Origin of the sequence: Proteus penneri (genome assembly GCF_022369495.1) — a bacterium.
Taxonomy (GTDB): domain Bacteria; phylum Pseudomonadota; class Gammaproteobacteria; order Enterobacterales; family Enterobacteriaceae; genus Proteus; species Proteus penneri.
In genome coordinates this window covers 2306545-2421887 of the sequence record NZ_CP059690.1, presented here as the reverse complement: position 1 = coordinate 2421887, position 115343 = coordinate 2306545, and the positions used below count along the sequence as shown (strand labels likewise).

Below are 115343 nucleotides of genomic sequence, written 5' to 3'. Positions count from 1 at the left end.
ATTAAATGGCATTGGTTGAAATAATTTTAAAAATCCCTTTCCTTGGTTATGAGATAATATAATTAAACTTGCAAATTCATTTTCTTCATTAGTAGATAATGAATAGTTGTTGATTGAGAAAATAAATGTAGTTACTTTCTTGCTTCTAATTAAATTTAATTGTTTGCTATAGTCTGGTTTTTTTTGAAAGATGATCTCATAATTATTTAGGTAGTTATCAAAAAATGATTCTAATTTGTTTTTTATAAAGTCACTCTGTTCAAATAAACTATTTATTATAATTAAATGGTTTTCATTTTTACTAATTTTTATATCCTTGATACTATTTGTTAAAAGTTTTACTATATAAAAAACTCTTTCCTCACCAACAATATTTTCTCTTTCTAAATCTATTAATTTATTGTTTGATTTTGTTTTTTCAAATGTGTTTTCGTTATTGAAGTTGGAAATGATTGATGAGTTGTTAGATATTATATTTGAATAGATTAAATATAACTTATCTTGCTTTAACTTTATCCATTTAGTTAGTAAATCGGCTTGCCAAAAACACCAGTAAATATAAAGAGTTTTCTTTATTTCCCAAAATAGAGTGTATGAAGATAATAACAGTAGAGAAATTAAAAAAATAACTGAAGATAATATTACACCATCATGACTTATGATATAACTATTAAAATTTGTTTTTATTATAAATTTCAATATAAAAAAATAAATTAAATTTATAAATAGTATTGTGCTACTTACAGTTAATAATGGAAATGGTTTATTTACCCAATGTGGTGGATTATAAGGAGGTGTCCAATATTTCATTTATATTTCCATATCATTAGAAGTTGAGTAAATAATAGCACCACATTGTGTCTTACAACCATCAAATACAATTCCTTTACCATCCTCATTATAATGTGAGCTACTTTCAATAATTTGATTATCTCCGTGTAGAGGACATGAAACAGTATCATAAAGAAGAGTGGCACTTTTCCCATCAACAATAAGAGTAGAACTTGATGATATAACTTTACCTCCATGTGATGTGGGGTCACCGAGTCGAATAATATTTTTCATTTTATTTTCTCTAAATAGATTTTTTGATATTGTTAATTATAATATTTTGTTTAATCAATTAAATATTGCCTTCTTTAATGGAATAATATTCCCTCTCTTAATTTATCCATGAAAAAATAATAATACTAGGCAAATGAGATTTAACATAAATAATCCTTATTTACATGGTGTTATTTTATTTCGGTATGATGATAAATATTATTTTTTAATTCTATAATCTCGCCCATAGTCACCTAGCTTTGACATCGGGGAAATGGAAGGATCACTGCAATCAAATCGGGTTTGTCCTGAAGGTGTTCTTATTCCAGAGAGGGGAGCTTCTAGAGTATGAGGTTTCCATGTTCGATTTTTTATCTCTTCAAGGGTTGGATAGGGCTCTTTTTTCCAATATGAAATATCTAGTGGAATATTTTGGGTAGAAGAATTAAAACTTCCCCCAATATAATAATAGCTATCCGTTACCACAATAGTAAAATAAGTGGTCTCATGTACAGGATTAAGCGTCTTATTCCCAAGCGGTGTAATGAGTGGCATTAATTTTCCTTTAGAATAGAGTAAAACCGAGCTTTGGCAACCATCACGCCGACCTGCGCAACCATGCCAATTACTGGATGTAGCAGGAAAAGCGATATAATCATCCTGTGTGGCAGCCCAAATTAAACGGCCACGAAAGTTACATGCCGAATCGTTATACACTTTAAAGTGGGCTTGCGTTTGTGTGTTGTTATAAAAAGTATAGCCTTCTCGTTTTTCATTAAATTCTTCAAGGGTAAAAAAACGGTGGTCGTCAATACGGTAAATGACCACGGGCGGTTTAAAGGTTTTCCGTAATTCGGCTAATTGACGTTGTTGCTCAATCTTATCTTGTTCTGCTTTAATCGCGGCTTTTTCTTTTAATGATAAACAGCCGGTTAATAGTGTGGCACTAAAAATAAACAGTAATGAGAACTGAATACGATGCAATAACATGGCTTATTCCTTTTAATTGTGCTGATTTATTTAAAGTGATTTTTAGATAATTAATATTTTTTCTTTTATGGCTTTTTTATTATTTCTGGCATTTCAGGTATATCTAATACACCTTTCTCCATATAGCCATCTAAGCCACTTAGCCAATCCGCATATTTTCTTAACTCATCCATTTTTTCTGGACTTCTACCTATTTCACAATAACCAATAGGTAAATCATAAGTGACTACACGACGAAGAAACAGTGAATTTCTTGGTAATGTACCATGATCAGTAGGGCGTTGATTATATTCGCGAATACGTGTTCTCATCTCTTCTAAGGTTTCATATTTTGTAGTTGCATTTTTTTCTTGAGGATCTAATAGTGGATTATTCTGGAGTATTTTCTTCTCTTCTGGGGTGAGTTCAACCCAAATACGATGTTGATAGGTATAGAGATCTTTATAGAAGTAATATTCGGCATCTTTGGGAGTGTAGATATCTAATCCATCATCATAAAGAATTTGCCCATAACCTTGGCCTAAAGGTATCTCTTGTTTCTGATTATCAGCATTGATATTAATTTCAGGGGTTGGTTTATCCTCTTTTTTTTCTATTACGGTAAAATCTTCATCAAAAGTTGCCAATTCGGCTGGTGTAATAGGGTGAGGTACTTCTGGGGCATTAATATTTAGTGAAATATTTGCTGAAGGTTCAGGCCACGCTAAGCCTTCTAATGTTTTGGTATTACTGTCCCAGAAAATATTACCATCACTGAATCGTCTATTTGCATCAGTAAATATGGTTTTGGGGTTAGGTTTTCCACCACAAGGCGTATTACGTGCCAGCATTCTGATATAGGGTGGATGCTCAAGGTCAAATAATGGATGATGCTGTATTTGTCCTCTTTCTTTAGTATTAGGAAGCGGGCACCAACCAATACTTTCTAACGGTGATGAGCCCATTACGCGATCGTGTGGATTACAATAAATATAGAACCGCCCGTGATTATCTCTTTCTTTAATAAATTCACCTTTAGTGAATTTTTCCTTATTTATTTCGATATTTTTTTTATTTTCTTTATTCTCGTTATCTCTAATATCAAGCTTATTCCCTTTATATATAATTACATCAGGAGTCCAACTTTTTTTATCTTCACTTTCTCCGACAACTAGACTTGAATATCCACAAGGCGATCCCTTTAATCTATTTTTGTTTTTTGCAATCTTATTAATGATTGCTTTTAGCGTGGCTTCACGCTGTGCTTGATCAATATTTTCACTGTAAATATAAGAGTAGCTATTTAAGAATTTATCTTCGGTAGCATAGGGAGAATTTAAAACAAACAAACTATCAGGGGCTTCAATTGCTGCTGCGGCTAATGCTATCATCGTGCCTTGGCTGTGTGAAATAATGGTAACGGTATCATGGGAATTGTATTCACGTATTTTCTTGACTAAATTGGCTAGCCGTTTTACAGCATGAGCATAATAGTGACGAGGAGGAGACTTTGTTAATAACCGGTCTGATTCAGGGTTAAAGGTCTGTACATTAAAAGGGATTGGCGTTGGGATCACGGTCCATAACATCGCGAGATTGCTAAAGCCACTCTTACTCCATAAACTGACTAAATTATTACAGCCATTTTGAAATGGCCCTCCACCCCAGAAAAAAGGGCCTTTATGTTTAATTTTTTCATTAATAAAGAGGCGTTTTTTACGATAAGGCAGAGAATTGTATTCTTGTAGAAAATTAAATTTATCTCTATCGTCTAATGTCCATTCTTTCTCATCTTCATTACTGTATTCGGGGTTAAGTATTTCACTGACTAAGCGGTGGTAGCTTTCTCCGGCTTTATTTTTTAATGGAATACAATATTGACCTAAATCTTCATCCGTTGCACGGTATCCCCAATAAAAACGGATCACCGGGGAATTACCTAACTTTTTTAATGTTCGAATGGGCTCTTCATAAATATAATGACTATTATCATAATTTTTTTCATCTAAAATAAATTTGGGTTCATAATATTCATTTTGTTTTAATTGATAATCTGTATTAGTTAAATTTAACCGTTCATTAAGCCCTGAACAAAGTTCGCGTTCAGCATCTTCATACCACTCTCCTTCTGAGTTCACCCCATGAACAAAAATGATAATTCCGGGTAAGTGGGGTTTAGCATGGATTTCTGCTCCAATATTGGCAGCATGGGTGATAGAACGCCATTCTTGACTACCATCAAGGCATTCCTTGGGTTTTAGCCAACGGGTTGGCTTACTATTGCTCATAATTTTTCTGCCTGTGAAATAGGGTAAATAGAAGGGGCGCTGCAATCAAAACGAGTTTGCCCTGAAGGGGTTTTTAGTGTTGAAGAAGGGGATTCTTTATCCCCGAGACTACTATGAACATAATTTGAATCGGTAGGATCAAAATAAAATTTTCGCCACCAAGGTTTAGCTAATTCATCATTAACTTCTCGGCGACTGACAGCGGTTTCCCCTAAATAAAACCCCTCATCGGTTACAATAATATCGAAAAAAGAAGAGTAGTAACCGGGATGATCAGTATGAATACCAAACCCCCCATTTGTGGGTCTAAAGTTTTTCCCACCATCCAAGGTGACAAGAATAGCGTTAACACACCCCCATTTAGTGCCTGCACATTGATCGGTTTTTCGACTCAGTACCGCAGGGAAAACTAAAGCATCATCGCGCTCGGTTGCCCAAATTAGGCGTCCTTGGTATAAACAGGCTGAGCCGTATAATATTTCTTGATGGATATTATTTTTTGTATTGTTGTAATAGGTGATCCCTTCACGTCTTTCATTATATTGCTCCAAGGTAAAAAAGCGGTGGTCATCAATACGGTAAATGACGGTGGGAGGGCCATAACTTTTAATTTCCTCGTCAATTAAACGTTGTTGTTCGCCTCTATCTTGCTCCGCTTTAATTGCAGCTTTTTCTTTTAATGATAAACAGCCGGTTAATAGGGTGGCACCCAAAATAAACAGTAAAGGAAATTTAAGTCGATGTAATAACATGGGTTGTCCTTATTAACATGAAGCTGTTTTATTTTTAAGTTAATGATGATCTTTTATCAGGAGCTAACCAATGGGGTTAGTATTCATCATTTTTCTGCCTGTGAAATAGGGTAAATAGAAGGGGCACTGCAATCAAAACGAGTTTGCCCCGAGGGGGTTTTTAAGTCTTCAGGAGGGCTTTTTTCTTCCCCCCAACTGCTATGGACATAATTAGAATCGGTAGGATCAAAATAAATGACACGCCACCAAGGGTCGGCTAATTCATCGTTAGTTTTCCGCCGACTGACAGTTGTTTTTCCTAAATAAAACCCCTCATCGGTTACGATGATATCGAAAAAAGAAGAGTAGTAACCGGGATGATCAGTATGAATACCAAACCCCCCATTTGTGGGCCTAAAGTTTTTCCCACCATCCAAGGTGACAAGAATAACGTTAACGCAACCTGTTTTTGTTCCTGCGCAACGACTGGTTACACGACTCAATACCCCCGGAAAAGCAAAAGCATCGTCGCGTTTGGTTGCCCAGATTAAACGACCTTGATAACGACAAGCCGAGGATCGAATTAATTCTTGATGTATTCCTTTTTGAGTATTGTTGTAATAAGTCGAGCCACTGCGCCTTTCATTATATTTTTCTAAGGTAAAAAAGCGGTGGTCATCAATACGGTAAATGACGGTGGGAGGGCCATAACTTTTAATTTCTTCGTCAATTAAACGTTGTTGTTCGGCTCTATCTTGCTCCGCTTTAATCGCAGCTTTTTCTTTTAATGATAAACAGCCGGTTAATAGGGTGGCACTCAAAATAAACAGTAAGGGAAATTTAAGTCGATGTAATAACATGGGCTGTCCTTATTAAGATGATGCTGTTTTATTTTTAAGTTAATGATGATCTTTTATCAGGAGCTAACCAATGGGGTTAGTATTCATCATTTTTCTGCCTGTGAAATAGGGTAAATAGAAGGGGCGCTGCAATCAAAACGAGTTTGCCCCGAGGGAGTTTTTAGTGCAGAAGAGGGGGATTCTTTATCCCCGAGACTGCTATGGACATAATTTGAATCAGTGGGATCAAAATAAAATTTTCGCCACCAAGGATCATCAAGATTATCATTTTTTAAACGAGAAGCTGTTGATTTTCCTAAATAAAAACCCTCATCGGTTACAATAATATCGAAAAAAGAAGAGTAATAACCGGGATGATCAGTATTACCACCAAACCCCCCATTTGTGGGCCTAAAGTTTTTCCCATCATCCAAGGTGACAAGAATAACGTTAACGCAACCTGTTTTTGTTCCTGCGCAACGACTGGTTACACGACTCAATACCCCCGGAAAAGCAAAAGCATCGTCGCGTTTGGTTGCCCAGATTAAACGACCTTGATAACGACAAGCCGAGGATCGAATTAATTCTTGATGTATTCCTTTTTGAGTATTGTTGTAATAAGTCGAGCCACTGCGCCTTTCATTATATTTTTCTAAGGTAAAAAAGCGGTGGTCATCAATACGGTAAATGACGGTGGGAGGGCCATAACTTTTAATTTCTTCGTCAATTAAACGTTGTTGTTCGGCTCTATCTTGCTCCGCTTTAATCGCAGCTTTTTCTTTTAATGATAGACAGCCGGTTAATAGGGTGGCACTCAAAATAAACAGTAAGGGAAATTTAAGTCGATGTAATAACATGGGTTGTCCTTATTAAGATGATGCTGTTTTATTTTTAAGTTAATGATGATCTTTTATCAGGAGCTAACCAATGGGGTTAGTATTCATCATTTTTCTGCCTGTGAAATAGGGTAAATAGAAAGGGCACTGCAATCAAAACGAGTTTGCCCTGAAGGGGTTTTTAAGTCTTCAGGAGGACTTTTTTCTTCCCCCCAACTGCTATGGACATAATTAGAATCGGTAGGATCAAAATAAATGACACGCCACCAAGGGTCGGCTAATTCATCGTTAGTTTTCCGCCGACTGACAGTTGATTTTCCTAAATAAAACCCCTCATCGGTTACAATAATATCGAAAAAAGAAGAGTAGTAACCGGGATGATCAGTATGAATACCAAACCCCCCATTTGTGGGTCTAAAGTTTTTCCCACCATCCAAGGTGACAAGAATAGCGTTAACACACCCCCATTTAGTGCCTGCACATTGATCGGTTTTTCGACTCAGTACCGCAGGGAAAACTAAAGCATCATCGCGCTCGGTTGCCCAAATTAGGCGTCCTTGGTATAAACAGGCTGAGCCGTATAATATTTCTTGATGGATATTATTTTTTGTATTGTTGTAATAGGTGATCCCTTCACGTCTTTCATTATATTGCTCCAAGGTAAAAAAGCGGTGGTCATCAATACGGTAAATGACGGTGGGAGGGCCATAACTTTTAATTTCTTCGGCGATTAAGCGTTGTTGTTCGGCTCTATCTTGCTCCGCTTTAATCGCAGCTTTTTCTTTTAATGATAAACAGCCAGAAAGTGTCGATGTAGATAGGAGTAAAATAAAAAAGTAGGATAATTTATATTGCATTATTCATTTTCTCCATAAGGTAATAATTTAATTAAAATGTCGTTTATTGCATTAGAATTTATACGAGTTGTTTTACCTTCGGAGTCAGAAATACCTTTTATAATTTCTCCACTAGGTAAGGTAATTTGATAACGCTGATTAGCTATCGGCTCTCCTGAAAGTGGGTTTTTAATAACAAACCATTCACTAAATTCTTCTGGTGAAAAAGATTTCATAGCACTTTCTACACTTTGTGGGCCTAATTTTTGAATACCATTATTTTTAATCAATAACTTTCCAGGCCCACCAATTTCTACATTTCCATCTTTAATTCGTATATATCCGCCACCACAAGATAAGAGGAGTTCCTCTTGAGCTGATAGCACCATTTTTTTACCACTACTTATTATTGAATCTTGTGTTGACCATGTTGATAGACGACCGTCTTGTGCCTGAATTTCTATATCACCTGTTTTGGCAAAGATTTTTGCTCCCATTCTGGAAAAGAAACTCATCATTTCACCAGCTGCTAAAGTGAATTTTTTAAATGCTCCAATATCAACTTGTTGGTTTGCTGTTAGTGTTAAATTTTCTTCAGCAGAAAGTTGTAAATTATCACCACTGGTTAGTGCTATTCCGTCAGGTGCGGTGGCTAATAGCACTGATTTTTTTAATTGGATTAATTTTTTTTCTAAGCTTTCTTGCTGCTGTTGGATATTTGAAGCGAGAGCACTGGCATGTTCCGCACTTTGGGTCAATGTTTGCATTTCTATTAATGCAGCAGTGAGTTGTGATTGAGCCTCCTTCATCGCCAGCACTTCACCGCCTGCTTTGGCTTGATTATCTGCACTAATAAATAATCCTTTACCTGCTCTTATAGCTCCCCAACTATCGGTGCGTAATTCAAAACCTTCTCCTCGTTTATCGCGGTTAGCATCGACAATATGCCCTAAATTTAATTGTGATTTTCCCCCATATTCGGTACTGAGTTTAATATGCTCCTGCCCGCGTTTATCTTCCATTCGCAATTTATTATTTGCAGGGGTACGAATCACATTACGTGTGTTGTTTCTATCCGTTACATGATCGGGATGGCGTGAATCATGAAGTGCATGAGCGATATAAGGTCGGTCAGGGTCGCCTTCATGAAAGGCGATAGCGACTTCTGTGCCTTGAATTAATGGAAAATGCATCCCATAGGTATCGCCGGCATAAGGTTTTGCCAAACGTACTGGCATACTTTCATAACCTAAGGGTTTTTCGTCACGATCGGCATCAAATTTTACCCAATAAAAGCCATCTTCATTTTGATGCGCATAAATATCGTTATCTTTAGCACTGGTGATACGTGCGGTAAGTGTACCGGTGATAATTGGGCGAGGTTTAACGGCTGGGCGCCAGCAAAGGGTTTCACTGTAAGGAATAGCATTAAATCGCACTTGCAGCGCTTTTTCTCGACCGCCACTAAAACGTAGACGAGTGATTAAAATCGGTGATTGAAACACAGAGGGTAGTGATGAAGGTATTGTGTTATCAGTGATAGAAAGCACTTGTAGCGGTGATAAAGTATCTGCATTACTTTCGCCTTTTAAGCGTGTTTGACGAGTTAAAAAACGCTCATGATCAAGCCGTGCCCAAAAGTTTGCGGTTTCTGCTTCTGGATTGAGTTTATCACCGCGAGAAAGATGTCTAGCTTGATAGTGATAAACTTCACCATAGTGAATTTCATCTCCTTCACCGCGTGTCATATCCGTTACTGCTGAAATCAAGGTGTCTTGAGCTTGCCGATGGTTGTAATCTTTGGTTAGTACATTTTGCTCGACTACTTGATGATGTAATGATAATCCCCACACACTTTCTTGGTGATTATCATTCATACCAGACGGACTATTGAGTGGTAAGGTTTTATCAAAGGTATAAGCACTTTGGCGATCGGCAAAACGAATAACTTCGGTTTGGGTTTGATCTTGTAAATAAAAAGAGTAAAAAATACCAACTTCACTTAATAGTCGTTCGATAAATTGACGATCACTTTCATTATATTGATTAATTTGCTCACGCTTTGGATATTCATTTTTAAGCGTAAATTCAAATTCCCAATCTTTAAAATTATGTTCACGTAAAATTTGACTCACGACATCAGGAACAGATTGATTGAGGAAAAATCGATGAGAGCGAATTTGATGACGTAATAAGGCAAAAACAGGTTCAATGACGAGTTGATAACGCGCTTCATCAACCGAGCCCGATAGACGCCGAAATTGTGTGATCACACCATGAACTTGCTTGTTGATGGAATTTTGAGTTGCTAATTCCGCAATGCTATTGAGAGGGGGGGTAAAAGAGAGCGTTGCACTACGGCGCAATAGTTGTTGCGGTTGTAAATCCTGAGCTTGGCAAGTAAAGGTAATTTGATAATGATAGGTATCGCTAATTGCTTCACGACCCGTGAAATGTTCAACATCAAATAAAATATTACAACCTTGTACATTGAGATGATAGCGATTTTGTCCGATTAGTGTATTTTTCACGAGATCAATTATGCTCATTCCTCAATCTCCTGTTGTTTATCTAATACCTGTTTTTTTGTTGGCAACTCATCACTAAAACTCAACGTAATACCTTCTTCTTCATTAAAGCCCAAAATGACATATTGCGATTTTTCAGCACAGGCTTGGCGCAAAAGAAGTTGTTGGCTAAGAATAGGCAGGATCTGTTGATTAAGTAGACTATCGATATTTCGGGCACCTGTGTCTGGTAATAAACAGGCATCAACAATGGTATCGTAGAGCGTTTCTTCAACAATACCAGTTAATCGATAGTGGGTATAAAGTCGCTCGATCACATTTTTTAATTTCATCTCAACAATAATGCGTAGTGCTGTTGCATCGAGAGGGCGATAAATTAATGTTTGGAAGCGTGCCAGTAGTGCAGGTTGGAAATGTTCACGCAAAATAGGGCGAAGCGTTTCTTGTAAATCGCTATCGGTACTTAATGGTGACTCTTCTAGTTGTTGCATTAAATAATCACTGCCTAAATTTGCAGTCATTAAAATAACTGTATTACGAAAATCAATTTCACGACCTTCACCATCACGCATAAAGCCTCTATCAAATACTTGATAGAACAGATTTAAAACATCACGATGTGCTTTTTCAACTTCATCCAGTAACACAATACTGTAAGGGCGTTTTCTGACCGCTTCCGTTAATACGCCACCTTGACCGTATCCGACATAACCCGGAGGAGAACCTTTTAATTGACTGACGGTGTGAGCTTCTTGGTATTCAGACATGTTAATTGTGATTAACGATTTTTGGCCGCCAAATAGACATTCTGCCAATGCAAGTGCGGTTTCTGTTTTACCTATACCACTAGGACCCACTAATAAAAAGACACCTTGAGGCCCATTTTCAGAAACTAATCCGGTTCTTGATGCACGTAGACGCTGTGCCAACGCGAGTAGCGCGTTGTCTTGCCCTATAACGTATTTTGATAAGTTACTTTCTAACTCTAATAAGCCAATTTGTTCATCTTTAAGTAGGCTTGAAAGCGGAACACCTGTCCAATCAGCAATAACAGTTGCTACAGTACGAACATCAACATCGGGATTTAATAGCGGAGCGTCTTGTTGTAACTGAATAAGTTGTTGCTGAAGTTGTGCTGAAAGCTTTGCATTTTTAGGATCTTGTCTGCTTTCAATTAACTGACAGATAATCTCTTTTTCTTGTTCAAAGCGCTGTTCTAGTGTTTCGAGTTGAAGTGCTAATTGGGCATCTTGAGAAGATAAATCAGATAATTTTGTTTGATTGGTTAAATCACCGATAGTGATGTCATCTAGTATCGCTTTTTGTTCTAGTTCTAGCGCATAGCGTTTAGCTTTAATTCGGGTAAGCTCTTCAGGTAATGTATCTAAACTCATGCGAATTCTTGCACTGGCTGTATCAAGTAAATCCACTGCTTTATCAGGAAGTTGTCTACCTGTTAAATAACGACGTGATAATGTTACTGCGGCTTTTACGGCATCATCGGTAATATGTACACCATGATATTTGGCATAACGCGATTTAAGCCCCCGTAGCATTAAAAAGGCTTTTTCATCATCGGGTTCATCAACTTTTACGATATGAAAACGGCGTTCTAATGCGGCATCACGTTCAAAAAATTGTTTGTATTCCGACCAAGTGGTTGCTGCGATTGTGCGTAATTCACCTCGTGCTAATGCGGGTTTTAATAAGTTAGCGGCATCTGCGCCACCGGCTTGGTTACCTGCACCAATAATGGTATGTGCTTCATCAATAAATAATAAAATAGGTGTAGGTGATTGCTGAACAGCATCAATTACATTTTTGAGTCGTTGTTCAAATTCGCCTTTTACTCCTGCTCCTGCTTGTAATAGGCCTAAATCCAGAGTGCGTAATGAGGTGGTTTGTAAACTGATAGGGACATTTTTCTCAGCAATTCGCAGTGCAAGCCCTTCGACTAATGCTGTTTTACCAACCCCTGGCTCACCAACAAGAATAGGGTTGTTTTTACGACGACGAGAGAGGATATCGACCATTTGACGGATTTCATCGTCACGACCAAATACTGGATCAATCTCACCAAGACGCGCTTTTTCAGTGACATCAATCGTAAACTTATTTAATACAGCTAGTAGTGCTTCACTTAATGTATGACCAATAATGACGTTGTCAGGGGAAGTTGAAGGGTGATCGTTATTTTCGTGGTCTAGGTTATTTTCAGCAGTATGATTATGCACCGCAAGTTGTTGAACTTCAGGTCTTTCATCTGATTGGGCATCAAGTAAAGGTCTTAATCGTTGTAGCTGTGTTTCACCCAATGTCATTAAAGGCCAGAGTGCATCAAGTTGAACTAATGCGGGCTGTTTTGTCATGGTGTGTAAGAGGTGTACGCTGCGAATTTGTTCGATATCTTCATCAAGAGAAGCAATTACCCATGCATTTTTAATCAGTTCTAATAAGGGTTTGGATAATTGAGGTCGGCTACGTACTGAGCGAGGTAATTTATCAATTGCGTCAAGTAAGTCTTGCCAAAGTGCTGATAAATCCCATTCATAGCGACGAGCTAAAACAGTGATATCGCTTTCACCTAGCTCTAGAATTTTTAATAACCAGTGTTCAATAGTGACTTCTGCATGGGCGCGGGTTTGGCATAATGATGCCGCAGCTTCCAGCGCTTTTGCACAATAAGGATTTAATCGACGCAATAGCATAATAGATTGATTTTCCATGTTTTCTCCCAGTAATGAAGTCCCTATTGAGGGAATTTAGGTACGCTACCGCCCCTAGCCATAGACCGAGGCTCATAAGGTTATATTCTTCATATTTCAAGCTGTAGCGTTTACTCGTCATATTTCAAGTTGTAGCGTTGTTGACTACACTCACTCGCACTAGTCACATGTTCCTAGCGACTCATTCATTTGTCGCCTAGCTACACCTTGAACTATTTAGAGTATTTACTCGTCGGGCTTTAAATTATTTAGGGTATAAATAAGTAATAGTGTTTGATTTCAATAGGTTTAAAAACAGGCGGTTAACCGCCTGTTTGTTTTGGTTTTACGCAGTGGCACGTTCATTCCATGAATCTGAATGAATGATATTTCCGTCTTTGTAAGTCCAAGTGATTTTTTCGTAACGCAATTCAATTTCTTCGAGGTGATTGTGTTTCTCTTTGGTTGGATCTTTGATGTTGTGCATCTTAGGCGCTACTTTGACTACTTTGACGTTTTCAAGTGTGGTATTGAAATATTCAACTTCTTGGCCTGCGTCATCGATGCGATACCACTTAAACTCTGCCTTTTTCAATGTTTGTCCAGTTGTCACTGCCTTGTATAGATACGGGCTGGAAGCATCAATTTCTTTGACAAAAATAAAGGGGGTATGGATACGTGTACCGGTTAATTTGCCAGTATTGTTATCTGTTGGAATATACAAGTTGTGATCTTGAGCAACGACTTCAATACTGCCTTCACGATCTTGAACATTCACAGAGCCTTTGATATCCGCATTACCGTCATCTTTTAACCAGAGGTATACAGGAATAGCCATTTTTACATCTCCTTTTTAAGGGTTAGTTGCCACTATCCTTCAGTGGCGTAAGGTCATCAGCTAATACCTGACAAGCGTCAGCTTGAGGTATCAGGCGAATTTCAACTCGACGATTACGAGCTCGTCCATCTAGTGTTGAGTTATCTGCAACGGGCTGATGTTGGCCATATCCTTGCACTGCAAAGCAAGAGGGGGCGATATCACTGGTTTTGATCATCCAGTCACGTACGGCTTCAGCTCGTTTAAGAGAAAGTTTTTGGTTTAAATCGGGATTACCAGTGTTGTCGGTGTACCCAGAAATAACAATTAACCAACCAGGTTTGGCTTTTATATTGATAAGCGTATCAACAAGCACTTTGGTGGCTTCATTTTTTAATTTGTATTGACCTGAAGCGAAGAGAGCCAGACTATCTAGCGTCACCATTTCAGGAACTTCTTGTACGATGATAGGTGCTGGTGGTTGTGGGGGAGCCCATGAACTGAGCAAGGCATGCAAATAAGGTAAGATGTTATTTCCTTGATATAACGCTAAAGAATAGCGAGCAGGAATACCTTCTCGTTGCCAATGAGAGAGAAATGTCGCATCTGAAAGTAACTGTTGATAAGCCACTTTTTTAGGTTCTAAATTCTCATCGCTAATACTTTTAAAGTGATTGATATCATTACTATTATCATAGATTAATTGCTTGTTATGGTGATAGCTACCAGAGAGCGCACCAATAAGAAATAATCCACAAATCATGCCAATAACACCAAAGGTAGTTTCTATTTTTAATAAATTGACATCGTAAGTGAGTTTATCAATCACAATGTCTGGTAAGGGTAATTCGTCATTATTATTTGATGTTTTAATAATCGTCGGAAATAACGTGGTTTTATGGTGAATAAATTGAGCCCAACTATTATTTGAAATGGTAGGAACAGTTGTAAATTGCATTGCCCAAGCAACAGGTATGAGACTCGGAGTACCTGACTGAGCAACTGTAAGCAGAGGAATAAATTCACTTTTTAACCAAGCGAGTAATTGATCAAGCCAGAGAGCCATGGTGAGTTGGTTTTCGGTTTGCTCTCTATTTTGTGATAACCATGTTGAAATAGATTGAGTTGCCAGATTATCAGAGATAACAAGTAACTCTGGTTGGTCATTTAAATAGATTATCCACGGTGTTATGTCATCAAAATGTGAATTGAGATAATTAACTGGAGAGTTAAGATAAAGTGTTACCCAAAAAGGTAATGTTTTACCTGTTTTTTTATTGCTTTCATGAATAGCACGACGCCAATTAAGTGTTTCTTGAGTTACTTCTTCTAGCTGTAATTGCTGTTCAGGTAATAAAGCGTATAACAGTGATAATCGACGTAATTGTAAGGGGGCAATATCAACAATATGTTGAGTGATGTTGATCAAATCAATAGGAGAGACAGCGCGAATATACCAACCTTTCGCTGTTTCCCGATAGGTCTGGTTTTCATGAAAAAGCATTTGTGATTGACCACAAACAATAATAACAGCGCCTTGATAGTTATCAGGAGGGAGCAGATTTGTAAGCGCATTTTTAAGGTAGGGAGTACTTTTCTGCTGACGGAAAAACCAGACGCATAAAGAGAGTGTGACAATACAAATAAAGGCCGTCAGAAAATAGGAGATCTCTTTACCAAAAGACCAAAATCCCCAAAGCAACCACAATAATAAGCTTGCTGAAAACAATGTAATACACTGTTTTATCCTATTTTTTTGCATCACTTTCCTTGTATGACCCATTGTTGAAGTAAATTTTCTAATGACACAGAAAAACCCCACCACAGCATGGCAAGCACCACAATTCCCCCAAACCAACCTAACCAATAAATATGACGACGATTTATACGAGGCTTGGGTTTCATCACTAAAGGTAAATCATTTGATAGTGCATAGGTGGGAAGTTGAGTATTGAGTAGTTCAATAATTTGTTCACGTTCAGGGGCATTGGTTTGGCGATATTTACCAACAAAGCCCAGTGTAATCACACGGTGAAAACAAATAAGTACATCATGGTTAGGTGCTGGCTCATTTAATAGATTACGCAACCTATCCCATAGTTTGTCACCTGCTTCTAATGTATTGAAATACTTGGCTTGTAATGGGGATTGTATCCACTGAATGTAACCGTCATCACGCTCGGTACGATTCATCACGCTTTCATCAATTAATGCACATTGTGCATAAAGCATATTTTCGATGGCAGATTGGGAATAGCCTTTTTCTGTGAGTTGTTGGCGTGTTTTATCAATATGTTCACAGACGCGTTGATAGAAGGCTTTGCCATCAGTAATTTCAGCACCTTGACGTAGCTGACATACCATTAACCAAGTATCAGCAAAAAGCATATCAATCATGTTATTTTTAGCTGTTCTTGTATTCGTTATCATGAGCGAAGTACCGCAAAAAGTTCTAGCTGAATTTCACCTAATGTTCCTGGCACATAAAAAGCACAGTGACCTGAAGAGAGCATGGCTTGACCAGCTGAATTATTGAGTTCAAGTGCAAAATAGTGATTTTCTAAACGCAGTGGGATAGCGGCAGGAACATGTGTTAATGGCTGTAATGGAATACCATTAAGTGCGACATTAACCACACTAGCAACATCGTCATTACTACCCGCTTTACAAAGTAATGGAAACTGAGTGATCAACAAATGAGCTGGCAATGCAGAACGTACTGAAAGATAGAAATCAGCATCTTCGCGTAGGCGAGGATCATGCAATTCGCCACGCCAGAATGGCCCTTCTTTATCAAGAGCAATACTAATCACACGTGAAGGTAAACTCGCTTCTAACAGAGTATTCAGTAAGCTAAATAACGGTGGAAAAACCTGTTCAGGAAATGAGTGTTGATAAAGCGGAATATCACCATTTTCATGGTCGAGTGAAAATGTCAGTAGTGCACCCGCTAGACGTACTAATTCACGATAAAGAAGCTCTGGATGACGCCCCATTGATGAGAGTAATTCACTTAATACAGGCTCAGCACTGTTTATCGCATTTAGTAGCCAAAAGAGCGAGACATCAGCGACAGCAAAATCAGCCATCTGCTCATTATTTTCACGGCGCATAGTCATTAGGCGGCGACGCTTGGCGACTAAACGATGCATGAATTCTGAGAATAATGTGGTTAATTCATCGCTTGCACTACAACTCAATAATGGGGGAATAAAATGTTTATCTATTTCCCATGCACCTTGGGCATTGCGGATTAATCGAGCGATGGGACAAGTCATGTATGCGCTATTTTCTTCATGAGCATAACGCAAAGTAATATTGTGCCTTAACACGGCGATATCCGTCTGTTCTTGACCAATTAAATCTTGTACTTTCATCCACTCTTGATAGAACGGTTGTGGCCTATCAGAGCGTCCTTCTTGCATAAGATTGCCACCATTAGCCAGTAATAGAGGTAATGCGAGAACGATATCAAGTGTTTGATGTTGTGAATAATGACTAAGCTCATTAACGGGCGGTAAGTTGTCAGCTAGCGTTGTATCAACTAGCGTGCCGTCAGGAAAACGCACAATTAATTTTTGTGCGCTAAGGCGTGAAATAGTTAAAGCACTTTCATCAAACTCAGCACAAATCACGCCCCATGTTGATGCAATCGTCATATTGGCAATAGTGCTAGTGAGATAGCTATCCCATCTTGCTTGTTGTTGAAATTGCTGAGGAGCCAAAAAGGCCCCATCACTCCAGAGGGGGCGGTATATTTTCATCCGTGTTTCACCTTATGCTTTCGCTTTTGGCATTTGAGATACTAACGAGAGATCGACATCCATTCCTTCCACTTGGAAGTGAGGAACGGCATACAGCTTCACTCTGAAAAAGCCTGGATTATCTTCAATATCTTCGACTACCACTTTGGCATCACGAAGCGGGTGAGAGGCTTGCAAATCATCACTTGGATCAGTCATTTCGGTCACTAAACTACGAACCCAATTATTCAACTCAAGTTCTAATAAACGACGATCTTTTGTCGTACCAATATTTTCACGTTGAATTAATTTCAGATAATGAGCAATTCGGGAAAGGAGGAAAATATAAGGTAAACGCGCATTGATACGGCTATTCGCTGTTGCATCAGATGTTTCATAAATAGCAGGTTTTTGCGCAGAGTTTGCAGAGAAGAAACAAGAATAATCACGGTTTTTATAGTAAGACAATGGAATAAAACCGAGATTGGCAAATTCAAATTCTCGTGTTTCAGGGATCATCACTTCAGATGGAATTTTGACCTGACTCCCTGTTCCTAAATCAAAAAGATGAATAGGTAAATCTTTTACCGCACCACCTGCTTGAGGGCCACGAATTTGTACACACCAACCATTGTTAATAAAGCTTTTAACCATATTGGCAGCAAAAGCAAAGGTTGCATTTGTCCACAAATATTTTTCATGATCTGGACCTTTTACTTCTTCAATATAATTAAAGCTACGTACAGGAATGGTGTCTGGTCCATAAGGAAGACGACCTAAAACGCGCGGCATCGTCAAGCCAATATAGCGGGCATCATCTGAGTCACGGAAAGATTTCCATTTGATGTATTCAGCACGGTCAAAGTAGTTACTGATGTCTTTAATGGCAGCAACTTCTTCCATGGATTCTTTACCAAAAAAGGCTGGACCAACAGAACCTATGAATGGCATATGTGCAGAAGCTGAAACTTTCGCAATATTACGTAGTAAAGCGATATCTTGAGGACCACGATCAAACTCATAGTTAGAGATAATAGCCGCAATAGGTTCGCCACCCGGAGTATCGTATTCTTCGATATAAGTATGGTGATATAGACCGCTTTGGATTGTTTCTGGGCAATCCTCAAAATCTTGGCGTAAATCATCTTTAGCTATATCGAGTAGCTCAATTCTAACATTTTGACGAAAATCAGTGCGATCAACTAAGAATTTTAACCCACGCCATGCGGATTCAATTTTTTGAAATTCAGCGTGATGCATGACTTCATCAAGTTGTTGGCTAATTTGTCTATCTAGATCAGCAATATGGTGATCAAGTAAGTTTCGGTCTAAACGTTCGACTTTTTGACCTGAGGATTTTAGACGATCGAGAAAAACTTGAACGGCAATAGTAACGCGCTCATTTGCTGTTGTATCTGCCAGAGCGCTATTGTCTTGGAAGATATTAATATCACTTACCTGAGAAACAGGTGTGAGATTAATTTTTTCAAAGAGTGAGGCGTAAACACCGCTATTCGCGGACTCATCAAGTACTGTTGTTGTACTTTTTGAAATACTTTCGCTATTAACTGACATAAGCATAATCCTGTAATGATAAAACCTAATTAGTCTTTTTTCGGTGCGAGTTGAGATAATTCCTCGCGTAGTTCATCACTTAGTGCAGGATCTTTAAGGATATTTTCGAGTTCACGGCGAAAAGTGATGTTATCAAGGAGGTTAGACTTTAAGTCACGTAAGAGATTACGCATTGCTAACATGGCGCGTAGTTGAGGTATCTGGCGAGCAACTTGTTCTGGTTCAAAGTCTGCCATCTCTTTAAATGACAGATTAATGTTTTCCTCGCTACCATCATTAGCTAATGTATTTTTTACAGTAAGATTGACGGAAGGGGAAAATTCAGTAAGTACATTGTTGAAGTTATTTTTATTAATGTTGACCTTTTCTCTTTCTGAAAGAACGCGTTTATCCTTTCCGTTGCTGTAGTCGCCGATAGACAATAGTTTTAAAGGCAACTCAACTTTTTTCTGTGCACCACCTGTATGTAAGTCGAGTTTTATATTTACCCGAGCTTTAGGCACTTCATTTTGAAAACTATCTGACATAATAAAATCCTTGTATTAAACGAATAAAGGATCTCTTGAGAGTGGGGGATATTAAGTAATTTCACTACCAAGAAATTTATTTTAAGGCATACCTTTTTATATTAAATAAAATTAAATAAATCAATTTATCTTAATATTTTTAAGAGGTGTCTCTAAAATTAAAATGAAATAGAAAGAAAATACCTCATAAACAATTAGAGGTACATTCCAAATAAACATCATATATTGATGTTTATTCTATATATTATTTGATTTTCCAATAAAACACTTCTTAATTAAGTTGTTTATGTTGGATTGACTAGTATATATACATAGTAGATATTCTTATTGGTAACGATTTGTTATTATTACTATCGTTATTAAGTAATATACTGGATGATAAGAGAATAGAAATAAAGCAATGGCACTCTTTAAATCTTAAACTTTAATATTTGTATTTCTAAGTATTAATTATTAAGTAAAAAAGAGCTATTTAACTTCCTTTCTTTCATTCTTTTTTTGATTAATTAATGTGTGATTTTATAAATACTTTGATTAAATCAGAAGGAATGCAGATAAAACTATTCTTGAGATAAATCCCAATAATAGAGCTAGCAATGATTGAGGGTATTGGGGAGAAAAGGAATTATCGTTTTACGATGATAATTAAAATGAAAATATAAAGGGGCGTAAATCCCCTTTATATCGTTAATAATAATTAATTTAGCTACTTTAGGTAATCTAATGGCCAATGTTTGAAATAAATATGATTAGCTTGCCAGTCTACTTTTTCTGTATTGTCGTTTAATAAATGGCGAGCCACGGTAAAGGCAAATTCAAAACTTACACCTAATCCTTTTGCACTGATAAATTTTCCATCGACAACAACATCTTGATCAAGATAATTGCCATCATCATATTTATCTGCCAATTTATCACCTGTACTGTAATGACGACCTTCAAGAAGATGATGTGCCGCTAATACTTTTGCTCCTGAAGAGCACAGTGCACAAATATATTTATCTTCAGCAATATGGCGTTTAATAAATTGAATAACTTGCTCGTTAGCGCATAAACGATCGGTGCCTTTAGGACCTCCCGGCATCATTATTGCGTCATAGCTATGTGTCAGTTTTTCAGTTAATAAAAAATCAGCACTGATTTTAGTTTCAAAATAAGTATTTAATACCAAACTATCCATGCAAGAAAGTACATCAACATGAATATCAAGACGGCGCATGATATCAATAAAAACAACAGCTTCACCTTCTTCAAATCCATCAGCTAATAAAACGGCAACCTGTTTCATTTTATTTATCCCTTATCTGTTTTTAGTAATGAGTGGATATTTTGAATATGATTAACAATGGTCTGTTTATCTTGTTTATCAATCGTATCTGCTGTGGCAATCCAGCTTCCTCCGCAAGCAACAACTTGTGGAATAGCAAGATAATCACTCACGTTATTTAAACTAATGCCACCCGTTGGCATAAATTGTACTTGTGCGTAAGGTGCCGCAAGTGCTTTTAGCATTTTTACACCGCCAGAGGCTTCTGCTGGGAAGAATTTAACTAAGGTTAGGCCTCTTTCAAGGGCAACTTCTATCTGGCTTGGGTTGTTAATTCCCGGCACAATGTTGATGCCATTATTCAGACAATAATCAACGGTACTTGGGTTATAGCCCGGAGAAATAACAAAGCTAGCCCCAGCTTCTTTTGCCATATCTGCTTGTTGTGCTGTCAGCACGGTTCCTGCGCATAAAATAAGCTCAGGAAAATGCTCATGCATTAGCTTAATAGCTTTAGCTGCCGCAGGTGTACGAAAGGTGATTTCAGCAACAGGTAATTGATTTTGGGTTAGAATTTCACCCAGCCAGATTGCATCTTCAGCGCGATTAATTTGGATCACGGGGATCACTTTCAGTGATGAAAGAGTATCAACAATTGACTGTGTCATGGTTGTCCTTGATTAGTGTGTAGAATGAATCCGTTATTTCATGAGGAATGATAGCGCCATGGTGTTGAATAACGAGTCCGGCTAAGGTGTTTCCCCATAAACAGCAAGTTGGTAAGCGATTATTTTGTAGCCAAGCAGCAATAAAGCCAGCATTAAACGAGTCACCTGCGGCAGTGGTATCAACAACAGAATCTATCGGTTTGGGAGAAATATAGCCCGAATTTTTACCATCAGACCAGAAAGCGCCATGAGCACCGAGTTTGACAATCACGTTTTGATTGCCCCATTGATGAAGGCGTTGTGCAATATCTTGTTCTGTCAAAACGGGTTGTTGCCAAAGCATTTGCTCATCATCCCCCGTAACTAAAGCGATATCGCTAAGTCTGTACAGTTTTTCAAACCACGCTTGTGCATGAGGTATTGAATCCCATAAACGAGGTCGATAATTTGAATCCACAATTAAAGTGAACCCTCGTTGTTTAAGGTGGGTTAATTGCGTGAGTAGAGCCTCTTTACCTTCCTGCGTTAAAATAGCAAGAGAAATTCCGCTGAGATAAATCACACTATTATCAGGTAGTGCATTGAGATGTGTTGTAAAACGGCTATCTGTTGCAATATAACGTGCTGCTGCATCATTACGCCAATAGTGGAAACTGCGCTCACCACAAGCATCAATTTCAATGGCATACAGACCGGGCAGTTTTTCGGGAATAGTAATAACAGATTGGCAGTTGATCCCCTCGTTTTCCCATGCTTTTTGCATTAAGGCACTGTAAGTATCAGTGCCTAAACCTGTCATATAGTACGGATGTAATGAAGGGATAAGTCGTGATAGATAGAGTGCTGTATTTAACGTATCACCACCAAAACGTTGTTGTTGCGGTAAAAAAGGCTGACCACTAAGCTCTATCATACATTCGCCAATAATGGCGACAGTTCTATTTGTTTTCACAGTTTCCCATCACTTTTACAGACACGAATTTTATCTGCAACCACTGCTTTCATTGCGGCTTTGCCCGGCACAAGGTAATGACGAGGATCACTTGCATCAGGGTTATCCAAGAAGTACTGCTTGATTGCGTTAGAGAAGGCAATTTTCAGTTCGGTTGCGACGTTAACTTTGCATATACCTAAATCGATACAGTGTCGTACATCAGTATCAGGAATACCCGATGCACCATGAAGAACTAAAGGAATATCTGTTTTTTGGCGAATAATCTCTAAGCGTTCAAAATCGAGATGAGGTTCATGTTTGTACATACCATGTGCTGTACCGATTGCAACGGCTAATGAATCAATGCCAGTTGCTTTAATAAATTGTACTGCTGAATCCGGATCGGTGAATAGGGCATCTTTTGTATCAACGATAAGATCATCTTCCTGTCCACCAAGACGACCTAATTCAGCCTCTACAGTGCAATCCCAATGATGGCAGAAATTTACCACTTCTTTGACAATGCGAATGTTTTCTTCAAAATGAAAATGAGAGGCATCGATCATAGCGGATCGCACACCTGAAGTGACTTTATGACAAATATCAGGAATATCTTCATGGTGATCTAAATGTAGAGCAACTGGGATACGATATTGCTCTGCGGCCTGCTGGCAAATAGAGATCAAATAATCACTACCAGCATAAGCAAACGTGCTTGGTGTACCTGCTAAGATAACAGGTGATGCCATTTCAGCGGCTGTTTCCATCACGACTTGAATCGTTTCCAAGTTATGAATATTAAAAGCAGGCACAGCATAATTTTCACGCTGTGCTTTATTGAGCATATTACGAGTAGAAACCAGATACATGTTTGCCTCTCATCTTTCGTTTAATTACGAATTATAATAAATGAAAGAAATAGAAAGGTAAAAGATCTAAATCACATTTTATTGCTATTACAGTGAAAGCAAATGAAAGATGATTAGAAAAAATGTGCCATTTTAGAGCTGTAACTGGTGATCCCTTTGCGTAATAAATTATTTTTCGGTCGTCTTGACTGCCCTATCACGGTTTCAGCGACTTTTTGTGCTAAGGTCTGTTTTTCTAAACGGCGGGTTAATGGCGTTTGCTGAGTGGTATAATCTTCGCAAAAAATGACGTTTACCTCTTGTGTTGCTTTCACTCCAGTCACTAAAGCTTGAATCGCAGGGATTTTGAAACGAAAGTTATCTTTTTCGATAGGTAAAGGAAGTGAAGGTGTTTGCCATAAATTGATACGATCAGCACAATAAAGCGCGATAATCACGGCACGTAATGACCAAAAACTACTAGCAGGTCCACTGTAGTTATCAACCAAACGAGGATCGTGAGCAAATAAACCTTGCGTTGGCGCACCATTTTTTAATGCACCTTGAGAAATAAAATAACGTAGACTACTTTCAAAAGCGCGTTTTGCCTCGCCTACTTTGACTGAAGGACAATGTAAATCGACACCCGCTAATAATGGAGCAGAAACGGCAAGGCGATAGCAGGCGCTACGACCAAAAAAAGGAATACCTTTTGGGGTCATAAAATAAAGGTAATGTTGATTAAAGGTGTTAAGTGATTGAGTAATAAATGTCGCATCGAATTGAGGGTCAATTTGTGCTAACCAATACAGTGAATAGTAAAAACCCCACGCATTGTAGTAATCATAATTACCTTTTGCACCATCACGAAACCACCCATCACCAACATAAAACTCTTTTAATCGTTCATAGCGCCAATGTGCAATCGTGTCTTTTCCTGTGAGTGCTTTAATGACAAATTGAACGGTAAGAGGGAAGAAATGCCAATTATTATCAACAATTTCACAGTGATTAACTTGTTCGAACCAAGTAATAATTTGTTGTTGTGTTGCAGGTGCTAATGTATCCCACACCCATTCACGGCTTATCCAAAGAGTGAGTGCTAAATCAGATGCTTCACAGATCCGTTGATCGTAATCTTCAAGTTTCCCCCAATAGCCCTTATGAAGTGGGTCAGTACCATGAATAAAACTTTGTGTGATGATTAAAGGTAAGTTGAAAACTTGATGATTTAATCCTAACAATGTACTTTTTTTGCTGCTAACTATCCATGCGGCAAGTAGAGGAAGTACTCTGCTTACACCTTCAAGAGCATCAGTTCTTGCCGTTTGTTGCCCTGGACTTCCGGGATAATAAGCATGAGAGTAACCCCAGACTTGGTAATGATGAAAAGCCTGTGTGACATACTGTGTCAACATTTCGCATAAAGAGAAAAGTGACTTGTTTTCATCATTAAAAAAGTCAGTGATCGTTTTATCATAGCGACGATAAGCTGATTTCCTGACTAAGCGTCGAATGATATTTTCCTTAAATAAGCGTTGGTAGATTTCTACGTTTGGGTGCTCATAAGGAAGCTTGGGACGTGCTGAAGATGCAATTTTAATAGCCATTTTCGTATCTCAGAAAAAAGACGCATCCTTGCGAAACAAAACGGAAGCTCCGTATTAAGGTTTTGCGGAATCCACTAATATTTGATAGTGGTCTTGTCCCCAAATAACCGGTTTCGGTTTATCTTTGATCCACTGGTAATACGCATTTTTTAGTTCAGCAACTTTTTGTGGATTTTGTTTAGATAAATCAATTGATTCAGCCGGATCTTTTTTATCGTTAAAAAGCTGAGGCTGATTTTTCCCATCATCATAAAAATAGAGCGCCCATTCACCGTCACGTACAGCCCAAGCACCTTTAGAGAGTTTTTCTAAATTAGGATTTGTAGGTGGTGTTTTACGTTGATAGGTTATCCATTGGTGATATCCATGCCAAAACTCTTGGTTTTCTTCACTATAATGTTTAGTGCCTGGGCCTGCCCAATAAAGATAGTTGTGAGGGGATTTTGTTGTTTCGCCTTTAAGTAAAGGCATGATGTTTTTCCCTTCAACGTTTAGATCGTCAGGAATAGTAATACCTGCTGTTTGTAGTGCAGTCGGTAAAATATCAAGTGCGGAAATCATCTCATCACTTTTTGTACCTGCTGGAATGGTACCAGGTTGATAAGCAATAAAAGGAACTCTAACCCCACCATTAAACATTTGTCCTTTAAAGCCTCTATCCATTGCATTCATTGGCATTGGTGATTCATTAACGGCACCATTGTCGGATAAGAAAAAGATAAGTGTATTTTCTAATTCACCATTTGCTTTTAATTTTGCAATTATTTGGCCAATACCTTCATCGGCTGCGTTTAAGGCAGCAAAGTATTTATCTGCTTCAACATTACCCGTATCAAATTTCTCCATATATTTAGCAGGTGATGCTTGTTCCAACGGAATATGAGGAACGCTATAGGAGAGATTAATAAAGAATGGTTTATCTTTATGTTGATCAATAAATTTTAAGGTCTCATCCGTTAATAAATGCGTGGTATAGCCCGGAGCTGGAACATTGACACCATTACGCCAAAATGCAGGCGAATTCCATAAAGCCACACCCGATGCGTAATAGCTAAAGTCATAATCAAAACCTCGTTCATGAGGTGCGTAACCCGCTTCTGGTGTTGAGATCATGTTGTCGTGATAATCGCGGGTTTGTTTACTTTCATTAATTTTCGGTTTGCGGATCACTTTTGCATTGTGCCATTTTCCAATACTGGCTGTGGCATAACCATTTTCTTGGAAAAGTGAAGGCAATAGTTTGATATCTTGGGGAATACCTAAAATGGCATCATCATTACTGTAAGTACCAAAGCTTGCAGGAGAACGCCCAGTAAAAATACCTGCTCGAGAAGGGCCACAAACAGGATGAGCAACAAATGCATTGGTCATTTTGGCACCATTAGTTGCCATTTGACTGACATTTGGCATTGCAATGCGTGCAGCTTCAACCATCTTATTGATATCGCCTTCATAACGTGGCGGTGTTGGTCTTTGTGCTAATTCATCAACATTTAAGGTATCCAGTACAAAATCAAGCTGCCCTGTTCCTAAATCATCCATCACTATCAGTAAAATATTCGGCTTTTCAGGTGTACCGCCTGCATTGGCAGAGATTGGAATGCTTAAACATGACGTAGCAATCAGCCCAGCGAGTAAACTTTTTTTAACAGAAGGTAAGATCACGAATTGTCTCCAGAATAAACAAAATAAAAAGAGTTACTTTAAGTAATTTTTTTTCATCGCAGGGAGTGCATCACTAGCAAGCCCCCCACGTGAAATAGCTTGTTGCATTAATTGCATGCCTATCGCGGTATGGTGAAATATTTTTTTATAAGAGCGACATAGGTAGTTATGGCGATGTTTTTCGCCTTCAATAGCAATAATGCGATGTTTAGGGCAACCGCCGTAACATAAGCTTTGCACTTCACACTGTTTGCAAAGGCGAGTTTGTTTATCATATTTATTTTGGCCAAAGCGCTGTTGCTGTTTTGATGTGGCTAAATGAGCAAGACTATTTTGATGAATATTGCCCAAATTATTAGCGGGATAGACATAGTGATCGCAAGAGTAAACATCACCATTGGCTTCAATGATCAATGCCTGACCACAGGTTTTAGATTGAATACAAGTTGATGCGGGATATCCCATCCATGTGCCTAATAAACTATCAAATAAGCGGATATATATTTTCCCGATATCGCCTTGCCGTACCCATTCATCAAATACTTCAGCCATAAATTGCCCATAACCTTCAGCCGGAACAGAAAACGGCGCTAATTGTGCATTAGGACCCGGTGCATAATGTCCTCCGTGAGTATGAGGAAAGCGTCTATCGACTTCGACAATGGGAATAAATTGAAAGAAAGTGGAGCCTAATTCTTTTAAGGCTTGATAAGTTTCTTTTCCTTTATTCCAGTTTTGGTCATTAACGACAGTGAGTGTGTTAAATTCGACACCATATTCATTGAGTAACTTAATTGCACGTTTTACTCGTTCAAAAGTAGGGCTTCCATTGACTGAAATACGATATTTATCGTGAACAGCTTCAATGCCATCAATTGAAACACCTAATAGAAAGTGATTATCAGCAAAGAATTGTGCCCATTGGCGATTAATAGCAATTGCATTGGTTTGTACACTATTTGTAATTGTCTTGCCGTTAGCAAATTGCTTTTGATATTTGACGACTTGTTCAAAGAAAGCTAATCCTGCAAGCGTTGGCTCGCCACCTTGCCAAGAAAAATCAACCTGATCTCCACCGTGTGACTGAATATAGTCTTTAATATAACGACGAAGTACACCATCTGGCATCACGGTATGGCCTGTCTCTTTTGTTTTATCTTGAAAAATATTTTCTTTTTCCAGATAAAAGCAGTATTCACACTTAATATTACAGTGGTAGCTTGTCGGTTTTGCCATCATATGAAAATAAGCAGGTTGATTTAATGCCATTAGTTATTTCCTGAGTTTCTTTTTTATCCTGTTACATTACGTAAAATTTATCAAAACAAAAGAGATTAAAATCACAAATACGAGATATCGAAAGCAAATGAAAGATTTTTACGAAAGATAAATACGATTATTTTCGATAAAAATACTTTCGATTCGATACTATTTCATATTCTATTGACTATTTGAGTTATTTATTATGATTTTTTTTTCGAAAATAAATGAATGTAATGAAGTTTTAATCTTTATTTTGTGAGATAAGGCGAGATAAAATCTATATTATTGTATTTTATCTAGCTGTAGATGGTGTAATAACAAGTGTAGTGTTGCGTTATATCATTTTAATTATTGGAAACTGATGGCCTCAAGGCTATCATTGAAGCTACACGAAAATAATCGTAAGTAATCGATGATGATTCGAAACTTTGTGAAAGAGATCAAAAGTTTTGTTTTTTTGCATTGTCGGTAAAAATTGGCGTAGTAAACTATATTCGAAACCAATCGAAAGAAAGTCTTTTGGTTTCGTAAGGAGACGAAAGTGAAAGCGGCAGTTGAGAGGCGTATGGAAATCCTCGATATGGTAAACCAGCAAGGTAAAGCCAGAGTCGAAGATCTCGCTGAATTATTTAAAGTCTCAAGTGTCACTATCCGCAGCGATCTAAGCTTTCTTGAAAAAAATGGTTATATCGTTCGCTCTCATGGCGCAGCAATTCCTAACACAGGATTTATTGCCGAATTGAGTATCCACGAAAAACGTGGACAAAACGCGGGCATAAAAACATTAATCGGGAAAGCAGCCGCAACGCTGATAAAGGATGGAGACACCGTCATTCTTGACTCGGGGACAACTACTCGCGAAATCGCGACACATTTAAAGTCGCGCGAAAATGTAGTGGTCATGACTAACGGTCTGGATGTCGCAATGGAGTTAGCAAATACCTCAGGTGTGGAAGTATTAATGACCGGTGGTGTATTGCGAAAAAGTGCGTTGTCTTTTTCTGGCTCACAAGCTGAAAATAGCCTTAGAAATTACCGTTTTGATAAGGTTTTTCTAGGTGTTGACGGATTCGATTTACGTGTTGGTATTACTACACACAATGAACAGGAAGCCAGTCTTAACCGTTTAATGTGTGATATCTCAGAAACGATTATTGCGGTTGCCGATTCTACGAAATTCAGTAAACGCAGCTGTCATATGATCAGAGAATTTGGTGATATTGATATATTAGTGACCGATTCAGGTATTCCTGAAGAATATGTTCAGGAACTGAAAGATCATAAAATCGAAGTGATTATCGTCGACGATAAGGCATCGTAATTTGCTAACTCCATTAGCAACACCGCCGGTGTTGATTATGGAGTTAGTATTAATGCATCCTTTAGAAAAGATTGTTCAGCAACATAAATCAGGCAAACAGAATGGTATTTATTCTGTTTGTTCTGCCCATCCTTTAGTAATAGAAGCAGCTCTATTACAAGCGCTGGATAATGATTCCTTTCTGCTAATTGAAGCCACCTCTAATCAGGTTGATCAGTTTGGTGGCTATACAGGAATGACCCCCGCTGACTTCTACCAATATGTTATTGAACAGGCGAAAAATGTCGGTTTTCCTATCGAGAAGCTTATTCTTGGTGGCGATCATTTAGGGCCTAATCGTTGGCAACACCTTAATGCTGAAGATGCGATGGCAAATGCAGATGTGTTGATTGCACATTATGTTGCTGCGGGTTTTAAGAAAATCCATCTTGATTGCAGTATGTCTTGTGCTGATGATCCTATTCCTTTGACGGATGAAATTGTGGCATCTCGTGCCGCTCGCCTCGCTGTAATTGCAGAAAATACGGCAAAAGAGACATTTGGTACAAGTGATATTGTTTATGTTGTTGGTACAGAAGTACCCGTTCCAGGCGGTGCTGCTGAAGAGCTTGATACTGTTGAAGTTACTTCACCTGATGCTGCGCGTAAAACCTTAGAATGCCATCGCCAAGCTTTTCATGATGTGGGGGTTGGTGATTGTTGGCAACGCGTTATTGGTTTAGTTGTTCAACCCGGCGTTGAATTTGATCATACGGGTATCATTGATTATCAACAAGAAGAAGCACAAGCATTAAGCCAAGTGGTAAATGATTATTCTCACCTTGTTTTTGAAGCCCACTCTACGGATTATCAAACTAAAGAAGCTTATAAACAGCTAGTTCATGATCACTTTGCCATTTTAAAAGTTGGGCCAGCATTAACCTTTGCAATGCGTGAAGGTTTATACGCACTTTGCTCCATTGAAGAAACATTATTCCCTCAAGAACAGTGCTCTAAATTGCGCGAAAAAATGGAACAACTGATGTGCCGAGAGCCTGGATTTTGGCAAAAATATTATCACGGTGATGAGCGTCAACAAGCCTTTGCTCGAGTATATAGTTTTAGTGATCGTATTCGCTATTACTGGCCTGATGCTGAAATTAATGCCGCCATCGATACGCTAATGGATAACTTATCCGTTAAACCAATTCCATTGCCATTACTGAGTCAATATCTGCCTTATCAATTTACCCAATTTAGAGAAGGCATGATTGACGGATCGCCTGAATCTTTTGTTATTGCGAAAATTCGTGATGTGTTATCGGTGTATGCCGATGCGTGCTATGTCCATTAATTGAGGGAAACCATGGAATATTTAAGTTATCAGACCGCTAAATTAGAGCAACTGAATGCATTTTGGACTGCGAAAGAAATTGAGCAACAACCAGAATGTTGGAAGAAAACATGGCAATCAGTAAAAGAGAAACGTGCTGATATTGAGGCCTTTTTAGATAAAGCGCTTGCAGTGCCTCATGCACGAATTATTTTAACAGGTGCAGGTACGTCCGCATTCGCTGGAAAAGCATTGGCGCCTATTTTAAGTGGCCATACAAAACGTCGAGTAGATGCGATTGCAACAACCGATTTAGTGGCTGATCCACAAGAATATTTAGCAGAAGATATCCCAACATTATTAATCTCTTTTGCTCGCTCGGGTAATAGCCCTGAAAGTGTGGCAGCGTTAGATGTTGCGACTGAATGTCTATCTCAGTGTCATCACTTAGTGCTGACATGTAATGCAAATGGCAAGCTTTATGAATATTGCCAAAATAACAGTAGTGCATTGGCATTGTTGATGCCTGAAGAATCCAATGACCGTTCTTTAGCAATGACCTCTAGCTTTTCATCCATGATGATGGCGGCAGTGACCATCTTTTTAGGGGATAACGTCTTTAGGGATTCTATCGCACCTTTTTTTAGTCACTATAAAGCACAGTTTAATAAAGCCAATCAAATTATTCGGGATAAATACGCGGGTAAGTTTAAACGAGTTATTTATCTAGGAAGCGGTGGATTGCAAGGTTTAGCGCAAGAAGCTGCGTTGAAAATGTTAGAGCTTACAGCGGGTAAAGTGGTTGCAAGCTTTGATACTCCATTAGGTTTTCGACATGGGCCTAAGTCTATCGTAAATAAAGAAACTTTAGTGGTGATGTTTTTCTCTAATGATCCTTATACACGTCAATATGAGACAGACTTATTACGAGAGGTTATTCACGATAATGCATCAGGCAAGGTGATCGCGATCACCGCACGAAATGATAACGCTTTCTCACCAGAGAGTTTTGTTTATATTCCTGCGTTAGAGAACTGTTCTGATGTGGCGCTATTGTTCCCTTACTTGATGTTGGCGCAATCATTCGCATTTCACAGTTCCATTGCACTAGGGAATACGCCTGATAACCCGTCTCCGACAGGAGAAATCAACCGCGTTGTACAAGGCGTCACAATTTATCCGTTCTCACACAAAAAAGACGACACACAGTCTGCTTTAAATTAATAAAATATAATAAGAGAGCTAATTATGAACACACCTAATATTGTCTGGACTCGCATTGATGAACGTTTACTCCATGGTCAAATCCGCATTACATGGGGTAAACATACCGAAGCAAACCTGATTTTAGTGGCTAATGATGATGCAGCAGAAGGCCCTAATGCCGCATTTATGCAAGCAGGTATGAAAGCGTCAGCGGGTGGTGAGTACGCTGTTCGCTTCTTCTCTATTCAAAAAACTATTGATGTTATTAGTAAAGCATCTCCTCGTCAGAAAATTTTTGTTTTGTGTAATAACCCGAAAGATGTTGCCCGTTTAGTGGAAGGCGGTGTGCCCATTACTCACTGTAATGTTGGCAATATGCATTTTCATGAAGGGAAACGCCAAATTGCGAAAACCGTATCAGTCAATGATGCCGACATTGATGCGTTTAAACGCCTTGTCGCAAACGGTGTGACTTGCACAATCCAAAACACCCCCGATCAGACACCGGTTGACGTGTTAGCGCTAGCATCAGCCTGATAATTTCCTGAACAAAAAACCTGCATTAGCAGGTTTGAGGATTATTTATGATTTTTGAAGCTTCTTTAGTGGCTTTATGGGCCTTCTTTTGCGGTATAGATAAGTATGATGTTGCATTAAATATTCACAGACCATTAATTACAGGGCCTGTTGTTGGCCTGATTATGGGTGATATGCAGGTTGGATTGATTGCAGGTGCAACATTAGAACTTGCTTGGTTAGGACTTGTTCCTAACGCCGGTGCTCAGCCACCAGATGTAACATTAGGCACCATTGCTGCGGTTGCTTTTGCGGTAATGACAAATCAATCACCTGAAGTTGCTATGGGGATTGGTATGCCAATTGCTGTGTTAATGCAAATGTTGGTGATTGGCTTCTTTGCAATGACGGCATTCACTATGGGAAAAGCCGATAGATACGCAGAAAGAGCCGATGCTGGTGGTGTGTCACGGCTACTGATTATCACGATTATAGTACGTTCATTACTCTATGCTTTAGTTGCCTTCGTAACGGTCTATTTTGGTGAACATGCAGCTCAATGGATTGATGAGAATACCCCGAAAGTGTTGCTTGAAGGTTTAGGTATTGGTGCGAAGATGGTTCCTGCTATTGGTTTCGCCATGTTGCTGAAAATCATGTGGTCAAAAGAAGTTGCCGGTGTGTTCTTCATTGGTTTCGTTATGACAACCTATTTAAAACTGCCAATTATGGCGGTCGCTATTTTAGGCGCATCAGCCGCCGCGCTCTACTTCTTCTTTAGTGGTAACAACAAAAATACAAGTCAGCAGAATGAGGATTTCGAAGATGGTATCTGATAACAGCACCGCATTGAAAACGCAGGATAAAACAGAAACAGGTTCTTTGATTGATGGCATTGATGAGTATCAAGATACCACAGTCAGAAAAGTGATCACGAAAGGTGACCTTTGGAAGTGTGCGTTCCGAGGGTTATTTATGGAAGGTAACTTTAACTTTGAACGTATGCAAGGTGGTGGATTTGCCTTCTCAATTATTCCAGCATTAAAGAAGATCCATGGGAATAATAAACGCGATTATGCAACATCACTGAAAAACCATCTGCAATTTTTTAATGCCAGTCCTAAGCTGTTTACCTTTTTATTAGGTACAGCTGTTGCAATGGAAGAAAACAAAGAAAAACCATCAACTGTTAACGTGATGAAAGTAGCAGGAATGGGGCCAACAGGGGGTATTGGCGATGCTATTGACCACATGACCTTAATGCCACTGACATTAGCATTGGGCGCATCTATTGCTATGGAGGGTTCGATTGCGGGGCCTTTTGTTTTCTTCTTTTTATATCAAATTGTGCACTTTTTAGTGTATTTCGGGCTGATGTTTATGGGTTATCGCGCGGGAACCGCTGCGATGGTCAATATGAGTGATGCCACTGAAAAACTGGCTAAAGCCGCCAATATTATGGGGATCTTTGTCATTGGGGCGCTCTCCGCGACCTTTATCAAGGTGCAAACCACCGCCTCGTTAGAGCTGGGAGGAAAGGTGGTCGAATTGCAAACCGCGCTCTTTGACAAAATCATGCCGAATTTACTGCCTTTGTGCTTAGTTTTCCTGATGTACAAAATGGTAAAAAGCACCGGTTTTTGGGGTAAACCTCCGGTATTGATTTTCTCAACTCTTGCATTTGGCGTTATCGGCCATGTATTAGGATTCTTATAACAGAGAGCCTTTACCACAGTCGTTATTGTCAATCGAAATACATTATTAACTTGCTATAAACGGGCAGGAGAGTCTTCTGCTGCCCGCAAGGAGTCACTCATGATAGGTCTTATTGTTTCAGGACATCTTAATTTTGCTTCTGGTATGGCATCAGCCGTAAAAGCGATTGCTGGAGAACAGGAAAATATCGCGTTTATTGATTTTGTTGAGTCTATTTCCCCTGATGAATTAGAAGAAAAAATGCGTGAAGCGATTGACTCAATGTCATGTCAGCAATATTTGTTCTTAACAGATTTACCTGGTGGAACCCCTTGTAATCGAGCAATGGCCATTATGATGCAAAATCCTGATGTTGAGGTGTTAGCTGGGGTGAATTTACCGATGATTGTTAATGCCGCTTTTGAACGAGAAGGGTGTTCAACGTCAGAGTTAGTGCAAACGTTACGCGAAATAGGTCAAGAGAGTATTCAGGATATTCGTGAGCAATTGGCACAAATAGACAGCAATGATGCTGATGAAGAAGACGGCTTATGAGTCAGCGATACGCCATTTTGGCAGATAGAACGTTTACACCTGAAGGGATTCGTTATCTCTGTTATGTCTGTGTTAGGGGCGATGTCATTGAATCGATCACCTCGCAAGCACCAACTGATTGCCCCATTATTCGCCTAAAAGGGAAATCATTATTACCCGGTTTTGTGGATATCCATATTCATGGCCGTGAAGGTGCGGATGTTATGGATGCGACTGAGCAAGGATTGCAAACCATCGCGGATGCTTTAGTGAAAACAGGCGTTGTAGCGTGGGTTGGTACAACGGTTACTGCGCCTATAGATGATATTCGTCTCGCATTATCACAAGTACGTGAGTTCTTATCAAAGCCACAAACGTCCGGTGCGTTGTTGCTTGGGAGCTTTTTAGAAGGGCCTTATTTTACCGAGCGCCATCGAGGCTCTCACCCGGTGAAATATCTAAAAGCACCGACAATATCAGAGTTAGAAACACTACTTGAAAGTGCGGGTGACTCATTATTGCGTGTCGCTGTTGCGCCAGAAGCACAAGGTTCAATAGAAGCGATTGATTGGTTGGTCAATCGAGGCATTAAACCTAGTGTGGCACATACGGCGGCAACTTATGAACAAACGTCAGATGCATTTTTACATGGCGCTGATTGTGGCGTGCACTTGTATAACGGGATGACGGGACTTCATCACCGAGAGCCAGGATGTTGTGGTGCCGTGTTGTATCACGATGTATTGGCGGAATTGATTGCCGATGGCATTCATGTTCATCCCGTGATGATGCAATTAGCGTATCGCATGAAAGGTTACCAACAACTTGCGCTAATTACAGATTGTATGCGTGCAGGGGGATTACCTGATGGTGATTATACGCTAGGTGCTCAAACAGTTAGCGTAACCCAAGGTCAAGCAAAAACTGCCGATGGTTCTTTGGCTGGGAGTACTTGTAGCTTAGATAGTGCATTGCGAAATATGGTGCAACTTGCGCACGTACCTGAGTGGGAAGCGGTACAAATGGCAACTGCGATCCCCGCAGAGTATCTCGGCATCGGCGATAAATTGGGTTATATCAAAGTGGGGCGACAAGCCAGCTTTGCTGTGGTGGATGAGTGCTTTCATCTCACCGATACATTCATCAGAGGAAATCATATTTACTCTGTATCCGGGGAAAATGCATAGCTTTTCTGTTATGCACCCATCAGTAAAAATGAGGTATTTATAATGGAAATTCGTCAGCCAATTCATAGTGAACATGCTAAAAGGCTTGATACAGAAGGACTTCGCAAGGAGTTCCTGATTGAAAACCTATTCTGTGAAGGGGAAATGAATCTCACTTATAGCCATATAGATCGCATTATTGTTGGCGGTATTGTTCCCACAACACAGCCTTTAGCGTTAATGGCAGGTAAAGCATTAGGCGTTGATTTCTTTTTAGAAAGACGTGAGTTAGGTGCCATTAATATTGGTGGTGCTGGTAAAGTAATTGTTGATGGTGAAGTGTTTGATATTGGTGCTCGTGAAGCAATTTATATCGGAATGGGTGCTAAAAGTGTTGAATTTACCAGTGATTGTGTAGAAACACCCGCGCGTTTTTATATGAATTGTGCGCCAGCTCATCATACCTACCCAACGCGCAAAATAACGCAACAGCAAGCATCGCCTGAAAAATTAGGTAATGCAGAAAACTGTAACGTTCGTACTATTTATAAATTCTTACACCCTTCAGTTCTGCCAACGTGCCAATTATCTATGGGGATGACGGTTCTTGAACCAGGTAGTTTATGGAATACCATGCCTTGTCATACCCATGAGCGTCGTATGGAAGTGTATCTCTATTTTGATATGAAAGATGACAATGTGGTTTTCCATTATATGGGGGAACCAACGGAAACTCGTCATTTAGTTGTTCGTAATGAGCAAGCAGTGATAAGCCCTAGCTGGTCAATTCATTCTGGTGTGGGCTCTGCATCTTATACCTTTATTTGGGGAATGGTTGGTGAGAATCAGGTCTTCCACGATATGGATCATGTGGCAATGAAAGATCTGAAGTAACTACGATACGAATAGTTACATTTTCTTCTTACTCTACTTATAAAAAAGGTGTGGCAATGAAGCCACACCTGAGAGGTTACTGCTATGAATTTATTCGATTTAAATGGCAAAGTTGCTATTGTCACAGGTTGTAATACAGGTTTAGGTCAAGGCATGGCTATTGGTTTAGCCAAAGCGGGTGCAGATATTGTGGGAGTGGGTATTCAAGATGCACCAGAAACTCGCCAACAAGTAGAAGCATTGGGTCGTCGCTTTCATTACATTACGCAAAATTTAATGAAACAAGATGGATTACAAGCGCTGGTGGATGAAGCCGTTTCTGTGATGGGGCGTATTGATATTTTGGTGAATAATGCAGGGATTATTCGTCGAGAAGACCTTTTAGAATTTAGTGAAAAAGATTGGGATGATGTGATTGATATTAATCAGAAAACACTATTCTTTTTATCCCAAAAAGTCGCTCGCCAATTTGTAAAACAAGGAGAGGGTGGAAAGATAATTAACATTGCTTCTATGCTCTCTTATCAAGGTGGTATTCGTGTACCTTCTTACACAGCAAGTAAATCCGCAGTAATGGGATTAACTCGCGCATTGGCGACTGAACTCTCTCAATATAATATCAATGTAAATGCAATTGCTCCGGGTTATATGGCAACAGATAACACCGCAGCACTACGCGCAGATGACGTGCGTAATGCCGCTATCCTAGAACGTATTCCTGCAGGACGTTGGGGAACGCCAGAAGATGTTGCTGGTCCTGCGATTTTTTTAGCGTCTAAAGCCAGTGATTATGTTAATGGATACACTATTGCAGTTGATGGTGGTTGGTTAGCTCGTTAATTTCATGGAGAAGTAGGATGGAACACGCTAATACAGAGGCTTTGCAAAAGAATACCGTATTGCAAAATATGAAGCGAGTGTATCGTTATCAATCGGCTAATCAAGTTCGCAGTGTCCGCCGCCGTAGTGGAAAAACCCGTTTTATTAAAGACACAGATTGGGAACGCGGTGTTTTATGGAGTTGTGTCAGTGCAGCATGGCAAGCCACACAAGATGAAGAATATCTTAATGGTGTATTGAATTACACACTACATACTGGATTTAGAACGGGTCCTAATCCTCGCTTTGCAGATGATCATGTGTGTGCACAAGCTTATCTGGCTATTAGTCCATTGTTTGAACAATCTGAAGTGGTTGAGCCAACAATCAAAGCATTTGATATTATGATTGATGAGCCAAAACCTGGTCGTGAAGACTGGTGGTGGTGTGATGCACTCTTTATGGCGCCTCCTGGTTTTGCTGCGTTAGCTGAAATCACCAATGAGCGACGTTATTTAGATTATATGCACACAGCTTATTGGGATGCGATTGACCATTTACGTGATCCTGAAACAGGGCTTATCTTTCGTGATCATCGCTATATTCCTGATGGTCAAGGCAATGAATTACGTGAAGCTAATGGTGAAAAAGTATTTTGGAGCCGTGGTATCGGTTGGGTTTTAGCGTCGATACCTCGCATCCTAAAATATATGCCTGATGATTATCATGGCCGTGAACGTTATATTGTATTGTTTAAAGAATTAGCGACATCCATCCTAGATTATCAACATGAAGATGGTTTTTGGCGAACCAGTTTACTTGATCCTGATAATTTTCCTGCACCAGAAAGTTCAGCTACAGCACTATTTTGTTATGGACTAGCATGGGGAATTAATCAGGGAGTATTAGAGAAAGAAATTTATTTTCCTGCTTTAAATAAAGCATGGTCGGCATTACAAACCTGTATTCATGACAACGGCATGATAGGTTGGGTTCAACTTCCAGCATTTAACCCTCGTGAAGTGAAGTTTGAACATAATATGGATTATGGTGCTGGTGCTTATTTATTAGCAGGAAGTGAAGTTTTAAATCTTTTGTAAAATTGCTAGAGCTTTGATATTGACGCTTTGTTGTTTTTCTTGCGCTTTACATGCCTTCCGCGCAATATTTTCCTATCTAGGATGCCGACCAAAAATAGGGGTCGGCTTTTTTATTTTTAATATAATAAGAGGTAACATAAATCTGTTACCTTTTATTATAAATTTGGGTGCTTAGATTAAACCGTAATAACTTAATTAGAAAATTGCAGGGGATTTCTCCCCCACAAGGTTAATGTTTGTTATTGATAAACTTAACCTGAACATTTATATATTCACTATTAATTGTGAAATTTTCAATTGGATTGTTATAAAATAAAAATATCAGCAATACGGTGATATTTATACTAATAACAATCATACTAATAAGAGAATATTTGTTCATTTTCTTGACAGCACCTCTATAAGGAGGCAGAATCAAGTTGTTGGGTTAGATTCGGCCTCGGTTAATGTTAAATAACATAATCGGGGCTTTTCTCTTTCTGGTGTTTGCAAAATGCTTGAACCAGATTGATCCAAGCACCCGCGCAGAGCATAGCAAACTATTAAAATGAGACAACATATTTATTATCAATAATAAATCATGCGATTTTTTTTATTATTTTAAATAAGTAATTAATTCGCTAACTGCGCGAGTAAATAAAATAAGAGGTAACGGTAATTTGTTACCTTTTATTATAAATTTGGGTGCTTAGATTAAACCATAATGACTTAATTAGAAAACTGTGGGGGATGACTCCCCCACAAGGTTAGTGTTTATTACTGATAAACTTAACCTGAACATTTATATATTCACTATTAATTGTGAAATTTTCAATTGGATTGTTATAAAATAAAAATATCAGCAATACGGTGATATTTATACTAATAACAATCATACTAATAAGAGAATATTTGTTCATTTTCTTGACAGCTCCTCTATAAGGAGGCAGAATCAAGTTCTCAGGTTTGAGTCCGCCTCGGTTAATATAAATATATTTTCCGGGGCTTTTCTCTTTCTGGCATTTAGCAAATGCTTGAACCAGATTGATCCAAGCACCCGCGCAGAGAATATCAAATTATTTAAATGAGACAACACATTTATTAGCAATAATAAATGTGTCGATTTCTTCGCGTTATTTTAAATTATTAATTAATTCGTTAATTACTTTTAATAACAATAGAGCCTCGATATTTTATATCGAGACTCTTTGTTTTAAAATTTAAGAAGTTGACTTAACTAAATTAATAACAATCGGTGTTGCTTGTATTGTCGTCGTAGTGATAAGTGTATTATTATCCTGATGCTTAATCATAATACCAGATTGAGGTGTCATTAATTTCCATCTTCCTTTTACAGTAATTGTACTATTTACTGGTTGCGATTCTGCTGTGAGCCATTTACGAGAATAAACACTAACTTCAATTTGATTACCTTTATGATCAACTTGATCTGCTTCAATGCCCTGATATAAATTTAAATCAGGGTTAACAATACTTAATGTTAATTGCTGGTTTTGTGTTTTAGCCATAATCATAACAGGTGCATTACTGGATAATATTGTTGCCTCAGGTGAACTTACTTGAGAAGATTCAAAGAAAGCATATCCCTCCTCTTGAGTTAATTTATCTTTTACCGCATGAAGTTGATTATTATGTTGTAATACTGTGTATTCGGGGGCTTTATTATCTTGAGATTCAATCGCTATCGCATACTCATAAGTTGCATCACTAGGTGCGTTACCATGAGAAATAACAGCTGTTGCAAATAATTGTTCTGTAGGTTTTGAATTTCTATCATCAAGTGAATGTTGTTTTTGATAACTAAATTCTACGGTTTGATCTTTAGCGAGCTTATATAAATTACCAGCAGGATCAATTAAGGTATCTGCATTATTTAAAGTTAATCGAGTACCTAATTGATTAACCTCTTTACCATTAATGCTCACTGATTGTAATTTAGGGACGGCAAACTGGAATAATGTTGTTTCTGTCGTATGTTGTTTATCGTTATTTTCAATACCAGAGCCTAAGGCGATAACTCTATTATCAAATAAGAAATAGGATTTATTAGCTCTTAAGCTTTGTTGTTGATATTTACTATGGCCATGTAATTTCATGGCAAACATACTGTTATTATTAAGTGTATTGGCACCAGAATAGCTTTCTGTTGAAAGCAACATTTCTTCAATACCGGCGGCTGGTAATTGATTAAGTTTTGCTTCAAGTTCGTGATAGGGAAGATGGATTGTGGTTGTTCCTGGATATCTATTCCAATCCCATCCTGCATGGCTAAATCCCGATTGAGTTAAATCAGCTGGAATAATTTCTAATTGTCCATATTGTAAATAACGACCATAACGATTGTTATTTTCATAACTTTCATTGCCAACAAGATAACGACTAAAACCACGAGCAATTGCAAGCCAGCTTTGCTGTGGTACTTGAATAGAAGCCCTACGCTGTATTGCCATTGAAGCATAGTTCATCGCCCATGCACCAGTGGGTTCATTTTCAGCTTTAATACCGTCAAAATTGTCTTTGTTATCTAATTTTGCATAGGCAGCAGCCAATGTGGTATCTAATTTTTGTTTGCCATCAGGTGTTCCTGCTAATGCCATCCATTTAAATGGAGCAATTCCTATTTTATGTAATCCTGTGGGATGACGGCCACTTAATACCACAGGGATTTGTGTCTCTTTGGTGTAGATTCGCATTTTTAATAACACATCTTTTAAACGCTCATGTGCTGAAGTCGATAAGCGAAAAGGCGAATCGCTCAATGCATAAACACTCGGTGCTAAACCACCAAATGCATCTTTAGCGTAAGCAGGGTAATGCTGTGAATGATGAAAAATAGAACCATCAGGTTTAAAACCACCTGCAATACCTTTTGAACTTAGTATGGTTTTATTTAGCCAGTTTTGCAGTTGTACTAAGGCTTGTTGACGTTGTTGATAATCTGGCAACATCAGTAGGCTTTTTATCATCCACTGTAGTTGTGTGTTAAGAATATCAACGTTTGCATCAATGATTTCATCGTCTTTTTCAAAAATTCGTCCTGTGGCGTTGTACCACATCATCGCTTGTTGAGTCGGTGCTAAAAGGTTATTTTTTGCCAGAATGTGACGACCAATAAACCATGCATCAAAAAGCTCTCTAGTTTGATATCCAACATGAGTAATAATTTGATAACCACTACCTCGTGTAAAACCTTGTTCAAGGACGTAACGAGTTCCTAATAAATAGCGTTCTTCTAATTTTTTTCTATCAGTTGCTGATAAGGAATTACTACGCAAGTAAATGGCAGTTTGAAGAAGCGTTTTGCCCACATCTCTTAACATATTGGTATCAAGTAATGTTTTTTTCGTCTCTTCACTAAATACGCCTTCAACCTTCATAAAGTTTTGTCGGTTAGGATGATCGAGTGCTTTTCCTGTTATTGAACCATCAGCGTGTTGCGTTAATCCTAATTTTTCCCAGAGTGCTAAATTTTTATTAAGCATGTCTGAGGTGATTTTTTTATCAGCATTAATTCCCTGATAATATTCAAAACGCTGATAAATTGATGCCATTTCAGTTTGAGCATCATGAAACTCAGTATTGAAATTTAGAGTTGGATAATGACCTTTAAACATCTGATCATACATCAGTAAAGCACTCCAGTTTTTACTGACCATCGTGTTTACTGCGTTATTGACGTAAGGAGTTTGATAATCAGGAACGGCCCATCGATTGTCTAAAGGTACACTCATCATAATTTGATCAAAAAAGAGAGTTCCTGCCTGATCTGGGGCAGTTATCACTAATTGTTCAAATTGACCTGTTGCAGAGCCTTGCATATCACGAAAAGGAACAGCAATACCTCGCCATCCCGTAAAATTAAGTTCAGCATTAAAACTTAGTGCAATTTTATTATTTTGTTTAAATGCGAACGTTAATGGGGAAGATTGAGGTTTTTCATTATAAATCCACATCATAAAAGTGAGTGGAGTTGCTGTATTTTTATCATCTTGGTAATTAACAATATTATTTAGCGTTAATGTTGCTTGTGGTTGATATTGCCATTTTAGTGATTGTTCACCATCTTTAGCGTGCTGTTTACTCAGTGATAATTGATTATTATTTGAAGTAATAAGGGTATTAGGCAGTTCATTTTCAAAAAGATAAATATCGCCGAAAGTTTCATGAGATAGAGAGGAGAATGCTTGTGCGGGTAATGATAAACAGAGGCTTAATGTAACCGCGTGGGCTAAAGAGTTTTTTATTAGCATAATCAGATTTCCTGCAAATAAAAAAAGGAACGCAAGGGCGTTCCTTTTAATTAAATCATGGGAGTGGTGAGAGTTTGATTTCTTGTGGAATACCAAAGTAGCTGGTAAAAGTCAGTTCAGTGTTATCACCTGAAAGGTTATATTTCACTTCACTATTTTTATCAGTAGGTTGCCATTTTCCGTTGACGACGACATTGATAGTAACAGCCGTTGCTGCTTTTTGGCGTGTCATATTTAAATCAGGTGTCACAGCACTGACAATAAGAGTGTCTTTTTGTCGATGAGTCATCACAATCGCGGGTTTATCAACTTTTTTGATCCACTTATCTTCAATTGAAGCAGGCTGATAAAAGGCATATCCCGTCACATTGCTGAGTTTATCGTAAATAATATGAACATCTTTATCTTTACGAACAACTTGATATAACCCATTATTTTCACGAAATTTCTTTGCCATCTCTCCCATTTTTTCAGGAGTCGCATCTAAAAAGACCATATACTCATAATTGGAATCTTTAGGTTGAACGCTGTGATCAATCCACGCTGAACTGAAGTTTCCTTCTGTTGGTTGGCGATTTTTATTTTCAGCCGAAGTCTGGTGTTGACGACTGACATTCACTTTTTCAGCTTGAGTAATTAAATAACCATTACCGTTGCTATCAATTAACCAATCACCTTGTTTAAGTGTTGTTTGGTAAGGAATGGCTTCGATTTTTTGTCCATTAATCCAAATGGTATTTAATGTTGGAGTAATGGCATGTTGGAATAAGGTGGTCTCCACATTTTTATTTTTATCACTACTATTTATATTACTACCAATAAAAATTAAGTGATTATCAGCGGCTAATACACTTTTTTTGGCAGTGAAGTTAGGATCAAAACGCTCAAGATTGGCGGGATAAATAAGATCGAATGCCATCATCCCATATTTACCGTCAAGGGCGGATGTTCCGCTAAATCCACGCTCTCCACGTTGCATTAACGTATGAGGTTTAGGGCTGTCTAATTCTTTAAGAGGAAGGTGGATCGTCGTCGCTCCTGGCATTCGATTCCAATCCCAACCTTCTTGCTGATAGCCCTGTGAAAGCTGCGAACCATTACTCACTATTTGAGCGACACCATGACTTTGATAACGACCATAACGGTTATCTTTGTTATAAATTTCAGATGACCAAACATTGGTGTTATAAGCTTTCAGTGTCACCATTTTATCTTGCCAACGATGAATACCAAAAGCACCACCATTAAAGGCATAGAAGCCTTGAGGTAAAGCCGCTGGCGCAATAGTTTCTCCAAAAATAGCACTCGATTCATTTTGTGTTTTATCACTTATTGCAAGATAAATAGATGCGAGTGTTTTATCTGGAGACGGTTTTGCAGACATGGCAAGCCAGTAGTAACCTTGAGCGACTGATTTTAACGAAGGTGAGTTAAAAGGATGCCTTCCAGCAAGAGGTAATCCAACTTCTGGATTACTGTAAATCCACGCCGATACCATCGCTTTTTTCAAGTTATCCCAACCGCTTTCACCAACGGCAAATGGAGTACTACGTAATAAATAAATAAGCTGAGAGGCATTTTTAAATGCAGGGAAAGAGTAGCCCGGATAGTTGCCTTCATGTCGCCACGCCGTACCATCAGGGCGTAAACCATCTTTACTACCCGGCGGTACTTGAGTTAATGCGCCAGTAATGTAATGACTGAAGGTATTAACTAAGTTGATACGTTTTTGATCATCAGGTTCTAGCAGTAATAAGGCTAAGTGCTGACGAGATAAGGTGTTGAAATAGTCTAAATCTGAGCTGTTTGCTCCTACTTTCATATCAAAACTACTTTTAAACTCTCGTGAATACCACAATAATGAATCATAAACTTGAGTTTGTAGATTTGCTTCTTTTAAGGCATCAGACATTAATAGTGTAGAAATATACCACCAACGAGAACTGTATCCCCAATGATGGGTTGTGACTAATGCACTCCCCTTAACAAAGCCTTGGTCTAATAAGTGCTTTGTCATTAATAAGTACATTTGTTTTAATTGGGCTTTTTGTGTCGGATCTTTTTCAAGAACATAAGCACGGCTGATATTAAACATTAATGTTGTGTAGTTACCAAGAATGACATAATTATCAAAAAGTGGCTTATCTTGAGAATTAAGGTTTTCTGGCTGATAAATAATAGTTTGTTTATCCGTGATCAGATGCCGCCCTTGTGTTCCACCATCTGCTAGGGCGTGAATATTGAGTGCATCAAAATCACTTTTTAATTTACTAATATTTTCTTCTAGCGCGAGATTTGTCTCTTTTTCACCGCCAACAAATTCGTTAATCAGACGCTGGCGAATAAGATCAACCGCAGCTAAGTTTTCGGGCGTTGCTGGCAACTGAGGTTGTACGTTATGAAACTGAATTTCTGGTTCTGATAAGCGAGTTTTTACTTGATAATCAGACCATTGGTAGCGAGCATCATCGATAGAAAACATGATCCGATCGATATAGATTTCACCTTGTCCCACATTAGAAGGGGCTTTAAATCGTAGGCTATCAACATTAGCACCTAAAGATCGACCAATACTATCTTGAGAGTCATCAGAGGAGGTATTGATTGCATTTAAAGTCATCTCTCGATTTTCAAGATCGTTATTTAAAGAGACACCCACAGCACGCCAGCCCGTGAAATTTAGTTTTACTTTAAATCCAGCCTGAGCTTCACTGATTGAATTAAGTTTTTCTCCTAGGTCGATAGTGAGATAGCCATCAATGGGTTTTTCGTTATAAAGCCAAAATGATAAAACAGGTGTAGATGCGCGTCCCCATGCTTTAGACGCTTCTTTATCTGTTGGTACAATAAGCTTTTTATGTAAAGTAAAGCTACTTCCACCTTTCCATTTCCACAAAAGGGATTGGCTTCCCATAATGCTACGCTTATCAGATAACGTCAGTGTTGAGTTTTTATCTGTTGTGAAATCAGCTAACGGGTTATTTTGGGCAAAATGATAGATTTCTGACTGCATCAGATTTTTAGGAGCAAATGCAGGATTACTGGTGGCTGCCATCGCGTTATAAGGAGCTGATAATAGCCCCAATGTTATAGCAAGTGCAGTAAAGCGAAATATCGGCATTATTTTTCTCCTTAGAAACGCTGGCTAACAGTGAAACCAATGCGTCCTTCATTAAATTTGTCATAACGCTGATAGCCCATTGTTGTACCTAAATTCAACGACTGGGTAATATCGAGATTGGCACCTAATTCAGCACTCATGATGTCACCACCAACACGATTGCCTTTAATATCAAAGGTACTTCCTCCAGTATTAAAATAGGTGAGGCTATGACGTTGATCGATATGATTATCACCTGCTATATCTTTGATATAACGCAGATTAAGAGAAGGGGTTAATTTGCCATAAGAGGTTTGATAGGTATTCCAAAATGCTACTGAACCACCGAGTTGATTGACAGCATAGCGTTGGCCATAAGTACGCATTGATAACGCCGAACCTGTTTCTTCCCAAGAATCAATATTGAGCCATTGATACTGGTAAGTCAGCATCGGTTTAATATGGATAAAATCAAAATCAAAATAGGTTCCAGCATTAATCTGATAACCCAATTGCACACCAGAATAATCACCTTTTGCTTTGGTATTTCCTTCCCATCCAGTATTGCCACCGATATCTCGCTCACTATCGACAGTGTAATAACCAATATTTAAATTACCGTTTAGGAATAATGTGTCACTATACCAACCGGTGTAAGGCATAAATTCAAAATGGCTAATTTCTTTGCTTGCGTTACGTTGTTTTGCGTCAGCCTTTGCATAGTTATAAGCAAAAGAAACACCGATAAGAGCATCTTGATTAATTTCATAATCAGCGCCGATTTGAATACCAGTACGATAAGTGTTGTAACCGTTTATGCCACCTTGATTACTTTGTGTGCCGTAACCGTACAACATATTAGCCCAACTATTCCAGCCAGCTTCTTTTTCTTCAATAGGTAATTGGTTATCATAGCGTAAATAACGATGTGCAATATTATTGCGCATATCTTCAACCATGATTAATCCCGCTTGAATATCACTACCATCAGCGATAGGAGCTAAATCATTCGATAATGCAGCAATATTATTATCGTCATTTCCAGCCGCGACTAATAAACTCAAAGCCTCATCTGAAATTTGGCTACGTGTATTATTAAACTCATTTAAAACCGTTGGAATAACAAAATTAGCTGCTGCTAATCCATTTTCATTGACACCGCCTCGTTCAGCCGCACTAATAAAATTATTGCCACCTTCATAGCTAATTCCATAACGTGCAACTAATTGATTACCACTAACACCACCACTAATATTAGGCGGTGTAGTTTCTAACCATGAATCTGTTTTTTCTAATAAAGGAGATACATCGGGTGCAATGGCATTGGCGTCAGTAACCGTAATTCCAGCTTCATCTTTAATCGCTGAATTGGAAGAAATCAAAACAATATCTTTATTTATAATGTTATCGACACTGGTACCTTTAAAATCCAATTTGGCTTGGCTGCCTTTTTTAAAAGTGACATCACCGTCAACATGAAGAATAGTTTCATTAGTATTGGTATTATCATCAATACGGAAAATTAACTGGCTATTTTCCTTATTCATGAAATTACCTTCCCAGTTAATCGTTTTGTCTTTTCCTTGGATAGTCAAGTTGCCGTGGTTTTCAATTAACGGAACACCGGTAATTTTATATCCATCAAATAGCGCATTTTGAGAACCACCTTGATAAGCAAAATTTATTTTAGTATCAGCATGCCCATTTCCTAAAATATCACCGTGGATCTCACCATTTACATCACTTCTAAAACCTGTTTTCAGTGTACTAAAATCAATAGCTGCAGTTTTTCCTCGAATAATGGCACCGTCTCTTACATAAACGCCAGTACCTCGTTTAGGAAAATCACCTTCAACCAATATGGCTGTACCATTTTCACTGGTCACATTAGCACCATTTAAGTTGATGTTACTGCTAAAAGAAGCTCCTTGATTTATCTTGATGGCACTTGCGCCATCACCAGTAACAGTAATGTTTTTTGTAATTGCTTGAGCTTTATATTCTGTTGATGAGCCATTAAAGACAACGCCATCACCTTGAGAAACAGTGACATCTTTATTTATTTGAGCTGTATTACCGTCATTAACATTAACCGTTTCACAGATATTTAAAGTGGGATCACATTCTGCCGCCCATGCTGAACCATAAATAGCTGATAAAATAGCAGTGCTCAAAAATAACAATTTTTTATTTTTCACAATATAACTCCATGAACAATTATATGATTTTAATTATTAGAATGTTGCTCGGAATGAAACTTTGAAATAATCCTGAGTTGATTTACTACTATCATTTTTGTTTTCAACTCGTTCATTATAATATTCCGTCATGATCCGCCATTGAGGTGATATTTGATAAGCCATTTGTAGGGTATAACGTGTCATATCTTTTTCGATATAAACGCCTTTATTTGTTCTATCTTCTATTTTTCCAAAAATAGATTTACGCATTGATGGGGAAACAATTAATCCTATTGGTGTTGTCCAGTTCACATACATACGTAATTGTTGATTATGGTTTGTTTCTTTTGTGTCGTATTCTTCATGTCGTATTGCTTGCTTACCGCCATCAAAATAAGCAACAGTAGTATTAATATTAGGGGTGACAAAATAACGTAGACCAGGTTCAATTTCCCAGCCTAAGTAATCCGTATTTGTGACGCCATTACTACGTTTGTCTTCTTTCTTTTGTAAGCCAAATAAAACGCTACCAGTTAAAACCCAATCTTTATTAATTGGAAATTGGTAATTAGTTTTTGATTCATAAAAATCAATAGTTAATCGGCTACCATTATCATAATTCGTGAGATCTTGACGTATTTTTAAACCCGGTTGGATCCAACCATTATTTAATTTAAAACGATAACTACCCTGTAAATCATAACGCTGATAACGGTTCTTATTGTCATGCTCACGTTGACGAAAACCAACATCGAAATACCAGTTAGACTTATCTGGATTAATATTAAAATCTACACGATAACCAGAATAGTTATTTGGTGTGTCGTAATCGGCCGTTTCCCAAGAAAACATGGCGTTGACATTAGCTGCCTGAGAATGAAAAGAAGTTAAACCTAAGCCAAGAAGAGGTAAAAAAAGAGCAATACGAAGTTTGTTCATGGTATATATCCAATTCTTTATTCGCTTTTATTTGTGTCAATTTTTAGGTGTAGGACATCTTTCCTTTTATTTAATTTTATTAAAAGGATTTTTTATATCAGCGAATTGGGTTTATATATAGCGCCATAAAATTATGGCGCAGATATTTTTATTATTTTTCTTTACATGTAGATATTGTTTTATTTAATTTATTGGTTGTTGCCGTAATGAATTCAGTGGCACGCCAAGAATCTCCTGTTTTTTCCAACCAAGGGGTTAGTTCTTCTTTAATTAATTTTTCAATTAAAGGCATATTCTCTTTGGCAATATTTTTCATTTGATATGGATCGTTCACATTGTCATATAAAGTATATTTTAATGGTTGTCCATCTTGTCTATCTATAACCAAAGTATGAGTTTTTGTTCTTACTCCTCGTTTACCGAATGAAGGTTCGCCATAAGGAATAAAAAGATAAAGCTGAGAGTTTGCTGTGTCGCCTTTGCCAGTAACTACTCTATCTGCAAGATCAGTACCTTCTACTGAATCAGGGATCCATTCAGATAAACCAAGTAGCCCTAAGATAGTTGGATAAATATCTGGTGCTGACATTAATGCATCATCAGTGCCTGGTTTAATTTTACCCGGTAAACGGAACATCATCGGAACACGCATGGATTCTTCATAAGGATTATTTTTGGTGGCTTGCCCATTTGCCCCCAAGCAACTACCATGATCAGAGAAGAAAACAACAAGAGTATTATCTGCAAGGCCTTGTTTTTCTAATTCATCGACGATACGACCAAATTGCTCATCAACACCGTTGACCATAGCCATATATTCTTTGAAATATTGAGGTCCATAGCCTTCTTGATATTCAGTATCCCACTGTACATTAGGGCGTGTATTTAGCTCTTTTGACGTTTTACCTTGATATGCATCAAGGTATTTTTTCGGTACTTGATCATAAGGTGAATGAGGAGGGTTCATTGAAACCACTAATGCAAATGGTTTTGAATTATCTCTAAATTGATTGTTTTCATTTTTGAGGAACTTGATTGCCATATCCGCTTCATGTTCAGGTCCCCATTGATCAATGTAAATTGGTTTATCACGAGGGGTATCGTTTGCCCAATACATTGGTTTCAAATGTAAATCATAAGTGCCGTAAGAATACCAGAAATCAAAACCATGGCGTCTATCCGGTGCAGCCCATTCATTCCAATAACGACCTTCCATTGGATTGTTGTAACTTTCAATAAATGGTTCGTAAGGTGCATCAAGGTGCCATTTACCAATATAGCCAGTGCTGTAATCGAGAGATTTTAAAACATCCGACCAACATTTTGCATAAGGCGATAAATCGATACCCACTTTGCCACCATAGTCATGTGCATTTCCTGTAATACCATTACGAACAGGGTATTGACCAGTCATAAACATGCCACGAAATGGAGAACAAAGAGGGTAGTTTGAAGCCATCTGCGTCATTACTTTGGATTGTTTCGCAAATTTATTCAAATTAGGTGTGATTGAAGGATCTTCCCCCATAAACTGTAATGCATGAGCACGCATTTCATCTGGGAAAACAATTAATAGGTTAGGGGCATTCTCTGGGCGCGAGCGCGGGTTAGAAGTTGAACTCTCTGAATTAGCAATAACAGGGGTAGAAACAGTCATTGCTGCACCGCTGGCTGCGAGTCCTTTGATAAAAGTTCTGCGGGAAACAGTCATTGCTTCCTCCTATTTTACGTTTACTTTCGAATTGGTGTATTTATCTTATTTATACTTTTGCATAATATCAAAAAGTAAGTTAACGAAAGATCAAGAATTGAAAGGGAGATCACAGAATGATGTCAAATTGTAAGCAAATTGACAGCTAAAATAGGAGTTGTAATATTGTTAAGAATAGATTAACTTTTCATTGTTTTGTATATCATGTTGATTTATATGCTTATTATTTATTTTGTGATGATGATAACAAAAATACTTAAAAGCCTTCATTTTCAGCCTGAAAATTGTATATCAGAAAGTGTAAGTATTTTTCTTTCGTTTGTTTTCATTGTCCTTTGATGATCCACCAAGATGTGCTTTTAAATTCAAAGTTTTTAACGACCTTCATGCCTAATTTTTGATGTGCTTTTAGTGACCGAATATTTTCACTATTAACAAATGCGATAGGGTTTCCGCCATGTAAAGAACAGATTTGTTGGTAGAGATTTTTTAATAGTGATTTTCCTCGGTGCGATTTATCAATACAAACAGGGCCATAAAACCAATTGTTTTGTGTTATTTCTGGAAATTGTTGATTAATAGCTTGAGCAATTGGAGGGATCGAAAAAGAGGTGACAGGAAAGCTAAAAACAACAGCAACAATATTTTTTTGGTAGAGTGCAACAATGGCGTTAGTGCTACTTTGATACATCGTCTCAACTTTATTTAGAGGGTATTCACCATATAATCCACCTTGTTGAGATTCTGAATTTGCCTGTAATAGTCGTGCTACTGCACTTATATCTTTAGCAGTCATTTTTTGAAATATATAATTCATTTTTTATTCCTTTTGGCTCTAGCTTATAATCCTAGTATATAAAAAATGATATATATTACAAAAATATATTAAAAATACTAAAGTTAAACTTATCAATTCTTCTTTAGGTGATTTATTTATTACTAATTAAAATTCTTTTTATAAATAAGCAGTAATGTTACTTAAATTATTACTGCTTTAATTATAAGGTTATTTTTTTATAATCGGATTATAGAGAATCAAAATTGTTTACCAGCCATAAGCTAATCCACCTCCAATAATAATTTCTTTTTCGCTATTAATGGAAGAGTTTAATCGAAATGCAATATCGTTATTGGGTTTATATTGTACACCTCCAGCAAATGCTGTACCTGTTCGATAATTACTAATACCAATTCCGCCACTTAGGGTATGATGAGCAAGATAAGGAATGCTAGTCATTGCAACTGATGATGCAATACCCGCAAATACTTTTTTTTCTAACGCGATAATTTCTTTGTCTAAATTTGCAACTGAATCAGTAATTTCGGCCTGTCTTTTCCTGTAATAATGATCAAAATCATTAACATGGGTTTTGATATTACCGATATCTGTACTAACAGTTCTCTTTAGCTGATTGATAGTATTATTTGTTGCTATTCTATTTTTATCTACCATTTTTTTAGTCTGAATAAGATTAACGGCATCTGTATTATTTTTACCGTCACTAATATTAACTAATCGAGAAGTGTGTTGATTTTCAATGTTTCCAAATGATACTGTATTTTCTTCTGTTGCTAATGAATTAGTACCAATAGCAACTGAGTGTGCACTTTTAGCTTGGCTATTTGTTCCTATTGCAATTGAACCGTTACCAGATGCATTACTTTGATCACCAAATGAAACACTAGGAATATTAACAGTTATTGGTGATTCTTTATTTTCTTTTATTGAATGTGTGTTTGAATAGGAGAAGTTTGGAAATAAAAAAACAATTAAAAATAATTTTTTAAATAACATTTAATTTAATCCTTTAATGATCTTAGGTGGTATAAATTAATGCTAAATGATTAATTTTTTCATCACAAACAAAAAAATCTGTATTCATTCTTAAAAATAGTTCTAAATAAAATACTAAGCTATTTAATATGTGTTTAATAGTTGTTGTTCATTAATAGTACTTAATAAATATTTATTTTATAAAAAAACTGTATCTTAATTAAGATACAGTTTAGGATAAAAAAGTTATTAATGTTTTTTTCTAAAGGCAAAAGCGACAGAGATTGCTTGTAGTAAACACATGGTTGACGTTTGAGAACGAAAGGTTTTTATTTGAGCTTCTTTAACAGTTAAACAAACATCGCTTAAACTCGCTAATGGGCTAATTGGACTATCAGTAACAATAATCTGTTTTGCTTCTTTGTAAGTTGCCATTTCACACATTTTTTGCATTTCATCTGAATACGGGTGGAAGTGAATACCAAAGAGTACATCACGATGCGTAATGTTTCTTAATTGCTCTTTGTACATTCCACCTAGACTGTTGACAAAAACAGTCTCACAAGAGATATGCGAGAGAGCATGAAAAAAATAACTTGCAGCACTGAATGAGTGATGAAAGCCACAAATATAAATTGTGTCAGCGTGTTCGAGCAATTGTAATGTTTTATTTAACATTTCTCTGTGAGTCTGATTTGCCAATTGTTGCAATGAATGGCTATTTGCTTGCGCAAATTCTTGCAAAATATAGGCAGGCTCATTCAGATTAGGAGGCTCCTCTTTATATTTTTGTTTATAAGTTAAATTTTCATTTTCATTTACCATTTCATTCATCAAGTGATTTTGAAATAACTGTTTCATTTCATTAAAGCCATTGAAATGAAATGCGTTGGCAAAACGAATTAATGTCGATGGAGGAACATTTGCTTTATCTGCAAGGATTGCAATTGTATCAAATGCCACACTGTTTTTATTATCAAGTAGATAATGTGCAACCTGCTGTAGCCTTTTACTTAATCCATTATAGCGGGAGCGAACTTGTTCCTGTAGTTCATTCAGATTTGTTGCAGTAGACATAGTGCCCTCAATAAAAATACTATTGTAATTGTAGTGTTTTTTGCATGGTATTTGAATGTTTTTAGCTAATAATATTTAAAATGAAATATAGAGTTAATTCCAAATAAATGAATAACCTAAAGGTAATTATTTGATGTTTAAAACTCTATTTTATTTATTGTTTACTGATTTCATAATAACTTTATGAAATTAATGTTCTTTATTTGGAGTTAAATGAAATTATTATTTCATTTAACTAAGGTGATATTAATAATGATATTGCTTTCATTGTGGCGTTTTGTTTTATTTCACCTTATTTGTTTTATCTTGTTGTAAGTTTGGCTTAAATTGTTATTTTTATTTATCAGTGTTTTCTTTATTTGAAATATGAAGTGTTTTAATATCTTTGTGCGCGATGATTGATATTTATAATATAACGCTTGTTTTATTTATTAATGATAGTAATTTATCTCTATCTTAATTGAAATTTATTTTTATTGGTTGAAATTCTCATATGCAAAACGATCACCCGTGGATTAATTTATTAATGCACTATTGTCATGATCATTACTCAGAAATGATGCCAGTTATATTTTTTATTTGTATTGTTGGTATTATTTTTGGCGTTATACGTGAAATGCGCTGGTTATCCGTTTTTTTTACGGTTCCTCTAATTATTATTGTATTTTTCTTAATAAGTTCTAATTTAGGATAAATGAAGGGAACAATTGTTTTTATAGTTAGGCAAATGTTGTATTAATCTTATTTCGTTTCTTATTTTTACCTCTATATTTATTCTTTTTATTATGTATATAAACACCCACCAATATACCTATCTTATTTTGAAAAAATTCAACTATGGCACTGATTAGATAATCAGCAGAGTGACTAATAAGAGCTCATTACTTATTGATTATTATTGATAATGATAAGCAAATTATTTGTTGAACTATGGGCTAACAATTTACTCTAGATATACTAGACTATGTAACATTATCTTAATGAATTGGAAACTATTGGGTTTTTATTATGCAATGGCGAAATAATGCGTCTCGCTATGGGCACTTGTCACTCCTTTTACATTGGGGGATGGCGCTTACTGTCTATGGTATGTTTGCTTTAGGGCTTTGGATGGTGACATTAGGGTATTATGATAGTTGGTATCATTCTGCACCTGAAATACATAAAAGCATTGGTATTCTTTTATTTATTGTTTTGATAGTGCGAGTGATATGGCGTTGGATTTCTCCACCTCCAAAAGCTTTATCAAGTTACAGTAAACTGACACGTATTAGTGCTCATATTGTACATATGCTTTTATATTTAATCTTATTTTCTATTCTGATTAGCGGTTATTTAATTTCGACTGCTGATGGACAAGCTATATCTGTATTTGATTGGTTTTCTGTACCTGCCATTTTTACTGGAGAAGCAAAACAAGCAGATTTAGCTGGTGATATTCATCTTTATTTAGCCTGGGCTGTGGTTTTATTATCGCTATTACATGCTGCTGGTGCTTTAAAACATCATTTTATTGATAAAGATGTCACGTTAAAACGCATGCTAGGAATGCGGACTAAATAATTAAACTTATAAAACGAGATTATGGAGATAATAATGTTTAAGAAAGCTTTATTAGGTTTAACTGCAGGTGCGTTGTTATTTAATGCAAGTACTGCTTTAGCAGCAGATTATGCTATTGATAAACAAGGTCAACACGCATTTGTACAGTTTCGTATCCAACATTTAGGCTATAGCTGGTTATATGGCACTTTTAAAGATTTCGATGGTACATTTAGCTATGATAAAGAAGATCCATCAAAAGACAAAGTTGATGTCGTAATTAAAACAGGAAGTTTAGATACTAATCACGCAGAACGCGATAAGCACTTACGTAGTGCTGATTTCTTTAATACAAGTAAATATCCTGAAGCTCGATTCGTTTCAACACAAGTGACTCGTGATGGCGAAAACTATATCGTTACAGGAGATTTAACATTAAATGGTGTAACGAAACCTGTTTCATTAAATGCAAAATTAATTGGTGAAGGTACTGATCCTTGGAAAGGTTACCGTGCTGGTTTTGAAGCAACGGGTAAAGTGAATCTGAAAGAGTTTAATTTTAAATCAGACTTAGGGCCAAAATCACAAGAAGCAGAGTTAATTATCTCTATTGAAGGTGTAAAAAAAGCGTAATTAAATACTTTTTGTAAGGTAATAAACCCTTTTATTATCTAGATGATTTATAAACCGATACTTTAACGTATCGGTTTTTTTATGCACAATCATGATGAATGATCTTATACTTAAGTAATAATTTTTATTTTTTAATAGGACTAATATTTATTTTAAGGTTTTATCGATTTTTAGTCAGTGTAAAGATAGGTCACGATAAAGAAACCATCTATTTATTTAACGGGAAAGAGTCATAATGAAAAAATTACGTCATACTTTTTTGGGTACTCTATTTATATCTGGTCTTTTCACAGTAGGTATTACTGATGCTGATGCATGTACTCGGCTTGTTTATTTAGGAGACAATAATCAAATTATTACGGCTCGCTCAATGGACTGGAAATATGACATAGGAACAAATTTATGGATATTTCCACAGGGGATGCAACGTTCGGGAGAAGCTGGTGATAATTCGATAAAATGGACATCTAAATATGGAAGCGTAATTGCATCTGGTTATGATATTTCTACAACAGATGGCATGAATGAAAAAGGTTTAGTAGCTAATTTATTGTGGTTGGCTGAGTCTGATTATCCAGCATACACCAAAGAAAAACCAGCTATTTCAATTTCTGCATGGGCACAGTATGTGTTAGATAATTTTGCTTCGGTCGAAGAAGCCGTGAATGCATTAGACAGTGAGCCTTTTATTGTATTGACGGATAAAGTTCCTGGGCAAGATAGAATGGCTACACTACATCTTTCTCTTTCAGATGCAACGGGAGATAGCGCCATTATTGAATATATAAATGGAAGGCAAGTGATTCATCACAGTAAAGAGTATCAAGTGATGACGAACTCTCCTATTTTTTCAGAACAGCTAGCGTTGAATAGTTATTGGCAACAAATTGGTGGAACCGTGATGTTACCAGGGACTAATCGTGCTTCAGATCGTTTTGCCCGAGCTTCTTTTTATGTGAATGCCATTCCTAAAGCTCAATCGAGTAAAAAATCGCTCGCTAGCGTATTTGGTGTGATCAGAAATGTATCTGTACCTTATGGATTAAGTACAGTTGAATCACCAGAAATATCATCTACACGCTGGAGAACAGTGGCTGATCATAAAAACCAATTATATTTTTTCGAATCCGCATTATCGCCGAATATCTTTTGGGTTAATTTAAAAGAAATTGATTTTTCAAAAGAGAGTGGGAAAGTAATGACATTACCATTAGGTGAAGAGCAATCGATAATCTATTCAGCTGATGCTACAAGTCATTTTAAACCTGCAGAGCCTTTTAAATTTCAAGGATTAGATAATATACCTTTAAATAACTAGCTGAGTATTCACAATATCTAATATGAAATTATCCGCAATATTAAATATGATAGAGACATCTAAAGTGACAAGAAAAATGATGTCTTTATTACTTATCTTAAATGGTATTTTCATCATTTATTCCATTTTGCTGTCTCGTGGTGTTTATCTGGATTGGGAGATTCATGGTTTTTCAGCATGGCTAAAATCCTTAGGTGTATTAAAACTGCTCGATATACCTAAGGTAATGTTAGGTTGCGCATTAATTTTGCTTTCAATATTTATGTATCTTGGTGCCAGAATTGCGTGGTGTGTCTCTTTGATTTTATTAGCCACCATTGTTTTTCTCGATGTCGCTGTTTATCAGCAAATGGACTTTCAATCCTGTTTTTCTTTTATTTTAGCGATTGGGTTGTTAATAAGCTGGCGTGCATTTCCACATCATAGTTTAACTAGTGCAGGCTTTGTGGCCTTTATCTGCACTCTTTCTTTGCTGTTATTCTCAATGCTGGGAAGTCTTTATATTGGCGATGAATTTAAACCACATATTACAACATTAATGGATGCATTCTATTTTTCTATCGTCTGTATGACGACACTAGGATTTGGCGATATTGTGCCAATTAGCACAAATGCACGTATTTTTACTCTCACTGTTGTTATCTTGGGAATAACTGTTTTTACTACTTCCATTGTGTATGTCATGGGATTTCTTGCGCGCGGCACTCGCGATATTGTTAAGAAAAGGATCGCTAAAATGCATAATCATTTTATTATTATTGGTTCATCAGCATTGGCTTCTCAGTTAGAAAAAGGGCTAAGAGAACAAGGGAAACCCGTTATTGCGATTTGTGTTGATAAAAATAGAGCCTCCTATGATGCTCAAGCCAATATTATTGAAGGTGATCCTACTAATCTTAAAACATTGCTATCTGCCAATATCGCGAAAGCAAGTTGGGTTGTGACTTTATCTGAAAGTGATGCAGAAAATACCTTTATTTTGTTGACTATCCAAGAATGTTCTAATGTTGATGCCAAATTGATCACTATTATTAATCAAGATGAAAATAGAGATAAAATCAGTCGGTTACGCCCAGATATGTTATTTTCTTTAGCATCATTAGGTAAAGAAATTATGATGAAAGTTTTGTGTGGTGAATCTATTTCTTCCTCAGATGTGACTAATTTGCTGTTAAACAAATATTTAAAATCATAATCTTGATAAAACCTTCTTTACGAAAGATCGTGATTACAATAAGATGTATTTAAAATGCATCTTAAGTGAGGTTGAATGATGGAACTTGTAAATTATAAAACAATGCCAGAGTGGACTCGCACATCCATTCCTTTAGCGTTGTTAGAACGCCACAATACAAAGGAAGGTACTTATGCTCAAATGCGAGTCCTGCAAGGTAATATGACATTTATTGTATTTAATGATGATGGTTCACAAATTTCGGTGGATTGTGATATAGAAAACCAACCACCTCTAATTCAGCCTCAACAGTGGCATAAAATTGATAAAGCGAGTGATGATGTACGTTGCCAGCTCTCTTTTTTATGTGCTCCAGAAGATAAGTTATTTAAAGAAAACGACTTATCATTACCCCATTCTGAAGTACGCTATATGGCAACGTTTACCCAGCCTTGTAAGGTGTTAGATTTAGGTGCTGGTCGTGGTCGAAACAGCTTTTATTTAGCGTCTCAAGGTTATGATGTAACAGCGTTAGATATTAATGCTTCACATATTGATGCTATTGAAACAGTTAAAACCAAAACAGGATTAGCGGTAAAAAGTGGCTTATATGATATTAATGAAGCTTCACTTACAGAGAAATACGATATTATTCTTTCAACCGTTGTATTGATGTTCTGCCAACGGGAGCGTATTGAAAGTATTATTAAAAATATGCAGGAATGTACCAACTCTAACGGTATCAATGTAATTGTTTGTCCTGTTGAATCGTCAAATAGTGATCCTGCAGAAATTCCTTTTAAGACCTTTTTACGTCAAGGCGAGTTAGCGGATTATTATAAAGACTGGGAAATCATCAAATATAATGAAAACCCAGGTCATTTACATAAAACAGATGCCAATGGTAATCGTATCGCCTTAAATTTTGCTACTTTAATCGCACGCAAAAAATAGTTAATAACTATTATCTCTTTTAAATACCCCAAATAATTGGGGTGTTTTTTTATCTGTTTAAGTGAATTTTATTGTTGCGGTGATTTATTGCTTTTAATATCTAGGGTTTGGTCTTTTTGCTCTTTTGCCTCAGATTTTTGCAATATCCGCTCTAATAAAACCGTATAGATAGGGCGACCACCTAATAGTTGCGCCAACATAGTTGCACCTAAACAGGTAATGATCATAGGCAGGATCAGCTGATAATTATCCGTCATTTCTAATACGAGAACGATCCCTGTTAGAGGTGCTCTTACCGTTGCTGCGAATAACGCGCCCATCCCTGCAATAGCAAACGTACCAATTTGAATTTGATAATCAGGGAAAAGCAAGGTTGCAGTTAATCCGAATGCGCTACCAAATAGAGTACCAAGTGCTAGAGTAGGTGCGAATATACCGCCAGGAGCACCAGAGGCAAAACTGATAATAGATGTGATAGTTCGTAAAATAAAGAAAAGTAACAGTGCAATAAGAGAATATTGTCCGGTACTGAGTGCTGGGATAATGCTAAATCCACCGCCAGTAATTTCAGGAATAATTAGTGCCAATAGACCACAAAGCCCACCAATAATACCGCCGGTTAAAACAAAACGTGAGGTTTTATCTTGATAAAAATGTTGGAATTGTGTTTGGACATAGAAAAGTAATTTACTGAATATAACGCCAATAATGCCAAATAACATCCCCAAAACTAAATATAACCAGAGTGTATTTAGTGGTGCAGATGAAAATTTACCGATATGAATAACACCGCCTTCACCATTAAATAGGCGAAAAACAATGCAAGACATAATAACGCCAATAAAGACCGCTTTAATTGAAATAAGACTGTATTTAAATTGAGGTCGCATCTCCTCAATAATAAATAAAATACCAGCCAGAGGCGCATTAAAAGCAGCGGTTAATCCCGCGGCGGCTCCTGTAGCTAATAAAGTATGGCGTGACTCTTTATCATTTACCCGAGAAATATCGTTTACGAGCTGACCGATATTGGCGCCTAATTGAACTGTTGGGCCTTCTCGACCTAATACCATTCCTGAACCTAATGTTCCAATACTAGCAATAAATTTTACTGGTAATACTCGCCACCAACGAACTGGGCGAATATCTATCATTGCCCCTTCAATTTCAGGGATACCAGATCCCCCTGATTCCGGTGAGAATTTCTTGACTAAATAGTAACCTAGCATTGCTAAAATAGAGGAGAAGAGCAATGTACTCATTGCAAGAACATAAGGATTGGTGAAGGTTTTGACGAGCTCTTCTTGTCTAAAATTTATAACCCAACTCACGCTTTTTTCAAATAAAACACCTACTAATCCTGCAAGCGAACCGACTATAGCAGACAGTAGCAGGACTTTCAGTGGTGCAAGGTTGGTCTCTTGTGCTTTTCTGAATAAATTAAAACGTCGTTCATTTTGGCTATTTTGGATAGATTTACGGTTATGCATAACTTTGATTTATGTATTGTAACAATGAACGTAATGATAGCGTAATTTTGTATTGAAGTGATATTTCTCACATAACGTAATCAATTTTAGATTTAGTCGTTTTTTTTTCTAGCATATTTTCACTTTTTCATCTTTAGTGTAATTGATAACAAAAAAGACATATTTAGATAACATTTGGACGAGAAAGGGTAAATTATGGATTTCATCACAAACATATTAAGCGCTATAAATGGCGTGGTATGGGGAGTTCCGATGCTTGTCGGTATTCTCGGTATCGGTCTTTTTATGCAGTTTCGACTTGGTTTTTTACCTATTAGGAAATTAGGTACAGGGTTTAAACTTTTATTTGAGAAAAATGATAAAAGAGGCGAAGGGCAAATATCGCCATTTAATGCATTGATGACTGCATTATCTGCCACTATCGGAACTGGTAATATTGCCGGTGTTGCAACGGCGGTTGTCTTAGGTGGTCCCGGGGCATTGTTTTGGATGTGGATGACAGCATTAGTGGGAATGGCAACCAAATATTCAGAAGCTGTGCTTGCTGTACGTTTCCGTGAAGTTGATAAATATGGGAACTATGTCGGTGGGCCAATGTATTATATCAAAAATGGATTAGGTAAAAATTGGGTTTGGTTAGGTACTGTTTTTGCTGTTTTTGGTAGTTTTGCGGGGTTTGGTATTGGTAATACAGTACAAGCCAACTCTGTGGCTGATGTATTGGAAAGTAACTTTGGTATTTCGACCACAATCACCGCTATTGTTTTGGTTGTTTTAGTTGGTGCCGTATTAATTGGGGGCATTAAGCGTATTGCTGATGTTGCTGGTAAATTAGTTCCTATTATGACTGTTGGTTATTTTGGTGCAGGTATTGTTGTTTTAGCACTGAATGCAACTGCGATCCCAGATGCTATTGTCCTTATTGTTAAATCTGCATTTACGCCCGTTGCTGCTCAAGGTGGGTTTGCTGGTGCCGCTGTTTGGGCTGCGATCCGTTTTGGTGTAGCGCGTGGTGTTTTCTCAAATGAAGCGGGATTGGGTAGTGCGCCTATTGCTCATGCAACGGCAAAAACACAAAATCCTGTTCGCCAAGGTTTGATTGCGATGTTAGGGACTTTTATTGATACCATCATTGTCTGCTCTGTAACAGGATTAACTATTATTATCACAGGACAATGGCTAACAGGGCAAAGTGGAGCAACATTAACCGCTGCATCATTCTCTACCGCTATTCCGGGTGGTAACTATATTGTGGCAATTGCATTAGCCATTTTTGCATTTACCACGATTTTAGGTTGGAGCTTTTACGGTGAGAAATGTGTGCAATATCTTTTTGGACCTAAAGCGATTACACCATTTAGGGTTGCATGGTTAATTGCGTTACCAGTTGGTGCAACGCAATCATTAGAGTTTGTCTGGTTGTTAGCCGATACACTTAATGCAATGATGGCTATTCCTAACTTAATCGCATTAGCTTTATTAAGCCCAGTTGTTTATCGTTTAACAAGAGATCATATAAAAGATGTTAACGCTGATAATATTGGGTTAGATAAAGAAACTCATCCAGTGAACAAAAAAGAAGCCGAAGCAGAGTAACTCGTTCTTACTTATTGGCTAAAAAACACAACACAAAAACCGTATGCACTTAAAATTTGGCATACGGTTTTTTTATGGTGGTAACTTAAAGTGTGAGAAATTACAGATAATAAAAAGCCTTCTGGGGAGAAGGCGAAGAGATGAGTATAGATATTATATTTATAAGAATTTAGAAAAGAGAGATAACCTTATTCTTTCAGACTGATGAAGATATTTTTCACTTGGCTATAAGCATCTAACATCATTTTATGCGTTTCACGTCCTAAACCTGATTTTTTGTAACCCCCAAATGGTGCATGAGCTGGGAGTTCGTGATAAGTGTTAACCCACATACGACCAGTTCTTACTGCTTTTGCAACACGTAAAGCTCGGTTAATATCTTGAGTCCAAACACCACCACCGAGACCATATTCAGAGTCATTCGCCATTTCGATCACTTCATCTTCATTATCGAATGGAATAACACACAATACAGGTCCAAAAATTTCTTCTCGGGCTACACGCATTTGGTTTGTTGCGTTGATGATGATAGTAGGACGAACAAAGAATCCGTCATCATAGCCTTCACCCGTAATACGCTCACCACCTGTTAAAACAGTTGCACCTTCTTTTTTCGCGAGTTCAACGTAGGCTAAGATGGTATCCATTTGATCTTGACTAACTTGTGTACCCATTTGTGTATTAGGATCAAGGGGATCACCGACACGAATACTCTCAAATTCAGTTTTTAATGCTTTCAAGAATTCATCATGAATATCTTTATGTAAGAACAGACGCGAACCTGATTCACAAGCTTGTCCTTGGTTCATCAATATAGCTAATGCTGAATATTTGACTGCTTTTTTCATATTTGCATCAGGGAACACAATATTGGCTGATTTACCGCCTAATTCTAATGTTGCTGGAACCATTTTTTTCGCTGCTGCTTCTGCTACGGTATAACCCACATTGGTAGAACCTGTAAACGCCAGTTTATCAATATCTTGATGCTCTAAAATAGCTTGTCCTACAACAGATCCACGTCCCGTAACAATATTAATTACACCAGCTGGTAATATTTCATTTAAAATACGACCTAGCTCTAATAATGAAAGGGAAGTCAGTGTTGCTGGGTTTATTACGACAGTATCACCCGCGGCAATTGCTGGCGCTAATTTCCATGCAGCCATTAATAATGGGAAGTTCCATGGAATAATTTGTCCAACTACACCAATGGGTTCACGAATAACAAGGCTAATGGTATTTTCGTCTAGGACGGCACTTTCATCGGTATGAGAGCGTATCACGCCTGCAAAATATCGAAAATGGTCAATAGAGGCAGGTAAATCTATGTTTTTCGACTCATTGAGTGGCTTACCATTATCTAATGATTCAATCCAAGCAAAGCGTTCTTGCTCTTGCTCTAAGCGATCTGCAATTTTTAATAAGAGGGCTTGACGCTCTGCTGGAGATGTTTTACTCCATGTTTTGAATGCATTACGTGCGGCAGTGACTGCGCGATCTACGTCTTCGGCACTTCCTGATTGGTATTCACTTAGTAATTCACCGGTTGCAGGGCTATAGGTTTTAGTTGTTTTTTGCGATGTGCTAGTTACCCATTCTCCTCCAATTAGCATTTTGTAGCTTTCTAGAGGACGAAATTCTGATGGAACATTATTTAATTTAATCATTTTTAATCTCCAATGTAGGGGTGAGCATCATTTAAACTTATAGTTTCATTTCGTAATACTCGTGCCAATAACATATATCAAATGAAATAATTTGATTAGCTATTGATGCAATAGGTAATATTAACTATAAAAAATAGTAATGAATATTACGGATTTAACAAAAATGAATTAACTTAATCGTTTCATCTATCAGTCTTTATATAATTAAATAAAAAATACCCATCCGTTATTCTTCAATATTCTTTCTTATTTACTTATTAAAGGTGTAATGCGATTAAGCAATCTGTTTAAAAAAGCAGGCTTTAGACTTATGTGAGATCAAAAGATAAAAAAAGAGATATTAAAAGATTCACTAGAAATTGCGTTAGATCAAACAACATTTAAATTGTTCAATATTGCACTTTCTCTCTGATAAAAATGGCGTATTCTTATGTTGCATATAGAATGCAACTTATAAAAATAAAGCGTTATCTTATAATTAGAAGGAATACGATATGTATTGTGTGCAATGTGAACAAACAATGAAAACGCCTGTAGGCAATGGTTGTGCCTATGCGCAAGGTATGTGTGGTAAAACAGCAGAAACTTCAGATCTTCAAGATTTACTGGTTGCTGTGTTGGAAGGGCTTTCTGCTTGGGCATTAGCGGCACGTAGTGTTGATATTATTGATCATGATGTAGACAGTTTTGCGCCTCGCGCTTTTTTCTCTACATTAACTAACGTCAACTTTGATTCTGATCGTATTGTCGGTTATGCGAAAGAAGCTATCTATTTCCGTGAAAGTCTAAAATCTCGTACCTTAGCAAAAAATGCAGCGATTCAAGTCACTAATCCAAGAGCTGAAATTCAATTAGCTGGAAATGATTTAGACAGTTTACAAAAACAAGCCCAGCTTTTTGCCTTAAATGGTGATAAAGCACAGATTGGTGATGACCTTCATGGTTTACGTATGCTGTGTTTATATGGCTTAAAAGGCGCGGCGGCTTATATGGAACATGCGCATGTTTTAGGTCAATACGATAATGAAATTTATGCAGAGTATCACCGTTATATGGCGTGGTTAGGAACTGATCCTGCTGATATGAATGAATTGTTAGAAAATGCGATGGGCATTGGCCAAATGAATTTCCGCATTATGGCAATTTTGGATAAAGGTGAAACACAAGCTTATGGTAATCCAACGCCAGTTGCGGTTAATGTGCGTCCTGTTGCGGGTAAAGCAATATTAATTTCGGGCCATGACCTGAAAGATTTACAAATGCTACTTGAGCAAACAGAAGGTAAAGGCATCAACATTTATACCCATGGTGAAATGTTACCTGCTCACGGTTACCCAGAACTTAAAAAATACAAACACTTAGTGGGTAACTATGGCAGTGGTTGGCAGAATCAGCAAATTGAATTTGCGAAATTCCCAGGCCCTGTGCTAATGACATCAAACTGCATTATTGATCCTAATGTGGGTAATTACGGTGATCGTATTTGGACGCGTAGTATTGTTGGCTGGCCGGGCGTAAAACATATTACTGGTGATGATTTCTCTGAAATGATAGACCAAGCACAATCACTAGAAGGTTTCCCATATAGCGAAATTGAGCATTTAATTACGGTTGGTTTTGGTCGTGAAACACTATTAAATGCAGCTGATACAGTGATTGATTTAGTTTCACAGAAAAAATTACGTCACGTTTTCTTAGTGGGTGGTTGTGATGGTAGCCGTGGTGAGCGTAGTTATTACACTGATTTAGCAAGAGAAATCCCACAAGATTGTTTAATTATGACATTGGCGTGTGGTAAATACCGCTTTAATAAATTAGATTTTGGTACTTTAGAAGGGTTACCACGCTTACTTGATGTGGGTCAGTGTAACGATGCTTACTCTGCGATTATGCTAGCAGTTAATCTAGCTGAAAAATTAGGCTGTGGTGTCAATGATTTACCACTGTCCTTAATTTTGTCTTGGTTTGAGCAAAAAGCGATTGTTATTTTATTAACTCTGCTTTCATTAGGCGTAAAAAACATTTATACCGGCCCTACAGCACCTGCGTTCTTAACAGACAATCTGCTGGCGGTCTTAAATGAGAAGTTCGGTATGCGCTCAATTACTACACCAGAACAAGATCTTAAAGAGATCCTTTCAGCTTAATCGTTTAATTCATCATCATTGCCGAGGCTTACGGGCTTCGGTAAGGAATAAATATCCATGACGATGCCAAGTTCCCTTTGTCCTAATCGTATGCAGGTTCACTCAATTGTTCAGGAAACCCCTGAAGTGTGGACACTAAATTTAATTAATCATGACTTTTATTCATACAAACCAGGCCAATTTGCATTGGTTAGTATCAATAATAGTGATGAAATAATGCGTGCTTATACCATTTCATCTTCTCCAGGATTAAGCCCTTTTGTCACTTTAACTGTTCGCCGTTTAGAAAATGGTATCGGTTCAGGTTGGTTAACATCACAAGTAAAACCGGGTGATTATCTTTGGTTATCTGATGCCCAAGGTGAATTTACTTGTGCAGGTAAAGAAGATGCGCGCTATTTAATGTTAGCCGCAGGGTGTGGTGTTACCCCTGTAATGTCGATGACACGTTGGTTGCTAAATAATCAGCCAAAAGCAGATATCACGGTTATTTTTAATATTCGTGAACAAAGCCAGTTTATCTTTGAGAAAGAGTGGATCGAATTAGCCAATGCGTATCCCTATAATCTCAATTTTATTATGATGCCTAAATTACCTGACAATAAAGGATTATTTAGTGGACGCATTTCTCAAGAAAAACTAGCAGCGTTAGTACCTGATATTGCGAGTCGTACTGTTATGTGTTGTGGCCCAAATAGTTACATGGAAGATACAGGACGTTTTGCAAGAAATCTTGGTGTACCGGCTGAGAATATCTTTATGGAACGTTTTGGTGATGAACCTGTTTGTGTTGATGAAAATGAACAATTAACCATGACTATTCGTCATCCATTATCGCAAATTAAAGTTCCTGTTGGTGTCACTTTGTTAACAGCAATGGAAGAGAATAAAGTACCCGTTTTTGCTGCTTGTCGTGCAGGTGTTTGTGGTAGTTGTAAAACGCGAATTGTTAGTGGTGATTATGATGTTTCCAGCACCAGTACATTAACGGCTGAAGAGATAGCTCAAGGTTATGTCTTAGCATGCAGTTGTCGTTTAAAAGGAGATGTTGAGCTCGCTTAACCTCTTTTTTCCATTAAATATTTCCTTCTACTTTCCTGTTTTTTACCCTGTTAATTTATTAACAGGGTTTTTTATGTCTATTCTTCGCATTAAAAAACGAATAATCTGGAAAATACTTCTCTTTATTTTTAATTAAAGAAGGTTTTTATTTATTCAGAATAATAAAAATATTGTCAACGATGACTAATTAAAAATATATTTTAGTTAGTGGGAGTTTCCTTATAAACATTCTGCTATTATTTAAACTATTGACTGGATAAGGGGGGATATATGAAAAAAATGTTAGTTATTTGTTTGTTTAGTGTCATGTTATCTGGTTGTGAAAAACCGCAACAAACCCTTGATGGTTCTAATGTAGAGTCGCTACGTATCTCAATTGTTGAAATGCGCAATTCACTTCCCCTTGATGAACAAGCGCGTTTTGATGAAGCAATAGAATTAGCGATCCTTAATGATATTAATTTTAATGATTTAGTGATCGCTGGTCGTCATAAAAATTCGGATATTATTACTCGTAAAATGTGCCAATCATTAGATGGTAAAACAGTAAAAGAAATATTTTCACAGGCAGAAGAAATAAGAGTACAAAAATTAGCATTTAAATAATCAATTAATAAACAGATTATCTTTTACTATATGATTTTTGATATTGTAGGAGAACTTCATTTCTTTTTTATATATCAGTTTCGAATGTAATTGTATTATTTAATTGCATAATGAATATTACGGGCTGTTTTTCAATAGAACTTAAACAAAATCCTTATCGTGCTTTTCATTATAGTGTGAGTGGTTATAATGCGCGCGCATTCGCAAGAAAAGTGCAGTATCTCGTTAGGCGAGGCTCCTATACAAACACAGGTTACTGATCTGACGACGTCGAGAGACGCCCAAGATTAGGACAGGATATATCGACCGAAGGTATATCCCCATGTAACTTCCAGTATTCATCGGATACGTTGTATAGTGCTAAAACCGAGACGTGTAGATAGCTTTTGCATTCTCGCTTCTGGTTTCGCCCCTATGGAGAACTGATTTGCTAAACACAAACAGTAATAGGGAACCACAAAAATGACTTTCAATACTCAAAACAAAATGGATGCTGTCTTAGTTGCAGATGCATCCTTAAACACACCACAAAATCATTCAACACAAGATCAATACAATCGTTTAAAAGATGATTCAACGGTTAGCGCGTATATGAGCCAATCTTATATTGCGGTTTCTGTTGCCGATTCAGTTGAGAATGTAAAAGCCCAACTGGTTAATGATTTAAAAGATGAATTAATTCCAACCTATCTCTATGTTGTTGATAAAGATAATTATCTTAATGGGATTTTACCTGTTAAATCATTATTAACTGCGGCAAATGATCTATTTGTGTCTGATGTTATGCGTCAAACTTTTTTCTCTGTATCACCTGAACAGAATCGACATGATGTGTATCAATTGATTAGCCATAGCGGTTTAGACAGTGTACCTGTGATGCATTTTGGAAAATTAGTGGGTGTGTTACGTCCTCAAGATATTGCAGAATTGATTGAAGATGAAAATACCCTTGACGCCCAGATGCAAGGGGCAACGTCACCATTAGAGCAGCCTTATTTAGAAACCAGCCCAGTAACATTATGGCGTAAACGAGTTGTATGGTTATTGATGTTGTTCGTGGCAGAAGCGTATACCAGTACGGTATTACATGCTTTTGAAGATAGATTAGAAGCCGCTATTTCATTGGCATTCTTTATTCCATTATTGATTGGTACTGGCGGAAATAGCGGAACACAAATCACCTCAACGCTTGTTCGTGCGATGGCGTTAGGTGAAGTTAGCTTACGCAATGTGTGGTCTGTTTTAAGAAAAGAGATAACAACATCTATCATGGTTGCGTTAACCATGGGGATTGCGGGCTTTGTACGAGCTTGGTTCTTAGGCGTTGGCATGGAAGTGATGATTGTTGTTGGTTTAACGCTTATTTCAATCACGGTTTGGAGTGCTATTGTTTCGTCGGTTATTCCAATGGTATTAAAGCGTTTAGGTATTGATCCAGCCGTTGTGTCAGCCCCGTTTATTGCAACGCTAATTGATGGTACAGGTCTTATTATTTACTTTGAAATCGCATCTCATGTGATGAGCGAGTTTGCCTAAGACAATCCTATATATTAATTTTCATTCTCAAGATAAAGCCGATGTGATTTAACTAACACATCGGCTTTATTTTTATCTATTTGTTTTAATTTCCTATAAATTTCAATATAGCCTGACAATGGCGGCAACGGTATTGTGTTTCTCCGCGTAATACTTTGTTATGACGACGAATAGTGAGCTGATGTTTCTCTTCACAATGGCAAGCATAACGAAAAGTTTTGGCTTTAACGGTACTAACATCAAAATGATGGGTACGTTTAGCCGAAACGCCTAATACTGTTTCCATCATCCATTTCCACTCTTTTCCATGAGGCGCTACACGACCGAAATGGCGATTAACTAATAAGTGTGCCAGTTCATGGGGAATAACTTCTTCAATAAAATTCTGTTTATTTTCAATCAATAATGTAGGATTAATACGGATTTCCCAATTTGCATAATAGGCACTGCCTGCAATAGTTCCTCTCTGATTATAATGTAGAGTAGGTTCTGGGTAATTTGTATTAAGATAAAGATTAGCCTGCTGCAATTTTTCACGCAGTGTTCGCATAACGCTTTGCACTAAGGCGATGGGGATTCTTACCGTTTTCATGTTACAGAGCATATAGCGCCTTATACAAACACGCAATAAAAAGAAAACTTGCACAATATATAAATTAACATATTATTAAAAAGTATATTGATTATGGAGTTTACCATGACACAACGAGTTCAACCTGATTTATTAGATGCAATGAAATTGGCGGCTAATGAAGCGTCTAGCATGCTTAAGACGCTAGGAAATGGCGATCGCCTCTTATTATTGTGTCAATTAAGTCAGGGCGAAAAAAGTGTGAGTGAATTAGAAGAAAGTTTAGGTATACGTCAACCAACACTTTCTCAACAACTGACTGTTTTACGCAATGAAGGATTAGTGAATACTCGTCGTGATGGGAAACGTATCTTCTATTCTATTGCTGATGAAAAAGTATTAGTGCTTCTTAATACGCTTTATCAGCTTTATTGCCCTATAGCAGGTTAAGTTATGAATATAGATTGGGTTCACTTTACGCCTTTAAGTGCGGCAATAGGTGGACTAATGATAGGTGCGGCTGCCGCTATTTTATTGTTATTTAATGGTCGCATCGCAGGAATAAGTGGAATTTTAGGTGGTATTTTATCAACAAAACAGCAGGGGAATGGCTGGCGTTGGGCATTCTTAATTGGCATGCTAATCGCACCTACACTGTTTTATTTTTTTGATAAACCTTTAGCGCCAGTGATTGAAACATCGCCTTGGATGTTGATCATTGCAGGTGTGCTGGTGGGAGCGGGTACACGTTTAGGTAATGGTTGCACCAGCGGTCACGGTATTTGTGGATTAGCTCGATTATCGCGTCGTTCTATCGTTGCTGTGATAGTGTTTATGGTGACGGCTTTTATCACTGTTTATATTCAGCGTCATGTTATAGGAGGCTAATAAAATGACAAAGTTCGTTGCTTTTCTTTGTGGTCTTCTATTTAGTGCAGGGTTGATCGTGGGGGGAATGAGCAATCCGCAAAAAATTCTAGGTTTTCTGGATATTACTGGAGATTGGGATCCCTCTTTATTGATAATCATGGGAGCTGGATTGGTTGTCAGTGTGATAGGTTACCAACTAACACGCCGTAGACAACAAAGTGTATTAGCATGCCCTTTGAATATTCCAACCAATAAGGTTATTGATAAACCTCTCGTGTTGGGGAGTGTGTTATTTGGTATTGGCTGGGGATTAGCGGGGATTTGCCCAGGCCCAAGTTTGGTATTAGCGGGTGCAGGGTTTTATCAAGGTATTTTATTTGTCCTTGCGATGATTGCGGGTTGGCTGTTAATTGGATTGGTGCGTAAGCCACAATAACAAACTATTTTATACCGATATTCTTAATGAATTAATTAAACGGGAAGCCAGTGCTTCCCGTTTGTGTATTTAATGCATTGAACATTTAGTTAATAGTGTGATGTTAATGGCAGAGGATTATTTTAAACCCGCAGCTTCACGTAAGATCTCTGCTTTATCTGTTGCTTCCCAAGGGAATTCAGAGCGACCAAAATGACCGTAAGCAGCCGTTTTTTGGTAGATTGGGTGCAGTAAATCTAGCATTTGAATTAATCCATAAGGACGTAAGTCAAAGAATTCACGTACTAACAGAATAAGTTGTGCTGTTGGGACTTTTTCAGTACCAAATGTTTCTACCATAATTGATGTTGGCTCAGCCACACCGATTGCGTAAGAAACTTGAATTTCGCAACGATCAGCTAAACCAGCAGCAACAATATTCTTAGCAACGTAACGTGCTGCATAAGCGGCTGAACGGTCTACTTTCGATGGATCTTTACCAGAGAAAGCACCGCCACCGTGACGCGCCATACCGCCGTAAGTATCGACAATAATTTTACGGCCCGTTAAACCACAGTCGCCCATTGGGCCACCGATAACAAAACGACCTGTTGGATTGATGAAATATTTAGTTTGTTCATTTAACCATTCTACGGGTAGAACTGGTTTAATGATCTCTTCCATCACGGCTTCATGCAGATCTTTTTGTGAAATATCTTCAGAATGTTGAGTTGATAAAACAACTGCATCAATACCGACAACTTTATTGTTGTCATATTGGAAGGTAATTTGGCTTTTCGCATCAGGGCGTAACCAAGGTAAAGTACCACTTTTACGTATTTGTGCTTGACGCTGAACTAAGCGGTGAGCATAAGTAATTGGAGCTGGCATTAATACGTCAGTTTCATTGGTTGCATAACCAAACATTAAACCTTGGTCGCCAGCGCCTTGTTCTAAAGGATCAGCTCGGTCAACACCTTGGTTGATATCTGGTGATTGTTTACCAATCGCACTGATAACTGCGCAGGAATTAGCATCAAAGCCCATATCGGAACTGGTATAACCGATTTCACGAACGGTATTACGTGTGATTTCTTCGATATCGACCCAAGCTTTGGTGGTAATTTCTCCGCCTACCATAACCATGCCTGTCTTAACGTAAGTTTCGCAGGCAACGCGTGCTTTTGGATCTTGTTCTAAAATCGCATCCAGAACAGCATCAGAAATCTGATCTGCAATTTTATCTGGATGACCTTCTGAGACTGATTCAGAAGTAAATAGGTGTGTAGTCATTATATCTCGTTACCTTAATACAAACGGTTTAAGGATGGATGTTTTAACATCTAGACGTCTATTTTACGACCCTTCTCTCCTTAATTCCAGCTTTTTTTAATCAAATATAGGGAGAAAGTAGAATTGAACAGTTGATTTTATTTTTTATTACTCGCTATTTTTGTAATCCGAAAATAGGAGATAAAGAAAAAAAAGTTTTTTGTACTTTTTGCTTTGCATTTTTAATTAACTAAAGGTATAACCTCGCGGTTACTGTGAAATCTGAACACAGTGTAAACCGCAGGATTTCTGATCTTGTTTCTCTGTTAGGGAAATGGCTTATAGGTTTAAGTCATGTGTGGAGTGAATGGGTAATGATCCATTGTCTACAGGTTAATCTTTTCAAAAACCAAAACAGTACTCGCCAATACTATACACGTAGTATATCTAGAGTAATCTCCTCTTTGAGCTCTTTCTCTTTGGAGCGAAGTTGTCTGTTACTTGCCAATAGGTAATTGTGTTAATTCATTATGGGTTAACTCAAGAACTTTCTACTATTATGTCCGGTGTATAGCTGGATAATTATATAAAAACATATAGTGAGTCATTACTTCCAACTGTTATTTATCAGTCGTTTCAGATTTTTGTCAGATAATTGACTACTATAGTGACAGGCAAGGTATAAACTCATACTCCCTAAGGAGAATGTCATGAATGATAACATCGCTCGCAAGATGCAGCACACCTATAACATCACATATTGGGGTGGTGGGTACTATTTAGCGAATAATCGGGGAAATATTAGTGTTTGCCCTAATCCTGATGTGCCAGAGGCAACGTTGGACTTAACTGAATTAGTTAAGCAAGTGCAAGAAGAGTATTCACATTTGCGCCTTCCTGCGCTTTTTTGTTTTCCTCAGATTTTACAACATCGCTTGCGTTCTATTAATGCGGCGTTTCATCGTGCGCGTGAAGCTTATGGTTATAAAGGTGATTACTTTTTGGTTTATCCAATTAAAGTTAATCAACAACGCCGTGTTATTGAATCATTGATCAATGCAGGTGAACCTTTAGGCTTAGAAGCAGGTTCTAAAGCAGAACTGATGGCTGTGCTTGCGCATGCCAATATGACAAGTTCGGTGATTGTCTGTAATGGTTATAAAGACCGTGAATATATTCGTTTAGCGCTTACCGGTGAAAAACTTGGACATAAAGTTTTCTTAGTGATTGAGAAAATGTCTGAGATAAAAATGGTATTAGAAGAAGCTGAGCGTTTAGAAGTTATTCCTCGTTTAGGTGTTCGTGCTCGTCTCGCCTCTCAAGGTTCAGGTAAATGGCAGGCAAGTGGTGGTGAAAAATCAAAATTTGGTTTAGCTGCGACACAAGTTCTGCAATTAATTGATATGTTACGCCAAGCTGGTCGCATAGATAGCTTACAGTTATTACATTTCCATCTGGGATCACAGATGGCAAATATTCGTGATATTGCAACCGGTGTGCGTGAATCAGCCCGTTTTTATGTTGAACTGCATAAATTGGGTGTAAATATTCAGTATTTCGATGTGGGTGGTGGTTTAGGTGTGGACTATGAAGGGACACGCTCACAATCTGATTGCTCGGTTAACTATGGTCTTAATGAATATGCGAATAATGTTATTTGGGCGATTGGTGACGCTTGTGATGAAAATGATTTACCTCATCCAACGGTAATTACGGAATCAGGACGCGCATTAACAGCACACCATACTGTACTGATTTCTAATGTGATTGGTGTTGAGCGTAATGAATTTACAGCTATTACACCACCAGAGGAAGATGCTGCAAGACCTATTGCAAGCCTTTGGGAAACATGGGAAGAGATGCAAACTAAAGGACATAGTCGTTCACTACGTGAATGGCTACATGATAGCCAATTAGATCTTCATGATGTGCATACTCAATATGTTCATGGCATGTTAAGCCTGACAGAGCGTGCTTGGGCAGAAGAGCTGTATTTGAATATTTGTCGTCGTATTCAATACGATCTCGATCCCAGTAATCGAGCTCATCGTCCTATTATTGATGAGTTACAAGAACGTATGTCAGATAAGTTCTATGTTAACTTCTCACTGTTCCAATCTTTACCTGATGCATGGGGAATAGATCAGCTTTTCCCTGTTTTACCAATAGAAGGTTTAGATAAACCATTAGATCGTCGTGCAGTATTGTTGGATATCACCTGTGACTCTGATGGTATTATTGATCACTATGTTGATGGTGATGGTGTTGAAACAACTATGCCAATGCCAGCTTATGATCCTGAATATCCACCGATGATTGGCTTCTTTATGGTGGGTGCTTATCAAGAAATTTTAGGTAATATGCACAACTTATTTGGTGATACTGCAGCTGTAGACGTTTATCTTGATGAAAAAGGAAATCTGACTTATCAACTCAGTGAAGAGGGTGACACGGTTGCTGATATGCTTCAATACGTTAAGTTAAATCCTGCCGTGCTACTAGAACGTTTCCGCACTCAAGTAAAAAATGCACAGTTAGATGAAGCATTACAAGAGCAATTCCTGACTGAATTTGAAAGTGGTTTATACGGTTATACGTATCTGGAAGAAGAAGAGTAATTCTTCACTTTCCAATGCAAGAGTGATGTGTTTAAACATCACTCTTTATCTATCATATTGATTGTATGTTGCTTATTTTAAATAAGTAACAGAGGTAATAGCATGAAAAATAGTACGTTAGGTAATGAGACTGATAATTCATTGATCTCTAATGCATTTGGTTTTTTACGTTTTCCACTGAATTTTCAGCCTTACAGCAGTGATGCAGATTGGGTTATTACGGGTGTGCCTTTTGATATGGCAACATCGGGTCGAGCAGGAACTCGTCATGGACCAGGCGCGATTCGTCAAATCTCAACCAATTTAGCGTGGGAAGGTAACCGCTGGCCGTGGGATTTCGATATGCGTGAACGTTTAAATGTTGTCGATTGCGGTGACTTAGTTTTTAACTTCGGTGATGCACAAGATATGAGCGATAAATTACAAGCTCATACAGAGAAGTTATTAGCCGCAGGTAAAAAATGTTTAACGTTTGGTGGTGACCATTTTGTCACATTACCTTTATTACGTGCCCATGCAAAACACTTTGGCAAAATGGCATTAGTTCATTTTGATGCGCATACCGATACTTATGGTAATGGCAGTAAATTTGACCACGGTACAATGTTCTTCCATGCACCAAATGAAGGATTAATCGATCCTAACCACTCAGTACAAATTGGTATTCGTACTGATCATGACAGTGACAATGGTTTCACTGTATTGGATGCAGCACAAGTTAACGATCGTGGTGTAACCGATCTTGTTGATCAAATCAAAGGTATTGTTGGCGATTTACCTGTTTACCTGACTTTTGATATTGATTGTCTTGATCCGGCGTTTGCTCCAGGAACAGGAACACCGGTTGTTGGCGGTTTAACAACCGATAAAGCCCTGAAGATCTTACGTGCATTACAACCGTTGAATATTGTTGGTATGGATTTAGTTGAAGTTTCTCCAGCTTACGATCAATCAGATATAACCGCACTTGCAGGAGCGACTATTGCACTTGATATGCTCTATTTGCAGGCGGCTAAAAAATAACGTTGTTTGATGCTAATAAATTAGTTAGGTACGAAAACACTTTTATTCAAGAACGTTATATCACTAATATTAAAAAATAAATTAGATTCAACTAAAGAAAAGTAGCTTCATAATATGAAGCTACTTTTTTAATAAAATCATTATGTTAATTCGCGTTATTATAATTATAAATCTTACTTTAATGTGTGTTATTTTTTATATTTACATTAGTATAATAATGTAATTATTTTTCAGATAAATAAATTATTTAAATGGAAAATATAAAATGGAAAAAAATAAATCATTAATAAGTCATGATGAATCATATAGCTTTACACTTATAAATATAGAGGGAGATGCCTTAAAAAAAGTAAATAATGATAAAATAAATGCATATTATTCATTATATAATAAAAAAAAGAGTATTAACGGAAATGAAAATATCATTATTCTTCTGAGTGAAACGGATGAAATAGAAAAGAACTATATTAGATATGTAGATGAATATCATGCAGCTGGATATGATTTATTTATTGTTGATGTATCAAAAAATAAAAATGCAGGTTTTGATTTATTAGAACATCTTTGGTTACAGCATAGGGGGCAATTACCTCAAAATATTTTTATTCATGGAAATAACGATCAAAGGGAAAATGCACTTTTATTATCCAAAAATAATATTGCTAAAAATAATGAAATAAAAGGTGTTATATTAAGTAGTTATCTTCCAAAAAATGAATTTATTTTTCCATCAGATTTAGAAATAAATACAACTATTTATTTCTCTTATGAAAATCCTAATGAGGATTATAATAATAATATTATCTACAAAGAATTATTAAATAAAAATAAAAAAGTAAAAAAATTTAGTTTCACTAATAGGGAGGAATATAATAGTTTTTCAGAATTAAATAAAATAGAACAACAGAAAACACTAAAATCATTAGGTTATAACAATAAGAAAAATGAGATAAATAAAATAAAGATAGGTATGCCAATTAAAGATCAAAAAATATTTTCTCAGATAGCAGAAGAAAAAGGGATTATTATTGGCGTAAGACCTATAGATGTTAATTCAACTTCATTAATTTCATCGGGAGAATATAGTAGTAAGAACTTAGCTATTAAGGCGAAAAGTTCTGATTGGGGGCCTATGGCTGGCTTTATTCCGGTCGATCAATCATTGGCTAAAGCATCGGCACAAAAAAATCTATTGAAATACAATAAAGCAGTAGAAGAAGCAATAAATTCTGGGGCTGCATCTGTGAGTAAGCTTTATATTTCAGCCGAAAGAGTAAACGAATTGGTAGAGAATAAAGTGATCGATTATCTTTATGATAAAAATTCACCTATAAAATTTGAAGTTATACACAATAATAAAACGCATGAGTTTTTTTTAGAACCAAAAATAATAGAAAATAAACAGTATTATTTAGTTCAATACTATAATCACAGTGGAACAGAGCCTGTATTGGTGATGTCTGATCCTATATCAAATAAACCAATGATTGCAGACTATGATTTATTTACGGTGATTTATCCTTATAGTCATTTAGGAACAAACACACGAGTTAACAAGCCTGTATCTTGGGAGGAATGGAAACAAAGTGTGAATTATGCTGAGATAACTGATAAGCAAAAAATACTGTATAACGATAAATTATTATACGAAAAAAATGAAGGGCATCAATTAGGATTTATCAGTCAGCAAATAAAAGAACTAAAAGATGAATTAAATACAGCATTGGGAAGATCAACAGGGATGGAAATAGTTCATCATGGTGCCGATGATGCTAACCCCTTTGCGGTAATTCATGACAATTTTCCTGCTACTTTTTTTGTTCCTAAATCACTGTTGGATAAACCACTTAATTCCAAAAATCAAACATTAGATGATTTGTTTTATATTAATAATAATGGCACCGTTGTATTAAAATCACCAGATGAATTTTCAAAGTTTCAGCAATTTATGATTGATCTAGGTTATATTGCTCCTATAAATGAAAAATGGAACGATGGGAGTAATAATTATTTTACAAAAAAACGAAAGCTTTCTACCACATTTGTTGATACAAAAAAAGAAATAGGACGAAAATTTAGTATAGATAAAAAAGATAAATATACGTTAGAATATGAATCTTCACTTAATAAGTTTAATGAAGGTTCTTATGTTGAAAATAATTCACTTTTACCAGAAATAGAATTTGATAATAATGAAATAAATTTATTATCATCGGAATATAATCGTAAAAATGATCTTTCTAATAAGATGAATAATGTAAATCATCTTCTACCTAGAAAAGTACAAAGAGAATTTTATTCTAAAAAAAGAGATATACAGTGGTTTAAAAGAACGGGTTATAAATTGCTTAAGTCATTGATTAATAAAGATGGGATTTTTCTGAATAAAACGAATGAAAAAAAATTAATTAGTTTTTTTTCTTTGTTATCCAAATATCCTAATATTAATACACCAATATACAAATCATTTAGTGTTGAAAACAGTAATGTTTTAAAAAATAATTATAAAAAAGGAAAATTGCTCGCTTTTGATGGTGTTTTTTATGGTTTTAGTAATATTGAAAAAGTAAAAAAAATATCCTCTGATAATGTGTATATTTCTATTATTGGAAAACATAATGCGAAACCATTAACAAGTCTTAACTCAGGTTCTTCAGAAAGAGCAATTATTGTTCCGGGAACACACTTTCGTGTGATAAAAAATAAAATTATCAATAATAAAAATTACGTTGTATTAGAAATTGCTAATGAAATACATTATCAAGAGCCCGTGTTTGATTTATATGACGGGGAATTAAAAGGCATTGGTATTGACAAACATAGAACGACATTTAGCGAAAAAATTGAAAGAAATCTAAATGTTTCCAAATTGAATAATATTTTTGAATCTTGTCGTGGTGAATCACTAAAATCGGTAACTATTAAAAATATAATAGATAAAATTATCGAAGGAAAAATTTCAGTTGAATATGCAACACATAAATATTTTAAAGAAATTTCAAAGGTTTTCTCTAGTGAGAATAGCACCTTATTATCTAATAAGTTATATATTGCTATTAATGATCCATTAATAAGTAAATCGTTTAATCAGTATGTGAATAAAAAGATAACCTTAGATGAGTGGATAAATAATTATAATGTTAACTATTTAAACGATACTGTAACTAATAATATAGATAGAGTTAAAACATTAATAAATTGTATTCATGATGTTCCGGAATCGGTTCGTCATTTAAATGATGCATCAACCAATTTACTTTCTCATTATTTTAATGAATTTGATAAAAATAAATTGACAATTGATCTGCTGAAAATAGCCTTAAATAAAAATGAGTATAATGTTGCTATTAATGATATTGATTATTTAATCACATTAAATAACGATAAAAAAATTTCATCATCGGTTGAAATAAAAGAGTTGCGAGAACTAATTAAGAAAGTATCACATGAGAAAAAATTAAATGATAATTTATTTGAATTAAGTTTAGGGCTTAATAACAATAAAATTATAGTGAATAAAATAAAGATCTATGGCATCGAAGTGGAAAAAAGATTACTTATCAGTTTAGGTGTGAGAATTAATAACAAAAAAATAGAGGATATTGATGTTTTTGAAAAAAAACATGATTATTCTAATCTTACATTCGATGCAGATAAGATAAATGATTATTTTTTTAGTGCTTCTGGAACAGATGATGATAAAAAAGCTATTCTTATTATTAAAAAGTTATTAAAAAATAAAGAGAAAAATATAAAAAAATTAATTTCAATGAATGCTGAACGTATTGATTATCTTGCAAGCTATGAGCGATTGGTTAAAATTCTAGAATTAAAAAAAACGCCATTTAATAAATATTATTGGGATAGCGTCAGAAAACCTTCATTAAAAATACCTAGACATATGAAAATATTGAGTAAGGTAGGTTATACCCATATTGGGTATTCTATATGGCAATCTGTTAATAATACTTTTTCTTTGGCAGAACAACTCAATAATCCCAATATATCGTTGCAACAACGAAAAGAAATAATCACTAACTTGTCATTAATGTGGTCTGAAATGGCATTTAATGGAGCTTCTGAAATAATTGAAATTGTAATAGCAAAAGGATTATTGCGATATCGAAACAATCCTTTGGAATATATAAGTAAGATAAGCACTCGAGTGGGGATTGCGCTTAATATTCTTTCTGTTGGATTTGATATTTATAATGCTTATGATAATTTCAGCCGTATTTCTGGCGAAACTGATGAAAAAAAGAAAATTGATTATATCGTTAATGGTTCATTAGCTGTTGTCTCAGGGCTTGTTACTGTAGGAATTTCTATTGCTATGCTTGCTGGCTCAACTATTGCAGGACCTATTGGTATTGTCGCGGGTACTTTGATTGCATTGGCAACTTCAATTTATAATGCTGTAAGATTAATTGAAGAAGCAAAAAAGCAAGTCAGTTTTACACCTATGGAGGAATTAGATAATGGTTTTTATGCTTTTCTTATGGGGGATATTAAGCCAGATAAGAAGAATAAGATAATATATTTAGACACTAAAAATCAACTTGAAGAGATGATTGATAAAAAGGCACTAACTTATTTTGAAGAGATAAATAAACAAAATTCAAATAGTTTCTATTTTTATACAAATGAAAAACAGATTTATCAAGAATATTATTATTATAGAGTTATTCCTATATTAATAGGAGAAACAGTTGATTCTATGTTAATGCCGTCAAGCGATTTTATTATACAGCATATGGCTAAAAATATGAGCCAACAAGAAGCTGAAGAAATTGCATCGCTTAATTCTCACCTATATGCGAAAAAAACAGAATATAAATATTATTTACCTAAAGAAGCGATTGCCACAGATGAAAAACTTATTTTTGATGTTGATTTTTATGCTAATGAGTTAAACAGGTATACAATAAAAGTTGCTTCTGAGGATGAAAATGTTATTTTTGGTGAGATGGTGGATGAGGATTTTTTTAAGAATAGTAAAACAACTAAAAATTATGTAATTGATAAATTAGGAGAAAGTAAATTAGAGAATGGATTAATAAAAGTCAATGATATTGAAAAATATTATACTTCAGGTTGGCATGAAAATTCAGTGCTTTATTTTAATACACATAATGGTAATGATATTATTTCAGCACCTTCAATAACTCAAAATACATTTGATATTTATAATGGTACTAAGCGATTAAGTGGCGGTTCAAAAGATGATGTATTTAATGTATTTACATCAGAGTCACCTCATTATGCGAGCCGCTTTTATGGTAGAGAAGGAAATGACACACTTTGCCTGATAAAAAGCACGGGTAAATACACAGGTTATAAAGTCAATTTACAACATAATTACGTTAAATTTAAAGATTCAGAAGATAAAACGAATAGCCAAAACTTTCATTCAAAGCTTTATCTTTATCAAAATAAAGGGAATCTTTATTCTAAAAAACTTGTTGATACCATGCCAAATATTGAGTTACAAGATCAAAAAGTCATTGCTTATTTAGACAGTATTGAAAATGTTATTGGCAGTGAAATTGGGGATGATTATATTTTAGGGAATGAAGAAGCTAACTATTTAAATGGTGCTGGTGGTGTTGATCATTTATATGGTAAAGGCGGAAATGATACATTGGTATTAAATGAAGGTTATGCTGAAGGTGGTGAAGGTAATGATAGTTATATTATTTTACGATCTTATTTAGAACAAAATTATAATAAATTATTTGAAACTATTATTAATGAGAATAATAAATTCGAATCTAGTGTTGTAAGATTTAACTATTATTTTGATGAAATTATTTCAATAAAACGTAATAAAAAGGATATTATTTTTGATTTTAAAATTGATAATGAAAACCAAGAAGGAAAACATATTTATCATTCTGTAACATTAAAAAATGTTTATAATGATTCTGTAAATAATACGCCCTTACATCATTATACATTAATCACTCAAGATGGTTTTGCACTCACTTTGGATGAAAACACTAAAGATAAAGTATTATACAAATTTAGTTATTTAGAAAAATATAATGAATCAAATCTAGCTATTAAAGATTTTTATATTAATGAGGATAGTAATTTATTTATTACTGTTTTTAAAGATCAAAGTAGAAGTATAAAATTATTACCAGAATTAAAATACAGTGGTTTATCATCTGGAACAAATTTACGATTTGGTATTCAAGGGAATAACCAAAACAATAGTTATTTTGGTATTGAGGCTAATTCATACATTAAATTAAGCCAGGGAAATGATAGTTATCAAATAAAAACATTTTTAATAAAAAATAAGAATGAAAGGGTGAATATCTCACTTTCTGATCATATAGATAAATTAACTAATGATGATGTGAACTATTTCTTTTTAACAGATATAAGTGGTTTTGACTTAACATTTAAAGATGGCCTTTTATCTCATCGTTACCTTCCAAATGATTATTTAACGCTATCTTTTGATCCAGAATTATTAAATAAAATTGTCGATATAAACGTGACTATTCGATTAATAGATAAAGATAATGTTGTTTTTACATTACCTACTCAAGATAGTCATTCAAACTTACTTATGCCTATGGTTAATTTGAATTTAAATATAAGTCAAGGTGATGATTTGTTGGTGATCCCTGAATCACTTATTTTAAATAAAGAAGCATTATCTACCTATGTGGTTAATTCGTCTTATTCAACACTATTGTCAGAAGCACTTGCAGATAAGCCCAAAGAACTTATTGATTTATTGCCTATTATTGAATTGAATGATGGCGATGACATTATTGCTAATAATAATAATGTGAGCTCAGTGATTGATGGTGGGAAAGGGGATGACAATATTCTTGTCAATACAGGGCATCATATTTTAATTGCAGGAGAAGGTAATGATCGCTTGATTGGCGGTGAAGGTAACGATCTGTTAATTTCTCAATTTGGTCATGATTATCTGAGTGGCGGTGAAGGTAACAATGTATATGTAGTACAAAAGCGCCAAAGTTGTGTGACGATTTATGATGGAGGAAAAAACAGCCATATTTTAGTAACAGGATTAGCGGAAAATGAAACTTTGATTTCGTCTCAAGTTGGAAATAATACACAATATCAAACTCAAGATAAGCAATTTACGTTAATTGTAGAAATGGCGGAAAATGAGGTTAATGAACAAGAACAAAAATCTGTTATTTCGATTACTAAAACATCCTCAGAGCTTTCATTACAAGGGGTGGCTAATATTATCCAAGAGATGGCAATATTCAATCAGCAACAACTTACTACTGTGAATAATCATGAAGCGATTTCGTTATCGACATGGTCACCTTTGGCAGTAGTGAAAAAACAATTGTGATTTTTTAATCATTAAGACTACATAACTTAAAAAACAGCTCCAATTTGGATTTGGAGCTGTTTTACAGATAACAAATATATAAGATAATGTTAAAGCTGGAAATAACGAGCAAGCAGTGGTGCAGTAAAATTCTTTTTTAAATAAAAGCCTCTGGGTAATGTCATAATACGTTGTCCATGTTCACCAATAGCCTCTGTTAATGCTTTGCTATTTGCGGCTTTGGGGCGAATTTGTAACACTTGTCCGTGGCGGGCAGTAATACTTTCTACTTTTCCTAACACAATCATATCCATTAGTTCTTCCCAATCATGACGTAATAGTTCTTCTTCTGTACGGCTAGGGCTCCAAAGTAACGGAGAGGCGACACGGCGTTGCGCTAATGGTATTTCCCTTTCTCCTTCAACAGGCACCCATAACACTTTTGAGAGTTTACGTTTTACATGGCTATTTTCCCATGTAATACCACAGTTTCCGGTTAATGCTGCGACACAGACAAACGTAGTTTCTAAAGGCATACCTAATTTATCAATTGGAATTGTTTTGAGCTCAATACCCAATTCACTGAAGTCTTGCTCAGGTTTGCTACCGGCACTTGCACCTAAATAATATTCCAACAACATACCAACCCAGCCTTTATCTCTTTTAAGATCAATTGGGATTGGAAGTTGTGCAAAAGCGGCTAGTTCACCAAAAGTATAACCCGCAAGCGCTTTTGCTCGCTCGAATAGAACTTGCTCATTTTCGGGGGCGACTGGTGGTGTAAACATAGTTATTATCTTCTTGTATAAATAATAGACAGAAAAAACAGGTCGTTGATAATGTATTTAGCTTTATTTTATTTAAATCATAATAGCATGATATATCATCATTTTTTTGAGTTAATTCGCCAATTGATATTTATAATTCCAAGTTGTGCACGGTTATCCTGAAATCATAAACAGGCTTTTACACTAGGTTATCCACAGCTTTATGGGATAACTCACAGAAAGTGAGATCACTGTTCTGATTTACAGCCTTGACTTTTGCAGATATTTACCAAAATTACTCTGTTTTGTCTAACTAATCGGCATAACCTGTGGATAAAATGCTCTGTGGTTGTTTTTTGTACTATTTAAGCGAGGGGGGGCTTTAATTGTTTTATTCAATCGCTGAAATAGGTATTATAATGTTGCTATTAATTTGAATTATAAGTGATATTTTAAAATTTATATCAACAGCCTTTCTAACAATATAAAAACTATACCCTGATTATCTCTCTCTTTTTCACATGGATATCCACAGAAAAAGTGAATAAATCCCCTACGGGTTTATATAGGTGTTTATAACTTTCAAGGTTTCTGTGAATTAACGCAAACTATGGCTACTCTTAATACTGAAAAGAGGCGATAACCTATTTTATCCTAGGAGTATCGATATCAGGTGTAAACCATGCTGATTTAAAATCAAACCAACCAAAAGTATTCATTTTAACACCACGTATGGTTCTCTGCCCTTGTAGCTCTAGTAAATGGTGAAATAGAGGATAAAGCCAAATATCTTGTGTTAGTTTGCGGCACCACTCTTCAAGTGGCAAAGATTTTTGGTGCCATAATGTGAGCTCTTGTGAAAATGATGCTCCTAAACACTGGTGAAAGAGTGGTAATTCATAAAGTGTAGCAAAAATTGAGAACTCTAAAGGCTTATAAAAATTCACTGTCGCTAACCAAACATCACTATTAGCTTCACCGTAATACCATTGTTCATAATCAAGTACTTGGATGGTTAGTTCAATATCATATTGAGATAAAATACTTTCTATTAAATCTGCAATAGTGCTGTATTCATGATGCTCTTTATAAAGAGTAACGGTTAGTTTTGTTAATGAAGTTGGTTTAGGGTGGTGGCGTATTAATTTACTGTGATGCCAATGAAGTAATAATCCATAAGCAGGAGACCAATGGCGTTGATAGAAAGGATCACAATGCGCCAGCATATTAACAGGGGTTAATACACTGCTTAACCATTCCCTTATTTCAGACTGCTGGCACTGCTTTGAGCGACTGTCATAGAGTAGGAAATAACATCCTTCTTCTTTACGGCTTTCTAGTGAATCTTTGTTGGTATCATCATCTGTTAAATGAATAGTTGAACAAACCATCTTTTTATTCAGTTCAGGAACTACCCAAATATCAATTTCATCTAATAATGCTCGTAAGCCAAAGTAGCGATTAAAGGCTTTGATTTGTAACTTATGTTTATCATTAGCGATAACTTGATAAGCGCCAGTTCCAATAGGGCGTTGTGCAAAAGAAGGGAGTGAGGCCCATTCTTGTGGCAAAATAACAGCTTGTGGACTACCTAATAACGTTGCAAATTGTTTATCAGCCTCGCTTAAGAAAATATCGAGCACATATGGTTGAGGTGAAGAAATTTGTTCTATATGTGCATAAAGAGGATTGCAATGCTTCATTCTCATTAATGAAGTGCTGATATCTTCAAGAGTAAGCTCACGACCATGATGAAAATAGATAGAAGGACGTAAATAAAATCGCCAATGTTGCTCTGTGATCATTTGCCAATGATGAGCTAATTCGGCTTCGATTTCCCCATTTTCCTCTTTTAGGTGTACTAATGAGTTGAATATCTGACTCATTAAATGTAATTCAGAGCGTCTTAACGGTGTTCCAGGTAATAAATTTTTAAAGGGGCGATAGTAAATAATGCGTAGCAATTGTTGACCAGGATGAAAACTTTTTTCAATTTGAGAGAGCACCATTTGGCGTACAGAATCTTTATCACCCATTAGTGCGACAAGCTTTTCAATATCATTCTCTTCTATTAGTTTCTCTGCGCGATTTTGTTGGATTTCAAATGCATTAGAATGAAAAGTAAGCGTGGATTTTTTACCTCGACCGACTTCTGCTTGCCAATTTATCCAACCTATTTCTTGCATCTTATTTAATAAGGAGCGGACATGACGCCGTGTGCAATGCAGGGTTTGTGCTAATTCTTGTAACGTTGTTTCGGTTGTTTTTCCCTGAAAGGCTTGCCATAAGCGAATAAATTGTAATTCTAAGCGGGGTGAAGTCATAAAAGAGGAAATCCCTTGATAAAGTGATCAATTTTAATTTCCTTATATTAGACCGATAATCTCTACGTTTAAAGTTAGCTCTCATGTTAGTTATCACAAATTAGGAATACTAACAGACTCCCCCATTTGAGCATTCGGTGATTACCGGCCGGTGATGATTAGTCACTGGCTTTTTTATTGGTGATTTATAGGAATAGTTTTGTTGGGATAAAAAAAGCCGTAAATGAATTTACGGCAAGAATAACAAAGTAAACATCACAGAAAGTAGAAGACGGTAAGAAATTATCTTTATTAGCGCATAAAGACCGGTTGTTTTGCCTCATAAGCGCTAATGTCATCTTGGTGTTGCAGCGTTAATCCAATGCTGTCTAATCCTTCAATCATGCAGTGGCGACGAAATGAGTCGATTTCAAAAGAGAAATGTAATTTACCCGCTCTGACCTCTTGTGCCACTAAATCTACGGTAATTGGTGTACCAGCATGTTCTTTTACCCAATCAAATAATTGTGAGACTTCATCATCACTTAATTTGATTGGTAATAATTGATTGTTAAATGAATTACCGTAAAAAATATCAGCAAAACTGGGCGCGATAACGGCGTGAAAACCATAATCTGTTAATGCCCAAGGTGCGTGTTCACGAGATGATCCACAACCAAAGTTTTCTCGTGCTAATAAAATTGAAGCACCTTGGTAAATTGGCTGATTTAAAATAAACGCAGGGTTAGGCTGAGTGCCTTCATCATCCAAAAAACGCCAATCATGAAACAGATGCTTACCAAATCCTGTACGTGTTACTTTCTGCAAGAATTGCTTAGGAATAATGGCGTCGGTATCCACATTGGCTGCATCTAAAGGAACCGCAATACCCGTGTGTTGAGTAAATTTATTCATCATGTTCTCCTTAGGATGCCACTGCAAATGTACGAACATCTGCAAAATGACCATTAATCGCCGCGGCGGCTGCCATTGCAGGACTGACTAAGTGTGTTCGACCTCCACGACCTTGGCGGCCTTCAAAATTACGGTTGCTGGTGGATGCACATCGTTCGCCTGGATTTAATCGGTCGTTATTCATGGCTAAACACATCGAGCAACCCGGTAAGCGCCATTCAAAACCTGCTTCAATAAAGATTTTATCTAAGCCTTCAGCTTCTGCTTGGGCTTTAACGGGGCCTGATCCCGGAACGACAATGGCTTGAACATGAGACGCAACTTTATGACCTTTGGCAATTTCAGCGGCGGCTCGTAAATCTTCAATACGTGAGTTGGTACAAGAGCCAATAAAGACTTTATCAATAGCGACGTCTGTTAAGTTAACGCCTTCACTTAATCCCATATAAGCCAAAGCTTTTTCAGCAGAAGCGCGTTCAACGGGATCATTAAAGCTATTTAATAACGGGACTATTTGATCAATAGCAATAACTTGCCCAGGGTTGGTGCCCCATGTAACTTGCGGCGCAATGTCGGCCGCATTTATCGTGACTGTGGCATCGAAAGTTGCATCATCATCAGACTTTAAGGTTCTCCAATAAGCGATAGCCTCATCCCATGATTGGCCTTTAGGGGAAAATTGACGTCCTTTTAAGTAGTTAAAAGTAGTGTCATCTGGCGCTACTAAGCCTGCTTTAGCTCCCATTTCAATTGCCATATTGCATAAAGTCATTCGACCTTCCATGCTTAAGGCTTCAATAGCTTCACCTGCAAATTCAACGATATAGCCCGTACCACCAGCACTACCTAATTTGCCGATAATGGCTAATACGATATCTTTTGCGGTGATCCCAATGGCAGTCTTGCCTTGAACTTCAATTTTTAATGTTTTAGCGCGTGATTGTTTTAACGTCTGAGTTGCTAAAACATGTTCAACTTCAGAAGTACCAATCCCAAAAGCTAATGAACCAAAAGCGCCATGAGTTGCTGTATGTGAATCACCACAAACAATCGTCATTCCGGGCAAGGTTAAGCCTTGTTCTGGTCCCATTACGTGAACAATCCCTTGATATGGATGGTTTAAGTCATACAGCGTAACGCCAAATTCTTGGCAGTTTTTCATCAGCTCTTGCATTTGAATTCTCGCCATATCACCACAAGCATTAATATCTTTAGTCTGTGTTGATACGTTGTGATCCATTGTTGCAAAGGTTTTATTCGGTTGACGAACAGGACGACCTTTTGTTCTTAATCCATCAAAAGCTTGAGGTGATGTCACTTCATGCACTAAATGTCGATCGATATACAAAATGGGTGTTTCATCACTCACTTCCCTGACAACATGTGCATCATAAATTTTTTGATATAATGTTTTACCCATGTTATGCCCCTTCACGAATATACTGAGCGATACGATCACCCATTTCGGCAGTTGTGATTGCGTTACCATCACCCGCTAAATCTGCGGTGCGATAGCCTTTTGCTAATACTTGTGTGATAGCATCTTCAATGGCTTGAGCTGCATTATCTTCATTAAAGCTATAACGTAATAACAGTGCAGCAGACAAAATTTGTGCAATAGGGTTTGCGATATTTTTACCTGCAATATCTGGTGCTGAACCACCAGCGGGTTCATATAAACCAAAGCGTTCTTCGTTAACACTAGCAGATGGCAACATTCCCATAGAGCCAGTGATCATTGCGCATTCATCAGATAAAATATCGCCAAAAATATTGGAGCACAGCAACACATCAAACTGAGAAGGATCTTTAATTAACTGCATTGTTGCGTTATCAATATACATATGTTGAATTTCAACATCTGGGTATTCTTTTGCGATCCCTGTTACAACTTCACGCCATAAAATAGAACTTTGTAATACGTTCGCTTTATCAATTGAAGTTACTTTATGGCGACGTTTACGCGCTGATTCAAACGCAAAGCGTGCGATACGTTCAATTTCATAACGATGATAAATTTCAGTATCAAAAGCACGCTCTTGAGCGCCTTCACCTTCACGGCCTTTAGGTTGACCAAAATAGATACCGCCCGTTAATTCACGTACACATAAAATATCAAAACCACGCTGTGCAATGTCAGCACGTAATGGGCAGTAAGCTTCTAAACCTTCATATAATCGAGCAGGGCGTAAATTGCAGAACAATTTAAAATGTTTACGTAAAGGTAATAACGCACCTCGTTCTGGCTGTTCATTTGCAGGTAAATGTTCCCATTTAGGGCCGCCGACGGAACCAAATAAAATCGCATCAGCTTGTTCACAACCGACTAAGGTATCTGCGGGCAACGGTGTGCCATGATTATCAATGGCAATGCCACCAATATCGTATTCTTTTGTTGTGATATTGAGTGAGAAACGCTCGCTAACAGCTTTCATCACTTTTTGTGCTTGAGTCATGACTTCAGGGCCAATACCATCTCCGGGTAATACTGCAATATGATAATTTTTTGACATAATTAAACCGCTTCTTGTGTTGTATGTTGTTTGCGTTTTTCTATTTCGACTTGCTCTGAGCGCCAAATGCTATTAATAACGTGGATCATGGCATTTGCGGATGAACCAACGATGTCCGTTTCTAAACCCATTCCATGAAATTTACGTCCTTGATATTCAACGACGATATCAACTTGCCCTAAAGCGTCTCTGCCTTCGCCTTTAGCTGTTAATTGATAAGTGACTAATTTCAATGGATAACCTGTTGCACGAGAGATGGCTTGATAAACCGCATCGACAGGGCCATTACCCGTTGCCGCTTCAGTAATTTCTTTATTACCATGAGTAATACTGACACTCGCGGTAGCAACGGTTGATGAACCAGATTGAGTATTAAAATAATTCATTACAAACTCATCAGGTTCTTGCTGTTGTTGTCCCATAAATGCTAAAGCTTCCAAATCGTAATCAAAGACCTGGCCTTTTTTATCTGCCAAACGTAAGAAGGCAGAATATAAAGTATCCAAGTTATAATCTGTTTCGCGATAACCCATCTCTTCCATGCGATGTTTAACTGCGGCACGACCTGAGCGAGAAGTTAAATTCAATTGCACTTCTTTTAATCCGATAGATTCCGGAGTCATGATTTCGTAAGTTTCACGGTTCTTCAAAACACCATCTTGGTGAATACCTGATGAATGCGCGAATGCATTGGAGCCAACAACAGATTTATTAGCATGAATTGGCGTATTACATAATTGGCTGACTAATTGACTGGTACGATAAATTTCTTTGTGATTAATCCGTGTCTGAACATTCATCATTTGCTCACGGACTTTTATCGCCATAATGACTTCTTCTAATGCGCAGTTACCTGCACGTTCGCCTAAGCCATTAATCGTCCCTTCTACTTGTCTTGCACCTGCTTGTACCGCAGTAATCGAATTAGCAACAGCCATGCCCAAATCGTCATGACAGTGAACAGAAATAATGGCTTTATCAATATTGGGAACACGTTCAAATAAATTGGTGATAATGCCTCCAAACTGATAAGGCGTTGTATAGCCTACGGTATCTGGAATATTAATGGTGGTTGCGCCAGCATTAATTGCGCTTTCAACAATTCGACATAAATTATCGATATGAGTACGACCCGCATCTTCGCAAGAAAATTCCACATCATCGGTATAGCGACGAGCTCGTTTTATTGCATTCACGCCCATTTCAATAATATCTTCGAACGATTTCTTCAATTTATGTTCAGCATGCAATGCCGAGGTTGCCAAGAATACGTGGATACGAAAAGCTTCTGCGACTTTTAAGGATTCTGCTGCAACATCAATATCGTTATCAACGCAGCGTGCTAATGCACAAATGCGACTGTTTTTGATTTCGCGCGCAATAGTTTGTACGGATTCAAAATCACCTGGAGAAGAAACAGGAAAGCCCGCTTCAATGATATCCACACCTAAGCGTTCTAAGGCGTAAGCAATTTGTAACTTCTCTTTTACGCTTAAGCTCGCCTGCAATGCTTGTTCGCCATCTCTTAATGTGGTATCAAAAATAATCACGTCATTGCTCATAATCTGTTCCTTTCTCTTTTTATTTGCTGTTTGCGCTCTCCCAGGTATAAAAAAACCCGCGATTAGCGCGGGTTTTCTCTCTAAGGGCAGGTGTGTTTCACTTTTTACCCATAAGCCGACCGCGCATAAAAGTTGCGAGTAGTAGTAGGCTTGATAGTAAAATTGCGTTCAACATGAAACATCCTTAGATAGGTTCTCAATAATCTGTATTTATTGATACATAATACCAATAAAGATGTCAAGCGTTGAAATTTTTAAAATCATTTAGCAGTATTATTTATAAATTTTTCAAAGTGATTCTGACTAATATCTAAATTTTTACTAATGATTATGACTATCAGCAATTCATTGATTGGGTTAATGTTCCGTACATTGTTTAAAAAAGAGTGAAATGGAAAATTAAACGATTGTTTGCTTTTTTTTTAATCAGCTGGTTGATTGATAAAAAAGAGGGTGTTAGGGAAGGGATGATTGATAAATGTGAGCAACGTTTTGAATGTAAGAATAAAAATCATTGTATTATGATAAAAAATAGATATCGGATATCTATTTTAGGAATGAAGGTGCACTATTTTATTATGATTTTTATCATACTTTGTTTTATTATTTGCAAGGCAGAAAGTAAAACAGGTTGTAATATATATTGATATAATCATTTTCTAGACATGTAATTTCAATATCAATTTTATTTTTATATGAAATGTATTTTTTTATTGATATGAAATTTATGTGTTTAGTTGTATGCATGGATGATGAATAATAAATTTTAATAAATAGTTTAAGTAATAGTTAAAGCCTATCTATTATTAACAATTTCTTGGTTAATAATATTTGTTTGTCTATTATGATAACATAGTGGAGTAAGAAATGACGGATTACACATCAGCAACAGTTACCAGTAGAGAATCAACAGATATGCATTTACGTAATGTTGATCTTAATTTATTAACGGTATTTGATGCTGTTATGCAAATGCAAAATGTTACCCGTGCTGCACAAGTACTGGGCATGTCACAACCCGCAGTAAGTAATGCTGTATCTCGCCTTAAGGTTATGTTTAATGATGAATTATTTGTTCGCTATGGACGAGGAATTCAACCTACATTAAGAGCTAAACAACTTTTTGGTCCAGTCAGACAAGCTTTACAATTGGTTCATAACGAACTTCCTGGCGCAGGATTTGAACCAGAACAAAGTGAACGTATATTTAATTTATCTATTTGTAGTCCTCTCGATATAAAACTAGCACCAAAAATAGTTGAACAAATTAAAAATGAAACGCCTAATATTAACGTTAATATTAAGTCTTATTTAAATAGTAATATAGAACATCAATTAAAATATCAAGAGATTGAATTCTTTATTAGCTATAAGGAATTTGAAAAGGCGGAGTTTCATTCACAACCACTATTTAATGACGAAGTTGTTTTGGTCGTTTCTAATAAACATCCTCGTATTAAAGAGAGTGTGACCAAAGAAATGTTATTAAATGAGCAACATTCGATTGTTTCTTTAGATGATATTGGTTCATTTAGTGCGCCTTATTATAAAGATACTCAATTGGAAGATTTAATCACTTATCAAGGAACAGATTTAAATAGTGTATTAAATATTGTATCTAGAACTTATTTAGTTGCTATTGCACCAAGATGGTTAGTTGAGAATTATTCTGAACAATTAGATATTAAAGCCGTGTCGTTACCTTGGGAAAAAATAGCAAGTCCATGTTATTTGATTTGGCACGAGTCAACTGCGCGCGATAAAGGCCATTTATGGATGAAAAATTTACTAAGCGAAGTTTGTCAAAACTAGAGTTTTTTGCTCATAATTAGTATTTATTACTAATTATGCAGAAATAGTGGCAGATAGCATTAGTTATTCGGCTGATGACCAAAATGGCGTTTATACAGTTAAGTAAACTCAATTGGATTGCTGTCACTATTTTTGCCCTTTCTTTGTAATAATGACTCTTATTCGTATTATAACTATATTAGGCTTGTTTTTTTGCAATAATATCCCCCTCTTTATATTGTCATTGATTAAGTTATTATAATTACCTATTGTTATTTATCAGTTTTTCTTTTTAGCTTTCCATAAAAAATAAGAACACAATAATTCATTTTCTCACTATGATGGGATAGCCTTTTTTGACAAAACTTTTCATAACTCACAATTTTACAAATTTATGTAAAATTGAATTCCTTTATTTTGGCGGATCACTTAGACTTTTATTCGAGTCAGCGAACAAGTGTAAGCTGAAATTTTAAAAGAGACATTTTTTCTATTTCGGTTTCAGAACAGGGTCGCTTTTCCATAAATAGCAGGAAAATTATGATAAATAATAATAATCTTCATGATTATCATATAATTAGACGATTGCAAAAACAGTTTTTACACAGCGGGAATAAAATTGCTTATCGTCAGTGGGATGCTAAGCGCAATATCGAAATGTCATGGGCGTTGGTTGAAAAGAAAACACACGCGCTCTCAAATGCATTGTTAGAAATGGGTGTAGATGTTCAAGAAAATATTGGGATCTTTTCTCAAAATACCATTGATTGGTCTTTAGCTGATATTGCTTCTTTGCAACTACGCGCAGTAACCGTTCCTCTTTATGCAACAAGTAGTGTTGAACAAGCCACTTACATTTTAAATGATGCGAATATTCGCATTCTTTTTGTTGGTGACCAGAAGCAATATGATATTGCTTCTGAATTATTAGCGTTATGTCCTCAGCTTGAACATGTTATTGTGTTTAACTCCGATGTTGTGTTAAACGCAAATACACCTTCGTGCTATCTGGAAGATTTAATTAATCAGACGCATTTTCAGCATGATGACGTGTTAAAGCAACGTATTAATGAATGCAGTTTAGATGATCTGTTTACTCTGATTTATACATCAGGCACCACCGGTGAACCTAAAGGTGTGATGCTCGACTACACAAGCCTAGCATCACAGCTTTATCTACATGATGAGCGTCTCTCATTATCTGATAAAGATGTTTCGCTCTGTTTTTTACCTCTTTCTCATGTTTTTGAGCGCGCATGGAGCTTTTATGTCATGCATACAGGCGCGGTTAACGTCTATTTAACGGACACTCATGCTGTTAGAGAAGCAATGAGTGAGGTTAAACCTACTGTGATGTGTGCTGTTCCTCGCTTTTATGAAAAAGTGTATAGCGCTATTCAAGATAAAGTGTCTCAAGCTTCAGTATTTCGTCAACTTATCTTTAAATGGGCGATAAAGCAGGGTGAAAAAAGGCGTGAAGCACAACTGAATCAGCGCCAACAGGGCTTTATTTCCCGCTTATGCTATCGCTTTGCAGATAAAAAAGTGTTAAATCCATTGCGTCAAATCTTAGGTGGGCGAGTTCGCTTTTTACCTGCAGCTGGTGCTCGTTTAGATGATGCTGTTATCCGCTTTTTTTTGGCCACCGGTATTAATATTAAATATGGCTATGGTATGACAGAGACTTGTGCCACAGTTTCATGCTGGGAAGAGAATAAATATAAGTTAGGTTCTATTGGTACCCCATTGCCAGGCATTGAAGTGCGAATTGGTGCAGAAAACGAAATTCAAGTACGTGGTAGCATTGTCATGAAAGGATATTTTAATAAGCCGGAAGATACTGCAGCTGCCTTTACAGAAGATGGATGGTTACGCACTGGAGACGCAGGCGCACTTGATAGTGATGGTATGTTATTTATCACGGAACGTTTAAAAGATTTAATGAAAACGTCAAATGGTAAATACATTGCGCCACAAATGATCGAAGGAACATTAGGGCAAGATCGCTTTATTGAGCATATTGCGGTGATTGCTGATACGCGTAAATTTGTTTCTGCACTAATTGTGCCTTGTTTTGATGCTCTTGAAGAACATGCCCGAGCATTAAATCTAAAGTACCATGATCGCATCGAATTATTACGTCATACTAAAATTAAAGAGCTGTTTGATGAACGTTTACGTGAAATGCAAAAAAACTTTTCAAGTTTTCATCAAGTTAAGCGCTTTACATTGCTTGCTGAAGGTTTTTCAATGGAATCAGGTGAATTAACACCAACATTAAAACTTCGCCGTAAAATTATTTCTGAACGCTATCGAAACGAAATCGAATTAATGTATCAAGATTAGTTTTAATTGATGAGAAAGCACCTGATTGGTGCTTTTTTCTTTTAAAATTACATATTGATAGATAACGATGATTGAAATAATTGATAAAAGACATAAACGGAAACGTTGACGCATACGGTTTTATCAGTAAATTGTGTTAAAATGCAAACTCAGATCAGCATGATGACTGAAATTTATAGCAATATGTAATAAATAACACATTTAATAATTAAAAGAGGCTAATGTGAAACTGGATGAAATCGCCCGCTTGGCTGGTGTTTCACGAACAACAGCAAGTTATGTCATTAATGGTAAAGCGAAACAGTACCGTGTAAGTGACAAGACTGTCGAAAAAGTGATGGCGGTGGTCAGAGAGCATAATTACCACCCGAACGCTGTTGCCGCGGGATTACGTGCTGGTCGTACGCGTTCTATCGGTTTGGTTATTCCTGATTTGGAAAACACCAGTTATACCAGGATTGCAAATTACCTTGAACGGCAAGCGCGTCAACGCGGTTATCAATTATTGATTGCCTGTTCAGAAGACCAACCAGACAACGAAATTCGTTGTGTTGAGCACTTACTGCAACGTCAAGTTGATGCCATTATTGTTTCAACTGCGTTGCCACCAGAGCATCCTTTCTATCAGCGCTGGGCAAATCGTTCATTACCAATTATTGCGTTAGACCGAGCATTAGAAAGTGAACATTTTATCAGTGTTGTTGGCGATGACTTAGAAGATGCCAAAATGTTGGCAACAGAATTAAAAGCATTTCCTTCGCAATCTGTACTCTATTTAGGCGCACTTCCTGAACTCTCTGTGAGTTTTTTACGTGAACAAGGTTTCCGTAATGTATGGAAAGATGATCCTAGAGAAGTCACCTACCTATATGCAAATAGTTATGAACGAGAAGCTGCAGCGGCTGCTTTTTCTGAATGGTTAAATAACAATCCAATGCCTGATGCGCTATTCACTACCTCTTTTGCTTTATTACAAGGGGTTATGGATGTGACATTACAACGTAGTGGTCGTTTACCAACGCAATTGGTTATTGCGACTTTTGGTGATCATGAGTTATTGGATTTCCTTGAGTGTCCTGTTTTATCTGTTGCTCAGCGACATCGTGATATTGCTGAACGTGTATTAGAACTTGTGCTTGCGAGTCTTGAAGAAGAACAAAAACCACAAGCAGGAATTACACGTATTCGTCGTGATTTATGTCGTCGAGGTAGTTTAGGACGTACTCGTTAATTGCTCTCACTTTATTGGTAATTATCTACGTTTATACTCATCCCCGTTTTATTAAATTAAAGCGGGGATGAGTTATGGATTTAAGAATGTCGAATTGCTTAGAGAATATTAAATTTGAGATTAATCTTAAGCATCTTTTTACTGTTTTTCGAATTTTACTAGGTTAGTAGATTAAATTTTGACATATCTATAAGTGGTACTGCTTAAATTTAATGAGTAATTAATTTTATTTTGAAAAATGTAAGAAAAAAATAAATAACTATCTTTATGATATTGAATTATTTTTTTCTCGTCTTGCTATTATTGCTTATATAAAAGCGACCCCAAATTATTATGTTGGCTAAAGGTAAATGAACTGCAATAAATTAGTTTTTTATCATAAAAATCATGATTTACTTATTATGATTTCTTTATCTGGTTTTCTTGCTTGTAATCGCTATAAATAATTACTTTTCGTGATTGTTTATAGAATTTAAAAAATAACCTCTATTAATCATAGTGTTAATATTCCCCTTTTTCTTTTTGTCGATCATTTGAACATTTCTGTGTGCTTATCAATTTACTGTAAATATAAATAAAGCTTCCTATATCCGGCTTGACAACGTTTTCATACCATCCGTAAACTCTATTTGTGGGGATTTGTGGGATAATGTGGTGTAAATTATAACGCTGGGGGTAATGAGGATGTTTCGTGGAGCAACTCTCGTTAATCTTGACAGCAAAGGGCGAATAACAGTTCCTTCCCGTTATCGAACAACGCTGAGTGAGATTTCTGAAGGTCAAATGGTTTGTACCATTGATCTCAACCAGCCATGTTTATTGCTATATACCCTTCCAGAATGGGAAAAGATTGAGTTAAAATTAGCGGCTTTGTCCTCCATGAACCCTGCGGAACGTCGAGTTCAACGTTTGTTATTAGGTCACGCCAGCGAATGCCAAATGGATAGCGCAGGACGTCTTTTGTTAGCTAGCACGCTAAGACAGCATGCGGGGTTAACAAAAGAGGTCATGTTAGTCGGTCAATTCAATAAATTTGAATTGTGGGATGAACAGATCTGGTACAAACAGATCGAAAAAGACATTGTAGCCGAGCAAACCTCACAGGAACCGTTATCGACACGACTATTGGATTTATCACTTTAAATAATGACAACAAATAATTTTAGTCATACCAGTGTATTACTGGATGAAGCAGTGAATGGGCTGAATATTAAGCCTTCAGGTATCTATATCGATGGAACATTTGGTCGTGGAGGTCACTCGCGTCTAATTTTATCGCAATTAGGGGAACAAGGACGATTGATTGCGATAGACAGAGATCCTCAAGCTATAGCAGTTGCGAATGAAATTGGTGATGCACGATTCTCTATTGTTCATGGGCCTTTTTCAAATATTGAACAGTATGTCAATGAGTTAGGTTTAGTTGGGAAGATTGATGGTGTTTTGCTGGATTTAGGCGTTTCTTCACCTCAGCTTGATGATCCTGAACGTGGTTTTTCTTTTATGCGAGATGGGCCACTTGATATGCGTATGGATCCCACTTCAGGACAATCTGCTGCGCAATGGCTAATGACAGCAGAAGAAGACGACATTACATGGGTATTAAAAACGTTTGGTGAAGAGCGTTTTGCTAAGCGTATCGCTCGTGCCATTGTTGCACGTAATAAAACAGAAGAGCCTTTGACTAGAACCAAGCAATTGGCTGATTTAATTAGTGATGCAAGCCCGGTAAAAGAGCGACATAAACACCCAGCAACACGAAGTTTTCAGGCAATTCGCATCTATATTAATAGTGAATTAGATGAAATTGAAAAAGCATTAAAAGGTGCGGTTTCTGTTTTAGCACCTGAAGGACGTTTGTCAGTAATTAGTTTTCATTCGTTAGAAGACAGATTGGTGAAGCGTTTTATTCGAGATGAGAGCAAGGGGCCTGTTGTCCCTGCGGGTATTCCTCTCACAGAAGCGCAGATAAAAGAGTTAGGAAGTGCTCGCTTATCAAGTATTCACAAGATGAAACCGACAGGCGTAGAAGTTGAAGAAAATCCACGGGCACGAAGCTCTGTATTACGTGTAGCACAACGTATTGAGGAATAAATGTCTACCGAACGACATTCACTACCGAGAGTTATAGGGCAGGATTTACTGCGTCATGGCAAATTACCTGTATTTTTACTGATCGCTGTGATTATTTCTGCGATTTATGTTGTAACAACAGCACATAAAACACGTTTATTGACAGCAGAGAAAGAGCGTTTAGTGCTGGAGAAAAACGTATTGGAGATCGAATGGCGCAATCTCATTCTTGAAGAAAATGCGCTGGCAGATCATAGCCGAGTTGAACGTTTTTCCAGTGATAGCTTGGGGATGATCCATGTTGACCCAACAAAAGAGAACATCGTGGTGACTAAATAATAAGGCAAGTATGAAATTTTCACGTTCGGCAAAAGCGAAAGCAAAAACAAAGTCAAATGCCAAACTACGCAAGCCTGAAGAAAAAACAGGATTTGTGAGTTGGCGTTTTGCGTTGCTTTGCGGTGGTATTGGTATCGCTTTAGTCGCGCTATTAATCCGTGTTGCCTATTTACAGATTATTAATCCAGATCCCCTTATTCGTGAAGGGGATATGCGTTCTCTACGTGTGCAAAAAGTCCCAACAGCAAGAGGTATGATCAGCGATAGAATGGGCAGACCTCTTGCCGTTAGCGTACCTGTTTTCGCTATTTGGGCAGATCCTAAAGTTGTATTAGATGCTAATCCTGATATGACTGACTCTCGTTGGTTAGCACTTGCTGATGCATTGAAAATGCCGGTGAATCAAATCGAGCAAAAAATTGTCGCAACACCTTCTGCTCGTTTTATCTATTTAGCTCGACAAGTTAATCCTGAAATTAGTGATTATATTAGTAAGCTAAAAATCACTGGGATTAATATGCGCCAAGAGTCAAAACGCTATTATCCATCAGGTGAAGTAACCGCTCACATCATCGGTGTAACAAATATTGATGGTGATGGTATTGAAGGGGTTGAAAAAAGTTTTAACCAGTGGCTGACAGGTGCCCCTGGTGAGCGTGTTGTTCGTAAAGATGGTTTTAATCGTGTTATTGAAAATATCGCTCAAACAGACAGCCAAGCAGCTCATAATCTGATGTTAAGTATTGATGAACGTTTGCAATCTGTCGTTTATCGTGAATTAACTAATGCGGTTATTAAGAATAAAGCTGAATCAGGAACCGCTGTCTTAGTTGATGTAAATACCGGTGAAGTGCTGGCGATGGCTAACAGTCCGTCGTATAACCCAAATAATCTAACGGGTACACCTAAAGATGCGATGCGTAATCGTGCTATTACCGATATTTTTGAACCTGGTTCCACTGTAAAACCGATGGTTGTGATGAGTGCACTTCATAATCATATCATTCAAGAAAATAGTGTTATTAATACTGTTCCTTATCGTATTAGCGGACATCAAATCAAAGATGTAGGGCGATATAATGAGCTAACGATAACAGGAATATTACAAAAATCGAGTAACGTTGGTGTTTCACGACTAGCGTTAGCGATGCCTGCATCTGAACTTGTGGATGTTTATTCACGGTTTGGATTAGGCAAACCAACTAACTTGGGGCTAGTTGGTGAAAGTAGTGGCATATTTCCAATAAAAAAACAACGGTGGTCCGATCTTGAAAGGGCCACCTTCTCATTCGGATATGGGCTAATGGTAACACCGTTACAATTAGCGCGTGTCTATGCAACGATTGGTAGTTTTGGTATTTACCGTCCACTCTCTATTACTAAAGTTGACCCTCCTGTACCTGGAACGCGCGTATTTCCTGAGCCAGTAATGAAAACAGTCGTGCATATGATGGAAAGTGTTGCATTGCCTGGTGGGGGCGGTGTAAGTGCGGCTATTAAAGGGTATCGCATCGCGATTAAAACAGGTACAGCGAAAAAGGTAGGGCCAGACGGAAAATATATCAATCAATATATCTCTTATGCAGCGGGTGTTGCGCCTGCAAGTCGCCCTCGCTTTGCGTTGGTTGTGATAATCAATGAACCTAAAGCTGGTAAGTATTATGGGGGCGCAGTATCCGCACCGGTGTTTGGCTCAATCATGGGCGCAGTTTTACGCACAATGAACGTAGAACCTGATGCATTGACGCCAGACGATAAAAATGAATTTGTAATTAAAAAAGAAGAGGATACAAGTGGCCGATCCTAACTTAAGTGACCTATTAGGGGCACTCGGGATACAAGCACCATCATTGATGCTCAAAGACATGACACTCGATAGCCGAAAAGCGGCGAGTGGTGATCTTTTTATCGCCATTAAAGGTCATGAAACTGATGGTAGACGCTATATTCCTCAAGCAATTGCTCAAGGTGTTTCAGCAGTATTAGCGGAAGCACAAGATGTTGCAACGCATGGTGAAATCCGTGAAAGCCACGGTATTCCAATTATTTATATTGATAATCTTAATGCCAAGTTATCAAAGTTAGCGGGACATTTTTATCATCAACCCGCGGAAAAGCTGAAGCTGATAGGTGTTACTGGGACTAACGGAAAAACGACAACAACACAATTGTTAGCACAGTGGGCGCAAGGTTTAGGTGAAATAAGTGCTGTGATGGGAACCGTTGGTAACGGGCTTTTAGATCATGTTGTTCCTGCGATGAACACCACAGGCTCTGCAGTTGATATTCAATTAGAGTTACAGCAATTATTAAATCAAGGCGCGACATTGACAGCGATGGAAGTTTCTTCTCATGGTTTAGTTCAAGGTCGTGTCAGTGCGTTGCCTTTTGTGGCGAGTGTATTTACGAATTTAAGCCGTGATCATCTTGATTATCATGGTGATATGGCTAATTACGAAGAAGCAAAATGGTTACTCTTTTCCACTCATCATAGTGGTGAAAAAATTATTAATGCGGATGATGCCGTTGGTCAAAAATGGTTATCTCGTTTACCTGACGCTGTTGCTGTGACAATGGAGAACACCTTGCCACAAAACTGGCAAGGTCGTTTTGTTAAAACAACCCGTATTAATTATCATGATGCGGGCGCAACGATCCACTTTAGTTCTAGTTGGGGTGAAGGGATAATTGAAAGCCCACTTATGGGCGCTTTTAATGTCAGTAATCTTTTATGTGCTTTAGCGACATTATTGGCATTAGGATACCCATTAAATGCGGTGATAAATGCTTCATCTTCATTGACACCTGTTTGCGGTCGCATGGAAGTATTTAGCGCGAATAATCGCCCTACAGTTATTGTCGATTATGCCCATACTCCAGATGCTTTAGAGAAAGCACTTCAAGCTGCTCGTTTACACTGTACAGGCAAATTGTGGTGTGTATTTGGTTGTGGTGGAGATAGAGACAAAGGTAAGCGCCCACTAATGGGGGCTGTTGCAGAAGAGCTGGCTGACAAAGTTGTTATCACTGATGACAATCCACGTAGTGAAGAGCCACAAGCCATTATTCAAGATATTCTTTCGGGTTTAATGGACCCTGGTCGTGCGATAGCTATTGAAGGCCGAGCAGAAGCGGTCACTAACGTGATTATGCAAGCGGATACCAATGATATGATTTTAGTTGCAGGTAAAGGACATGAAGATTATCAGTTGGTTGGCTCACGTCGCCTTGATTATTCAGATAGATTAACCGTTGCTCGGTTATTGGGGGTGATAGCGTGATCCCTCTATCTTTAGGAAATATTGTACAAATTACCAAAGGTAAATTGAGCAATATCGCTCAAAACCAAGCAGACCAACTTATTATCAAATCGATTTCAACTGATAGCCGTAAAATTGATGAAGATTGTTTGTTTATTGCATTAGCTGGTGAGCGTTTTGATGCTCATGACTTTATTGCTGATGTAAAAGAAAAGGGATCTGTTGCGGTTTTAGTTAATCGTGAAATTGATGTTGATTGTCCGCAACTCATTGTAAAAGATACACATCTAGCAATGGGGGAGATTGCTGCACATATTCGTTCGCTTAGCCACGCCAAGATTGTTGCGCTGACGGGATCTTCCGGAAAAACGTCTGTTAAAGAGATGACCGCATCTATTTTGCGTCATTGCGGCGAAACCTTATATACCCATGGCAATTTAAATAATGATATTGGTGTGCCTTTAACACTTTTTCGTTTAACACCTGAACACCGTTTTGCGGTTATTGAATTAGGTGCAAACCATATTGGTGAAATTGCCTATACCGTAAATATGGTGAAACCAGATAGTGCGTTGGTAAATAACCTATTTTCTGCACATATCGAAGGTTTCGGCTCACTGGAAGGAATTGCTCAGGCAAAAGGTGAAATCTTTACGCATTTAAAAGAGCAAGGCACAGCCATTATTAATCTTGATAGTAATGACTTACCTCTGTGGGAACATCATTTAAATGCGCGCCAAACAAAATGGTCGTTCTCTTTATCTGCACAACGCAACGCAGATTTTTATCCTACCGAGATCGTAGTTAAGCAATTTATCACAAACTTCACCTTACACACACCGGAAGGTTGTGTTGAAGTCACGCTTCCGTTACCGGGGCGTCATAATATCGCGAATGCTTTGGCTGCAAGCGCACTTGCGTTATCTGCTGGGGCAACACTTGAAGATATTCGCCTTGGTTTATCGACATTAAAAGCAGTACCAGGAAGATTGTACCCTGTGGAGTTAACCACAGGGAAAATGGTGTTAGATGATACTTATAATGCGAATGATGGCTCGATGATTGCTGGCTTACAAGTTTTATCTCAATTGCCAGGATATAAGATTTTTGTTGCGGGAGATATGGCTGAGCTAGGTAAAGACTCAGAGAAATGTCACCGTGATGTGGGGCGTTTTGCTCACAATGCAGGGATTGATAGCGTCCTTACTGTTGGGGAGCACAGCCATTTCATTAGTGATGAAAATCAAGGTGGTCAGCATTTTGCATTTAAAGCCGACTTACTTGCTCAATTAATTCCATTATTACAGCAGCATGATGTTGTTTCAGTTTTAGTAAAAGGTTCACGAAGCTCCGCGATGGAAGATATCGTGAACGCATTAAAGGAGTGCTTTGAATGTTAGTTTGGCTAGCTGAATATTTGGTTAAATACCATACATTTTTTAATGTGTTTTCTTATCTGACATTCAGGGCAATTGTTGGTTTATTGACGGCATTAATTATTGCGTTGTGGATGGGGCCTCATCTCATCGCATGGTTACAAAAAATGCAAATTGGACAAGTGGTTCGTAGTGAAGGCCCTGAGTCGCATTTTAGCAAACGTGGTACACCAACAATGGGCGGGATTATGATCCTGTTCTCTATTTCCATCTCTACACTATTATGGGCAAGGTTAGATAACCCTTATGTTTGGTGTGTATTACTGGTTTTAATTGGCTATGGTGTGATTGGCTTTGTTGATGATTATCGCAAAGTTGTTCGTAAAGATACCAAAGGCTTAATCGCACGTTGGAAATATTTCTGGCAATCCGTATTAGCGCTTGTTGTTGCATTTAGTATGTATGCCATTGGCAAAGATACGCCAGCAACACAGCTGGTCGTGCCATTCTTTAAAGATGTCATGCCTCAATTGGGGATGCTTTATATCTTACTGGCTTATTTCGTCATTGTTGGGACCAGTAATGCAGTTAACTTAACCGATGGTTTAGATGGTTTAGCTATTATGCCAACAGTTTTTGTTGCCGCGGGTTTTGCATTAGTTGCATGGGCGACTGGTAATGTTAATTTTGCAAGCTATTTAAAAATTCCTTACTTGATGCATGCGGGTGAATTGGTGATTGTCTGTACTGCTATCGTCGGTGCGGGTTTAGGTTTCCTTTGGTTTAATACTTACCCAGCTCAAGTTTTTATGGGGGATGTAGGCTCTCTTGCATTAGGTGGCGCATTAGGAACGATTGCGGTGTTATTACGTCAAGAATTCCTATTAGTCATTATGGGTGGGGTGTTTGTTGTTGAAACACTTTCCGTAATTTTACAAGTTGGCTCATTTAAGTTGCGCGGTCAACGTATTTTCCGTATGGCCCCAATTCATCACCATTATGAATTAAAAGGCTGGCCTGAACCTCGTGTTATTGTCCGTTTCTGGATCATCTCACTGATGTTAGTGCTTATTGGTCTGGCGACATTAAAGGTACGTTAAGATGGCAAATTATCAGGGAAAAAAAGTGGTTGTTGTTGGGCTTGGAATAACAGGCCTTTCTTGCGTTGACTTTTTTATCCGCCAAGGTGTTACACCTAAGGTTATTGATACACGCCAAAAACCAGGAGGCTTAGATAAGCTTCCTGCTGACGTTGAATATCATACAGGTAGTTTTCATCAAGCATGGCTTAATGATGCCGATTTAATTATCTCAAGTCCGGGGATTGCACTTTCGACACCTGCGCTTGTTGAAGCAGCAAATCATGGCGTTGAAATTGTTGGTGATATCGAATTGTTTTGCCGTGAAGCCAAAGCACCTATTGTAGCGATTACTGGCTCTAATGGTAAAAGCACAGTGACAACACTGGTAGGAGAAATGGCGAGTGCGGATGGTATTCGCGTTGGAGTCGGTGGCAATATCGGTGTCCCAGCTCTGACCTTATTAACCGAGCCTCATGATTTATATGTATTAGAGTTATCGAGTTTTCAACTAGAAACGACTTATAGCTTAAAAGCAGCAGCTGCAACGGTATTAAATATTAGCGAAGATCATATGAATCGCTATCCGTTAGGATTAGAGCAATATCGTGAAGCAAAATTGCGTATCTACGATAACGCAAAAGCCTGTGTTTATAACGAAGATGATGCATTAACGTTACCTTTAGCGGGTAAAGATAATCGTTGTGTTAGTTTTGGTGTTGGGCAAGGTGATTATCAGCTTGATAATATAAATCGCATTTTAAAAGTGAAAGGTGAAAAAGTCCTTTCAACGGCTGAGATGTATCTTTCAGGACAGCATAATTATACCAATGCATTAGCGGCATTAGCACTTGCTGATGCCGTGGGTATTTCTCGTAAAGCGACAATCGAGGTACTGAAAACATATCACGGTCTTGCTCACCGTTTTCAATTAGTTTATTCACACCAAAATGTACGTTGGATAAATGACTCGAAAGCCACCAATGTAGGAAGTACAGAAGCGGCATTACGAGGACTTGAAGTTGAAGGTACATTACATCTTTTATTAGGTGGTGATGGGAAGTCGGCTGACTTCACTTCTTTATTGCCTTATATCAGTGGTGACAATATACGTCTGTACTGTTTTGGACAAGATGGACAAGCATTGGCAAATCTACGACCTGATGTCTCTTTATTAACAGTGACAATGGAAGAAGCCATGCGAGCCTTAGCGCCTACTGTGAAATCAGGTGATATGGTGTTGCTCTCTCCTGCATGTGCAAGCTTAGATCAGTTTAAATGTTTTGAGCAACGTGGTGATGAATTTGCACGTTTAGCAAGGGAGCTTGGCTGATGAGCATATTCGCAATGCGAAGATTAAAACAGTGGCTAGTGGGCAGTTATCAAACTGAGAATACAGCATTTGTGCCGTATGATCGCACCTTGCTCTGGTTTACTTTCGGATTAGCGGTTGTCGGCTTTGTTATGGTGACATCGGCTTCAATGCCTGTTGGTCAACGTCTCGCAGAAGATCCTTTCTTATTTGCTAAACGTGATGGCATCTATATCGTTGTCGCATTTTTTATTGCGTTAGTTACCATGCGTATCCCAATGGCAATTTGGCAACGTTATAGCAGCTTAATGTTGTTTGGTTCAATACTACTTTTATTGATGGTATTGGGGGTCGGGAGTTCAGTTAATGGTGCTTCACGTTGGATTGCTGTGGGGCCATTAAATTTCCAGCCAGCTGAATTATCAAAACTTGCACTGTTTTGCTATTTATCGAGCTATTTAGTCCGAAAAGTTGAAGAAGTTAGAAATAACTTTTGGGGTTTCTGTAAGCCGATGGGGGTGATGTTAGTACTGGCTGTTTTATTGTTATTACAACCAGATTTAGGAACCGTTGTGGTTTTATTCGTAACAACATTAGCGCTGTTATTTTTAGCCGGTGCTAAAATTTGGCAGTTCTTAGCTATTATCGGCTCAGGTATTGCTGCTGTTGTTATGTTGATTATTGTTGAACCTTACCGTGTTCGACGTATTACTTCTTTCTTAGAACCTTGGGAAGATCCATTTGGTAGTGGTTATCAGCTTACACAATCTTTAATGGCATTTGGTCGTGGTGATTTACTTGGACAAGGTTTAGGAAACTCAGTGCAAAAACTAGAGTATTTGCCTGAGGCGCATACCGACTTTATTTTCTCTATTCTTGCTGAAGAACTTGGTTATATCGGTGTGGTTTTAGTGCTTTTAATGGTATTCTTCATCGCTTTTCGCGCGATGCAAATTGGACGACGTGCGCTGCTCCTCGAACAACGTTTTTCAGGCTTTTTAGCTTGTTCTATTGGGATCTGGTTTACATTCCAATCATTGGTCAATGTAGGTGCAGCAGCAGGCATGTTGCCAACAAAGGGATTAACCCTTCCTCTTATTAGTTACGGTGGTTCGAGTTTAATTATTATGTCAACCGCCATCGTGATGTTATTACGAATTGATTATGAAACACGTCTAGCACGAGCTCAGGCGTTTGTAAGGAGCCCGAAATGAGCGAACGTAGACGCCGTTTAATGGTTATGGCTGGTGGTACTGGGGGGCATGTATTCCCGGGACTGGCTGTTGCTCATTATCTACAATCTCAAGGTTGGGAAATCCGATGGTTAGGAACCGCGGATAGAATGGAAGCCGATTTAGTCCCTAAACACGGTATAGAAATTGAATTTATTCGTATCTCAGGTTTACGTGGTAAAGGTATTAAAGCGTTAATCGCAGCACCTATTCGTATTATTAAAGCTATTTTTCAAGCACGTGCCATCATGAAGCGCTATCAACCCGATGCTGTGCTTGGTATGGGTGGGTACGTTTCAGGTCCCGGTGGTGTTGCGGCTTGGATGTGTGGGATACCTGTTATTTTACATGAACAAAATGGTATCGCTGGATTAACTAATCGCTGGCTATCGAAAATTGCGAAACGCGTATTACAGGCTTTTCCGGGAGCATTTCCTAATGCACCAGTGGTTGGAAACCCTGTTCGTGAAGATGTGTTGGCACTTGAAGCACCTTCAGTACGATTAAATAAGAGAACAGGGCCTGTTCGTGTATTGATTATTGGTGGTAGCCAAGGCGCTAGAATTTTAAATCACACCTTACCCATAGTTGCAGGTTTACTCGGTGAACATGTTACAATCTGGCATCAAGCAGGAAAAGGTGGCGAAAGTGATACAAAAACACGCTATCAGAACGAATTAGCAAAAAATTCAGTTAAATCTGAATATAAAGTTACTGAATTTATTGATGATATAGCGCAAGCTTACCAATGGGCTGATGTTGTTGTATGTCGTTCAGGCGCATTAACGGTTAGCGAAATTGCCGCAGCGGGATTACCCGCTATTTTTGTTCCTTTCCAGCACAAAGATAGACAGCAATATTGGAATGCACTGCCGCTAGAAAAAGCGGGTGCCGCTCGAATTATCGAACAGAATGATTTAACTCCAGAAGTCATTGCACAAACCCTGAAAAATTGGGATAGAGAAACCTTATTAGCGATGGCAGAAAAAGCAAAAAGTGTTGCGATTACGGATGCCACAGAGCGCGTAGCAAATGTAATAATCGAAGTGGCAAAAAAATAAACGTAACTTGTAACCATTAACTTAGAGTGAAGAAGTAAATAGTGAATACACAACAACTGGCAAAATTAAGATCGTTTGTGCCTGAAATGAGAAAAGTTAAGCATATTCACTTTATCGGCATCGGTGGTGCTGGTATGGGGGGAATTGCCGAAGTGTTGGCTAACGAAGGCTATGAAATCAGCGGTTCTGATTTAGCGCCAAACGTAGTCACACAACAGCTCGTTGCCTTAGGCGCGACAGTCTATTTCAATCATCGCCCTGAAAATATTCGTGGCGCAAGTGTTGTTGTGGTTTCGACAGCAATCAGTGCTGAAAACCCTGAGATTATTGCAGCAAGAGAAGCACGTATTCCTGTTATTCGTCGTGCTGAAATGTTGGCTGAATTAATGCGTTATCGTCATGGTGTAGCGATTGCCGGAACACATGGCAAAACTACAACAACGGCAATGATTTCAAATATTTATGCGCAAGCAGGTTTAGATCCTACTTTTGTTAATGGTGGGCTTGTTAAATCGGCTGGCACACATGCTCGCTTAGGTTGCAGTCGTTATTTAATTGCTGAAGCTGATGAAAGCGATGCATCATTTTTACATTTACAACCCATGGTTGCGGTCGTTACCAATATCGAAGCAGACCATATGGACACATATCACGGTAATTTTGACAATCTAAAAGAGACGTTTATTACCTTTTTGCACAATCTACCATTCTATGGCCGTGCAGTGATGTGTTTGGATGACGATGTTATTCGTTCAATTATTCCTAAAGTGGGTCGCTATATTACGACTTATGGCTTTAGTGAAGATGCGGATGTTCGTATTACGCATTATGAACAAAAAGGTGCTCAGGGCTTTTTCACGATTTCTCGTGAAGGTATGCCTGATTTACAAGTTGTATTAAATGCACCTGGTCGCCATAACGCTTTGAATGCGACAGCCGCAGTTGCAGTAGCGACAGAAGAAGGTATTGCTGACGAACATATTTTAGCCGCATTACTTAGCTTCCAAGGTACTGGACGTCGTTTCGACTTCTTAGGTAACTACGGGCTTGAGCATGTTAATGGTCAAGAAGGTGAAGTGATGCTGGTGGATGATTATGGTCATCATCCAACAGAAGTTGATGCAACGATTAAAGCAGCGAGAGCAGGATGGCCAGATAAACGTCTAGTGATGATTTTCCAACCTCATCGCTATACACGTACTCGTGATTTATATGAAGACTTTGCCACAGTTCTCAATCAGGTTGATATTTTATTATTAACAGATGTTTATTCTGCTGGAGAAGCGCCAATTGCTGGTGCCGATAGTCGCTCACTTTGTCGAACTATTCGCCAACGTGGGAAGCTCGATCCTATATGGGTTTCTGATGTGTCTAATATTTCGTCAATATTAGCGGGTGTATTAACAGATAATGATCTTGTTTTAGTTCAAGGTGCTGGAAATATTGGTAAAATAGCGCGTCGCTTAGCCGATACAAAATTACAGCCATCTTTCAGCGAGGATTAAGGCGGATGTTTGAGCAAGTGAACATCATTTATCGTGAAACAGTCAATAAAGTCACTGTAATGATGGCGTGTTATGAGAAAATTAACACGATATTAGCGAAAAAAATGATCGAGAATTCGCTTGCTCAAATCGGTGTTGAGAAGAAATTTCAGTTAAAAAGTAAGAAAAACGAAGAAAAATTCGCAATTTCTTCTTTTAAAGTAAATAATTCTCAACAGATTGAACAATTTAGTGATTTAATTATCAAACCTAAAAGTGTTCATAAAGTATATATATGTAGGAAAAACATTAATCGCTGGAATATCGGACAAAAGGATGGGCGATTCTCTTGTTTAAACGTTGCTCAGGAGTTAGTGGGTTAATATGTCACAAGCAGCGCTAAATATAAAAGAACACAAAGAGAAGCAACATTCTGACAGACCGAGTAATGGTACTTATTTATCAGGATTAATCTTTTTCTTATGTGTGATTGCCACCATCGTTTGGGGTGGGATACAAGTGGTTAATTGGATGAAAGACGCAGATCGCCTGCCAATTTCAAAACTTGTATTAACCGGTGAAAGGCATTACACAACGAATGATGATGTGCGCCAGGCCATTTTGTCTTTAGGACAGCCGGGCACATTTATGACACAGGATGTGAATATCATTCAGCAACAGATTGAACGTATGCCATGGATTAGGCTAGTCACTGTTCGTAAACAGTGGCCTGATGAACTTAAAATCCATCTGGTAGAATATGTTCCCTTTACCCGTTGGAATGATACTTACTTTCTTGATAAAGAAGGGCGCGTTTTCAGTCTGCCAACTCAGTTGGAAAACAAAGGAAGCTATCCTTTGTTATACGGCCCTCAAGGAAGTGAAAAAATGGTGTTATCAGGTTATGTGGCAATGAGAGATCAGCTTCTTGCAAGTAACCTGAATTTAAAAGCGGCGTCAATGTCAGCCCGTCAAGGATGGCAATTAGTTTTAGACAATGATGTTCGATTGGAGCTAGGACGTAAGGATAACGAAAAACGGATCGCTCGCTTTATTGAGTTGTATCCGATACTGCAACAACAAACAGATAAACGTGTTGATTACGTAGATCTGCGTTATGACAGCGGTGGTGCAGTCGGATGGGCTCCTTTATTACTTGAGAATGAATAAACAAGACGTGGCAGATGACACGATGACGGCGAAGGCAGAACAATAATGATCAAAGCGACGGACAGAAAATTAGTAGTTGGTCTTGAGATTGGTACGGCCAAAGTAGCCACCCTTGTCGGTGAGATCCTGCCTGATGGTGTAGTGAATATTATCGGGGTGGGAAGTTGTCCATCTCGGGGCATGGATAAAGGTGGCGTTAATGATCTCGAATCTGTCGTAAAATGTGTGCAACGGGCGGTAGATCAGGCTGAGTTGATGGCTGACTGTCAAATATCTTCAGTATATTTGGCGTTATCAGGCAAGCATATCAGTTGCCAAAATGAGATTGGTATGGTGCCAATTTCAGAAGAAGAAGTGACTCAAGATGATGTTGATAGTGTGGTTCATACCGCAAAATCCGTCAAAGTAAAAGATGAACACCGTGTTTTACACGTTATACCGCAAGAGTATGCCATTGATTATCAAGAAGGGATCAAAAACCCAGTTGGATTATCGGGCGTGCGTATGCAGGCTAAAGTTCATTTAATTACCTGCCATAACGATATGGCAAAGAATATTGTAAAAGCAGTTGAACGCTGTGGGTTAAAAGTGGATCAACTGATTTTCGCGGGACTCGCTTCAAGTTTCGCTGTATTAACAGAAGATGAACGTGAATTAGGTGTATGTGTTGTTGATATTGGTGGCGGTACAATGGATATCGCTATTTATACCGGTGGCGCATTAAGACATACCCGCGTTATTCCTTATGCAGGAAATGTTGTAACCAGTGATATCGCCTATGCGTTTGGCACTCCGCCAAATGATGCTGAAGCTATCAAAGTTCGCCATGGTTGTGCATTAGGATCTTTAGTTGGTAAAGATGAAAATGTTGAAGTTCCAAGCGTCGGAGGTAGACCACCAAGAAGTCTGCAACGACAAACTCTTGCTGAGGTGATTGAGCCTCGTTATACCGAACTGCTTAATCTTGTTAATGAAGAGATTTTAAAAGTTCAAGAACAGTTACGCCAGCAAGGGATTAAGCATCATTTAGCGGCAGGTATTGTGCTAACAGGTGGTGCTGCACAGATTGATGGACTTGTTGAATGTGCTCAACGTGTTTTTCACACACAAGTACGGATCGGTAAACCGTTAAATATTACCGGGCTAACAGATTATGCGCAGGACCCCTACTACTCAACAGCGGTTGGGCTTTTGCATTACGGTAAAGAGTCTCACTTTGGTGAGGAAACTGAAACCGAGAAACGCTCTGCTGTCAGTGGTTTATTTAAGAAACTCACTGGCTGGCTAAAAAGAGAGTTTTAATAATCAGACAAATTTTAAAAGAGGTCGTTTGAGCAAGCGGCCCTGAGAAGGCACAAAACGGAGAGAAATTATGTTTGAACCTATGGAATTAACCAACGATGCGGTGATCAAAGTCATCGGCGTTGGTGGCGGCGGCGGTAATGCGGTTGAGCACATGGTTCGTGAACGTATTGAAGGCGTAGATTTCTTTGCAGTCAATACGGATGCTCAAGCGCTACGTAAAACAGCGGTCGGACAGACTATCCAAATTGGTAATGCCATTACGAAAGGCTTAGGTGCAGGTGCAAATCCTGAAGTAGGCCGTAATGCTGCTGAGGAAGATCGCGAAGGATTACGTGCAGCACTTGAAGGTGCTGATATGGTCTTTATCGCAGCGGGTATGGGCGGTGGTACTGGTACTGGTGCTGCGCCTGTTGTCGCAGAAGTGGCGAAAGAATTAGGTATTTTGACTGTTGCTGTGGTGACTAAGCCTTTTAATTTTGAAGGCAAAAAACGCATGGCATTTGCTGAGCAAGGTATTACTGAGTTATCAAAACACGTTGACTCATTAATCACTATTCCAAATGACAAATTATTAAAAGTACTTGGTCGTGGAATTTCATTATTAGATGCGTTCGGCGCAGCTAATGATGTATTAAAAGGCGCCGTTCAAGGTATCGCTGAACTTATTACTCGCCCTGGTTTAATGAACGTTGACTTTGCTGACGTAAGAACTGTGATGTCTGAAATGGGTTATGCCATGATGGGCTCAGGTGCTGCGAAAGGCGAAGATCGTGCTGAAGAAGCCGCAGAGATGGCGATATCAAGTCCATTATTGGAAGATATCGACTTATCTGGCGCACGTGGTGTGTTAGTCAACATCACCGCAGGTTTTGATTTACGTCTTGATGAATTTGAAACAGTGGGTAATACCATTCGTGCATTTGCATCAGATAATGCGACTGTGGTTATTGGTACATCTCTTGACCCAGAAATGAATGATGAATTGCGTGTAACTGTTGTTGCAACAGGTATTGGCATGGACAAACGTCCAGAAATTACCCTAGTAACTAATAAACAGAATCAGCAAAGCGCAATGGAGAATCGTTACCAGCAAATGCAAAACAGCATGTCTTCTTTCTCTTCCGTAGAAGAAAGTAAGCCTGCTGCAAAAGCCGTTAACGAACAATCTACTCAGTCAAACAAAGAACCGGATTATTTAGATATCCCTGCGTTCTTGAGAAAACAGGCTGATTAATCGCCAAAAAGATTGGCATCTCCGCTTTTTGTGCTAAACTGTCCTGCCAATTATAAGTATAATGATTGGTAGGACGGATAACATTGCGAGATAAAATGATGATCAAACAACGGACATTAAAACGAATTGTACAAGCAACTGGTGTGGGACTTCACACGGGTAAAAAAGTTACGCTTACAATGCGTCCGGCGCCAGCAAACACTGGGGTCATCTACCGTCGTACTGACTTAAATCCACCGGTGGATTTTCCAGCAGACGCAAAATCAGTTCGTGACACTATGTTATGTACTTGCTTAGTTAACGAAGACGATGTGCGTATATCAACCGTTGAGCATTTAAACGCAGCACTGGCTGGTTTAGGCATTGATAATATTGTAATTGAAGTGAATGCACCTGAAATCCCAATTATGGATGGAAGTGCGGCACCTTTTGTTTTCTTGTTACTTGATGCAGGTATCGAAGAACTTCGTACAGCGAAGAAATTCATTCGAATCAAAGAAACCGTACGTGTAGAAGATGGTGATAAATGGGCAGAGATGCGCCCATACAATGGGTTTAAATTAGATTTTACTATCGATTTTAATCACCCAGCCATTGATTCAAGTACACAGCGTTATAAACTAGATTTCTCCGCTGAATCTTTTATGAGCCAAATTAGCCGTGCTCGTACTTTTGGATTTATGCGTGATATCGAATATCTGCAATCTAAAGGATTGTGTTTAGGCGGAAGCTTCGATTGCGCAATCGTAGTTGATGACTATCGTGTTCTCAACGATGATGGCCTGCGTTTTGAAGATGAGTTCGTTCGTCACAAAATGTTGGATGCAATCGGTGATTTATTTATGTGTGGCTATAACATTATCGGTGAATTCACCGCGTTTAAATCAGGTCACGCACTAAACAATAAATTGCTCCAAGCTGTATTAGCAAAAGAATCTGCATGGGAATTTGTCACATTTGAAGACGAAGCGCAAATGCCAGTAGCCTTCAAAGCTCCCTCAATGGTCTTTGCTTAATTCCTGTGAAGGAAAGTACGTTAATTATCTCTAATTAACGTTCATCTTTGGCTGTACTTGTACTCTCTCCGGCAAGTGCAGCCAACCGTTCTAATTTCTCTCTTAATTTCTTCGGGCTTTTTTCTGCCAAATACTTTAATGACTGTGCGCTTTCTAAACTTAAGTGACGTCTCTTTATCGGTGCTTGCTCTTTTAATGATGATATTAAAGATCTTTTTTCCTGTTTTATTCCTAAAGAGGGATTTATTTTGATGTCTATTGAGGATAAGGATGGTAAAATTTCTTGTCTCAATGCAGAAAGTAATGATGGGGTTTCATAACGTAAGCGAGTTAACCAACTTGCGTTTGCAACTTCAATAATTAAAATAGCGTTGCGATAATTTGCGACACGGCACTTATCTCGTAAAGGAATGGGTAAAAGAGCCATGACGGCGCGATTTAATTTTAGTAAAATTGTTGCGCGCTGTTGTATAAGTTGTAATGTACTCTTGTTGGAACCTTCAAGTTCAATGAAGATTTTTTCCAATGATTGTGGGTAACTATCCCGCATAGATTTTGACTCCACAAAATAAAAATTAATGAGCAACGAAGGTTAATGAGCATTATAAGTTTTTGGCGACAGTTTGGCAGGCGATATTTTTGGTCGCATCTGCTTTTAGGGATGGTAGCAGCAGGTATTGGAATACCTTCGCTGTTGTCTGCTCATGCCGAGAATCCACAGCAAACTGATACCCCTTCATCTCAAAACCGTCAAAGTCAGGCACTTATTGCGTTTGATAACTTATTCTTACGTCAAAGTGTACAGAATCCTGCTTCATCCTTCACCTTTAATTACTGGCAACAACACGCAGTAAAAAATG

At 37.5% G+C, this 115343-nt stretch carries 89 protein-coding genes and 1 riboswitch (2 of these 90 only partly in view); of the genes, 47 read left to right on the top strand and 42 right to left on the bottom strand.

Annotated elements, in window-relative coordinates; translation table 11 throughout:
• The 23 genes from H1225_RS10945 to H1225_RS10835 form a co-directional block, all read right to left on the bottom strand.
• On the bottom strand, positions 1 to 810 hold the 5' portion of the coding sequence (locus H1225_RS10945; RefSeq protein ID WP_109848289.1) for a hypothetical protein. It extends 588 nt beyond the left edge of the window; the window shows 810 of its 1398 coding nt (coding positions 1–810); it begins with the start codon at positions 808 to 810; its stop codon lies off the left edge, out of view.
• Positions 811 to 1065 carry a PAAR domain-containing protein gene (locus H1225_RS10940; protein WP_072063441.1) on the bottom strand — a complete coding sequence of 85 codons (255 nt, stop codon included), beginning with the start codon at positions 1063 to 1065 and terminating at the stop codon, positions 811 to 813.
• A gap of 198 nt (positions 1066 to 1263) precedes the next feature.
• On the bottom strand, positions 1264 to 2034 hold the full coding sequence (locus H1225_RS10935; RefSeq protein WP_161729904.1) for a T6SS immunity protein Tli3 family protein: 771 nt from the start codon (positions 2032 to 2034) through the stop codon (positions 1264 to 1266).
• A gap of 65 nt (positions 2035 to 2099) precedes the next feature.
• Positions 2100 to 4301, bottom strand: coding sequence for a T6SS effector phospholipase Tle3 domain-containing protein (locus H1225_RS10930; RefSeq protein ID WP_161724415.1), 2202 nt, complete (start codon positions 4299 to 4301; stop codon positions 2100 to 2102).
• Positions 4298 to 5053, bottom strand: coding sequence for a T6SS immunity protein Tli3 family protein (locus tag H1225_RS10925; RefSeq protein ID WP_161724413.1), 756 nt, complete (start codon positions 5051 to 5053; stop codon positions 4298 to 4300). Before H1225_RS10925 ends, H1225_RS10930 begins: the two co-directional genes overlap by 4 nt.
• A gap of 86 nt (positions 5054 to 5139) precedes the next feature.
• Positions 5140 to 5892: a T6SS immunity protein Tli3 family protein gene (locus H1225_RS10920; protein WP_109847826.1), complete on the bottom strand. Its 753-nt coding sequence runs from the start codon at positions 5890 to 5892 to the stop codon at positions 5140 to 5142.
• An 86-nt stretch (positions 5893 to 5978) separates the two neighbouring features.
• The gene (locus tag H1225_RS10915) at positions 5979 to 6728 is read right to left on the bottom strand and encodes a T6SS immunity protein Tli3 family protein (protein ID WP_239739115.1); all 750 of its coding nucleotides are present in this window, start codon (positions 6726 to 6728) and stop codon (positions 5979 to 5981) included.
• 86 nt (positions 6729 to 6814) lie between these two features.
• Positions 6815 to 7564, bottom strand: coding sequence for a T6SS immunity protein Tli3 family protein (locus tag H1225_RS10910; RefSeq protein WP_219515664.1), 750 nt, complete (start codon positions 7562 to 7564; stop codon positions 6815 to 6817).
• Positions 7564 to 10092: a type VI secretion system Vgr family protein gene (locus H1225_RS10905; protein WP_161671315.1), complete on the bottom strand. Its 2529-nt coding sequence runs from the start codon at positions 10090 to 10092 to the stop codon at positions 7564 to 7566. Before H1225_RS10905 ends, H1225_RS10910 begins: the two co-directional genes overlap by 1 nt.
• Positions 10089 to 12797, bottom strand: coding sequence for a type VI secretion system ATPase TssH (tssH, locus tag H1225_RS10900; protein ID WP_239739114.1), 2709 nt, complete (start codon positions 12795 to 12797; stop codon positions 10089 to 10091). Before tssH ends, H1225_RS10905 begins: the two co-directional genes overlap by 4 nt.
• A 325-nt stretch (positions 12798 to 13122) precedes the next feature.
• Entirely contained in the window at positions 13123 to 13614 is a 492-nt protein-coding gene (locus H1225_RS10895) for an Hcp family type VI secretion system effector (protein ID WP_109399722.1), read from the bottom strand.
• 22 nt (positions 13615 to 13636) lie between these two features.
• The gene (locus tag H1225_RS10890; RefSeq protein WP_237584703.1) at positions 13637 to 15355 is read right to left on the bottom strand and encodes an OmpA family protein; all 1719 of its coding nucleotides are present in this window, start codon (positions 15353 to 15355) and stop codon (positions 13637 to 13639) included.
• A complete protein-coding gene (gene tssL, locus H1225_RS10885; protein WP_006533865.1) occupies positions 15355 to 16023 on the bottom strand; it encodes a type VI secretion system protein TssL, short form in 669 nt (222 codons plus the stop codon). Before tssL ends, H1225_RS10890 begins: the two co-directional genes overlap by 1 nt.
• Positions 16020 to 17357 carry a type VI secretion system baseplate subunit TssK gene (gene tssK / locus H1225_RS10880; RefSeq protein ID WP_109399725.1) on the bottom strand — a complete coding sequence of 446 codons (1338 nt, stop codon included), beginning with the start codon at positions 17355 to 17357 and terminating at the stop codon, positions 16020 to 16022. The genes tssL and tssK overlap by 4 nt, the downstream gene beginning before the upstream one ends.
• Positions 17358 to 17369: 12 nt before the next feature.
• Positions 17370 to 18917, bottom strand: coding sequence for a type VI secretion system contractile sheath large subunit (tssC, locus tag H1225_RS10875; protein ID WP_109399726.1), 1548 nt, complete (start codon positions 18915 to 18917; stop codon positions 17370 to 17372).
• A 23-nt stretch (positions 18918 to 18940) separates the two neighbouring features.
• Positions 18941 to 19438, bottom strand: coding sequence for a type VI secretion system contractile sheath small subunit (gene tssB / locus H1225_RS10870; RefSeq protein WP_072063430.1), 498 nt, complete (start codon positions 19436 to 19438; stop codon positions 18941 to 18943).
• Positions 19439 to 20144: 706 nt separating this feature from the next.
• Entirely contained in the window at positions 20145 to 20726 is a 582-nt protein-coding gene (locus H1225_RS10865; protein ID WP_006533859.1) for a DJ-1/PfpI family protein, read from the bottom strand.
• A 5-nt stretch (positions 20727 to 20731) separates the two neighbouring features.
• A complete protein-coding gene (locus tag H1225_RS10860; RefSeq protein WP_006533858.1) occupies positions 20732 to 21373 on the bottom strand; it encodes a bifunctional 4-hydroxy-2-oxoglutarate aldolase/2-dehydro-3-deoxy-phosphogluconate aldolase in 642 nt (213 codons plus the stop codon).
• Complete coding sequence (locus tag H1225_RS10855) at positions 21354 to 22325, bottom strand: sugar kinase (protein ID WP_109847820.1); 972 nt, start codon at positions 22323 to 22325, stop codon at positions 21354 to 21356. The genes H1225_RS10860 and H1225_RS10855 overlap by 20 nt, the downstream gene beginning before the upstream one ends.
• Entirely contained in the window at positions 22322 to 23176 is an 855-nt protein-coding gene (locus H1225_RS10850; RefSeq protein WP_161669494.1) for a tagatose bisphosphate family class II aldolase, read from the bottom strand. The genes H1225_RS10855 and H1225_RS10850 overlap by 4 nt, the downstream gene beginning before the upstream one ends.
• Before the next feature lie 113 nt (positions 23177 to 23289).
• Entirely contained in the window at positions 23290 to 24765 is a 1476-nt protein-coding gene (locus H1225_RS10845) for a DUF2264 domain-containing protein (RefSeq protein ID WP_161727738.1), read from the bottom strand.
• Between the two features lie 54 nt (positions 24766 to 24819).
• Complete coding sequence (locus H1225_RS10840) at positions 24820 to 26430, bottom strand: sulfatase family protein (RefSeq protein WP_109847817.1); 1611 nt, start codon at positions 26428 to 26430, stop codon at positions 24820 to 24822.
• A gap of 33 nt (positions 26431 to 26463) precedes the next feature.
• On the bottom strand, positions 26464 to 27699 hold the full coding sequence (locus H1225_RS10835; protein ID WP_109399731.1) for an anaerobic sulfatase maturase: 1236 nt from the start codon (positions 27697 to 27699) through the stop codon (positions 26464 to 26466).
• A 535-nt stretch (positions 27700 to 28234) separates the two neighbouring features.
• On the opposite strand from H1225_RS10835, the gene agaR reads away from it, so the two are divergent.
• The 11 genes from agaR (at position 28235) to H1225_RS10780 (ending at position 38256) form a co-directional block, all read left to right on the top strand.
• Positions 28235 to 29014 (top strand): transcriptional repressor AgaR, encoded by a 780-nt coding sequence (agaR, locus tag H1225_RS10830; RefSeq protein WP_006533848.1) that lies wholly within the window; start codon positions 28235 to 28237, stop codon positions 29012 to 29014.
• Between the two features lie 52 nt (positions 29015 to 29066).
• Entirely contained in the window at positions 29067 to 30347 is a 1281-nt protein-coding gene (kbaZ, locus tag H1225_RS10825; RefSeq protein ID WP_109399912.1) for a tagatose-bisphosphate aldolase subunit KbaZ, read from the top strand.
• 12 nt (positions 30348 to 30359) lie between these two features.
• Positions 30360 to 31550: an SIS domain-containing protein gene (locus H1225_RS10820; protein WP_109847815.1), complete on the top strand. Its 1191-nt coding sequence runs from the start codon at positions 30360 to 30362 to the stop codon at positions 31548 to 31550.
• A 24-nt stretch (positions 31551 to 31574) separates the two neighbouring features.
• Positions 31575 to 32069 (top strand): PTS N-acetylgalactosamine transporter subunit IIB, encoded by a 495-nt coding sequence (agaV, locus tag H1225_RS10815; protein ID WP_072063422.1) that lies wholly within the window; start codon positions 31575 to 31577, stop codon positions 32067 to 32069.
• A gap of 47 nt (positions 32070 to 32116) precedes the next feature.
• Entirely contained in the window at positions 32117 to 32884 is a 768-nt protein-coding gene (gene agaW, locus H1225_RS10810) for a PTS N-acetylgalactosamine transporter subunit IIC (protein ID WP_006533840.1), read from the top strand.
• A complete protein-coding gene (locus H1225_RS10805) occupies positions 32874 to 33764 on the top strand; it encodes a PTS system mannose/fructose/sorbose family transporter subunit IID (RefSeq protein WP_161724732.1) in 891 nt (296 codons plus the stop codon). Before agaW ends, H1225_RS10805 begins: the two co-directional genes overlap by 11 nt.
• 99 nt (positions 33765 to 33863) lie before the next feature.
• Positions 33864 to 34298, top strand: coding sequence for a PTS galactosamine/N-acetylgalactosamine transporter subunit IIA (agaF, locus tag H1225_RS10800; protein WP_006533837.1), 435 nt, complete (start codon positions 33864 to 33866; stop codon positions 34296 to 34298).
• The gene (nagA, locus tag H1225_RS10795; RefSeq protein WP_109847813.1) at positions 34295 to 35464 is read left to right on the top strand and encodes an N-acetylglucosamine-6-phosphate deacetylase; all 1170 of its coding nucleotides are present in this window, start codon (positions 34295 to 34297) and stop codon (positions 35462 to 35464) included. The genes agaF and nagA overlap by 4 nt, the downstream gene beginning before the upstream one ends.
• Before the next feature lie 42 nt (positions 35465 to 35506).
• Positions 35507 to 36337 carry a 5-dehydro-4-deoxy-D-glucuronate isomerase gene (gene kduI, locus H1225_RS10790; RefSeq protein WP_006533834.1) on the top strand — a complete coding sequence of 277 codons (831 nt, stop codon included), beginning with the start codon at positions 35507 to 35509 and terminating at the stop codon, positions 36335 to 36337.
• 84 nt (positions 36338 to 36421) lie between these two features.
• Positions 36422 to 37177: a 2-dehydro-3-deoxy-D-gluconate 5-dehydrogenase KduD gene (gene kduD, locus H1225_RS10785; protein ID WP_006533833.1), complete on the top strand. Its 756-nt coding sequence runs from the start codon at positions 36422 to 36424 to the stop codon at positions 37175 to 37177.
• A 17-nt stretch (positions 37178 to 37194) separates the two neighbouring features.
• Complete coding sequence (locus tag H1225_RS10780) at positions 37195 to 38256, top strand: glycoside hydrolase family 88/105 protein (RefSeq protein WP_006533832.1); 1062 nt, start codon at positions 37195 to 37197, stop codon at positions 38254 to 38256.
• Between the two features lie 1199 nt (positions 38257 to 39455).
• Here the strand turns inward: H1225_RS10780 and H1225_RS10775 are convergent.
• From H1225_RS10775 to H1225_RS10740, 8 genes are all read right to left on the bottom strand, one after another.
• Entirely contained in the window at positions 39456 to 42506 is a 3051-nt protein-coding gene (locus tag H1225_RS10775; RefSeq protein WP_161727736.1) for a chondroitinase family polysaccharide lyase, read from the bottom strand.
• A 55-nt stretch (positions 42507 to 42561) separates the two neighbouring features.
• Positions 42562 to 45627: a chondroitinase family polysaccharide lyase gene (locus tag H1225_RS10770; protein ID WP_239739113.1), complete on the bottom strand. Its 3066-nt coding sequence runs from the start codon at positions 45625 to 45627 to the stop codon at positions 42562 to 42564.
• Between the two features lie 11 nt (positions 45628 to 45638).
• Positions 45639 to 47804 carry an autotransporter family protein gene (locus H1225_RS10765; protein WP_239739112.1) on the bottom strand — a complete coding sequence of 722 codons (2166 nt, stop codon included), beginning with the start codon at positions 47802 to 47804 and terminating at the stop codon, positions 45639 to 45641.
• A gap of 36 nt (positions 47805 to 47840) precedes the next feature.
• Entirely contained in the window at positions 47841 to 48725 is an 885-nt protein-coding gene (locus H1225_RS10760; protein WP_006533824.1) for an OmpG porin family protein, read from the bottom strand.
• Between the two features lie 151 nt (positions 48726 to 48876).
• Positions 48877 to 50436 carry a sulfatase-like hydrolase/transferase gene (locus tag H1225_RS10755; protein ID WP_072063414.1) on the bottom strand — a complete coding sequence of 520 codons (1560 nt, stop codon included), beginning with the start codon at positions 50434 to 50436 and terminating at the stop codon, positions 48877 to 48879.
• 325 nt (positions 50437 to 50761) lie between these two features.
• A complete protein-coding gene (locus H1225_RS10750) occupies positions 50762 to 51253 on the bottom strand; it encodes an N-acetyltransferase (protein WP_072063413.1) in 492 nt (163 codons plus the stop codon).
• A gap of 228 nt (positions 51254 to 51481) precedes the next feature.
• Positions 51482 to 52231 carry a YadA-like family protein gene (locus H1225_RS10745; protein WP_109847809.1) on the bottom strand — a complete coding sequence of 250 codons (750 nt, stop codon included), beginning with the start codon at positions 52229 to 52231 and terminating at the stop codon, positions 51482 to 51484.
• A gap of 228 nt (positions 52232 to 52459) precedes the next feature.
• Positions 52460 to 53287, bottom strand: coding sequence for a MurR/RpiR family transcriptional regulator (locus H1225_RS10740; RefSeq protein ID WP_072063411.1), 828 nt, complete (start codon positions 53285 to 53287; stop codon positions 52460 to 52462).
• A gap of 1008 nt (positions 53288 to 54295) precedes the next feature.
• Between H1225_RS10740 and H1225_RS10735 the strand changes: the two genes are divergently transcribed.
• The 5 genes from H1225_RS10735 (at position 54296) to tehB (ending at position 58908) form a co-directional block, all read left to right on the top strand.
• A complete protein-coding gene (locus H1225_RS10735; RefSeq protein WP_072063409.1) occupies positions 54296 to 54850 on the top strand; it encodes a cytochrome b in 555 nt (184 codons plus the stop codon).
• A 33-nt stretch (positions 54851 to 54883) separates the two neighbouring features.
• Positions 54884 to 55462 carry a YceI family protein gene (locus H1225_RS10730; RefSeq protein ID WP_072063408.1) on the top strand — a complete coding sequence of 193 codons (579 nt, stop codon included), beginning with the start codon at positions 54884 to 54886 and terminating at the stop codon, positions 55460 to 55462.
• A gap of 235 nt (positions 55463 to 55697) precedes the next feature.
• On the top strand, positions 55698 to 56780 hold the full coding sequence (locus H1225_RS10725; RefSeq protein WP_202608842.1) for a linear amide C-N hydrolase: 1083 nt from the start codon (positions 55698 to 55700) through the stop codon (positions 56778 to 56780).
• Positions 56781 to 56859: 79 nt separating this feature from the next.
• On the top strand, positions 56860 to 57975 hold the full coding sequence (locus tag H1225_RS10720; protein ID WP_229096600.1) for an NAD-binding protein: 1116 nt from the start codon (positions 56860 to 56862) through the stop codon (positions 57973 to 57975).
• A gap of 78 nt (positions 57976 to 58053) precedes the next feature.
• Positions 58054 to 58908 carry an SAM-dependent methyltransferase TehB gene (gene tehB / locus H1225_RS10715; RefSeq protein WP_109847806.1) on the top strand — a complete coding sequence of 285 codons (855 nt, stop codon included), beginning with the start codon at positions 58054 to 58056 and terminating at the stop codon, positions 58906 to 58908.
• Between the two features lie 68 nt (positions 58909 to 58976).
• Here the strand turns inward: tehB and clcA are convergent, their stop codons facing one another.
• A complete protein-coding gene (gene clcA / locus H1225_RS10710; protein WP_109847805.1) occupies positions 58977 to 60398 on the bottom strand; it encodes a H(+)/Cl(-) exchange transporter ClcA in 1422 nt (473 codons plus the stop codon).
• 195 nt (positions 60399 to 60593) lie between these two features.
• On the opposite strand from clcA, the gene H1225_RS10705 reads away from it, so the two are divergent.
• Positions 60594 to 61994 (top strand): alanine/glycine:cation symporter family protein, encoded by a 1401-nt coding sequence (locus H1225_RS10705; protein WP_072063403.1) that lies wholly within the window; start codon positions 60594 to 60596, stop codon positions 61992 to 61994.
• 188 nt (positions 61995 to 62182) lie between these two features.
• Here the strand turns inward: H1225_RS10705 and H1225_RS10700 are convergent, their stop codons facing one another.
• Complete coding sequence (locus H1225_RS10700; protein WP_109847803.1) at positions 62183 to 63664, bottom strand: aldehyde dehydrogenase family protein; 1482 nt, start codon at positions 63662 to 63664, stop codon at positions 62183 to 62185.
• A gap of 494 nt (positions 63665 to 64158) precedes the next feature.
• Between H1225_RS10700 and hcp the strand changes: the two genes are divergently transcribed.
• The 4 genes from hcp to mgtE all read left to right on the top strand — a co-directional run bounded on the left by hcp (position 64159) and on the right by mgtE (position 69015).
• Positions 64159 to 65811 (top strand): hydroxylamine reductase, encoded by a 1653-nt coding sequence (hcp, locus tag H1225_RS10695; RefSeq protein ID WP_115065532.1) that lies wholly within the window; start codon positions 64159 to 64161, stop codon positions 65809 to 65811.
• 57 nt (positions 65812 to 65868) lie between these two features.
• The gene (gene hcr / locus H1225_RS10690; RefSeq protein WP_072063400.1) at positions 65869 to 66873 is read left to right on the top strand and encodes an NADH oxidoreductase; all 1005 of its coding nucleotides are present in this window, start codon (positions 65869 to 65871) and stop codon (positions 66871 to 66873) included.
• A gap of 270 nt (positions 66874 to 67143) precedes the next feature.
• Positions 67144 to 67479, top strand: coding sequence for a DUF6694 family lipoprotein (locus tag H1225_RS10685; RefSeq protein WP_006533795.1), 336 nt, complete (start codon positions 67144 to 67146; stop codon positions 67477 to 67479).
• A gap of 214 nt (positions 67480 to 67693) precedes the next feature.
• Positions 67694 to 67865: riboswitch (M-box (ykoK) riboswitch) on the top strand.
• 76 nt (positions 67866 to 67941) lie between these two features.
• Complete coding sequence (mgtE, locus tag H1225_RS10680; RefSeq protein ID WP_006533794.1) at positions 67942 to 69015, top strand: magnesium transporter; 1074 nt, start codon at positions 67942 to 67944, stop codon at positions 69013 to 69015.
• Positions 69016 to 69100: 85 nt separating this feature from the next.
• Here mgtE and H1225_RS10675 read toward each other — a convergent pair whose 3' ends face one another.
• Positions 69101 to 69607: a SprT family zinc-dependent metalloprotease gene (locus H1225_RS10675; protein ID WP_147280391.1), complete on the bottom strand. Its 507-nt coding sequence runs from the start codon at positions 69605 to 69607 to the stop codon at positions 69101 to 69103.
• Positions 69608 to 69712: 105 nt separating this feature from the next.
• Between H1225_RS10675 and H1225_RS10670 the strand changes: the two genes are divergently transcribed.
• Genes H1225_RS10670 through H1225_RS10660 form a run of 3 tightly spaced genes read left to right on the top strand, consistent with a single transcriptional unit; the run spans position 69713 to position 70892 of the window.
• A complete protein-coding gene (locus H1225_RS10670) occupies positions 69713 to 70036 on the top strand; it encodes an ArsR/SmtB family transcription factor (protein ID WP_036912417.1) in 324 nt (107 codons plus the stop codon).
• A gap of 3 nt (positions 70037 to 70039) precedes the next feature.
• Positions 70040 to 70474 carry a YeeE/YedE family protein gene (locus H1225_RS10665; RefSeq protein ID WP_006533791.1) on the top strand — a complete coding sequence of 145 codons (435 nt, stop codon included), beginning with the start codon at positions 70040 to 70042 and terminating at the stop codon, positions 70472 to 70474.
• Between the two features lie 4 nt (positions 70475 to 70478).
• Positions 70479 to 70892, top strand: a complete 414-nt coding sequence (locus H1225_RS10660; RefSeq protein WP_161671301.1) for a YeeE/YedE family protein — start codon at positions 70479 to 70481, stop codon at positions 70890 to 70892.
• A 117-nt stretch (positions 70893 to 71009) separates the two neighbouring features.
• On the opposite strand, the gene metK is transcribed toward H1225_RS10660, so the two are convergent.
• Entirely contained in the window at positions 71010 to 72164 is a 1155-nt protein-coding gene (gene metK, locus H1225_RS10655) for a methionine adenosyltransferase (RefSeq protein WP_161671300.1), read from the bottom strand.
• Positions 72165 to 72853: 689 nt separating this feature from the next.
• Here metK and speA point away from each other — a divergent pair.
• From speA to H1225_RS10640, 3 genes are all read left to right on the top strand, one after another.
• Positions 72854 to 74761 carry a biosynthetic arginine decarboxylase gene (speA, locus tag H1225_RS10650; protein ID WP_109399752.1) on the top strand — a complete coding sequence of 636 codons (1908 nt, stop codon included), beginning with the start codon at positions 72854 to 72856 and terminating at the stop codon, positions 74759 to 74761.
• A gap of 102 nt (positions 74762 to 74863) precedes the next feature.
• Complete coding sequence (gene speB, locus H1225_RS10645) at positions 74864 to 75784, top strand: agmatinase (protein WP_006533786.1); 921 nt, start codon at positions 74864 to 74866, stop codon at positions 75782 to 75784.
• A 265-nt stretch (positions 75785 to 76049) separates the two neighbouring features.
• A complete protein-coding gene (locus H1225_RS10640; protein ID WP_239739111.1) occupies positions 76050 to 83135 on the top strand; it encodes an anthrax toxin-like adenylyl cyclase domain-containing protein in 7086 nt (2361 codons plus the stop codon).
• Between the two features lie 89 nt (positions 83136 to 83224).
• Here the strand turns inward: H1225_RS10640 and mutH are convergent, their stop codons facing one another.
• From mutH to leuA, 6 genes are all read right to left on the bottom strand, one after another.
• Positions 83225 to 83902 (bottom strand): DNA mismatch repair endonuclease MutH, encoded by a 678-nt coding sequence (gene mutH, locus H1225_RS10635; RefSeq protein ID WP_006533777.1) that lies wholly within the window; start codon positions 83900 to 83902, stop codon positions 83225 to 83227.
• Positions 83903 to 84525: 623 nt separating this feature from the next.
• Positions 84526 to 86205, bottom strand: a complete 1680-nt coding sequence (sgrR, locus tag H1225_RS10630; protein WP_161724759.1) for an HTH-type transcriptional regulator SgrR — start codon at positions 86203 to 86205, stop codon at positions 84526 to 84528.
• 291 nt (positions 86206 to 86496) lie between these two features.
• Complete coding sequence (gene leuD, locus H1225_RS10625) at positions 86497 to 87102, bottom strand: 3-isopropylmalate dehydratase small subunit (protein ID WP_109399756.1); 606 nt, start codon at positions 87100 to 87102, stop codon at positions 86497 to 86499.
• A 7-nt stretch (positions 87103 to 87109) separates the two neighbouring features.
• Positions 87110 to 88519 (bottom strand): 3-isopropylmalate dehydratase large subunit, encoded by a 1410-nt coding sequence (gene leuC, locus H1225_RS10620; protein WP_161724762.1) that lies wholly within the window; start codon positions 88517 to 88519, stop codon positions 87110 to 87112.
• Position 88520: 1 nt separating this feature from the next.
• Positions 88521 to 89612 (bottom strand): 3-isopropylmalate dehydrogenase, encoded by a 1092-nt coding sequence (gene leuB, locus H1225_RS10615; RefSeq protein WP_006533772.1) that lies wholly within the window; start codon positions 89610 to 89612, stop codon positions 88521 to 88523.
• A gap of 2 nt (positions 89613 to 89614) precedes the next feature.
• Positions 89615 to 91174, bottom strand: coding sequence for a 2-isopropylmalate synthase (leuA, locus tag H1225_RS10610; protein WP_006533771.1), 1560 nt, complete (start codon positions 91172 to 91174; stop codon positions 89615 to 89617).
• Between the two features lie 867 nt (positions 91175 to 92041).
• On the opposite strand from leuA, the gene leuO reads away from it, so the two are divergent.
• The 19 genes from leuO (at position 92042) to lpxC (ending at position 114483) form a co-directional block, all read left to right on the top strand.
• Positions 92042 to 92986 carry a transcriptional regulator LeuO gene (leuO, locus tag H1225_RS10605; protein WP_072063389.1) on the top strand — a complete coding sequence of 315 codons (945 nt, stop codon included), beginning with the start codon at positions 92042 to 92044 and terminating at the stop codon, positions 92984 to 92986.
• A 519-nt stretch (positions 92987 to 93505) separates the two neighbouring features.
• Positions 93506 to 95311 carry an AMP-dependent synthetase/ligase gene (locus H1225_RS10600; RefSeq protein ID WP_006533766.1) on the top strand — a complete coding sequence of 602 codons (1806 nt, stop codon included), beginning with the start codon at positions 93506 to 93508 and terminating at the stop codon, positions 95309 to 95311.
• Positions 95312 to 95534: 223 nt separating this feature from the next.
• Positions 95535 to 96542 carry a catabolite repressor/activator gene (gene cra, locus H1225_RS10595; protein ID WP_072063387.1) on the top strand — a complete coding sequence of 336 codons (1008 nt, stop codon included), beginning with the start codon at positions 95535 to 95537 and terminating at the stop codon, positions 96540 to 96542.
• A gap of 684 nt (positions 96543 to 97226) precedes the next feature.
• Positions 97227 to 97685: a division/cell wall cluster transcriptional repressor MraZ gene (mraZ, locus tag H1225_RS10590; RefSeq protein ID WP_109847798.1), complete on the top strand. Its 459-nt coding sequence runs from the start codon at positions 97227 to 97229 to the stop codon at positions 97683 to 97685.
• Positions 97686 to 97688: 3 nt separating this feature from the next.
• Positions 97689 to 98636, top strand: coding sequence for a 16S rRNA (cytosine(1402)-N(4))-methyltransferase RsmH (gene rsmH, locus H1225_RS10585; protein ID WP_161671294.1), 948 nt, complete (start codon positions 97689 to 97691; stop codon positions 98634 to 98636).
• The gene (gene ftsL / locus H1225_RS10580; protein ID WP_006533761.1) at positions 98637 to 98954 is read left to right on the top strand and encodes a cell division protein FtsL; all 318 of its coding nucleotides are present in this window, start codon (positions 98637 to 98639) and stop codon (positions 98952 to 98954) included.
• A 10-nt stretch (positions 98955 to 98964) separates the two neighbouring features.
• Entirely contained in the window at positions 98965 to 100761 is a 1797-nt protein-coding gene (gene ftsI, locus H1225_RS10575; protein WP_072063385.1) for a peptidoglycan glycosyltransferase FtsI, read from the top strand.
• Positions 100748 to 102235, top strand: a complete 1488-nt coding sequence (gene murE / locus H1225_RS10570) for a UDP-N-acetylmuramoyl-L-alanyl-D-glutamate--2,6-diaminopimelate ligase (protein WP_115065526.1) — start codon at positions 100748 to 100750, stop codon at positions 102233 to 102235. Before ftsI ends, murE begins: the two co-directional genes overlap by 14 nt.
• The gene (gene murF, locus H1225_RS10565; RefSeq protein WP_161724764.1) at positions 102232 to 103614 is read left to right on the top strand and encodes a UDP-N-acetylmuramoyl-tripeptide--D-alanyl-D-alanine ligase; all 1383 of its coding nucleotides are present in this window, start codon (positions 102232 to 102234) and stop codon (positions 103612 to 103614) included. The genes murE and murF overlap by 4 nt, the downstream gene beginning before the upstream one ends.
• Positions 103608 to 104690 carry a phospho-N-acetylmuramoyl-pentapeptide-transferase gene (gene mraY, locus H1225_RS10560; protein ID WP_023581493.1) on the top strand — a complete coding sequence of 361 codons (1083 nt, stop codon included), beginning with the start codon at positions 103608 to 103610 and terminating at the stop codon, positions 104688 to 104690. The genes murF and mraY overlap by 7 nt, the downstream gene beginning before the upstream one ends.
• A 1-nt stretch (position 104691) precedes the next feature.
• Positions 104692 to 106002, top strand: coding sequence for a UDP-N-acetylmuramoyl-L-alanine--D-glutamate ligase (gene murD / locus H1225_RS10555; protein ID WP_006533755.1), 1311 nt, complete (start codon positions 104692 to 104694; stop codon positions 106000 to 106002).
• Positions 106002 to 107195: a cell division protein FtsW gene (ftsW, locus tag H1225_RS10550; protein WP_072063381.1), complete on the top strand. Its 1194-nt coding sequence runs from the start codon at positions 106002 to 106004 to the stop codon at positions 107193 to 107195. Before murD ends, ftsW begins: the two co-directional genes overlap by 1 nt.
• Positions 107192 to 108274 carry an undecaprenyldiphospho-muramoylpentapeptide beta-N-acetylglucosaminyltransferase gene (gene murG, locus H1225_RS10545; protein WP_072063380.1) on the top strand — a complete coding sequence of 361 codons (1083 nt, stop codon included), beginning with the start codon at positions 107192 to 107194 and terminating at the stop codon, positions 108272 to 108274. Before ftsW ends, murG begins: the two co-directional genes overlap by 4 nt.
• Positions 108275 to 108315: 41 nt before the next feature.
• Positions 108316 to 109779, top strand: a complete 1464-nt coding sequence (gene murC, locus H1225_RS10540; protein ID WP_006533751.1) for a UDP-N-acetylmuramate--L-alanine ligase — start codon at positions 108316 to 108318, stop codon at positions 109777 to 109779.
• A gap of 5 nt (positions 109780 to 109784) precedes the next feature.
• Entirely contained in the window at positions 109785 to 110141 is a 357-nt protein-coding gene (locus H1225_RS10535; RefSeq protein WP_006533750.1) for a hypothetical protein, read from the top strand.
• Position 110142: 1 nt separating this feature from the next.
• Positions 110143 to 110928, top strand: coding sequence for a cell division protein FtsQ (gene ftsQ / locus H1225_RS10530; RefSeq protein ID WP_006533749.1), 786 nt, complete (start codon positions 110143 to 110145; stop codon positions 110926 to 110928).
• Between the two features lie 45 nt (positions 110929 to 110973).
• A complete protein-coding gene (gene ftsA, locus H1225_RS10525) occupies positions 110974 to 112230 on the top strand; it encodes a cell division protein FtsA (RefSeq protein ID WP_006533748.1) in 1257 nt (418 codons plus the stop codon).
• A 70-nt stretch (positions 112231 to 112300) separates the two neighbouring features.
• A complete protein-coding gene (ftsZ, locus tag H1225_RS10520; RefSeq protein ID WP_072063378.1) occupies positions 112301 to 113467 on the top strand; it encodes a cell division protein FtsZ in 1167 nt (388 codons plus the stop codon).
• Positions 113468 to 113565: 98 nt separating this feature from the next.
• Positions 113566 to 114483: a UDP-3-O-acyl-N-acetylglucosamine deacetylase gene (lpxC, locus tag H1225_RS10515; RefSeq protein WP_072063495.1), complete on the top strand. Its 918-nt coding sequence runs from the start codon at positions 113566 to 113568 to the stop codon at positions 114481 to 114483.
• Between the two features lie 34 nt (positions 114484 to 114517).
• On the opposite strand, the gene H1225_RS10510 is transcribed toward lpxC, so the two are convergent.
• Entirely contained in the window at positions 114518 to 115033 is a 516-nt protein-coding gene (locus H1225_RS10510) for a DUF721 domain-containing protein (protein ID WP_161724771.1), read from the bottom strand.
• A 45-nt stretch (positions 115034 to 115078) separates the two neighbouring features.
• Between H1225_RS10510 and secM the strand changes: the two genes are divergently transcribed.
• A protein-coding gene (secM, locus tag H1225_RS10505) for a secA translation cis-regulator SecM (RefSeq protein WP_006533743.1) crosses the window boundary here: on the top strand, positions 115079 to 115343 show its 5' portion. The gene runs 263 nt beyond the window's last position; only the first 265 of its 528 coding nucleotides appear in the window; the start codon lies at positions 115079 to 115081; the stop codon falls past the right edge of the window.

What these genes read in the sequence shown, in the direction of transcription:
- H1225_RS10760 (WP_006533824.1), bottom strand. Translation starts at nt 48,725, where the DNA reads ATGAACAAACTTCGTATTGCTCTTTTTTTACCTCTTCTTGGCTTAGGT.
- H1225_RS10675 (WP_147280391.1), bottom strand. Translation starts at nt 69,607, where the DNA reads ATGAAAACGGTAAGAATCCCCATCGCCTTAGTGCAAAGCGTTATGCGA.
- H1225_RS10705 (WP_072063403.1), top strand. Translation starts at nt 60,594, where the DNA reads ATGGATTTCATCACAAACATATTAAGCGCTATAAATGGCGTGGTATGG.
- H1225_RS10835 (WP_109399731.1), bottom strand. Translation starts at nt 27,699, where the DNA reads ATGGCATTAAATCAACCTGCTTATTTTCATATGATGGCAAAACCGACA.
- mraZ (WP_109847798.1), top strand. Translation starts at nt 97,227, where the DNA reads ATGTTTCGTGGAGCAACTCTCGTTAATCTTGACAGCAAAGGGCGAATA.
- H1225_RS10535 (WP_006533750.1), top strand. Translation starts at nt 109,785, where the DNA reads ATGTTTGAGCAAGTGAACATCATTTATCGTGAAACAGTCAATAAAGTC.
- tssC (WP_109399726.1), bottom strand. Translation starts at nt 18,917, where the DNA reads ATGCTTATGTCAGTTAATAGCGAAAGTATTTCAAAAAGTACAACAACA.
- ftsW (WP_072063381.1), top strand. Translation starts at nt 106,002, where the DNA reads ATGAGCATATTCGCAATGCGAAGATTAAAACAGTGGCTAGTGGGCAGT.
- H1225_RS10930 (WP_161724415.1), bottom strand. Translation starts at nt 4,301, where the DNA reads ATGAGCAATAGTAAGCCAACCCGTTGGCTAAAACCCAAGGAATGCCTT.
- lpxC (WP_072063495.1), top strand. Translation starts at nt 113,566, where the DNA reads ATGATCAAACAACGGACATTAAAACGAATTGTACAAGCAACTGGTGTG.
- metK (WP_161671300.1), bottom strand. Translation starts at nt 72,164, where the DNA reads ATGACTACACACCTATTTACTTCTGAATCAGTCTCAGAAGGTCATCCA.
- speB (WP_006533786.1), top strand. Translation starts at nt 74,864, where the DNA reads ATGAAAAATAGTACGTTAGGTAATGAGACTGATAATTCATTGATCTCT.
- H1225_RS10805 (WP_161724732.1), top strand. Translation starts at nt 32,874, where the DNA reads ATGGTATCTGATAACAGCACCGCATTGAAAACGCAGGATAAAACAGAA.
- H1225_RS10845 (WP_161727738.1), bottom strand. Translation starts at nt 24,765, where the DNA reads ATGGCTATTAAAATTGCATCTTCAGCACGTCCCAAGCTTCCTTATGAG.
- H1225_RS10640 (WP_239739111.1), top strand. Translation starts at nt 76,050, where the DNA reads ATGGAAAAAAATAAATCATTAATAAGTCATGATGAATCATATAGCTTT.
- H1225_RS10780 (WP_006533832.1), top strand. Translation starts at nt 37,195, where the DNA reads ATGGAACACGCTAATACAGAGGCTTTGCAAAAGAATACCGTATTGCAA.
- H1225_RS10755 (WP_072063414.1), bottom strand. Translation starts at nt 50,436, where the DNA reads ATGACTGTTTCCCGCAGAACTTTTATCAAAGGACTCGCAGCCAGCGGT.
- H1225_RS10920 (WP_109847826.1), bottom strand. Translation starts at nt 5,892, where the DNA reads ATGTTATTACATCGACTTAAATTTCCCTTACTGTTTATTTTGAGTGCC.
- leuC (WP_161724762.1), bottom strand. Translation starts at nt 88,519, where the DNA reads ATGGGTAAAACATTATATCAAAAAATTTATGATGCACATGTTGTCAGG.
- H1225_RS10895 (WP_109399722.1), bottom strand. Translation starts at nt 13,614, where the DNA reads ATGGCTATTCCTGTATACCTCTGGTTAAAAGATGACGGTAATGCGGAT.
- H1225_RS10510 (WP_161724771.1), bottom strand. Translation starts at nt 115,033, where the DNA reads ATGCGGGATAGTTACCCACAATCATTGGAAAAAATCTTCATTGAACTT.
- kduD (WP_006533833.1), top strand. Translation starts at nt 36,422, where the DNA reads ATGAATTTATTCGATTTAAATGGCAAAGTTGCTATTGTCACAGGTTGT.
- ftsA (WP_006533748.1), top strand. Translation starts at nt 110,974, where the DNA reads ATGATCAAAGCGACGGACAGAAAATTAGTAGTTGGTCTTGAGATTGGT.
- ftsZ (WP_072063378.1), top strand. Translation starts at nt 112,301, where the DNA reads ATGTTTGAACCTATGGAATTAACCAACGATGCGGTGATCAAAGTCATC.
- clcA (WP_109847805.1), bottom strand. Translation starts at nt 60,398, where the DNA reads ATGCATAACCGTAAATCTATCCAAAATAGCCAAAATGAACGACGTTTT.
- H1225_RS10730 (WP_072063408.1), top strand. Translation starts at nt 54,884, where the DNA reads ATGTTTAAGAAAGCTTTATTAGGTTTAACTGCAGGTGCGTTGTTATTT.
- tssL (WP_006533865.1), bottom strand. Translation starts at nt 16,023, where the DNA reads ATGATAACGAATACAAGAACAGCTAAAAATAACATGATTGATATGCTT.
- ftsL (WP_006533761.1), top strand. Translation starts at nt 98,637, where the DNA reads ATGTCTACCGAACGACATTCACTACCGAGAGTTATAGGGCAGGATTTA.
- leuB (WP_006533772.1), bottom strand. Translation starts at nt 89,612, where the DNA reads ATGTCAAAAAATTATCATATTGCAGTATTACCCGGAGATGGTATTGGC.
- nagA (WP_109847813.1), top strand. Translation starts at nt 34,295, where the DNA reads ATGAGTCAGCGATACGCCATTTTGGCAGATAGAACGTTTACACCTGAA.
- H1225_RS10890 (WP_237584703.1), bottom strand. Translation starts at nt 15,355, where the DNA reads ATGCAAAAAAATAGGATAAAACAGTGTATTACATTGTTTTCAGCAAGC.
- H1225_RS10820 (WP_109847815.1), top strand. Translation starts at nt 30,360, where the DNA reads ATGGAATATTTAAGTTATCAGACCGCTAAATTAGAGCAACTGAATGCA.
- H1225_RS10740 (WP_072063411.1), bottom strand. Translation starts at nt 53,287, where the DNA reads ATGTCTACTGCAACAAATCTGAATGAACTACAGGAACAAGTTCGCTCC.
- ftsI (WP_072063385.1), top strand. Translation starts at nt 98,965, where the DNA reads ATGAAATTTTCACGTTCGGCAAAAGCGAAAGCAAAAACAAAGTCAAAT.
- H1225_RS10720 (WP_229096600.1), top strand. Translation starts at nt 56,860, where the DNA reads ATGTCTTTATTACTTATCTTAAATGGTATTTTCATCATTTATTCCATT.
- agaF (WP_006533837.1), top strand. Translation starts at nt 33,864, where the DNA reads ATGATAGGTCTTATTGTTTCAGGACATCTTAATTTTGCTTCTGGTATG.
- mgtE (WP_006533794.1), top strand. Translation starts at nt 67,942, where the DNA reads ATGACTTTCAATACTCAAAACAAAATGGATGCTGTCTTAGTTGCAGAT.
- H1225_RS10670 (WP_036912417.1), top strand. Translation starts at nt 69,713, where the DNA reads ATGACACAACGAGTTCAACCTGATTTATTAGATGCAATGAAATTGGCG.
- H1225_RS10725 (WP_202608842.1), top strand. Translation starts at nt 55,698, where the DNA reads ATGAAAAAATTACGTCATACTTTTTTGGGTACTCTATTTATATCTGGT.
- H1225_RS10905 (WP_161671315.1), bottom strand. Translation starts at nt 10,092, where the DNA reads ATGAGCATAATTGATCTCGTGAAAAATACACTAATCGGACAAAATCGC.
- H1225_RS10775 (WP_161727736.1), bottom strand. Translation starts at nt 42,506, where the DNA reads ATGCTAATAAAAAACTCTTTAGCCCACGCGGTTACATTAAGCCTCTGT.
- H1225_RS10745 (WP_109847809.1), bottom strand. Translation starts at nt 52,231, where the DNA reads ATGTTATTTAAAAAATTATTTTTAATTGTTTTTTTATTTCCAAACTTC.
- leuA (WP_006533771.1), bottom strand. Translation starts at nt 91,174, where the DNA reads ATGAGCAATGACGTGATTATTTTTGATACCACATTAAGAGATGGCGAA.
- H1225_RS10735 (WP_072063409.1), top strand. Translation starts at nt 54,296, where the DNA reads ATGCAATGGCGAAATAATGCGTCTCGCTATGGGCACTTGTCACTCCTT.
- H1225_RS10665 (WP_006533791.1), top strand. Translation starts at nt 70,040, where the DNA reads ATGAATATAGATTGGGTTCACTTTACGCCTTTAAGTGCGGCAATAGGT.
- H1225_RS10940 (WP_072063441.1), bottom strand. Translation starts at nt 1,065, where the DNA reads ATGAAAAATATTATTCGACTCGGTGACCCCACATCACATGGAGGTAAA.
- kduI (WP_006533834.1), top strand. Translation starts at nt 35,507, where the DNA reads ATGGAAATTCGTCAGCCAATTCATAGTGAACATGCTAAAAGGCTTGAT.
- murG (WP_072063380.1), top strand. Translation starts at nt 107,192, where the DNA reads ATGAGCGAACGTAGACGCCGTTTAATGGTTATGGCTGGTGGTACTGGG.
- mraY (WP_023581493.1), top strand. Translation starts at nt 103,608, where the DNA reads ATGTTAGTTTGGCTAGCTGAATATTTGGTTAAATACCATACATTTTTT.
- H1225_RS10910 (WP_219515664.1), bottom strand. Translation starts at nt 7,564, where the DNA reads ATGCAATATAAATTATCCTACTTTTTTATTTTACTCCTATCTACATCG.
- H1225_RS10750 (WP_072063413.1), bottom strand. Translation starts at nt 51,253, where the DNA reads ATGAATTATATATTTCAAAAAATGACTGCTAAAGATATAAGTGCAGTA.
- hcp (WP_115065532.1), top strand. Translation starts at nt 64,159, where the DNA reads ATGTATTGTGTGCAATGTGAACAAACAATGAAAACGCCTGTAGGCAAT.
- murD (WP_006533755.1), top strand. Translation starts at nt 104,692, where the DNA reads ATGGCAAATTATCAGGGAAAAAAAGTGGTTGTTGTTGGGCTTGGAATA.
- agaW (WP_006533840.1), top strand. Translation starts at nt 32,117, where the DNA reads ATGATTTTTGAAGCTTCTTTAGTGGCTTTATGGGCCTTCTTTTGCGGT.
- tssH (WP_239739114.1), bottom strand. Translation starts at nt 12,797, where the DNA reads ATGGAAAATCAATCTATTATGCTATTGCGTCGATTAAATCCTTATTGT.
- speA (WP_109399752.1), top strand. Translation starts at nt 72,854, where the DNA reads ATGAATGATAACATCGCTCGCAAGATGCAGCACACCTATAACATCACA.
- H1225_RS10770 (WP_239739113.1), bottom strand. Translation starts at nt 45,627, where the DNA reads ATGCCGATATTTCGCTTTACTGCACTTGCTATAACATTGGGGCTATTA.
- rsmH (WP_161671294.1), top strand. Translation starts at nt 97,689, where the DNA reads ATGACAACAAATAATTTTAGTCATACCAGTGTATTACTGGATGAAGCA.
- sgrR (WP_161724759.1), bottom strand. Translation starts at nt 86,205, where the DNA reads ATGACTTCACCCCGCTTAGAATTACAATTTATTCGCTTATGGCAAGCC.
- H1225_RS10865 (WP_006533859.1), bottom strand. Translation starts at nt 20,726, where the DNA reads ATGAAACAGGTTGCCGTTTTATTAGCTGATGGATTTGAAGAAGGTGAA.
- H1225_RS10700 (WP_109847803.1), bottom strand. Translation starts at nt 63,664, where the DNA reads ATGATTAAATTAAATAATGTTCCATCAGAATTTCGTCCTCTAGAAAGC.
- H1225_RS10685 (WP_006533795.1), top strand. Translation starts at nt 67,144, where the DNA reads ATGAAAAAAATGTTAGTTATTTGTTTGTTTAGTGTCATGTTATCTGGT.
- H1225_RS10935 (WP_161729904.1), bottom strand. Translation starts at nt 2,034, where the DNA reads ATGTTATTGCATCGTATTCAGTTCTCATTACTGTTTATTTTTAGTGCC.
- tssK (WP_109399725.1), bottom strand. Translation starts at nt 17,357, where the DNA reads ATGAAAATATACCGCCCCCTCTGGAGTGATGGGGCCTTTTTGGCTCCT.
- H1225_RS10850 (WP_161669494.1), bottom strand. Translation starts at nt 23,176, where the DNA reads ATGTATCTGGTTTCTACTCGTAATATGCTCAATAAAGCACAGCGTGAA.
- tssB (WP_072063430.1), bottom strand. Translation starts at nt 19,438, where the DNA reads ATGTCAGATAGTTTTCAAAATGAAGTGCCTAAAGCTCGGGTAAATATA.
- H1225_RS10915 (WP_239739115.1), bottom strand. Translation starts at nt 6,728, where the DNA reads ATGTTATTACATCGACTTAAATTTCCCTTACTGTTTATTTTGAGTGCC.
- H1225_RS10600 (WP_006533766.1), top strand. Translation starts at nt 93,506, where the DNA reads ATGATAAATAATAATAATCTTCATGATTATCATATAATTAGACGATTG.
- H1225_RS10660 (WP_161671301.1), top strand. Translation starts at nt 70,479, where the DNA reads ATGACAAAGTTCGTTGCTTTTCTTTGTGGTCTTCTATTTAGTGCAGGG.
- leuO (WP_072063389.1), top strand. Translation starts at nt 92,042, where the DNA reads ATGACGGATTACACATCAGCAACAGTTACCAGTAGAGAATCAACAGAT.
- H1225_RS10925 (WP_161724413.1), bottom strand. Translation starts at nt 5,053, where the DNA reads ATGTTATTACATCGACTTAAATTTCCTTTACTGTTTATTTTGGGTGCC.
- H1225_RS10860 (WP_006533858.1), bottom strand. Translation starts at nt 21,373, where the DNA reads ATGACACAGTCAATTGTTGATACTCTTTCATCACTGAAAGTGATCCCC.
- agaV (WP_072063422.1), top strand. Translation starts at nt 31,575, where the DNA reads ATGAACACACCTAATATTGTCTGGACTCGCATTGATGAACGTTTACTC.
- tehB (WP_109847806.1), top strand. Translation starts at nt 58,054, where the DNA reads ATGGAACTTGTAAATTATAAAACAATGCCAGAGTGGACTCGCACATCC.
- ftsQ (WP_006533749.1), top strand. Translation starts at nt 110,143, where the DNA reads ATGTCACAAGCAGCGCTAAATATAAAAGAACACAAAGAGAAGCAACAT.
- leuD (WP_109399756.1), bottom strand. Translation starts at nt 87,102, where the DNA reads ATGATGAATAAATTTACTCAACACACGGGTATTGCGGTTCCTTTAGAT.
- mutH (WP_006533777.1), bottom strand. Translation starts at nt 83,902, where the DNA reads ATGTTTACACCACCAGTCGCCCCCGAAAATGAGCAAGTTCTATTCGAG.
- hcr (WP_072063400.1), top strand. Translation starts at nt 65,869, where the DNA reads ATGACGATGCCAAGTTCCCTTTGTCCTAATCGTATGCAGGTTCACTCA.
- kbaZ (WP_109399912.1), top strand. Translation starts at nt 29,067, where the DNA reads ATGCATCCTTTAGAAAAGATTGTTCAGCAACATAAATCAGGCAAACAG.